Here is a 113,727-nt window from a genome sequence, read left to right as displayed (position 1 = left end):
CGACGAGCCGCTCCGCGACGCCGATGTGGCTGAGATCATCTACGCGCCGAACGACATCGGTCAGCCGGAGTTGGTCTTCATTGACTTGACGGCGGGCGGGCAGACCCGCCGGTACTATCGCTTCACGGCGCCGGACGACGGCAGCTCCGATTTCTATGACGAGACCGGCCAGTCCATCACCAAATTCCTGTTACGCAAGCCGGTCGTGAGCGGGCGCCTCGGCGACGGCTTTGGCTGGCGGATTCATCCGATCCTCGGCGACCGCCGCTTCCATGAGGGCGTCGATTATGCGGCGCCCTATGGATCGCCCATCGCGGCCGCGGGCGCTGGCGTCGTCGAGACCGAAGGGTATGAACGCGGGTACGGGAAATATATCCGCGTGCGGCACGACCGCGGCTACGAGACGACCTACGCCCACGTCGCGAGCTTCCCGTCCGGGCTGAAGATCGGCGACCGCGTTCGTCAGGGCGAGACGATCGCCTATGTCGGATCGACCGGGCTCTCGACCGGACCGCATCTCTATTACGAGGTGCGGATCAACGGTCGCAACGTCGATCCGCTTCGGATGAAACTCTCAGGCGGCCGGCTGCTGCAAGGCGACCTGCTTGGAGCCTTCGATCGCCAGCGTGACAGCATCAACCAGCTCGCTGCGGTCTCCGCGCTTCCACAGCAGCGTTTCGGCTCCGAACATCGGCCGCCGACATAGCGAGCGGAGATCGCATCACGCCATGCCGCCGCGGCGGGCCTTGCCGGGGTCAGGAGCCCGGAGAGCTCGAAGGCACGGGCGCCGCAACGTCGGTGGTCGCCATCGTGCTCTCGCGATCGGCGGCGGTCTCGCCGGCGGCATCGAGCACGGGATAGGCGACCGAGCAGATGTGCGAATGGATGCGGCGAAGGTCGCGCAGCACGTCGAGATGCAGCGAGGTGGTCTCGATGGTTTCGGGCCGACCTTCGCGCAGGCGCTCCAGATGACGCTCGACGGCGGCCAGTTCGGCCGCGCGCAGCGCCGCCTTCTCGGAGAGCAGCTTGCGCGCCTCGTTGGCATCGCCCGACATGAACACGCCGAATGCGATCCGCAGCGAGTCGATCGTGCGCTTGTGGAACGCCGACAGTTCCTCGGCGCCTTCGGCGGAGAACTGCAGGCGATGCTTGATCTTCTTGGTCGCGAGCTCGCTCAGGTTTTTGTCGACGATGTCGCCGATATGTTCGAGATTGATCGCGAACGCGACGATCTCCATCGCGCGCTGGCCCTCGCGCTCGTCCAGGCTGCCGCGGGTGAGTTTCGTGACGTAAAGCTTGATCGCCTCGTTCAGCCGGTCGACGGTGTTGTCCATCTTCGACACCTGGTCGACCAGGGCGCGATCGTTGGTCAGCATCGCCGCCATCACCTTGCGCAGCATGGCCTCGGTGTGATCGCCCATATGCAGCACCTCGCGCGCCGCATCGGCCAGCGCCAGTGAAGGCGTCTCCAGCGCGCTCTCGTCGAGATAGCGCGGCCGCGATGGATCGGTCTGCTGCGCTCGCTTCGGCAAAAGACGCTCGAGCAGCCGCGCCATGTGGTCGAGCACGCCGATGAACAGCAGCGCGGTTGCAACGTTGAAGGCAATGTGGAACAGCGCCGTCGCCTTGGCGAGATCGGGTTGCCAGGCGTAGATGATCTCGGTGATCGGGCGCAGGAACGGCGCCACCAGCAGGATGCCGACGACGCGGTTGACGAGGTTGCCGACCGGCAGGCGGTAGCTCGCCGGATTGTCGCGCCGCGCGCCCTCCAGCAACGGATTGATGGCGCTTCCGAGGTTGGCGCCGAGCACCAGCGCGAATGCGGCATAGGGCGAGATGAACTGGGAAAAGGCCAGCGACATCACCAGCAGCACGCTGGCGACACTGGAATGGACCAGCCAGGTGACGACGGCGCCGATCAGGATGCAGAGCACTGGATCGCCGGTGATCGCGCCCAGGAACACGCGCACGCCCGGGGCATTCTCGGCGGGCGCCATCGTATCGAGCAGGATGTGCAGGGCCAGCAGCATCAGGCCGAGGCCGATCGAGACACGGCCGAGATCCTTGATCCGGGAGCGCGGTCCGCTGCGGAACGCGACGAGGCCGACAATGAACAGAACCGGCGCGATGGCGGTGACGTTGAACGACAGCACCTGCACGATCAGGGTAGTGCCGATATTGGCGCCGAGCATGATCGCGAGCGCCGGCACCAGGCTGACGATCTCTTCGGCGGCGAAGGAACTGGTGATCAGCGCTGTCGCGGTCGAGCTCTGGAGCAGGGCGGTCAGGCCGAGACCGGCGCCAAGGGCGGTAAAGCGATTGCGCAGCGCCCGGGCGAGCAGCAACCGCAAATCCGGCCCGAAGGCGCGCAGAATCCCGCTATGGACCATGTGCAGGCCCCACAGCAGCAGCGCCACGCCCCCCATCAGATCGAGCAGAACAATGCTTCCCATGCTTCCTGGCATCCCGGCGAATTCGAGTCGAAACGATATAGGTATCGTCTATCGACTGGCGATCAACCCCTTTTTGTTCTCATGCGAACCAGGGCGGGAGCGACGGACGCTGCTGAATGGATCCGCCCATCGGGAGGAGCGTCCGACCTGCAGCGTTACTCCTCAACTATTCAATCTTTGATTGATGGAGCCCGGCGAGGGCGCCTCCGGGTAAACGAATCTCGAACGCGACCGCTCAATTGCTAGGAGTTCCGCTAGGCAGTTTCCAATCTTTCCCGGGTATGACGATAGGCCAGGAAGTTGCCCAGAAAGGCTTGGGGATCAGAATGTTTATGAATCGCCGCAAGAGCGAACGCCGCCCGTGCCGGAGCGTCGCCAAAATTCAGCTGGGCACAGGGTCGCTGCCACGCGACTGCATGATCACCGATATTTCGGCCGGCGGCGTCAAGGTGATCGCCGAATATCTGGAGATCCCGCCGGAATTCACCATCATCCTGTCGACCGGCAGTCCGCGTCAGTGCCGGCTGGCTTGGCAGATCGGGCACGAGTTCGGCGCCCAGTTTGTCGACTAAATCTACCATTTGGCTGCTTTCTCGCCAAGCGTCCGGCACCGCATGGGCCGGATGACGGCGACATGATGGCGTCCTTAACCGGACCTTAGGGTTAAGCTGTGAGCATCCCGGAACCTTCGCCGTTCCGAGTCTCATTTATGTTTGAGAAATTACCCCGACCTTCAGGCCGCGCGCGCCGTCTCGCGGGCACGGTATCTGCCGCGATCCTGCTGATCGGGTTGTCCGCCTGTCAAACCTCCGGCCCGTCTGACATCACGGGCTCATTGGGCGAGACGGCGGAGGCCACGCCGGCCCCGGCCGATCCGCGGCGCGACATCGCGACCTACCACGAGCGCGTTCGCGCCAACCCGAAAGACACCGACGCCGCGCTGAAATACGCCCGGGCGCTGCGCGCCACCGGCCAGCGGGCCCAGGCGGTCGCCGTCATGGAGCAGGCGGTGCTGGCGCAGCCCAGCAACAAGGCGCTGCTCGCAGGTTACGGCCGGGCGCTCGCCGACAACGGCAATTTCCAGCAGGCATTCGACGTCCTCGGGCGCGCGCATACCCCGGAAGATCCGGACTGGCGCATCCTGTCGGCGCAGGGCGCCGTGCTCGACCAGCTCGATCGCCACGACGAGGCGCGGCAGTATTATGCAAGTGCGCTGAAGATCGTGCCTGACGATCCGTCAGTGCTCTCCAATATCGGGCTGTCCTACCTGCTGTCGAAGGACCTGCCGAAGGCCGAGGAGACGCTGCGCCGTGCCCGGGAGCGCGCCCCCGGCGACATGCGGGTGCGAACCAATCTCGCCGTCGTGGTTGGCTTGCAGGGCCGCCAGTCCGAGGCGGAAACCATCATGAAAGCCGATTTGCCGCCGGACCAGGGCTCAGCCAATGTCGCCGCGCTGAAGCGGCTGTTGGCGCGCAGGGATGCGAGCCGCACCGACGCCGAGAAAATTCCGGTCGCAGCCAGTCACCGCGACTAGAGCTTTCGAACGGGACGCTAGCCGGCGGCCCGGCGCCCGTCGTTTCGGCGCGACTGCAGCTTCTTGAGGATCGGTGACAGGAACGACTCGCGGGCTTCGGCGAGATCGGGGCGGCCGGTGAGGCGCTGCGCGATCTGCAGGAAAGTCCTTGTGGTGCGGTGACGCGCGGAGACCTCCGCGATCATCTGGCCGTTGTTGGCCGCTTCACCGAACAGCCTGCAGTCGAACGGGATGGTCGCGATCGGCTGGCTCTCGATCGTCTTGGCGAAATCCTTGACCTCGATCTCGGGGCGCTTCGACATGCCGACCTGGTTCAGGCAGTAGAGCGGCGGGCGGTCGTTCGGACGCGCGGTCCTCAACAGGTTCATCATGTTCTTGGTGTTGCGCATGTTGGCGAGGTCGGGCTCGGCCACGATCAGGATATCGTCGGCACCGACCAGCACGCGTTTGGTCCAGGCGGTCCATTGATGCGGCACGTCGAGCACGATGCAGGACGTCGTCATGCGCATCGTATCGAAGATGGCATCGAACGCTTCGGCGCCGAAATCGTAGACCTGGTCGAGGGTGGCCGGCGCCGCCAGCAGGCTGAGATGATCGCCGCACTTTGCGAGCAGGCGCTCCATGAAGGCAGAGTCAGGACGTTCGGGCGAGAACACGGCGTTGGCGATGCCCTGCACTGGGTCCTGATTGTAGTCCAGGCCGGCGGTACCGAAGGCGAGGTCGAGATCGACGACGACCGAGTCCAGCCCGAGGTCGCGCGCGATGGTCCAGGCGACATTGTGGGCAATGGTCGAGGCGCCGACGCCGCCCTTGGCGCCCGCGACCGCGATCAGGCGGCCGACCGAGACCGCTTCGGAGGCCGAGAACAGGCTGCAGATCGAGCGCACGATGTCGAGCACCTTGACCGGCCCGATGACGTAGTCGTTGACGCCGCGTCGGACCAGTTCGCGATACGGCGCAGTCTCGCCGGGCGTGCCGAGCACCACGACGCGGGTGCCGGGATCGCAGACCGTGGCGAGCTCGTCGAGACCGGCGAGGAAATCATGATCCGGTTCGGTCTCGAGCATGATGACGTTGGGCGTCGGTGCCTTGTGGTAGGCGTCGATCGCCGCGGCGATGCCGCCCATATGGACGGAGAGATGAGCCTTGGCGAGCCGGCGGTCGTCGGCAGCCGCGCGTGCGTTGGCGGCGGTCGCGACGCTGGCGCAGAACGCCTGCACGGAAATCCGCGGCGCCGGTGCGATGTAATCGTTGGCGTGCTGCGGCTCGTCCTGTTGTTCGGTCATTTCGCGGCGTCGCTCAGCTTGGCTTTCTCGGCTTCGGGGTAGGCGGTCGCGGTCGACTCACCCTTGCGGTATTTGTCGAACGCGATCGAACGGCGCGGCGTATAGGCTGCGGTCTCGGTTCGCGGCTGTTCGAGGTCGGACGGATTGGCGACCATCGCGGCAAGGTTACGCTGCGTGGCGCAGCCGAAATTGTCGTGCTGCTTGTTCTGGTTGTAGCTCGGATTGTAGATCGAGGGACCGAGGTCGCTCGGCCACACTCCGCAGGGACCGGCGACGGCGGCCATCTTCGGATAGCTGAGGCGAATGGTCGGAAGCGCGCGCGGATCGTCCAGATGATAGGCGCGCTTGGTGATGGCATGGGCGGGCACGCCCATCGACGCCAGCACGCCGCGGATCTCCTGATACACGGCCTGTGCCGAGCGCGCGTTCGAGCTGTCGGCCGGCACGTCGATCGCAATCGCGCCGGTGCCTTCGCGGCGCCAGGTCCGCGCCAGCCCCATGACGTCGTCGCGCTGCGTTTCGGTGAGGTTGCCGCGGGCGCGGCCGATGAAGACGACGATCGATTGTTCGCCTTCGGTGACCGCGATCGGATGCCGCTGCCGGTAGTCGTCGCCCACCGTGCCGGTGGCAATATTATCGCCCGTCAGATTGCAGCCGCCGAGCGCGATCGCGCTGACGACGAGGGCGCCGAACAGCGACAGCGTCCTGGCACGACCGGCTTGTGTGTTGCGTGTCATCATAGGATCCCCCCAACCCCTTCAGGTCCGCGCCTCAGTCGATGATGAAGCCGAAATTGACCGGCGTTGCGCCGATCGGCTCGCTGCGGGCGGCAACGCCGTAGATGCGATTGACGCGCGCCAGCAGCGCCGACTGCGCGTCGGATGCCGGGGCAAATCCGTCGTCGGGACGGGACAGCTCCTTCTGCGCAACGGCGCGCACGACGTAGGGCGTCACGATGACCATGAGCTCGGTCTCGTTGTTGACGAAGTCCTGGCTCCTGAAGAGCTGGCCGAGGATCGGGATCTGATCGACGCCGGGCATGCCGTTGATGGCCTGCTTGGTCTGCTCCTGGATCAAACCGGCCATCGCGATCGAGCCACCGGAGGGTACTTCCAGCGTGGTGTCGGCGCGGCGGGTCTTGATCGAGGGAATGGTCGTGCCGTTCTGGCCGCCGGTCAGGGCGTTGTCCATCGAGACTTCGGAGACCTCGGTCATCACCTTCAGGCTGATCCGTCCCTCGGTTAGAACCACCGGAGTGAAGTTGAGCGAGATGCCGAACTTCTTGAAGCTGACGGTCTGGACACAATTGCCGATCGTGCCCGACGTCGTCGTCTGGCAGGTGACGCCGGTTGGAATCGGAAACTCGCCGCCCGAAATGAAGGTCGCCGACTCGCCGGAGATCGCGGTGAGGTTGGGTTCGGCCAGCGTCTTCACCACGCCCGCGCTCTCCATCGCGCGCAGCGTCGCGGTGACGGTCGGCACGCCGAGCTTGTTCAGGGCTGCGCCCGTCAGCCCGTTGGTGGGGGCGAGCGCACCGTTGTTGGCGGTGAAGGCGTTGGCGTTGTTGAAGACCACCGCGGCGGTGCCGTAGTTCATGTTGGCGCTGAGGTCGACGCCGAGCTGCTTGACGACGTCCCGGCGGACTTCGGCGACGGTGACTTTCAGCATCACCTGGTCGCGGCCGCGGACCACGATGGAATTGACGACCTTGTCGGCGCTGCCGACCAGTTTGGCGGCGATGTCGCCGGCCTGCTGGGCCTCGACCGGGCTTGCGACCGTGCCGGTCAGGACGACGCTATCGCCGACGCCCTCGATCTGGACGCCGGGCAGCATCTGCTTCAGCGCGGCGCGCATGCCGTTGAGGTCGCGCTTGATGGCGATGTCGTAGGAGGCGACCTGGTTGCCGTCGGCGTCGAAGAACACCACGTTGGTCTGGCCGACCGCCGCGCCGATGATATAGGCGCGCTGCGCCGAGCGGATCACGGCGTTGGCGATCTTGGGATCGGCGACCAGAACGTCCTTGGCCTCGCGCGGCAGGTCGACCACGACCGACTTGCCAACGCCGAGTGAGACGGAGCGCGTCTTGGCGGCGATGCTGCTCGTCACCGCGACGTCCGCGTTCTTGTCGGGATCGGCCGCGCTGGCGAGCGGAGGGATCAGCATCAGCGCAGTGATCGCCGAGAATGACAGCGCGCGGACCAGCGTGGTCGACGTCGCCATTTGTTTCGCACCCGTCGTCATATCGAAGCCCCCATCACTTCTGTGTCGTCAGAGAGCTCGGGATGCCGAAGCGCACCACCTTGATGCTCTCGCCCCGCTTCGGGGCATGGTCTCTGGTCTCGTCGGTCTGCTCGTTGACGTCGGCGATGCTGCGCAGCGCCAGCGCCAGCGTGCCGCTCTGCCGGGCGCGCGCCAGCGTCTCGGCCTGTTCAGGCTTGAGCTCGAGGGTCACGGTCTTGCCGACGAGGGAGTTGTTGCCGTCCTTCTCCTTCGGCGCCTGGTCGATCGCCAGCACGCGGACATTGGACAGCAGGATTTCAGTGGTGACGATATCGCGGCCGCCTTGCTGGTCGGGATTCTTGTCGCGTCGCGACAGGATCACATCGACGCGGTCGTTCGGCAGAATGAAGCCGCCGGCGCCGGTCTCCGGCGAGATTTCGGTGGAGATCGCGCGCATTCCGGAGGGCAGGATCGCGGCCATGAAGCCGCTTCCATTGGCCTTGACCAGCTTCTGCTCGCGGATCGGTTCGCCGACGATGAAGGGCGCGCGTGCGATCGAACCGATGACGTCGTTCATGGCATTGGCGTTAGCGTCGTGGCGGATGAACGCGCTGCTGGCAGTTTCGGCCGGCCAACGCTGCCACTGGATGTCTTCGGCCTTGACCGATTGACCGAGCCCGATGTCGGACTTTGCGACCAGCACTTCGACGGTCGGCAGTTGCGCGACGGGCGGCGCAACCGGCGCCGGTTTGCGATCGCCAACGCTCGCGAGATACATGGCCGCGAGGCCTGCGACGCCGGCGATGCCGAGGACCACGATGCGTGCCGTCTTCATGCGATTGTCTGAATGCCCTTCACACAGGGCAATCGCGTCCTTGCGGCACTGACAGCCCTTCCCGAGGCATCACTACGGCCGCAAAAGTATAAGGGAACTTGATGGAAGGTCCGGACAATTAAGGGATTGGTGGGGATGGTGAACGGCGAGTTATCGGCGCCGTCGCATCTCCGCAGAATCCCGGAGATCGCGCATACTCAAGGCATACGACGTTGGTCGCAAACGCGGCGTCATCGCCGGTCGGGCCTGGTTAATGTCGTCTAACGTGCGCGCAGCGCGGGAGGATCAGAGCGCGGCCTTCAGCGCCGCAAATCCACGATCGAGGTCGGCCTTGAGGTCGTCGAGATTCTCGAGCCCGATATGCAGCCGCAGCGTCGGCCCGCCCGGCGACCATTTGGTCGCTGTGCGATAGTCGCTGCAGTCGAACGGGATGGCGAGGCTTTCGAAGCCGCCCCAGGAAAAGCCCATGCCGAACAGGGTGAGCGCGTTCAGCATTGCATCGACCGCGGTCTGCGGCACCGGCTTCAGCACGATGCTGAACAGCCCGGAGGCGCCGGTGAAGTCGCGTTTCCAGATCGCATGCCCGGGATCGGTGTCGAGGGCAGGGTGCAGCACGCGATCGACCTCGGTCCGCGCGCTGAGCCAGCGCGCGATCTCGAGCCCGGAGTGGTGGTGCTGCGCAAGCCGCACCGATAGCGTGCGAACCCCGCGCAGCGCGAGATAGACGTCGTCGGGGCCGGCGCAGACGCCGAGCAGGCGGATCGCCTCCTGGATCAGCGGCCAGGTCTTCGCATTGGCTGCGATGGTGCCGAACATGATGTCGGAGTGGCCGCCGATATATTTGGTGCCGGCCTGCATGCTGATGTCGACGCCCTGTTCGAGCGAGCGGTGATAGAGCGGCGTCGCCCAGGTATTGTCGTCGATCATGAGCGCGCCGCGGGCGTGCGCCACGGCCGATATCGCCCGCACGTCCGGCATCTCGAACGTCTGCGAGCCGGGCGCTTCGATCAGCACCGCGCGGGTATTCGGCTTGAACAGCGTCTCGATGCCGGCGCCGACCAGCGGATCGAAATAGCCGGTCTCGATGCCGTAGCGCTTGAGCATGTTGTCGCAGAAATTGCGGGTCGGCCGATAGGCATTGTCGCACACCAGGAGGTGATCGCCGGCCTTCAGCACGGCAAGCAGCGTGGTGCTGATCGCCGCCAGTCCTGACGGGGCAAGGCCGACGCCGGCGCATTGCGGGCCTTCCAGCGCCATCAGCACGTCCTGCAGTGCCCGCGTGGTCGGGCTGCCATGGCGCCCATAGGTAAATTCGGCGCGATGGGCATGGAGGTCCTCCGCGGTCGGATAGAGCACGGTCGAGCCGTGAAACACCGGCGGATTGACAAAGCCCTTCTGGGCCTTGGTGTCGCGGCCAGCCGTGACCAGACGGGTCGCGGCCTGTTGCGGGTGGGAGGGTGTGGAGCCGTCGGAGGAGGTCATGGAGCGCTGCCGTTAGACTTTAGACTTGTTGCCGCAGCCGTGCCGCGTCGGGAAGACAGGGCCGGGCCGGGAGGTGTTACTAACAAGAGGCAGAAGACATGCGTCAACCCCTTGACCCGGCTCGTCAGTCGCTATGTGATGCGGCGCAACTACCAGTCGCCGCACGTTGAGGGGCCTGCCGCGACCTACGATCCGTTGCCCGACCGGTTTGCAGGTCAAACTGCCGGTCAAAGCGGCATTTTTGCTGCAAGGGATCATTGGGATGGCCCGTGAACGCGAGGCGATCACAAAGCAAACGTCCACCGGACGACCCTGAAAGGCCCCGCCCATGAAACGCGTATCCCTGGCTGTCACCCTTGCCGCTGCCGCCGCCCTGTCGGTCCAGGCCGCCTCGGCGCAAACCCTCAAGACGGTCAAGGACCGAGGCCAGCTGTCCTGCGGCGTCAGCGGCGGCCTGCCGGGCTTCTCGTCGCCGGACGACAAGGGGAACTGGACCGGCATCGACGTCGACATCTGCCGTGGCATCGCCGCGGCGATCTTCGACGATCCGTCCAAGGTCAAGTTCGTGCCGCTGTCGGCCAAGGACCGCTTCACCGCGCTGCAGTCGGGCGAGATCGACGTGCTGTCGCGCAACACCACCTGGACGCTGTCGCGCGATACGTCGCTCGGCGCCAACTTCACCGGCGTGACCTATTATGACGGGCAGGGCTTTCTGGTGAAGAAGTCGCTGAAGGTGAACTCGGCGCTGGAGCTGAACAGCGCGTCGGTCTGCGTGCAGACCGGCACCACGACCGAGCAGAACCTCGCCGACTACTTCAAGGGCAACAACATGAAGTACGAGGTGATCGCGTTCGCCGGCGCCGACGAGACCGTGAAGGCCTACGAGACCGGCCGCTGCGACGTGTTCACCTCCGACGTGTCCCAGCTCTATGCGCAGCGGCTGAAACTCGCCAACCCGGCCGACCACGTCGTGCTGCCCGAGATCATCTCCAAGGAGCCGCTCGGCCCGATGGTTCGCCATGGCGACGACCAGTGGTTCGACATCGTGAAGTGGGCGCTGTTCGCCCAGATCAATGCCGAGGAGCTCGGCGTCACCCAGAAGAACGTCGACGAGATGGCCAAGTCGGACAAGCCCGACCTCAAGCGCGCCTTCGGCACCGACGGCAATCTCGGTGAGCAGCTCGGCCTGACCAAGGACTGGTTCTCCCGCATCATCAAGGCCGTCGGCAATTACGGCGAGATGTACGATCGCAACGTCGGCGCCGGGTCGAAGCTGCAGATTGCACGCGGGCTCAACAATCTCTGGAACAAGGGCGGCATCCAGTACGCGCCTCCGATCCGCTGATCGGCGACGAGGCGGCTGCGGCGATGACGACCGAGCCCCGAAAGCCACCGCCGCAGTTCATCTTCCGCCTGAAGCGCGCGCTCGGCGGTCAGTCCGGCTGGACTGGCCTTGCCGTGCAGATCGTGTTCGCGGCGGTGTTGGCCTGGGTCGCCTATGAGATCGTGGCCAATGCCCGCGCCAACCTGGAGACGCAGCGCATTGCCTCCGGGTTCGGCTTTCTCAAAAACAATGCGGGCTTCGACGTCAGCCTGAATCTGATCCCGTATTCGGGATCGGACACCTATACGCGGGTGTTCTTTGTCGGCCTGTTCAACACGCTGCTGGTTGCGGGCATTGGCATCGTCGTCGCCACCATCATCGGCTTCATCGTGGCGCTGTGCCGGCTGTCGCCGAACTGGCTGCTGGCGCGGCTCGGCGAGATCTATGTCGAGATCGTCCGCAATCTGCCGCTGCTGTTCCAGCTGTTGTTCTGGTACCTTGCGGTGCTGGCGGCGCTGCCGGGGCCGCGCCAGAGCATCTCGCTGTTCAACGCCTTCTTCCTCTCCAATCGCGGGCTGGTGATCCCGCGGCCGATCGGCGAGGCCGGGCTTGATCCGTTTCTGATCGCGCTCGCGATCGCCATCGCGGGCGCGCTGGCGCTGCGCGGCTACGCAAGGCGGGCGCTGTTTCAACGCGGGCAGGCGATCCGGATCTGGCCCTATGTGCTCGGCCTGCTGGTCGGATTGCCGTTGGTGACGACGCTGGTGTTCGGCTTGCCGGTGACCTTCGAGCTGCCGCAACTCAAGGGCTTCAACTTCGCCGGCGGCGCACGCGTCATTCCGGAGCTGGTTGCGCTGGTGGTCGCGCTGTCGACCTATACGGCGGCCTTCATCGCCGAGATCGTCCGCGCCGGTATTCTGTCGGTCCATAAGGGACAGATGGAAGCCGGCTCGTCGCTCGGCCTGTCGCGCGGCACCACCTTGCGGCTGATCGTCGTGCCCCAGGCGATGCGCGTCATCGTTCCGCCACTGACCAACCAGTATCTCAACCTGACCAAGAATTCGTCGCTGGCGGTCGCGATCGGCTATCCCGACCTGGTCTCGGTATTTGCCGGAACGACGCTGAGCCAGACCGGCCAGGCGATCGAGATCATCGCCATCACCATGGGCGTGTACCTGCTGATTTCGCTGGTCACCAGCGCGATCATGAGCGTCTATGGCTGGCGCATCAACCGGAGCCTTGGGGCATGACCGACGCCACCGCGTCATCCTTTGTTAGGCAGGACCTGGTGCCAGAACGCCGGGCGCCGGTGAAGACCACCGGCCTCGTCGGTTTCATCCGCACGCGGCTCTTGAATTCGCCGACCAACATCCTGCTGACGATCCTGGCGCTGGGGCTGCTCTGGTACACGATCGTTCCCGCGTTCAGGTTCCTGCTGGTCGATGCGGTCTGGAGCGGCAAGGACCGCAATGCATGCCTCGCCGAGACCGCCGGCCGCCAGGTCGGCGCCTGCTGGCCCTACATCCAGGCCAAGCTCACCCAGCTGATCTATGGCTTCTACCCCGAAGCCGAACGCTGGCGCGTCAACCTGACCTTCGTCCTCGCGGCCGTCCTGTTGCTGCCACTCCTTATTCCGCGCCTGCCAGCGAAGGGCCTGAATGCGGGCCTGTTCTTCTTCGCGTTTCCGGCGGTCGCCTTCTTCCTGCTGCGCGGCGGTGGACTAGCCGGTTTCGGCGTCAGCTGGGTCGCGAGCCTGTTGCAGCTGTTCGACGACAGCATCGTCAATGCGGGGCAGGTGCTGGTCAATCTCAGCCGTAATTCGGCGATCGGGCCGCTGCTGTGGGCCGTCGGCAAGATCATCGTGCTCGTCGGCAGCCTGATCGGCTGGCTGATCTTTCCGCTGACCTCGCTGCGCGAGCAGCTCCAGATGTCGAGCCAGCCGTTGTGGTTCGACTTCCTGCTCACCACGGCGATCGTCTCGCTGATCCTGTTTTTCCTCGGCGGCGGCATGCGAACCGGACAACGTGCGCTGCTCGGGAGCCTCGCGAGCTTTGCCGGCATCGCGATCGTGATCAAGCTGATGGGGCTCGACCGCGGCGGACTGCCCATCGTCGACACCAGGCTGTGGGGCGGCCTCCTGGTGACGCTGGTGGTGTCGGTCACCGGCATCGTCACCTCGATGCCGATCGGGATCGCGCTGGCGCTGGGCCGCCGCTCGACCATTCCGCTGATCCGGATCTTCTCGATCGCCTTCATCGAGTTCTGGCGCGGCGTGCCGCTGATCACGGTGCTGTTCTTCGCGACCTACATGCTGCCGCTGTTCCTGCCGGGCAATTTCAACGTCGACGGGCTGGTCCGCGCGCTGATCGGCATCGCGCTGTTTGCCGGCGCCTATCAGGCCGAGGTGGTGCGCGGCGGCCTTGCCGCGATCCCGCGCGGGCAGGGCGAGGCGGCGAGCGCGCTCGGTCTGTCCTGGTGGAAGACCACGTCGTTGATCGTGATGCCGCAGGCGCTGCGCCACGTCATTCCGGGTCTCGTCAACAGCTTCATCGCGCTGTTCAAGGACACCTCGCTGGTTTCGATCGTCGCGCTGTTCGACCTCTTGGGGTCGTTGCATGCGACGTTCTCCGATCCGACCTGGTCGACGCCGACCACGGCCTTTACCGGCTTCGCCTTCGCTGGAATGATCTACTTCGTGTTCTGCTTTGGAATGTCGCGCTACTCGCTGTTCGTCGAAAACCGGCTCAACGCCCACCGCCGCCACTGAACAAGGTCACCATGTCCACAACCCCGATCGTCAACATTTCCGCCCTCAACAAATGGTACGGCGACTTCCACGTGCTGCGTGACATCAACCTGGAGGTCGGCAGGGGCGAGCGCATCGTGATCTGCGGCCCCTCCGGTTCGGGCAAGTCGACCCTGATCCGCTGCATCAACGCGCTGGAGGAATTCCAGGAGGGCGAGATCGTGGTCGACGGCATCGACCTCGGCCCGAACCTGCGCCGTGTCGACGAGGTCCGCCGCGAGGTCGGCATGGTGTTCCAGAGCTTCAACCTGTTCCCGCATCTCACCGTGCTCGACAATTGCACGCTGGCGCCTATCTGGGTGCGCAACATCCCGAAGAAGGATGCCGAGGCCACCGCGATGAAGTTCCTCGAGCGGGTCAAGATCCCGCATCAGGCCAACAAGTTTCCCGGCCAGATGTCGGGCGGTCAGCAGCAGCGCGTTGCGATCGCCCGCGCGCTGACCATGAACCCGAAGGTGATGCTGTTCGACGAGCCGACCTCGGCGCTCGACCCGGAGATGGTGAAGGAAGTGCTCGACACCATGGTCGATCTTGCCAAGGAGGGCATGACCATGCTGGTCGTCACCCATGAAATGGGCTTTGCCCGCGAGGTCGCCAACCGCGTCGTCTTCATGGACGCGGGCCAGATCATCGAATCGAACACGCCGCAGGAATTCTTCGCCAACCCGCAACACGCGCGGTCGAAGCTGTTCCTAAGTCAAATCTTGCGGTGACGTTTGACGTCATTCCGGGGCGATACGTAAGCATCGAACCCGGAATCTCGAGATTCCCCGATGCGCAATTGCGCATCTGAGGTCTGGTGCTGACGCAGCATCCCGGAATGACGTGCCTCATTCACACCTCAGACCAGCGGCAGCTCGATCTTGCTGCGCTTTTCCAGCCATTCCGGGACCGGCAGGTTCTTCGAGCGCATGAAGGCCGGGTTGAACAGCTTGGACTGATAGCGGTTGCCGGAATCGCAGAGAATGGTGACGATGGTCTTGCCGGGGCCGAGCTGCTTGGCGAGCTGGATCGCGCCGGCGATGTTGACGCCGGTCGAGCCGCCGAGGCACAGGCCTTCGTGCTCCAGAAGGTCATAGATGATGGTCACGGCTTCCTCGTCGGAGATCAGGAACGCGGTGTCGACCTTCGCTGTCTCGACCACGGGCGTGACGCGTCCGAGCCCGATGCCTTCCGTGATCGAGTCGCCCGGCGTCGATTTGACCTGTCCATTCTTGAACAGTTCGTACATCCCGAAGCCGTGCGGATCGGCGCAGGCGGTGACGATGGCCGGGTTCTTTTCCTTCAGGTAGCGGCTGACGCCGGCAAGCGTGCCGCCGGTGCCGACCGAGCAGATGAAGCCGTCGACCTTGCCGTCGGTCTGCTGCCAGATTTCCGGTCCGGTCGAGTCGTAGTGCGCCTTGGGATTGTCGAGGTTGTTCCACTGATCGGCGAACAGCACGCCGTTCGGTTCGGTCTTGCGTAGCTGCTCGGCGAGACGCTTGCCGAGATGCTGATAGTTATTCGGATTGGCGAAGGGCAGCGCCGGCGCCTCGACGAGTTCGGCGCCGCACAGCCGCAGCATGTCCTTCTTTTCCTGGCTCTGCGTCTCCGGAATGACGATCAGGGTACGATAGCCGCGCGCACTCGCCACGACCGCAAGCCCGATCCCGGTATTGCCCGCGGTCGATTCGACCACGAGGCCGCCGGGCTTCAGCGCGCCGCGCCTCTCGGCCTCCAGGATCATCCATTTGCCGGCGCGATCCTTCACCGACTGGCCCGGGTTCATGAATTCGGCCTTGCCGAGAATGGTGCAGCCGGTCAGTTCGGACGCGCGTTTCAGCTTGATGAGCGGGGTGTTGCCGATCGCTTCGATGACGTCTTTGTTGAATATCATGTCGGGGAATTTCTTTGCCGGTCTGTGTCTTGCTTGGCGAACCTAGTGTGCTGATCGAAAAAGGGAAGGGCTTTTGCACTGCGACAAGAGACCGGTTCAACACGCTTGACCTCGCAGGCGCGGATGTCACGGGCTTGGCGAGAACGCCGTTTTGCGGCGGTCGGGTCGGCCAGCAGAATCATCCTGTGGTCCGCGGTTTTTGCGTGAGTTACGCGCCCCAGGCCGATCAAGACCTGGCGGCGCGCTGCGCGGTGGCGCGAGTTTGGCGCGGCGCCAGCACATCTTGCGGATTCAATGCAACAGGAGCCGAGAAATCCCCATGAAATCTCTGTAAGAATCGTGACTTCCGGCACGGGTCCGAAATACGCGGAAATGCCGTAAAAAATAGGGAAAAGTCGGCATTCAAGGTAGCCACGAATCGCTTGCGATGCGACGCCACGCAATCGTGACGGGGCTGTCCGCCCCATTGTCCCAAGGGTAGGATGGGACAGGCAGGTTCCATTGGAAGCATTACCCCCGTGAACGTCATCCAGACCATCGCTGAACGCGTCATTCGCGCGCCACGGGCGAAGTCTGGCTTCGGCGGAGAACGGGTGTGACCCAGCCCGTGTCCGTGATGGTGCCTGGAGGCCGGTTCGGCCTCGCCGTCCGCGCGCGCCGGCTCGCGGGGCGCTCGCTTGTTGCACTCGGCCTGGTCGCTGGCTCTGCCGGCTGCATTCTGACCCAGGACATCCCTGATCCGGCGCTCGACGTGCCCCAGGGCTACAAGGCCGCGCGTCTCGGCCGGCCGGGCGACGCGCTTCCGACGCTCGACTGGTGGCGCGGCTTCCGCTCCAGGGAGCTGACCCAGCTGATGGAGGAGGCGCAGACCGTCAACCTCGACATTGCCGCTGCGGTTGCGCGCTTCCGCCAGGCCGATGCGCTGGCGCGGCAGGCCGGCGCGGCGCTGCTGCCGACCCTCAATCTCAACGGATCGGAAACCTACTCGCGCACCTCCGGCTCCAGCGCCAGCGGCCTCACCAATGGCGGGCGCGAGGTGGTGAACTACAACGCCTCGCTGAGCGCCAGCTATCAGCTCGACTTCTGGGGCCAGAACCGCGACGCCGCACAGGCGGCGGAGGAGACCGCCGTTGCCAACCGGTTCGACCGCGAGGTGGTGGCGCTGACCACGCTGGCGAGCGTCGCCAATGCTTATTTCACGGTGCTCGCGACGCAGGACCGGCTGCGCACCGCGCAGCGCAACATCGCCAGCGCCGAGCGCATCCTCAATGCGATCAAGGAGCGCTTCAAGGCCGGCACCGGCTCCGATCTCGACGTCGCGCAGCAGGAGAGCGTGCTCGCCAACCAGCGCGCGCTGGTGCCGCCGCTGCGGCAGACGCTCGACCAGAATATCAACGCACTCGCGGTGCTGGTGTCGCGGCCGCCGGAAAGCGTGCGCGTCTCCGGCGGCTCGCTCAACGCCGTTGCGATCCCTCGCGTCACGCCGGGCCTGCCGTCTGAATTGCTGACCCAGCGTCCCGATATCCGCCGGCAGGAAGCGCAGCTCGCATCCGCCACCGCCAATGTCGGCAGCGCGCGGGCACAGTTCTTCCCGAGCATCCAGCTGACCGGAACGGGCGGCTACCAGAGCCAGGCGCTGGTCTCGCTGTTCCAGCCGCATGCCGCCTTCTTCAACCTGGTCGGCAGCATGACCCAGCCGATTTTCGACGGCGGCCGGATCCTCGGCAATTTCGAATACACCAAGGCCAAGCAGGACGAGTTGCTGCAGACCTACCGCAAGACGGTGGTGCAGTCGTTCACCGACGTCGACAATGCGCTGGTTGCGATCCGCGAGACCACGCGGCGGCTGCAGCTGCAGCGCGACGTGCTGTCGTCGTCGCGGCGGGCCTTCGACCTCGCCGAGCAGCAGCTCAAGGCCGGCACCGCCGATATCGTAACTGTGCTAAACACGCAGCTGACCCTGTTCCAGGCGGAAGATGCCTATTCGCAGGCCCAACTGGCCCGGCTATTGGCGATCGTGAGCCTGTATCAGGCCTTGGGGGGCGGCTGGGAACCGAAGATGGAAAGACCGGTCGATGCTCTTTAAGCCCGACTCGACGGACGACGAGAAACGCACGGCGCCGCGCAAGCGGAGCCTTCTCGCGCGCCTGCTCGGGCGCATGGTGTCCTTGCTGATCACGCTCGTGATTCTGGGCGGGCTCGGCTATCTCGGCTGGCTTGCCTTCCAGCCCAAGCAAAATGGAGGCGGCGGGCGCGTCGGAGGCGGGCGGCCCGACCTGCCGGTGCCGGTGCTTGCGGCCACGCCGCATGTGCAGGACGTGCCGGTCTATCTCGACGGCGTCGGCTCGGTGAAGGCGCTCAACACGGTCACCGTGCGCTCGCAGGTCGACGGCAAGCTGCTCAAGGTGAATTTCGTCGAAGGCCAGGACGTCAAGAAGGACGACGTGCTGGGGGAGATCGATCCTGCGATCTATCAGGCGCAGTACGATCAGGCCGTCGCCAAGAAGGCGCAGGACGTGGCGCTGCTTGCCAACCAGAAGCTTGATCTCGCCCGCTATGAGCAGCTTGCCGCCAGCAACGCGGGCTCGAAGCAGCAGGCCGACACGCAGCGTGCGCTGGTTGCGCAGCAGGAGGCGCTGATCAAGGCCGACCAGGCCGCGATCGACAATGCGGCGGCGACGCTGAGCTACACCAAGATTATCGCGCCGATCTCCGGTCGCGCCGGCCTGCGCCAGGTCGACCAGGGCAACATCATCCACGCCGCCGATACCACCGGGCTCGTGATCCTGACCCTGTTGCGGCCGATCGCGGTGTGGTTCAGCTTGCCGCAACAGCAGATCATGCGCGTCAACGCCGCGGCGGCGAAGGGCCAGCTTGCGGTCGATGTGTTCGGCAATGACGGCGTCACCGTGATCGATACCGGCAAGCTGACCGGCATCGACAACCAGGTCGATCCGACCACCGGCACGCTGAAGCTGAAGGCCGAATTCCCCAACGCCAGCTACCAGCTCTGGCCCGGCCAGTTCGTCAATGTGCGGCTCAAGGTCGAGACCCTGCCGCAGGCGATCGTGGTGCCGACCTCGGCGGTGCAGCGCGGTCCGGCCGGCACCTTCAGCTACGTGATCGGCGAGGGCGACATCGTCACAGCCAAGCCGGTCACGGTCACCCAGCAGAACGAGCATGAGGCCGTCATCGCCAGCGGTCTGACCACGTCGGACCGCGTCGTGACGACCGGCTTTGCCAATCTCGCGGATGGCGCGAAGGTCGTGGTCGGCAAGGACGACAGGCCGCCGGCCGCCGATCTCGCGCCGCGCAAGCGCAGCCGCAACCCTGACGGCAAGCGCGGGGCGCAAGGCGCTGGTCAAGGCGAAGGGCAGGGCAAGGACGGTAAGAAAGACTGGCAGGGCAAGGACGGCGAGCATCGCGGCCGGCACGAGCATAGCGAAGGCGATCAGAAGGGGCAGACCGGACCGGCGCCCGCGCCGGCAGCAGGGGGCGAACAGTCGGGCGGCGCGCCGAAGGCGCAGCCATGACCGGCATCCTGACTTCGTAATGTCCGATCTTACAGCGAGCACGCAGCCATGAGCGTCTCCGAACCGTTCATCCGCCGGCCGATCGCCACCTCGCTGCTCGGCATCGCCCTGATGATCGGCGGCGCGCTCGGCTATTGGGCGCTGCCGGTCTCGGCGCTGCCGCAGGTCGACTTCCCGACTGTGCAGGTGACGACGCAACTGCCCGGCGCGAGCCCCGACGTGGTGGCCTCGCTGATCACGGCGCCCTTGGAGCGGCAGCTCGGGCAGATCCCGTCGCTGTCGTCGATGAACTCGACGAGTTCGTTCGGCGTCAGCCAGATATCGCTGCAGTTCGACCTCAACCGCGACATCGACGGTGCTACACAGGATGTGCAGGCCGCGATCAATGCCGCCGCCGGCATTTTGCCGAAGACGCTGCCGTATCCGCCTGTCTACGCCAAGGTGAACCCGGCGGACGCGCCGGTCATGACGCTGGCGCTGACCTCGGAGACGATCTCGCTGCGGGCGATGAGCGATCTCGCCGACACCATCCTCGGCCAACGGCTGAGCCAGATTTCCGGCGTCGGCCGGGTCTCGATCCTCGGCGGCCTGAAGCCGGCGGTGCGCGTGCAGGCCGATCTGGCCCGGCTTGCGGCCTATGGCATCGCGATGGAGGATCTGCGCAACGCGATCGCTGGCGCCAACGTGTCGGGGCCGAAGGGTTCGCTCGACGGTGCCCAGCAATCCTACACCATCGCCGCCAACGACCAGATCGCCGCCGCCGACGCCTACCGGCCGATCATCATCGCCTATCGCAACGGCTCGCCGGTCACGATCGGCGACGTTGCCCAGATCGTCGATGGGCTGGAGAACGACCGCACCGGCGGCTGGTACCAGGGCACACCGGCCGTCATCATCGACATCCAGCGCCAGCCGGGCGCCAATGTCATCGACGTCGTCAAGCAGATCCGCGGCGAAATCCCGCGGCTCCAGCGGGCGGTCCCGGCCGGCGTCAAGCTGACCATCGTCTCCGACCGTACCGTGACGATCCGCGCCTCGGTGCGCGACGTGCAGTTCACGCTGATCCTGAGCGTCGTGCTGGTGACACTGGTGGTGCTCTTGTTCCTGCGGTCGCTGCGCGCGACTCTGATCGCCGGCGTCGCGCTGCCGCTGTCGCTGGTCACGAGCTTCGGCATCATGTATTTCGCCGGCTTCAGCCTCGACAACCTGTCGCTGATGGCGCTGACCATCGGAACCGGGTTTGTGGTCGACGACGCCATCGTCATGATCGAGAACATCGTCCGCCACATGGAAGGCGGCGAGACGGTGATGGAGGCCTCGCTGAAGGGGGCCAGCGAGATCGGCTTCACCGTGATCTCGCTGACGGTGTCGCTGATCGCGGTGTTCATCCCGCTGCTGTTCATGTCCGGCCTGGTTGGCCGCATGTTCCGCGAATTCGCGCTCACCTTGACGATCGCGGTGGTGACCTCGGCGATCGTCTCGCTGACGCTGACGCCGATGATGTGTTCGCGGCTGCTCAAGAACATCCATGAGGAGATGGCGGTCCCGGGCCTGGCCGCGGTCAGCCGCTTTATCGACCGCATGGTGGAGTTCTACCATCGGACGCTGCTCTGGGTGCTGCGGCGCCAGCGCGCGACGCTGCTGGTGACGTTCGCGACCATCGCGTTGACGCTGATCATGTATGTGTTGGCGCCGAAGGGTTTTCTGCCGCTGCAGGACACCTCGTCGATCACGGCGGTGACCGAGGCCGGGCCCGACGTTTCGTTCGCCGAGATGCAGCGGCGTCAGAGCGCGGTCTCAAACATCATCAAGGCCGATCCTGATGTGGTTGGCGTGGTCTCGGTGATCGGCTCGGGCTCGGTCAATCCGACCACCAATGTCGGCCGTCTGGTGATGACGTTGAAGCCGCTCGATGAGCGGCGCGAGGGCGTCGTCAAGGTGATCGAGCGCCTCAAGCAGAAGGTCGCGGCGGTGCCCGGCATGACTGTCTACTTCCAGCCGGTGCAGGACGTGCAGATCTCGACCCAGTCGAGCCGCTCGCAATACCAGTACACGCTGACCGCAACCGACGCCGCCGAGGTCTCGCAATGGGCACAAAAGCTCGTCGCCGAGATGCGGCGTGACCCGATCTTCCGCGATGTCTCGTCGGAGGCGCAGGAGGGCGGCCTGCGCGCGGCGCTCGACGTCAACCGCCAGCGTGCCGGCCAGCTCGGCGTCAATCTGCAGGGCGTCACCGACACGCTGAACGATGCCTTCGCGCAGCGGCAGATCTCGACGATCTACGGCCAGGCCAACCAGTACCGCGTGGTGCTCGAAGCGCTGCCGATGTATCAGCGCGACCCGTCGATCCTCGACAAGCTCTATCTGCCCGGCGCCAACGGCGCGCAGGTGCCGCTGTCGGCGGTGGCGACGCTGGTCCGGACCACGGCGCCGCTCGCGATCTCGCACCAGGCGCAATTCCCGTCGGTCTCGCTCAGCTTCAACCTGGCGCCGGGCGAGGCGCTCGGCGACGCGGTCGCGGCGGTGAAGGCGATCGAGAGCAGGATCGGGATGCCCGGCAGCATCGTCGGGATTTATTCCGGCGACGCCGCCGAATTCGCGCGCTCGCTCGCCGGGCAGCCCTGGCTGATCCTGGCGGCGATCATCACGATCTACATCGTGCTCGGCGTGCTCTACGAGAGCTACATCCACCCGATCACCATCCTGTCGACGCTGCCGTCGGCCGGCGTCGGCGCCATCCTCGCCTTGATGCTGTGCGGGCAGGACCTCTCGGTGATCGGCCTGATCGGCATCATCCTGTTGATGGGCATCGTCAAGAAGAACGCGATCATGATGATCGACTTCGCGCTGGAGGCCGAGCGTCACCAGGGCATGTCGTCGTATGACGCCATCGTGCAGGCCTGCCTGCTGCGCTTCCGCCCGATCATGATGACGACGCTGGCGGCGCTGTTCGGCGCGCTGCCGCTCGCGATCGAAAGCGGCACCGGCGCCGAACTCCGTTTCCCGCTCGGTATCTCGATCATTGGCGGCCTGCTGCTGAGCCAGCTGCTGACGCTCTACACCACGCCGGTGATCTATCTGGCGCTCGACCGCCTCAACCGCAGGATCGAGCGGGCCGTGCCTGAGCCAGGTCCCAGCGGCCCGCCGATCGCGGGCGCCACCGAGGGCATGCAGTGATCTCGATCTCGGAGCCCTTCATCCGCAGGCCGGTGGGCACGACACTGCTTGCGATCGGGCTGTTCCTGGTCGGGATCGTCGCCTACCAGTTCCTGCCGGTGTCGTCGGTCCCGAATGTCGATTTCCCGACCATCCGGGTATCGGCGTCCAGGCCGGGGGCCGATCCCTCGGTGATGGCCGCGACCGTCGCCGCACCGCTCGAGCGCAAGCTCGGCACCATTTCCGGTGTCGACCAGATCACCTCGACGAGCTCGCTCGGCACCACCAGCATCCAGGTGCAGTTCTCGATCGGCCGCAATATCGACCGCGCCGCGCGCGACGTGCAGGCCGCGATCAACGCCTCGCTCGCCGATTTGCCGAGCGACCTGCCGTCGCTGCCCAAGTTCCGGAAGGCCAACCCGGCCGCGTCGCCGGTATTCGTGCTGGCGCTGACCTCGAAGACGATCTCCACCAGCGCGATGTACGACGTCGCCGACACGGTGCTGGCGCAGCGCATCTCGCAGGTGCCGGGAGTGGGCGAGGTGACCGTCAGCGGCGCCGACCAGCCGGCGGTGCGCATCGCGCTCAACCCGGTGTCGCTGGCGAACGCCGGAATCGCGACCGACGACGTCCGGCTCGCGATCATCAATGCCAACCCGCTGGGGCCGGTCGGCATCTTCAATGGCGGCCGGCTGAGCGAGACGCTCTCGATCAACAAGCAGATGCGCACCGCGGCCGAGTTCCGCGACATCGTCATCAAGAGCTCGAACGGCAATTTCGTCCGCCTCGCCGACGTCGCCGAGGTCGAGGATTCCGTCCGCAATTCGCGCTCGATCGCCTGGTTCAACAAGCAACCGGCGGTGCTGATCCAGATCACCAAGCAGGGCGACGCCAATGTCATCGACACCGTCGACAACGTTCGCAGGTTGCTGCCGGAGCTGAGGAAATGGATTCCGGCGGGCGTCGAGATCTCGACCCTGGTCGATCGCACCGGAACGATCCGCGCCAGCGTCGAGGACATGCAGTTCACGCTGCTGGCGACCGCGGTGCTTGTGATGATTGTGGTGTTCGTGTTCCTGCGCCGCGTTGTGCCGACGATCGCCGCTGGCGTCTCGGTGCCGTTGGCGCTGGCCGGCACCTGCGCCGGAATGTGGCTTGCCGGGTTCTCGATTGACAATCTGTCGCTGATGGCCCTGGCGATCTCGGTCGGCTTCGTGGTCGACGACGCCATCGTGATGATCGAGAACATGTACCGCAATCTCGAGCAGGGCATGGCGCCGTATCCGGCCGCGGTCGAAGGCGCCAAGCAGATCGGCTTCACGGTGCTGTCGATCTCGCTGTCGCTGATCGCGGCCTTCACGCCGCTGATCTTCATGGATGGCATCGTCGGGCGGCTGCTGCGCGAATTCTCGCTGACGCTGGTGTTTGCGATCGTGGTCTCGACCGTGGTGTCGCTGACCATCACGCCGATGATCTGCGCGCATTACATCAGGGAGGCGACCTCGGATCATGCCACCTGGTACGATCGCGTCATCGAGGGCACGCTGTCCCGGGTCGTGGCCTTCTACGCATCGACGCTGCGGATCGTGCTCGGCTATCCCTTCCTGACCCTGGTGGTCTTCTTCGCCACCGTCGCGCTGACGGTGACGCTCTACATCAAGACGCCTAAGGGCTATTTTCCGACCGACGACAGCGGCTTCGTGATCGGCTCGACGCGGGCCTCGGCGGATATCTCGTTCCAGGCGATGCTTCAGCTGCAGCAGCGGCTCGCCGACATCGTGATGGCGGACCCCGCGGTCGCCGGCATCGGCTCATCGGTCGGCTCCGGCGGCGGCCCGGGCGGCGCCACCTCCAACCGCGGTATCATGTACATCAGCCTGAAGCCGCCGGAGGAACGGGGAGGCATGTCGACCGCGCAGGTGATCGACCGGCTGCGCCGCAACCTGTTCATGGTGCCGGGCATCCGCCTGTTCATGTTCGCCGCCCAGGACATCCGCACCGGCGGCCGGCAGAGCGATTCCGACTACCAGTACACGCTCGCCTCGACCGACCTCGAGCTGTTGCAGAAATGGGCGCCGATCGTGGCCAAGCGCATGGAGACGGTGGAGGGCATCACGGACGTCTCCTCCGACCGCGATCCCGGCGGCCTGCAGCTCAACCTCGTGATCGACCGCAAGACCGCGTCCAGCCTCGGCGTCCGCGTGCAGGACATCGACAACGCGCTCAACAACGCCTTCTCGCAACGGCAGATCTCGTACATCTACACCCAGCGCAACCAGTACGTGGTGGTGCTCGAGATCGATCCGAAATTCCAGAGCGACCCGTCGAACCTCGAGCGCATCTACGTCGCCGGCGCCAACGACGTGCAGGTGCCGCTGTCGGCGCTGGTGCACTACCAGCGCGGCCTGTCGGCGCTCGCGGTCTATCACTCCGGCGGCTTCCCCTCGACCACGGTGTCGTTCAACCTGCTGCCGGACGTGCCGCTGGAGGTCGCGACGACGAACATCCAGCAGGCGGTCGACGGGCTGCACATGCCCGAGGGCATTCGCGGCAGCTTCGACGGCAATGCCGGCGATTTCAACAAGACCAGCGGGCGGCAGCCGCTGCTGATCCTCGGTGCGCTGGTCGCGATGTATATCGTGCTCGGCGTGCTCTATGAGAGCCTGGCGCATCCAATCACGATCATCTCGACGCTGCCGTCGGCCGGCCTCGGCGCCTTGCTTGCCTTGCAGGTGACCAACACGCCGCTGACGGTGATCGCCTTCGTCGGCATCATCCTCTTGATCGGCATCGTCAAGAAGAACGGCATCATGATGGTCGACTTCGCGCTCGAGGCCGAGCGGCATCAGGGCCTGTCGTCGCGGGACGCGATCTTCGAGGCCTGCCGCGCGCGCTTCCGTCCCATCCTGATGACGACGATGGCCGCGCTGTTCTCCGGCATTCCGCTGGTCATTGCGACCGGCCCGGGCACCGAGCTGCGCCGGCCGCTCGGCATCACCATCATCGGCGGCTTGTTCGTGTCGCAGATCCTGACGCTCTACACTACCCCGGTGATCTATCTGCTGATCGACCGGCTGCGCCAGCGCCGCGAGCCGTCAGGCGTGCACGCACCCGCTGAATAGTTTGAATTGCGCGGTTGCAAGCGTATAGCGGAGCGATGTCCGAACCGACCGAAGCAAAAACCGATATTGTCGCCGAGATCGAGGAATGCGCGCATTGCGGCAAGCCGCTGCCGCTGTGCATCTGCGACAGCGTCACGCCGATCGAGAGCCGCATCCAGCTCCTGATCCTGATCCATCCGCAGGAGCAGGACAGGGCGCTCGGCACCGCGCGACTGTTGGCGCGGCATTTCGAGAACGCCGTGGTCCGGATCGGGTTGTCCTGGCCGAGCCTTGCCAAGGCGCTCGGCCGGCCGGTGCCCGATCCGTCGCGCTGGGCGGTGCTCTATCTCGGCTCGGCCAAGGTCGAGGATCTCTATACCGATGCCGAGATCGTCGCGATCAACCGCAAGGGCGAACTTGAGCCCCATCAGCGCGCGATTCTCTCCGATATCGAGGGCATCGTGCTGCTCGACGGCACCTGGAGCCAGGCCAAGGCGCTGTGGTGGCGCAATGCCTGGATGCTGAAGTGCCAGCGGGTGATTCTCGGGCCGAAACGGCCCTCGCTTTACGGCCAGCTGCGGCGGGAACCGCGGCGCGACGGTTTGTCCACCATCGAGGCGGCCGCGATCCTGCTGGCGGGGCTGGAGAAGCGGCCGGACATTGCCGCAACGTTAACCGGTAGTTTCGAGCGCATGCTGGCCAGGTTCCGGGAAGTGCAGGCCAAATTGCCGGAATTGGCGCCAAAGCCGAAGAAGCGGGATTTCCGGAGGCGGCGGCGTTAGAGCCTGATCCGGAAAAGCGCGAAGCGGTTTTCCCTCGCGACAAACGCAGGGTGTTTGCGCGGAGATCATGCTCAAACAAGGGGTACCTTGCCTTCCGGCTCGGTTGCCTATCCGAGAGAGGCCGTATATGAAGTCCGCCGCAAGGGGCCACGTGGCGGAGTGGTTACGCAACGGTCTGCAAAACCGTGTACACCAGTTCAATTCTGGTCGTGGCCTCCACTCATCTCATCAATGGCTTGCAGCCAGTCAATGAGAAGCCGCATTAGCTCGCGGCGTACCAACCTTCAGGAAATGGAATCAGCGGCCACGGCGCCAAGTTGTCATTGGCCGCGCGCGGTGGCGGCTGAATGCGGGGCGAGGGCTGAGCCACAAGATCCTCCTGAGCAATGGGCGCGATCGCCGTTCGCACGGCGTCCAGCAGCAGATCAAATTCGACTTCGCTCATCGCGCTCTCCGAGGTTCGAGAGCGCCATGGTCGCAAAACAGTCTTCGGTCCGGATTGAGCGATTCGTTCGAATTTTATGAAAAGAACGATGGCGCCCGTGTTGGTTAATAAATCGTTGGTGACCCCTTCGGGAACCTAGGTCGGCGCGGGCGCACCTCATGTGAGACAGATCACATCTTGCGAAAAACTCTGCCCGGAATTCCGGGCACTACTCATAGCCGTCAAATATCGCAGGAATTTTAGGGAGCCGTGACAATGAGGGCGCGCATTGCGGGATACTCGTTGATCGCAAGCCACCTCGATCCTCGGCTCTTGCTGACATGGTTTCACCAGTGGGCAGCGTTGGGCGCTGCGGGCAGCGCAAATCGTCTACACCCGCTGTCTATCGCCTCGGGCCGGAGAATATTCCCGACGTCTGCGCGCAGTCATGTCAGCCCGGCGAGGTCGTGCGGCAGCATGGACTTGAATTGCGTCAGCGCCTGCCGCGCCTTCCTCGGTGGCAGCGTGATCGCGTGACGCACGGCGGCTGCGATCAGCGTCATGGTCAGTGCTGAAAAGATGGCGAGGGCGGCAGTCGGCATGTCGGGGGCAATCCGCCTGACCGCGTCGGACAACAGACCGGAGAGCGCGGCCATGTCGTCGGCATCGAGCTTCTGCAGGGCGCGGTCGGCCTGCGTCGCCTGCCAGATGTCGCGCATGACAGGCTCGCGCATGAACATCTCGTAGTAGCTGTCGACGATCCGGCACAGCGCCGGGTGCAGGTCGCGCGCGGTCGCCACCGCGGCCAGATCCCGCCTGACGCATTCGCGTCCGACTGCGTTATGGCGTTCGGCCAGGGTGCCGATGATCGCGGCCTTGTCCGGGAAATATTGATAGAGCGAGCCGAAAGCGACGCCGCTGCGCGCGACGATGTCGCTCATACGGAAAGCCTCGCTGCCCTTTTCCGCCATGATCTCGGTCGCGCAGGCGAGGATGCGCTCGAAGCGCTCGCGGCTGCGCTGCTGGGTCGGGGCAAGCCGCGCCAGCCCGGGCAGGGGGACTTCCGCGGCCGCGGCCTTTCGTCTCGACATCTCTCTCTTCCCTGCATCGGGGTTGACGGCTCTAATACGAGAGTTTATCGCATTTCACAAATACGAGTATATCTCGCATTTGGAGGCGGACAATGCGCCAGATCCTGACCTCGGGCTTGCTGTGGTTTTCCGCGCTCGGCTGCGGCCTGCTCGCGGGGCTCTATTTCGCGTTCTCGGCATTCGTCATGACGGCACTCGGCCGGATCGATCAGGCCGCCGGCATCTCGGCGATGAACGCGATCAATGTCGATATCGTCCGCTCGCCGTTCATGCCGGTGTTCCTCGGCACCACGCTGTCCTGCGCCGTGCTGGTCGTGCTCGGTGGGCTCAGATGGCAGGAGCCGGGCGCGATTGCGATGATTTGCGGCGGCGGCCTCTACGTGGTCGGCATGTTCGTCGTCACGGTCGTCTTCAACGTTCCTCTGAACGATCAGCTTGCGGCTACCGACCCCGTGGGCACGTCGGCGACATCGGTCTGGGCGCGCTATCTCACCGACTGGACCTTCTGGAACCATGTGCGGACCATCGCCTCGCTGGCCGCGACCGCGCTGTTCATCGTTGCCATTGCCGGGCGATAGCCAGCCCCGTTTGCGCGACGAACTGGGCCGTGGCGCCCCTGACAGAATCACGGGCGCGGCGCGACCGCCGCGCTGGCGATGTTTCCAGGCGCACGCAGGAGCAGCGGCCGGGCCGGCAGGCTGGGCATGTACCACGCCGGGCGTTGGGGAAGTCCTTGTGTCGCAGAGGCTTACCGTGCGTGCTAAAGTTTCGCCGGAGGGGCCATTTGGTTCTTTGCAAGGCCGAAAGGCTTTGTTATACGCTGCCCGCTCGCGAACAGATGTTCGCCTATTCCTCGGTAGCTCAGCGGTAGAGCATTCGACTGTTAATCGAATGGTCGCTGGTTCGAATCCAGCCCGGGGAGCCAGTTCGGTCTGGCCCTGTCACACTCATCAACAATCACAAGCCCGTGGTCCGCAGCGGACAGGCCGAAAACGTCGTCAAATCGACTCAATAGCCGTCGACACTTGCTCTCGCCGGGTCCTGAGAGGTGATTTCGATGGCTATTAACCTGATCGACCTGTCGATGCCGCAGCCGACGCTGGTTCCGAACGATGCCCCCGACATCAGTGACGATGAGTGCGTCCGCCGGCTCGCGAGGGCCGTCGAGGAGCATGATTCCGAGCATCTCGATGAAGTGGCCCGCCTGATCGGCCGACTCGCCGTCACGATCGAATAGACCGCGCCGTGGAGCGCGTTTTGGACGCGCGTTTTTGCGCGCCAGCGGCGTGTTGCGTTTTGGCGGAGCTTGTTCCAAAAGATGGCCCTGTTCTAGCTTCTCCAGCGGCAATGCCGCGACTTGCAGGGTCTCCGCCAATGACCGGTTTTTCGACCGCGCGCCAGTATATGGTCGATGGTCAGGTGCGTCCGAGCGACGTGACCGATGATCGTATCCTCGATGCCATGCTGACCGTGCCGCGCGAGGTCTTCGTGCCGGCCGACAAGCAGGCGCTGGCCTATCTCGACCTCGACCTCGATGTCGCCGAGGGCGGTGCTACGCGGCGCTGCCTGATCACGCCGGCGCTGCTCGCCAGGATGCTCCAGGCCGCCGAGATCAAGGCCACCGACCGCGTCCTGGTGGTCGGCTGCGCGACCGGCTACGCCGCCGCCGTCGTGGCGCGCTTTGCCGCAGACGTCAGCGCGACCGAAAGCGATCCGGCGCTTGCCGAAAAGGCGACCACAGCCTTCGCCCAGCTCGGGATCCAGAATATCACCGTTAAAACGGCTGCGGCCACCGACGGCGATGCCGCGGGCGCCCCGTTTGACGTCATTATCCTCAATGGTGCGACGGAAATCGTCCCGACCGGGCTGTTCGGCCAGCTCAAGGAGGGGGGCCGGCTGGTCGGAGTGTTCGGCCTGTTGCCGCCGCCGCGCGCCACCCTGGTGACGCACTCCCATGGGGATTTCGGCCATCGCGAGCTGTTCGACGCCTCGGCCCCCGTTTTGCCGGGATTCGAGCGGGTTCCCGCCTTCGTGTTCTGACGCTATCGCGGCGCACCGGCTGATAAAATCCCGTTCCGAATCAGAAGTGTGGCCCGTTTGCCCCATGTGAAGAGTTTCGACCGTGTTCCGTTGCGGGGTAGTTCCGTTGGCCCTAGCTGCGGACTAAGGTGAGGCGGGACTCACTTCGACTGAAGCGACCGCCGGACTGATTTGCGTGTGGAGACGGCGACTACAATGATTGGATTTCCGGGGATGCGTGGGGTGAAGGTTGTCACCGCGGCTGCGACTGCCGTCCTTCTGTTGGCGGAGATGGGACCTGTGCCCGCACTCGCCGATACAATCGAGGCCGCTTTGGTGCGGTCCTACCAGAACAATCCCCAGCTGAACGCGCAACGCGCGCAGGTGCGGTCAACCGACGAGAACGTTCCGCAGGCACTGTCGGGCTACCGCCCGAAAGTCGCGCTGACGGCAAGCGCGGGATACCAATACACCGATACGCTGACGACACAGGGGGGCGACTCGAACAATCTTGTTCGCACCCAAATCCATGGCGCCAACGCGCCGCGCAGCGCAGGCCTCACAGTCAACCAGTCGCTGTTCAACGCGCAGACCGCGCCCAGGGTGCGCGCGGCGGAAAGCCAGGTCTCGGCGGCCCGCGAAGGCCTGCGCGTGCTCGAGCAAACCGTGATGCTGAGCGCGGCGACGATCTACATGGATTATCTCCGCGACTCCGCCATCGTCGAAGTTCAACGCAGCAACACGCGCGTGCTGGAACAGACCCTGAAGCAGACCCAGGACCGCTTCAATGTCGGCGAAGTGACGCGAACCGACGTCGCGCAATCCGAAGCGCAGCTCGCGGCTGGCAAAACCCAGCAGCTCACCGCCGAATCGAACCTGACGACGACGCGATCGAATTTCCGCCGCATCATCGGCAACGAGCCGCAGAATCTCGCGCCGGGCTCGCCGGTCGACCGCTTCCTGCCAACGACGCTTGCGGCCGCCGTCGAACTCAGCCTGACCCAGAATCCGAACGTCACCTCGGCGATGTACGGCGTCGACGTCAACTTCCTGCAGGTCAAGGTCAGCGAAGGTGCGCTGTTCCCGTCGGTCAACCTGCAAACGTCCGTGCAGCAGCAGTACGAGCAGACCTTGATCAGCCAGCGCGCATTCAGCGCGGGAACAGCGGTCCAGCTGTCGGTGCCGATCTACCAGGGCGGTGCGGAATACGCGCTGATCCGCCAGTCCAAGGAATCGCTGGCGCAGCAGCGCCTTGTGCTCGAACAGACCCGCGATCAGGCGCGCGCCAACGTCGTCACCGCATGGGGCCAGCTGGTCGCCGGCAAGTCGCAGGTGGCGTCGGCACAGGCGCAGGTGACCGCGTCGGAGATCGCCCTGAACGGCGTGCGCGAAGAGGCCAAGGCCGGCCAGCGCACCACGCTCGACGTGCTCAACGCGCAGCAGGCGCTCGTCAACGCGCGCAACGCGCTGGTCACCGCGCAGCACGACCGTGTCGTCGCGTCCTATAACGTGCTGAGCGCAGTTGGCCGCTTGTCGCCGCAGGTGCTCGGACTTTCGACCAACGTCTACGATCCGAGCGTGCATTACCAGCAGGTTCGTGACAACTGGGCCGGCGTCCGCACGCCCGACGGCCGCTAAACACCTTCGCATCATCGTCGCTTGTCGCGTCATGTTTGTGGTTCTGAGTTAATCAGGACCACAGACGGGCGCGTTTGCTTGCATTCGATAATTGGCCTGACATACCGTTTTGTCGGGCAGCAAGGCGATTCGCGGCGCGCCGGCGTAGCGTGATGACAGGTGCGACGCCACCTGTGATCACGCTGCATTGGGCGACACGAAGCTTGCACAAAGCCTCGGGCGGGCTTGATCTGGGGACAAGTCGGGCAGGGAGCAATGAAAATCTCCGCCCGCATCATCGGAACCGGCGAATCCTCTCGGGCTTGATGTAAAATCGTTTCGATGTGGAGTCGGAGATGACGCAACCTGCGAAGGTCCAAGAGCCCTCGATGGAGGAGATCCTGGCGTCGATCCGTCGCATCATTGCCGACGACGAGGCAAAGCCGGCCGCGGCCGAGAAGGCGGCGGCTGCCGTTGCGCCGCCACCGCCGAAGGTCGAGCCACCAGCAGCAGCCAAGCCCGCGATGAAGAGCCCGCCGCCCGCAGCGCCTCCGGCCGCGAAGGCCGCCGCGCCCGCGCCGAAATCACCGCCGCCTGCCGCTGCACAGGCGGCCAGCAACAGTCAGGACGACATCGACTCGTTGCTCGCCAGCCTCGATGAGGCGACGCCCGCAGCCGAGATCAGGCCGTCGCCGCAGCCCGCAGCCCAGCCCGAAGCCGACGTGTTCGAACTCACCGACGAGATGGCGCTGCCGGACCAGGCGGCCGCGCCGTCGTTCCGCAAGGTCGATCCGCAGGACGACGTCGAGTTCACGGAAGCGCGGAGCCGGGCGCCGGAACCGGCCCGGGAGCCGCCGGCGATCGAGACCGCGCCCATGCAGCAGATCATCTCGGGAACCACGATGCGGGCCGTCGAGTCGGCCTTCAACTCGCTGGCCAACACCGTGCTGAGCAACAATGCGCGGACGCTTGAGGATCTGGTCAAGGAGATGCTGCGGCCGATGCTGAAGTCCTGGCTGGACGACAATCTGCCCGGGCTGGTCGAGCGGATCGTCAAGGCCGAAATCGAGCGAGTATCCCGCGGGCGCTAGCTCCGCGCGGGCGCCAGCTCCGCCGCGGGCGCGAGGCTGGCTCCCGCCGTTGGGCTTGGCAGCCCTCATTGAGCTCCCCAAATGCCCCGCAGTTTCGGTTCGATAAGATCAGAACCGAAACCCCAGCTCCTGTTTTGACGCGTTTTCTTCTCGCGAACCGGTGTCGACTTCGCTCGAAAACGCCCTAAACGCCGTTTTGACGTGCCGGTCCGGTTGACTTGGTGCGCTCCGGCGGCTTTCTAGCCCTTTCCATGGTCCACAGCGCATTGTCATGATCGAGAAAAACTACCAGCCCGCCGATATCGAACACCGCATGGCCCGGATCTGGGAGGAGAGCGGTGCGTTCAAGGCCGGCCGGCCTGAACGCAAGGACGCCGCGCCTTTCACCATCGTGATCCCGCCGCCGAACGTGACCGGCTCGCTGCATATGGGCCACGCGCTTAACAACACGCTGCAGGATATCCTGTGCCGTTTCGAGCGGATGCGCGGCCGCGACGTGCTGTGGCAGCCCGGCACCGATCATGCCGGCATCGCCACCCAGATGGTGGTCGAGCGTCAGTTGATGGAACGGCAGGAGCCGGGCCGGCGCGACATGGGCCGTGCCAAATTCCTCGAGCGGGTCTGGCAGTGGAAGGCCGAGAGCGGCGGCACCATCGTCAACCAGCTCAAGCGTCTCGGCGCCTCCTGCGACTGGTCGCGCGAGCGCTTCACCATGGACGAAGGCCTGTCGCGCGCCGTCGTCAAGGTGTTTGTCGAGCTGCATCGCGATGGCCTGATCTACAAGGACAAGCGTCTGGTCAATTGGGACCCGAAGCTGCTCACCGCGATCTCCGATCTCGAAGTGCAGCAGGTCGAGGTCAAAGGCCATCTCTGGTACCTGCGCTACCCGATCGAGGGCCGCAGCTTCAGCCCCGACGATCCGAAGTCGTTCATCGTGGTCGCGACCACACGTCCCGAGACCATGCTCGGCGACACCGGAGTCGCGGTGCATCCGGATGACGAGCGCTACACCGATCTGGTCGGCCGGCACGCCATCCTGCCGCTGGTCGGCCGCAAAATTCCGATCGTCGGCGACGACGTTGCCGATCCGGAGAAGGGCTCGGGCGCCGTCAAGGTGACGCCGGCGCATGACTTCACCGACTTCGAGATCGGCAAGCGCCACGGCCTGCCGCAGATCAGCGTGCTCGACCAGGAAGGCAGCCTCAGCCTTTCCGGCAACGAGGACTATCTGCGCGGCCTGCCGATGGGAGCCGACGAATTCGCCGCGGAGTTTCACGGCATCGAGCGCTTCGCCGCGCGCAAGAAGATCGTCGCAAGGCTGGAGGAGTTCGGCTTCCTCGAGCGGATCGAGCCCAACACCCACATGGTGCCGCATGGCGATCGCTCCGGCGTCGTGATCGAGCCTTATCTGACCGACCAGTGGTATGTCGACGCCAAGACGCTGGCGCAGCCGGCGATCGCGGCGGTGCGCTCGGGCGAAACCACGTTCGTGCCGAAGAACTGGGAAAAGACCTATTTCGAGTGGATGGAGAACATCCAGCCCTGGTGCATCTCGCGCCAGCTCTGGTGGGGCCATCAGATCCCGGCGTGGTACGGACCCGACGGCAAGGTGTTCGTCGCCGAGACCGAGGAAGAGGCGGTCGGCCACGCGCTCGGCTACTACGTCGAGCAGGAAGTCATCACGCCGGAGCAGGGCCACGACATGGCGGTCGACCCCGCCAAGCGCGAGGGCTTCATCACGCGTGACGAGGACGTGCTCGACACCTGGTTCTCGTCGGCACTGTGGCCGTTCTCGACGCTGGGCTGGCCGGACGACACCCCGGAGGTCGCGCGCTACTACCCGACCAACACGCTGGTGACCGGGTTCGACATCATCTTCTTCTGGGTCGCCCGCATGATGATGATGGGCCTCCACTTCATGAAGGAGGCGCCGTTCTCGACCGTCTACATCCACCGCCTCGTCCGCGACGAGAAGGGCGCCAAGATGTCGAAGTCGAAGGGCAACGTCATCGACCCGCTCGGCGTGATCGACGAATACGGCGCCGACGCGCTGCGCTTCGCGCTGACCCGCGAGGCGGCGCAAGGCCATGACATCCGCCTGTCGCCGCATCTGGTCGAGACCAACCGCAATTTCGCGACCAAGTTCTGGAACGCCTGCCGCTTCGCCGAGATGAACGACTGCGTCAAGCCGGATGGTTTCGATCCGAAGGGCGCAAAGGAGACGTTGAACCGCTGGATCGCGCACGAAACCTCGCGCGTCACCCGCGAGGTCACCGAGACGATCGAGGATCATCGCTTCAACGATGCCGCGGGCGCGATCTACCGTTTCGTCTGGAACGTGTTCTGCGACTGGTATCTTGAGCTCGCGAAACCCGTGCTGATGGGTGAAGAGGGCGCCGCCAAGGCCGAGACCCGTGCCATGATCGCCTGGACCCGCGACGAGATCCTCAAGCTGCTGCATCCGTTCATGCCCTTCATCACGGAGGAGTTGTGGGCGGTGACCGCAAAGCGTGACGGCCTGTTGGTGCTGGCGTCCTGGCCGCGCAAGCCGGGCGTGACCGGCGAGCAGCTGGCCGCGATCGCGACCGCCGGTCCGGTGGTCGATCCGATCATTCCGCCGGTCATTGCCGCGCTCGACGCGGACGAGTTCAGCGATCCTGCGGCCGAGGCCGAGATCGGCTGGGTGGTCGATCTCGTCACCGCGATGCGGTCGGTGAAAGCGGAGATGAACATCCCGCCGTCGACACTGACGCCGCTGGTGATCGCGGGCGCCTCTGACGAGACGCGGGACCGCGCGCAGCGCTGGAACGACACCATCAAGCGGCTCGCGCGATTGTCGGAAATCTCGTTCGCCGATCGCCCGCCGGAAGGCGCGGTGCAGCTCCTCGTCCGCGGCGAGGCGGTGGCGCTGCCGCTGAAGGGCGTGATCGATCTCGCGGCTGAACGCACGCGGTTGGAGAAGGAGCTCGGCAAGGCCGACGCCGACATCAAGCGGGTCGATGCCAAGCTCGCCAACGAGAAGTTCGTCGCTAACGCGCCGGAAGAGCTCGTCGAGGAAGAGAAGGAAAAGCGCGTGGCAGCAACGGAGCGCCGCGCCAAGATCCTCGAGGCGATCGAGCGGTTGAAGAAGGCGTCATAGCTGATAACGCCGCGGCGCTCAAAACCGCTTGCTGAGGAATTTCGATCCCTTCAGCCCGTAGCGCCAGGGCAGGTCGACGGCCTTGGTGATGCCGATCCGCACGCCGGTGATGATTTCGGGTGCCTCGGTCCGCGCATGGAGCGCGATCGGGGCGCGGTCGAGCGGCAATTCACTGTGCGCGATGGTGATGCCGAGCGCCTCGCAGAGCTTGCCGGGCCCCGAGCACAGCGCGCGCTCGTCCTCCAGCCCGCGCCGCCGGCGCATCGCCGCGAGCCCATGGGTCGGCTCGAGCGCGCGGATCAGCACGGCGCTGGCCGAGCCCGCTTCCTCGCAGACGAAATTGACGCACCAATGGATGCCATAGGAGCGGTAGACGTAGGAGAAGCCCGGCGGGCCGAACATCACCTGGTTGCGCGGGGTCGGCCCGCGGTAGGAATGCGCTGCCGGATCGGTGTGATGATAGGCCTCGACCTCGGTGATGATGCCGCCGGCGCCGCCGACTAGAAAGGTGGCGCCGATCAGGTCGGGGGCGACCTCGTGGACGCTGCGATCGAAGAAGGAGCGTTTCAGCGGCTTGCCGAGGCGCGGCGCGGTCGCGCGGAGAGATCGGGGTTTTTGAGCCATTTGAGGTGGGAATCGGCATGGAACGGACCGCAAGACTGCCAATATCTGGGCTGATCTGCTAGGGTCGCAGAGCGGGTTGCGAGCCGCATCAACACCGATTAGCTAAGGTCTCTCGCGACTTGCAGGCACCTATGGTCACCATCGTCGACACCATCTCCACCACTCAGCTCCGCCCGCGTCACCCCGAAAAGGTGAACCGGCCGGATGCCGTGTCGCCGCCGAAGCCGGACTGGATCCGCGTCCGCGCGCCGAACACGCGCGGCTATGCGGATACGCGCCGGATCGTGAAGGAGAACGGCCTCGTCACGGTGTGCGAGGAGGCGGGCTGCCCCAATATCGGTGAGTGCTGGGACAAGAAGCACGCCACCTTCATGATCATGGGCGACACCTGCACGCGCGCCTGCGCGTTCTGCAACGTCAAGACCGGCATGCCCGGCGCGCTCGAGGCGAGCGAGCCGGAATACGTTGCGGAGGCGACCGCCAAGCTCGGGCTCAGTCATGTCGTGGTCACCTCGGTCGACCGCGACGATCTTGCCGACGGCGGCGCCGAGCATTTTGCAGAGACGATCCGCGCCATCCGCGCGCGCTGCCCGACCACCACGATCGAGATCCTGACTCCGGACTTCCTGCGCAAGGACGGCGCGCTGGAGCGCGTGGTCGCGGCCAAGCCCGACGTCTTCAACCACAATCTGGAAACCGTGCCGTCGCGCTATCTGACGGTCCGTCCCGGCGCCCGCTATTTCCATTCGATCCGGCTGCTGCAGCGGGTCAAGGAAATGGACCCGACCATCTTCACCAAGTCGGGCATCATGGTCGGCCTTGGCGAGGAACGGCACGAGGTGCTGCAGGTGATGGATGATCTGCGCTCGGCCGAAGTCGATTTCCTGACCATCGGCCAGTATTTGCAGCCGACCCGCAAGCATCACGCCGTGATGCGCTACGTGACGCCGGACGAGTTCGCAGGCTACGAACGGGTCGCCTATACCAAGGGCTTTTTGATGGTGTCGGCGAGCCCGCTGACGCGCTCGTCGCATCACGCCGGTGAGGATTTCGCCAAACTGCAGGCGGCGCGCACGGCCCGCGGCCGCTAGATTTTTGTAAACGGCGGTAAGCCGGCGCCGTCACGCGCCGTTGCTTGATCGGGCCTTGACCGAACCTTGGACTGGACCAATGCAGCGCGTTCTGGTGATGGGATCGTCGGGATCCGGCAAGTCGACCTTTGCGCGGCGGCTGTCCGCGATGACGGGGATTCCGACCGTGTCGATCGATGCGCTGTTCTGGAAAGCGGGCTGGGTCGAGTCGGGCAGGGACGAATTCGAGCGCCGCATGAGCGAAGCAGCCCGGGAGCCGCGCTGGATCATGGATGGCAACTACATGAGGCACGGTGCGGGGGAATTGCGCCGGGAACTCTCCGATACGATCATCTGGTTCGACCTGCCACGGTCGACCTGCATGCTCGGTATCTTCAGGCGGATTGCCGCCAGCTATGGCCAGGTCCGCCCGGAGATGGCGGACGGCTGCCCCGAGAAGATCGATCTCGAATTCTTCCGCTACGTCTGGACCTATCGCCAGCAGCAGCGGCCGAAGCTGATCGAGTATCTTGCCGGCTTGCGGCCTGATCAATCGCTGGTGTGCTTCACCGATCGGGCGCAGGAGGACGATTATCTGACGCGCCTCGCACTCGGGCAAAACCGTGCGAGTATCCACTGATGCCACGATTCTCAAGCAAGCGGCGGGTCCGTCACACCGCACCTCAAATGTTCGATCTGGTCGCGGACGTCGAGCGCTATCCCGAATTCGTGCCGCTATGCCAGTCGCTCAAGATCCGCCAGCGCACGCCCAAGGACGACGGCACCGAGGTCGTGGTGGCGGACATGACGGTGTCCTTCAAGCTGGTGCGGGAAACCTTCACCAGCAAGGTGACGCTCGACCGCCCCAATCTGAAGATCCTGGTCGAATATCTGCGCGGCCCGTTCAGCAATCTGGAGAATCGCTGGAGTTTTGAGCCGAAGTCGGAAGCCGAATGCGATGTCGGCTTCTTCCTGAACTACGAATTCAAGAGCCGGATGCTGGCGATGCTGATGGGCTCGATGTTCGATGCCGCTTTCGGGCGATTTGCTCACGCGTTCGAGAAGCGCGCGGATCAGGTGTACGGCAAGCCGCAGCTGTCGACGTAGCGAAGCCGTCTCGTTTGCCTCCCTGGAACGCAAATGCCCGGCACGAGGCCGGGCACGACGGATGATGCGGGAGACCGTTTGCCGATTTACGGGCAGGAGCGACGCACGCCGCCGGATGCGATGTAGGTGCCCGATGCCGGGTCGTAGGTGCGGAAACGCTGGGAGCAATAGGCGTCGTTATTGGCCTTGGCCTGGCTCGCCGCGATGGCACCGCCGATGATCGCGCCGGCCGCAAGCCCGCCGATGATCGCAGCGCCGTTTCCACGGTCGCGATAGTAACCGCCGCGGTAGCCGTATCCGCCGCGATAACCGTAATGCGGACCACCGTGCCAGTGACGATACTGCACATGCTCGACGGAGACAGGCTGGTCCTGCAATCGGGCGGGAGCGAGTGGTGCGGCGGACGAAGGCGCAACAGTCGACAGCGTCATGGCGCCAGCGCTGATGGCGGCCACGACCAAAGTTCCCAACTTCATCATTTTCTCCTTGTTGTGGGATTTTGCTGTTGGACGAACAATCGAAACAGCAGAGTTGGAACAACATAAAGCGGCGAACCGCGTCAAAGTTCCATTCTAGGTAGGTGTCACTGGGCCGCAGTTGACACAAGCCGGAGTCAGGCGGCCGTGGCGCGACGCGACTTTGGGTCGGTCTATCCGCGCGGCGTCCGGCGGCGTTTCGCAGCGTGGCTCCGCGGCGAGCGGGCCACCCTTGGCCGCAACCGGCTGGCGGCCTCGCGGCGGGGCTTGCTGGCTTGCGGCGGGCGCGCGAGTTCCATCAGCATGCGCAATGCTTCGACCACGGAGCGCTGCCGCACCGTGCTGCGGCCGATTGCGCCGAAGCGCTGCTCGCGATGCAGGATACGGCCATCGCGCGCGGCGACCGCGAAATGCACCAGACCGACCGGCTTGCCCGGCGTCGCGCCGCCAGGGCCCGCGATGCCGGTGATCGAGACCGCAAGGTCGACGCCCGCCTTTTCCAGCGCCCCGATCGCCATCGCCGTCGCGGTTTCCTTGCTCACGGCGCCGAACGTTTCCAGCGTCGCCGCCTTGACGCCGAGCATGACCCGCTTGGCCTCGTTCGAGTAGGTCACGAAGCCGCGATCGATCACGTCGGAAGAGCCGGGGATGTCGGTGAGCGCTCCCGCGACCAGGCCGCCTGTGCAGGATTCGGCGGTCGCGATGGTCAGCTTGCGCATCCGGCACAGGTCGAGCAGCGAGCGGGAGAGGGCACGAGCGTCGCTGCCGCCCATGTCAGGCACTCCAGCCTTTATCGTCCCAGCCATTATCGTCCCACGGGAGACGGATCGTGGCGCTCGCGGTCGCTGCGATGCCTTCCTCGCGGCCGGTGAAGCCGAGCCGCTCGCTGGTGGTGGCCTTGACCGCCACGCGCGAGATGTGGACGCCGGAGATCTCCGCGATCTTCGCCCGCATGGTGTCGCGCAACGGCCCGATCTTCGGCCGCTCGCAGATCAGCGTCACTTCGAGATTGGCGATCCGTCCGCCACGCGCGGTGACGCGCTCGACCGCGTATTTCAGGAACTGGTCGGAGGAGGCGCCCTTCCACTTGGCGTCGCTCGGCGGGAAATGCGAGCCGATATCGCCGTCGGCCAGCGCGCCGAGGATCGCGTCGACCAGCGCATGCAGCCCGACATCGCCGTCGGAATGAGCCAGGAATCCCTTCGTGTGCGGCACGCGCACGCCGCAGATCATCACATGGTCACCGTCGCCAAAGGCGTGCACGTCGTAGCCGGTGCCGGTTCTGATGTCGCCGAGCTGGCTTGCGAGCCGCGCTTCCTCGCGCACGAAGTCCTCGGGTGTGGTGAGTTTCATGTTGGCAGCATCACCTTCAAACGTCGCAACCGTCAATCCCGCCCACTCGGCAAGCGCCGCATCGTCGGTGAAATCGGAGCGGCCCTCGCGCGCTGCGCGACGATGCGCCTCCAATATTACGTCGAAACGAAAAGCCTGTGGTGTCTGCGCGATCCGCAGGCGCGCGCGCTCCGGCGTCGCCTCGACGTCGCCGCCATCGCCGGTGAGCTTGATCGTGTCGGTGACGGGAATCACGGGGATCGCAGCTCCGGTCCGGCCGGCCGCGGCGATCGCGCGCGAGATCACCGCTGCGGTGACGAAGGGGCGCGCGGCGTCATGGATCAAAACGATCTCGGGCTTCTCGCTTGCGAGCGCCTCGAGCCCGGCATGGACCGATGCCTGCCGGGTCGCACCGCCCGGCGTCGGCGGCCGATGGCGGAGGCCTGCGACCGCTTCATCGAAAAGCGCGGTATCGTCAGGATTGACCACAGGCTGCACTGCAAACACGTCCGGGTGGCCGGAGAACGCCTCCATGGCGCGGTAGATCACCGTCTGTCCGCCGATCGTCCGGTATTGTTTCGGCCCGCCTGCGCCGGCGCGCAGTCCACGGCCGGCTGCGACAAGGATGGCTGCGGTACGCTCAGGCTTCGGCATTTTGAACCAGTGACAGGCGAATCGGGGATGAGGGGGACGGCGAGGATCGCCGCGCACAGCCCTTAGCATGACCGCTGCGCAAAAACAGAGCGTTTGCCGATGACTGTGGGAAAAGCAGATCTTGTTGCAGTGCACTTGCACTGATGATAGGAATGTCTAAACCGTAGGCATGAGCCTTGACTGCACAAGAATTGTGCGCAGAATAGACGCCGTCAGCTGCAATGGCGTGGCTGACAGAACGACGAGACGGCTGTGACCGGCGTGCAAAGTACTCCTCGTAACCCATTGAAGATCGGCGATATTGCTGTCGCCAACCGGGTTCTCCTCGCGCCCATGTCCGGCATTACCGATGCGCCCTTCCGGCGACTCGCTGCCACTTTGGGCGCCGGCCTGGTGGTCTCCGAGATGACCGCCAGCAACGATCTGGTGAACGGCAAGCCGATGTCGAAGCTGCGTTGCGAGGCAGCCGGGGTCGGGCCGCATGTGGTCCAGCTGGCGGGCTGCGAGACCCACTGGATGGCGGAGGGCGCACGGATCGCCGAAGGCGCCGGCGCCGACGTCATCGATATCAACATGGGCTGTCCGGCCCGCCACGTGACCGGGGGCCAGTCCGGCTCGGCCCTGATGCGCGACCTCGACCATGCGGTGACCTTGATCGAGGCGACGCTGTCGGCGGTCAAGGTGCCGGTCACGCTGAAGATGCGGCTCGGTTGGGATGACCACTCGCTCAATGCGCCGGAACTGGCGCGCCGCGCCGAGGCCGCCGGCGTGCAGATGATCACCGTGCATGGCCGGACCCGCTGCCAGTTCTACAAGGGCGAGGCGAACTGGAACGCCGTGCGCGCCGTCAAGGACGCCGTCACCGTCCCGGTCGTGGTCAATGGCGACATCACCTCGTTCGACAAGGCTGTCAGCGCGCTCGAGATGTCGGGTGCCGACGCCGTCATGATCGGCCGCGGCGCGCAGGGGCAGCCCTGGCTGCCGGGACAGATCGGCCGCCGCCTGGATACCGGGATCGCCGAGGCCGCCCCGTCGCTCGCCGAGCAGCTCAAGCACATTCGCGCGCTCTATGACGAGGTTTGCAGCCACTATGGCCTGCGCGTCGGGCTCAAGCATGCACGCAAGCATCTCGGCTGGGCGCTGGAGGCTGCTGCGGCCTATAGCTGCGCGCCGGCCGCGACATTGAAGACCTGGCGGCAGGCGATCCTGACCGCGGAAGAGCCGTCCAGCGTGCACCGCTCGCTCGCCGACGCCTACGACGATTTTGCCTGGAGTGCTGCCGCATGACGTCAGCCATGGAATTCCGCCGGCCGGTGCCGACTGACGGGGAGGCCATCCTCAATGCGCTGCCCAATCCGGTGCTGCTGGTCGCACCCGACGGGCGGATCGTCGACGCCAATATCGCGGCCGAATCCTTCTTCGAGATCTCGACCCAGTTCCTGCGCCGGCAGTCGCTGAAGGAGCTGGTGCCGTTCGGCAGCCCGCTGCTGGCGCTGATCGAGCAGGTGCGGACGAGCGGCTCGCCGGTCAACGAATACAAGGTCGATCTCGGCACGCCGCGGATCGGCGGTGATCGCCAGGTCGATCTACACGTCGCGCCGCTGACCGAGCGGCCCGGGCATATCGTGGTGATGCTGCAGGAGCGCACCATCGCCGACAAGATGGATCGGCAGCTCACCCATCGCAGCGCGGCGCGCTCGGTGATCGCGCTGGCGGCGATGCTCGCCCACGAAATCAAGAACCCGCTGTCGGGCATCCGCGGAGCAGCGCAGCTTTTGGAGCAGCAGGCCTCCTCCGAGGACCGGCTCTTGACGCGGTTGATCTGCGACGAGGCGGACCGCATCGTGACGCTGGTCGACCGCATGGAAGTGTTCGGCGACGACCGCCCGGTGACGCGCGGCCCGGTCAACATCCATTCCGTGCTCGATCATGTGAAGCGCCTGGCGCAGTCCGGGTTTGCCCGCAACGTCCGCTTCATCGAGGACTACGATCCGTCGCTGCCGCCGGTGCTGGCCAACCAGGACCAGCTGATCCAGGTGTTCCTCAACCTCGTGAAGAACGCGGCCGAAGCGGTCGCCGATCTCGGCACCGATGCCGAGATCCAGCTCACCACGGCGTTCCGGCCGGGGGTGCGGCTGTCGGTGCCCGGCAAGAAATCGCGGGTCTCGCTGCCGCTGGAATTCTGCGTCAAGGACAACGGCTCCGGCGTGCCGGAAGACCTGCTGCCGAACCTGTTCGATCCCTTCGTCACCACCAAGCAGACCGGCAGCGGGCTCGGCCTCGCGCTGGTCGCCAAGATCATCGGCGATCACGGCGGCATCATCGAATGCGAGTCGCAGCCGCGTAAAACCACTTTCCGCGTGCTGATGCCGATGTACAGCGCCGCCAAGCAACTCGACCAAAGCAACCGCGATGACGTTCCGGGTACGTCCTCGCCTGCCTCTCAGGATGCACGATGAGGAACACCAATGCCTGCAGGTAGCATACTTGTCGCTGACGACGACACCGCCATCCGGACCGTCCTGAACCAGGCGCTTTCGCGCGCCGGCTATGAGGTGCGCCTGACCGGCAACGCCGCAACGCTGTGGCGCTGGGTCAGCCAGGGCGAGGGCGATCTCGTCATCACCGACGTGGTGATGCCGGATGAGAACGCGTTCGATCTCTTGCCGCGGATCAAGAAGATGCGGCCGAATTTGCCGGTCATCGTGATGAGCGCGCAGAACACCTTCATGACCGCGATCCGCGCCTCCGAGCGCGGCGCCTACGAATACCTGCCGAAGCCGTTCGACCTGAAGGAGCTGATCACCATCGTCGGCCGCGCGCTGGCCGAGCCGAAGGAGCGGGTTTCCAGTCCCGCCGACGACGGCGAGTTCGATTCGATCCCGCTGGTCGGCCGCTCGCCGGCGATGCAGGAAATCTACCGCGTGCTGGCGCGGCTGATGCAGACCGATCTCACCGTGATGATCTCGGGCGAGTCAGGCACCGGCAAGGAGCTGGTCGCGCGTGCGCTGCACGACTATGGGCGGCGCCGCAACGGCCCGTTCGTCGCGGTCAACATGGCGGCGATCCCGCGCGACCTGATCGAATCGGAGCTGTTCGGCCATGAGCGCGGCGCATTCACCGGCGCCAACACCCGCGCCTCCGGCCGCTTCGAGCAGGCCGAGGGCGGCACGCTGTTCCTCGACGAGATCGGCGACATGCCGATGGAGGCGCAGACCCGTCTGCTCCGCGTGCTGCAGCAGGGCGAATACACCACGGTCGGCGGCCGCACCCCGATCAAGACCGACGTGCGCATCGTCGCCGCCTCCAACAAGGACCTGCGCATCCTGATCCAGCAGGGCCTGTTCCGCGAAGACCTGTTCTTCCGCCTCAACGTGGTGCCGCTGCGGCTGCCGCCGCTGCGCGAGCGCATCGAGGATCTGCCCGACCTGATCAGGCACTTCTTCTCGCTCGCCGAGAAGGACGGCCTGCCGCCGAAGAAGCTCGATGCCCAGGCGCTGGAGCGGCTCAAGCAGCACCGTTGGCCGGGCAACGTCCGCGAGCTGGAAAACCTCGCCCGGCGGCTCGCCGCGCTCTATCCGCAGGACGTCATCACCGCTTCCGTCATCGACGGCGAGCTGGCGCCGCCGGCGGTCACCTCGGGCAGCACGGCGACCGTCGGCGTCGACAATCTCGGCGGCGCGGTCGAGGCCTATCTGTCCTCGCACTTCTCCGGCTTCCCGAACGGCGTGCCACCGCCGGGCCTCTACCACCGCATCCTCAAGGAGATCGAGATCCCGCTTCTGACCGCCGCGCTGGCGGCGACCCGCGGCAACCAGATCCGGGCCGCCGACCTGCTCGGATTGAACCGCAATACGCTGCGCAAGAAGATCCGCGACCTCGACATTCAGGTCTACCGGAGCGGCGGGTAGAGGTTGGCGGGGCCGGCGCGGGCCTCGCCAACGTTATTGAGTAGTCACAAATGGTTTTGAGGACACGGCGCCGCACCAGGGTTTGCGCCGCGGAAATGTCGCAATTCGGCAACATTGTGATATGATTGCATCAGTTCGCAATTCCCGCGGGCGATCGCTCTCAGCTCAATTGCCGGTATGACCAGCGCAGAGACCACCGCTTCAAACTTACACGCGTCATCGGCCGAGCCCAATGCAGAGGCGCGGGGCTTCCCGCTGCGGCGCTGGCTGGCGCCGTTCGCCGTCGCCATCGCGCTGCTGTCCGCCTTCCTGACCTTTGTGGTGCTGACCGGGCTGACCCCGATCGAGCCCACGTCCGAGGTGGTCCGCTCCTTCCTGATGATCAACGCCGGCACCATCCTGCTGCTGGTCGGCATCATCGTCCGGGAAGTCTGGCAGATGGTGCAGGCGAGGCGGCGCGGCCGGGCCGCGGCACGGCTGCACGTCCAGATCGTCGGCCTGTTCTCGGTGATCGCGGTGCTGCCCGCCGTGCTGGTGTCGATCGTTGCCAACGTCACCATCGAGCGCGGCCTCGACCGGCTGTTCTCGGGCCCCACCAAGCAGGTGATCCAGAACTCGCTGACGATTGCCAGCGCCTACATGCAGGAGCACGCCCAGCTCATCAACGGCGACACGCTGGCGATGGCCAACGATCTTGCCCATGCCCGCCCGCTCTACGATCAGGATCGCATGACGTTCATGCAGCTGATGACGGCCGGCGCCGAGGCGCGCAATTTGCCGGTCGCGGTCCTGATGGACAAGGACGGCAAGATCGTCGCCAGTGCGGATACCGGCATCCGCCTGAACTATGAATCGCCGCCGCCCGACATCCTCAAGGACGTCAACGAAACCGAGCCGAAGATCTCGGTCTTTCCGGAAAACTACGTCGCCTCCGTGGTCCGCCTGCGGGCCTATGACGACATGTTCCTGTATGTGGCGCGGCTGCTCGATCCGGCGGTGGTTGCCCAGCTCAAGCAGACCCAGACCAGCGCGGCCGAATATGCCCAGCTCGAGACCCGCAGGCTCGGCATCCAGGTCGCGTTCGCGCTGATGTTCGCGGTGATCGCGCTGACCATCCTGATGGCCTCGGTGCTGATCGGGCTGAACTTCGCCAACGGGCTGGTGTCGCCGATCCGCCAGCTGATGGGCGCGGCGAGCGAGGTCTCGACCGGCAATCTCAATGTCCAGGTACCCGTCAACAAGTCGGAAAGCGACCTCGCGCTGCTCGGTGAAATCTTCAACAAGATGACGCAGGAGCTGCGCACCCAGCGCAACGAGCTGGTCGATGCCAGCGAAACCATCGACAGCCGCCGCCGTTTCATCGAGGCGGTGCTGTCGTCGGCCTCGGCCGGCATCATCGGGGTCGACGCGTCAGGCACCATCGGCGTCCTCAACCGCTCGGCGGAAAAGCTGATCGGCCACGCCGAGTCGGAGACGCTCGGCCACCCGCTCTCGGACGTGCTGCCCGAGCTCGACGAGATGATGAAGACCGCGCGCGAGGGAACCCAGCGCCTGGTGCAGGGGCAGGTCACGATCCTGCGCGACGGCCATGAGCGCAATCTGTCGGTCCGCGTCTCGGCCGAGCAGACCAGCCAGTCGCGCGACAGCTACATCATCACGCTCGACGACATCACCGAGCTGGTGTCGGCGCAGCGCACCTCCGCCTGGGGTGACGTCGCCCGCCGCATCGCCCACGAGATCAAGAATCCGCTGACCCCGATCCAGCTCTCCGCCGAGCGCATCCGCCGCAAGTTCGGCAAGACCATCACCGAGGAGAAGGACAAGTCGATCTTCGAGCAGTGCACCGATACCATCGTGCGTCAGGTCGACGACATCAGGCGGATGGTCGACGAGTTCTCGCGCTTCGCGCGGATGCCGAAGCCGGTGATGGAAGGCGAGGATGTCGCCGACGTGGTGCGCCAGGCGGTGTTCCTGATGAAGGTCGCCCATCCCGATCTCGACATCGAGGCGGACATCAAGCAGTCGCCGCTGCCGGCGCAGTTCGACCGCCGGCTGATCTCGCAGGCGCTGACCAACATCATCAAGAACGCCACCGAGGCGATCGAGCAGGTGCCGCGCGAGGAACTCGGCAAGGGCCGCATCGACGTCGTAGCGCAGCGCGAGAACGACGACATCCTGATCGACGTCATCGACAACGGCATCGGCCTGCCCAAGGTGGCCCGTGCGCGCCTGCTCGAGCCTTATGTCACGACGCGGGCGAAGGGCACCGGCCTCGGCCTGGCGATCGTCGGCCGCGTTCTGGAGGACCATGGCGGCCGCATCGAGCTCAAGGATGCCTCCGATTTCCGCGACGGCCAGCGCGGCGCCTGGATGCGGCTGCGCTTTGCCGTCACGGGCCAGGCGGCCAAGCCGGAGAACAAGCCCGCAAGCAAGGACCAAAAACCGGACGTCAAACCGGACAAGACCGAACCGGACAGTGAAAAAAATCCGCCGGAAGAGCCGACCAACGGCCCGGCACAGGCGACCAACAATGAACCAAAAATCCAAGAACCGACCCAAGAACCTATCCAAGAACCCGCTGATCAAGGGCCAAATAATCAAGAGCCAAATGCGCAACTGCCAAAATTCAAAGCCGCGACGAGCGACTGACAAGACAGGTGTAACCCATGGCAAGTGACATTCTGATTGTCGACGACGAAGCTGACATTCGCGACCTCGTTGCGGGTATTCTGGACGATGAGGGCTTTTCCACGCGCACCGCGCGCGACAGCGATTCGGCGCTCGCCGAGATCGCCAACCGCCGGCCGAACCTGGTCTTTCTCGACATCTGGCTGCAGGGCTCCAAGCTCGATGGCCTGCAGCTGCTCGAGCAGATCAAGAAGGACAATGCCGATCTGCCCGTCGTGATGATCTCGGGCCACGGCAACATCGAGACCGCGGTCGCCGCGATCAAGCGCGGCGCCTATGACTTCATCGAGAAGCCGTTCAAGTCGGACCGGCTGATCCTGGTCGCGACCCGGGCGCTGGAAACCTCGCGGCTCCGCCGTGAGGTGAAGGAGCTCAAGCAACTGGCTCCGGCGGCGAGCGTGCTGACCGGCCGCTCGGCCTGCATGAACCAGCTGCGCCAGACCATCGACCGCGCCGCCAAGGCCAACAGCCGCATCCTGATCGTCGGTCCCTCCGGCTCCGGCAAGGAGCTCGCCGCGCGCACGCTGCACAACGCCTCCGGCCGGGCCGAGGGACCGTTCGTGGTGATCAATGCGGCGGCGATCACGCCGGAACGCATGGAGGTCGAGCTGTTCGGCATCGAGGGGGCGAACGGCGAGCAGCAGCGCAAGGCCGGCGCGCTCGAGGAGGCGCACGGCGGCACGCTGTTCATCGACGAGATCTCGGACATGCCGCGCGAGACCCAGAACAAGATCCTGCGCGTGCTGGTCGATCAGACCTTCCAGCGCCAGGGCGGCACCAGCAAGGTCCATGTCGACGTCCGCATCATCTCCTCGACCGCGCGCAATCTCGAGGAGGAGATCGCAGCGGGCCGCTTCCGCGAGGATCTCTATCATCGCCTCTCGGTGGTGCCGATCCGGGTGCCGCCGCTGTCGGAGCGGCGCGAGGACATCCCCGAGCTGATCGACTATTTCATGGACCAGATCTCGGCCGCCACCGGCCTGCCGAAGCGACAGATCGGGCAGGACGCGATGGCGGTGCTGCAGTCGCATGTCTGGCCGGGCAACGTCCGCCAGCTCCGCAACAACGTCGAGCGCGTGATGATCCTGGCCGGCGGCGGCCCGGAGGCGATTATCACCGCCGACATGCTGCCGCAGGACGTCGGCTCGATGGTGCCGGCGATGCCGACCTCCAATAATGGCGAGCACATCATGGGCCTGCCGTTGCGCGAGGCGCGCGAGGTGTTCGAGCGTGACTATCTGATCGCCCAGATCAGCCGCTTCTCCGGCAATATCTCGCGCACCGCGGAGTTCGTCGGCATGGAGCGCTCGGCGCTGCATCGCAAGCTGAAGGCGCTCGGGGTCGGCTGACCCCGGCGCGGCAGGCCGGCAGTCCGTCGGCGGCTCGGAGCGAAGCCCGGGCGGTCACCCGCCGGGGAGCCGACAGCCGGCTCTCGGGGGCGGTTGGGATCGATCGGCGGGGCGAGGGTGGGGCCGGTACAACCGGGGATTTATCCACTCTCTACGAGAATATTCGTCTCTTTCCCCGCACTTTCTTAGAATTGCCACCGTGTTCCTACCGACTGCACCGCGAACTGGCTTGCCTAAAAACCGCGCGTAGCCTCTAATCCTACCGCTATGCCTGCCGGAGGGGGATCTCGTGGCAGGTGGGCAGCCGGAGGAGGCTCCGTCAGAGAGCAACAACCGGTTCAATAAAAAAGAAGCACAAGCTTGCGGGACAAAAACAATGGCGGCAGACCGCGCACAAAATCTACAAGACACCTTCCTTAATCACGTTCGTAAAACCAAGACGCCACTGACGATATTTCTGGTCAACGGAGTAAAGCTGCAGGGCATTGTCACATGGTTCGACAATTTCTGCTTGCTATTGCGGCGCGACGGCCACTCGCAGCTTGTCTACAAGCATGCGATCTCGACCATCATGCCCGGAGCTCCGATTCAGCTGTTCGAAGGTGGTGAGGACGCACCGGCTTGAGAGTGAACTGATTGGAACCCTTCAATCGTGAAGGGGGCGCCGACCGGACCAAGTCTAGGGCCGGGTCGGCGGGGAGCGGCAGCACCGGGCGGGTGATCGTCATCGGCCCGTACCTGCGCACGCGCCGTGGCGACGGCGATGCGCAATCGGATTCCTCTGTCCGCGACTATGAAGCGCGGATCGAGGAAGCCGCCGGCCTCGCCGGTGCGATCGACCTCACCGTGGTGGACTCCGTCATCGCGCCGATCAGCCAGATCCGGCCCGCCACCTATCTCGGCAAGGGCAAGGTCGAGGAGATCAACGGGCTCGTCGCCAGCAACGAGGTCGAGCTCGTGGTGATGGATTGCGCGCTGTCGCCGATCCAGCAGCGCAATCTCGAAAAGGCCTGGAGCACCAAGGTGCTCGACCGTACCGGCCTGATCCTGGAAATCTTCGGCCGCCGCGCCAAGACCAAGGAAGGCGCGCTACAGGTCGAGCTCGCCCATCTCAACTACCAGCGCAGCCGCCTGGTGCGGTCCTGGACCCATCTCGAGCGCCAGCGCGGCGGCTTCGGCTTCATGGGCGGCCCCGGCGAAACCCAGATCGAGGCCGACCGCCGCCTGATCAGCGAGCGCATCACCAAGCTCGAGGGCGAGTTGAAGAAGGTGCAGGCGACGCGGCGGCTGCATCGCGCCGGCCGCCAGCGCGTGCCGTATCGCGTGGTGGCGCTGGTCGGCTATACCAATGCCGGCAAATCGACGCTGTTCAACCGCCTGACCCGCGCCGACGTACAGGCCGCGGACATGCTGTTTGCGACGCTCGACCCGACCCTGCGCGCACTCAACCTGCCGCATGGCGGCAAGGCGATGCTGTCGGATACGGTCGGCTTCATCTCCAACCTGCCGACCCAGCTCGTGGCCGCGTTCCGCGCCACGCTGGAAGAGGTGCTGGAAGCCGACATCATCCTGCATGTCCGCGACATCTCCCATGAGGATGCCGAGGCGCAGGAGCGTGACGTCGAGGCGGTGTTGCGTCAGCTCGGCATCGACCCCGACGCCGATGGCGGCCAGCGCATCATCGAAATCTGGAACAAGATCGACCGCTTCGATCCCGAGGAACGGGACAATTTGCGCAATATCGCCGCGCGCCGTCCGCCGGAGCGGCCATGCTTCCTGGTTTCGGCCGCAACGGGCGAGGGGATCGATGCGCTGCTCGCCGCGATCGAGGATCGCCTCGCGGCCAGGCGCTCGACGCTCAATCTCTCGATCGACGCCTCCGATGGCGCCGGCATCAGCTGGCTGCACCGCAATGCCGAGGTCCTGAACAAGGAGCTGCATGGCGAGCGCTTCGACATGACGGTGCGCGTCGACGAGACCAAGCGCGACATCGTGATGAGCCGGTTCGCAGCCGTTCCCCACGAGGCGTAAGCCCTCGAATACGCCCCCTTGCAATCTTCCGAAATATGACGATGCCGTGACGTTGCGGGGCGCCGATGCGCCTGCGACGCGGCGTCGCACTTTCTGTTTGAAATCCGCGCCGCCTTGGTTCATTGCGCTGCAGAACGCAAAGCCGAGGCGGATCGATGCAGGACACCAGCGAAACCATCACGAAAGAGACGCTCGCCGGCCAGAGCGGTGATCTTGCCCAGGAGCGGGCGCCCGAAATCGTCGAGGCGCTCAACGCCCGGGAGCCCGCGGATGCCGCCGAGCTGCTGCGCTCGCTACCGGCCGAGAAGGCGATCGAGGTGCTCGACTTGCCTGGGCTCGACAACACCTGCGAGATCCTCGCCGAGCTGCCGAAAGATACCGCAGTCTCGCTGCTGTCGGGCGTCTCCGACGACCGTGCCGCCGATATCTTCAAGGAGCTGGTCGAGCCGCTGCGCACCACGCTGTTGAACGGGCTCAATCCGGAGACCCGCAACGTCATCTCCGGGCTGTTGGCCTATCCCGAGCGCAGCGCCGGCAGCATCATGACGACCGAGTTCGTCAGCGTGCCTTCGAGCTGGACCATCGCCGAGGTCCTGCATCACATCCGGATGGTCGAGCGCACCCGCGAGACCGTCTACTCGATCTTCGTGATCGACCCGGTCAAGAAGACCCTGATCCAGGCCGTGCCGCTGCGCCGCCTGATCTCGGGCGATCCGCACGCCAATGTGCTGACCGCGGCACCCGCGCGGAAGCCGCTGATGATCTCGCCGGAGGCCGACCGCATGGAGGCCGCGCGGCTGATCTCGCGCTACGACCTGCTCGCCGTCGCGGTCGTCGACGGCCCCGGCCATATCCTCGGCATCGTCACCGTCGACGACGTCATCGACGCGATCGTCGAGGAATCGACCGAAGACGCCCAGAAGTTCGGCGGCATGGAAGCGATCGACGAGCCGTATTTGCGGATCGGTTTCGGCGAGATGATCAAGAAGCGCGCCGGCTGGCTGTGCGCGCTGTTCCTGTCGGAAATGCTGACCGCGACCGCGATGCAGTCGTACCAGAGCGAGCTCGAGAAGGCGATCGTCCTGACGCTGTTCATCCCGTTGATCATGAGCTCGGGCGGCAATTCCGGCTCGCAGGCAACCTCGCTGTTGATCCGCTCGCTGGCGCTGCACGAGGTGCGGCTGCGCGACTGGTGGCGTGTCGCCGTGCGCGAATTGCCGACCGGCATCGTGCTCGGCACCATTCTCGGCCTGATCGGCATCATCAGAATCACGCTCTGGCAGACGCTCGGCCTGTTCGATTACGGCCCGCATTGGGTGCTGGTCGCCGCGACCGTCGGTGCCGCACTGATCGGCATCGTCACGTTCGGATCGCTGTGCGGCTCGATGCTGCCCTTCATCCTCAAGCGCATCGGCTTCGACCCGGCCAGCGCGTCCGCGCCGTTCGTCGCGACGCTGGTCGACGTCACCGGCCTCGTAATCTATTTCGGCGTTGCCGCGGTGATCCTGCGCGGGACGTTGTTGTAGCCGATTGCGTCGGCAGGATCGCAGTTCCGCGTTCGCATGGGATTGGCGGTCTCGATGAACCGTTAGATCACGCGGTATGGGTCCCTGCTTTCGCAGGGACGACGGCGGCGTTTGCGGTCTTTGCTTCGTTCCACAACGCATCCATCTCCTCCAGCGACGCGCCATCGAGCGATCGTCCCTTCGCCGCCAGCGCCTTCTCAATATAGGCAAAGCGCCGCTCGAACTTGGCGTTGGTCGCACGCAGCGCGGTTTCCGGATCGGCGTCGACGTGGCGGGCGAGGTTGACCAGCGCGAACATCAGGTCGCCGGTTTCCTCGGCGATCTCCGCCTTGTCGTTGCGGTCGAGCGCGGCCTCGATCTCGTCGGCCTCCTCGCGGATCTTGGCGAGCACCGCGCGCGGGTCGTTCCAGTCGAAGCCGACGGTGGACGCCTTGCGCTGCAACTCCATTGCGCGCGTCAGGGCAGGCAGGCCCGTCTTCACGCTGGCGAGCAAGGATTTGTGCGCGGTCTCTTCGGGAGGGCGCCGCGCGGCGCGCTCGGCCTTCTCCTCGGCCTTGATCCGTTCCCAGGCGCTCTTGACGCCGGCCGGCTGGATATTGCCGTCCTTGTCGGCGAAGACGTGCGGGTGACGGCGGATCATCTTCCTGGTGATCGCCTCGACCACATCGCCGAACGCGAACGCGTTCTGCTCCTCGGCCATCCTGGCGTGATAGACCACCTGCAACAGCAGGTCGCCGAGCTCCTCGCGCAAATCGTCGAGATCGCCGCGCGTGATCGCATCCGCAACCTCATAGGCCTCCTCGATCGTGTAGGGCGCGATGGTCTCGAAATTCTGCACGAGGTCCCAGGGGCAGCCGGTCACCGGCGTGCGCAGCGCAGCCATGATCTCGATCAGGCGGGAAATGTCGCGGGAAGGGGTCATGGAGCACCGCTGTATGAGAGGTATAGCCGTTATGCCAAATCGGCCCCGTCGATCCCAGCAAAACACGCCGGAAACACGGCACTGTCCACGGATTGGCCACGGCGCCGTCAGGTGCTAAATCGCGTTCCATGACCGATCAGAGCGCTTCCGACACCGCGCTGGTGCTGTTTTCCGGCGGCCAGGATTCCACCACGTGCCTTGCCTGGGCCTTGTCGCGCTTTGCCCGCGTCGAGATGCTCGGCTTCACCTACGGCCAGCGCCACGCGATCGAGCTCGATTGCCGGGACCAGCTGCTGGCCGGGATCAAGCGGGTCCGGCCGGAATGGTCTGCGAAACTCGGCGACAGCCACACGCTGGCGATCCCGACGCTGTCGGAGATTTCCGACACAGCGCTGACCCGCGACGTCGCGATCGAAATGGGCGCGGACGGCTTGCCGAACACCTTCGTGCCCGGCCGCAACCTCGTGTTCCTCACCTTCGCCGGGGCGCTGGCCTACCGGCGCGGCATCCGCCACATCATCGGCGGCATGTGCGAGACCGACTATTCCGGCTACCCGGATTGCCGCGACGAGACCATCAAGGCATTGCAGTCCGCGCTCAATCTCGGCATGGCCAGGGATTTCGAGCTGCACACGCCGCTGATGTGGCTGGACAAGGCCGCGACCTGGCGGCTCGCGCACGAGCTCGGCGGAGCAGGGCTGGTCGACCTGATCCGCGAGCACTCGCACACCTGCTATCTCGGCGAACGCGGCGCGCAGCACGATTGGGGCTATGGCTGCGGCGAATGCCCGGCCTGCAGCCTGCGGGCCAAGGGCTGGCGGGAGTACGTTGCGCAGGGCGGTGGCGCCAGTCACTGATTTACCCGACGGGCAGGTCCCAGCAGCGATCGCAGGGGCGCTCTGCAAAAATATCGAAAACAACCCCATGCAAAGGAGCGGCCGACGTTCGACGCCGCCCCCTTGACTCGTCGGGCAAATCAGCCGTATTTTTCCATTATTCCGAAATCGCGCAACTGACCATGCCACCCTGCATAGCCAAGCTGCGGGACGTGGCCGATAACCATATGCTTTCGCAGGGACGACAGCTGTAAAATGCGGCGCCCTGCAATCCGCGACGGAAGGGGCCGCTACTCGAAATCCGCCGCCGTCAGCTCGATCGGCTTGCCGTGCGGGGTGCGGTCGGCTGCGCGGTCCCAGGCGTCGCGATAGCGGTGCAGCGTCTCATGCGTCGTGACGCCCTTGGCGGCCACGAGGTGTTCGAGGGTTGCCAGCCAATGCCGGTAATAGGTCTCGCCGGTGTCGGGATCGCCCGCCGCCTGCGCGCGCTTGATCTGGTCGGCGAGCGCGGCCGCCCATTCGGTCCAAGTGAAGACGCCACGGTCATGTAGGCTCAATGCCATGGCGAACGCCTGCGCTTCCCAGGGGGCGCGGAACACCGGGCCGTCCTGATCGCGAGGAATGCTGGAGACGGCGCTGGTGGCGCGCGCGGCGGCACCGGCATCCATCACACGGCCTCCAGATACGGCTCGAAGGCATCGATCGAGACCTTGATGGTCGGATCGGAGTCCGGTCCCCACAGCTCGCGTCCGTCGAACACGACGGTGTACAGCCATTGCGGATGCTCGCCGGCGTCGTTGGCCACCGTATCGGGAAATACGTGACAGCCATGATCGCGCTCGACCACCCCGACGTGACCGCGCACGTAGCGCGGCAGCCGCGTGTGCGTGGCGGGATGCATGTTCTTCGCCCGCACCCGATCGCCGGCCTTGAATTTCGCAGGTCCTGGTGCCGCGCGGCCGAACTTGCCGCGCACCATGATGCGCTCGATGTCGGCCACCGTGAACTTGCCGTGCTTGAGCGCTTTCGCCGGCGCGACGGAATGCCCAGCGGCGACGTCGTCGTTCGAGATGAAGCCCTTGTCGAGCAGCAGGGCTTCCAGCCCGAGCAGCCATTTCCTGTAGTAGGAGCTCGACAGATAGACCTGCGGGGGCAGGGTCTCGCGATAGAAGCGCGAGGCATCGATGTTGAAGGCGCCCGCCGCGCCCATCGCGCGGACCATGGCGAGCACCCGGGATTCCCACTCCTCATGGAACATCGGCTCGTTCGGCTCGGGCTCGACCTTGCCGAACCCGTCCATGCCGCCCATGTCGTGGACGCCGTTCATGACGGCGCTCCGGGCTTCTTGGGAAAGCCGGTGCCGATCATGGAATCGCGCGTCACCAGCTCGGCGAGTTGGTCTTCGCTCCAGCCCTCGGTGCCTTCGGGCCGCATCGGCAGCACCAGAAAACGCGTCTCCGCGGTCGAATCCCAGACCCGAATTTCCGTCTCCTTCGGCAGGCTGACGCCGAAATCGGCGAGCACGCCGCGCGGATCCTTAACGGCGCGCGAGCGATAGGGCGAGGCCTTGTACCAGACCGGCGGCAGCCCCAGCATTTCCCAGGGATAACAGGAGCACAATGTGCAGACGACCATGTTGTGACGGCCAGGCGTGTTCTCGATCGCGACCAGATGGTCGCCGACCCGGCTGACATGGCCGAGGGTGCCGACCGCCTTGCTGGCGTCCTCGAGCAGCGCCTTCTTGAAGGCGGGATCGGTCCAGGCCTTGGCGACGACCCGGGCGCCGTTATGCGGGCCGATCTTGGTCTCGTAGGCCTGCACGATGGCGTCGAGCGCGGCAGCCTCGACATAGCCTTTCTCGGTCAGGATCGATTCCAGCGCGCGGACGCGCAGTTCGGTCTCAGACAGTTCGGAATGATCGTGATCGGGGTGGTGATGATCATGTTCGCTCATGCCCGCAGAATAGGCGAAAGCGTCGTGCTATGTCGAGGCAGGCAGTACACAAGAATGCGAGCGGGGAGGTATGCGTGGTTGATGATGTGACGATCGAGAAGGGCCTCGGGCCGGAAGGTCGCATCGCGGTGGTGCGGTTCGACCGCGGCGACGGTATCAACGCGCTGTCGCCGGAGGCGCTGCGGCAGCTGACCGACGCGGCGCGCAGTTTCGAGGACGATGGCGATACCTCGGTGGTGGTGCTGACCGGCGGCGCCAAATCGTTCAGCGCCGGCTTCGACCTCAAGGACGCCGAAGGGCGTTTGCGCCAGACCATGGACATGGGCGCGCTGCGCCGGCACCTGAAGCTCGGACCGCGGCTGACGCGCGCCTGGCAGGACATGGAGCAGGTCACGATGGGCGCGATCGAGGGGTTTTGCGTCGGCGGCGGCGTGGCACTCGCCGTCGCGCTGGATTTCCGCGTCATGGCGCGCGACGCGCACATGCGGGTGCCGGAAATCGCGCTCGGCATGAACATGAGCTGGCAGAGCGTACCGCGCATGCTGCATCTGATGGGACCGGCGCGCACCAAGCAGGCGGTGATCCTGGCTGACGACCGGATCTCGGCCGAGGAGGCCTACGAATGGGGCCTGGTGGAGCAGGTGACCGATCCTGGTAGGTCATCTGAAGCCGCGATGGCGCTCGCGGCCAAGATCGCCGCCCAGCCGCCGATCTCGGTCGCGATGACCAAGCTGACGGTCAATCGGCTGGCACATGCACTCGACGATCTCGCCAGCCACATGGACCTCGACCAGTTCGCCTTGGCCAGCCTGACCGAGGATCACAAGGAAGGCGTCGCGGCCTTCCTCGGACGGCGGAAGCCACGCTTCAAGGGGCGCTGATACGTGTCGCTCGGGAGTCTTCCAGGCCTCGGAATGACGAAGGCCCTGACGCGGGGCTGATGCGTCAGGGCCTTGGCGGCGCGGAGACGACCCCAGCACCTTTCAGGGCCTGGGAGCCGACGTTGGGGTCATCCGCCTGCACCGTTGTCGAGACCGAGCAGGTAGTAAGTACATGCGCCCACCACCGGCGTCCGCATTTGCCTATGTGAATCGCGCCTCCCGTCGATCCTCGGCTCTCGAAATCAGGCTGCGCAGTGGCTCGCTGCAGCCTAGCGGTGACGGCGATCCACATCGGCAAACGAGGCATCTCTGAGTGGGACCACCGATCTCTCATATGTAAATGCCGGAACCATGCAGAGAGATGACAAGCGGCAGCGACTGATGTTTCGACCGCGATTCGATATCCGCCATAGTCAGCCGAAGGTGCAGTTGATGAATCTCATCGACCGCTACTTTTTCGCCGCAACGATTACAGTGACAATCGTACTCTGGCTGTACCTCGGGTTGCTGGTGGCCGGTAGCTGACGGCGCGTGCCTGGAAAACAGGACCAAGCCGCCTTGGCGTCGAAATTGCCCGCTCGCCGAAATAGGCCATGGCCGCTGTCCTGAAGGTGCGCGGCACGACGCGCCCCGGAAACCCGACCGGCAGCAGAACGTTATCCCTTCGATCATCCGCGAAGATCAACTGGCAGAGGTGCTGCTATGCGTACGATCTTGATCGTGGAAGACGAGTATTTCATTGCCGATGACTGTGCCACGCTGGCACGGCAGGCCGGCTATCACGTCGCCGGTCCGTTCGCTTCGATCGACGAAGCACGCCCGCATGCGTCCGGCGCCAGTGGCGCGCTGATCGACGTCAATGTCAATGGAACCGCGTCCTACAAGTTGATCGATACCCTGCTGGCGATGGGGACGCCGGTCACCCTGTACACTGGCTACGACGCCAGCACGCTGCCCCAGAAGTATGCGCATCTCCCCGTGGTGACGAAGCCGCGCGGGTGTGCGGAAGCTCTCGGAATGCTGTGCAAGCAGATGAGCTTCGCCGGCTAGCTGGCGAGCGCGCCAGATCCGGGCTCCAGCGGAGGCGGCAAGCTGGGCGATAATTACCACCGCACTTGATGATGAACGGGATCGTGGCCCCAGCATCGCGCAACAACTCTGGGGCAATGGGTCCGGCTTTCGCCGGGACGACACCAAATGTGTTGCACTGGCAACGAGTCACATATTTCGCATTCTCGCGACATGAATTGTCCGAGCTTTGCTGTTCGTTCCGCCTTCTCTTGAACAGAGGGCGCAGGGAAAGCCGGGTGCCGATCGCACCCATCGTCTGGTCAAACGCCGAGCGGAATAGTTTCTTATCCTGATTGGCAGGTTTTGTTGAGTTGTTTGCCGGGCGCCTGTCGTTTGGCCGAATGGTCGTCTCTGGCGCCTCAGGTTCCCTGCACCAGCACTTTTGCTGGCAACTTTCCTCGCCGAGGTTCATTGTCTACTCATCACCGGCCAAGGCTCTCCAAGGCTCTGCCCGTAGGCGTCGGTGGCTGAGAGACCGACAGTGCTCCCGCCTGCAAAACCAGGGAGCGCGCCATGCCCAATGAGCGGCGCATCTATCGCCTTACTCGTTCCCACGATCTCGACGAGGCCGAGCGGACGATCAGGGTCGTCGGCAACGCGCGCAAACTCCTCGCCGAAAACCCCGCCAGCACGTTTCTGGGCCGCAAAACGCAGGAACCCTTCCCGCAGGGGGAGAGCCAGTACGGAACCGGAAGTCCTGACTTGCGTTAGGCTTTCGCTCCTTGCGGAGGCGGCGCCATGCGGGATGGTGACTACGGGTACCGGCTCGCCAACTATCAGGCCATGAAGCGGCGCATCGATGCGGGCTGCGAACGCGCGCTCGAGCAACTTTCGAAGTCTCATGAACTGATACGTTTGTCGCACCGCCTGCTGGGCAAACCTGCCCCCGACTTATCCCATGACAGGGCGGACGCAGCGATCGAGTGACATGTTTCGCCGATGATCGATCCCCTGTTCGCCCGTGCTCAGCTTGCCATCGAAGAAAGCCACGCTTTGCGCGCACAAAAGAAATCGCTCGCCGATCAGCGGGACGATCAGCTCGCCGAGCTGCGGCAATCGGTGCGTAGCTCCGCGAGCGCGCGCATGGAGATCAAAGCCCACCGCGACAACAGCAAGTAGGCTTTTGCTGGCGGGGCGGGCACGTGCAATATCCCGATCGGTCGGCATGCCGACTAGCGGGCTTTGATGAAGCGCGCGAGATGCGCGGAGAATTCATAGCTCAGCGCCAGTCGTCGCCAGGATCGCGCCAGCAACTCGTAATCCTTGCGCGTCGTTTCGACGCTGGATGTCGAGGCCCGACGGTCGGCTTCGTCGGCAAGTTGCCGACATTCCTCGATCCGATCCGTTGAATCGTGCAGCATCGCTGTCCTTCCTGAGGACGATGCGGGAGGCGGGGGTATGCGTCGTGCGCGGGTTCGCCGGAGATCGCGGGTCGAGACGATCAGACAATGTGAACGTCACCCGACCTCAAGGTCCTGAGTTGCGCGACGACGAGGCGCAATTCGTCCGCCAACTGGGCGTTACGGATGCGGGTTTCCGTGACGGTTGAGAGGTCGGCGATCAGCGCGCGTTCTGCGGCCGTCTGCTCAAGTTGCTCGATACGTCTTTCGATGTCGGTCATTACGCACCCCCGTCCCGAGATCGTAACCGGAGCATCGTGGGACTCTCTGCGAACCTCCGCACTAACATTTGCAAATGCTCGGGCCGATAATTCGTGTCCGGCAGGTCATAGAGCCAGGCTGTCAGGCCCGCGGATCAATCTGCTTCGCGGGATCGCCGCGCAGAATCATGTCGGCGAGCCCGTGCGCCATGGCGCGATGGTCGAACGGCTTCTCCCACAACGGAACGTCCGCGAATTCGGTGCCGAGCACGATCTTGTCGTATCCCGAGGTGAACACGATCGGCACGCCGCGCGCTTGCAGCTCGCGCGCGACCGGATAGATCATCTGCTTGCGGATGTTCACATCGAGCACCGCACCATCGATCACGCCGCCGTCGCGCAGGATGCGAAGCGCATCGTCGATTTCTCCGGCCGGCCCGGCGATATCGGCACCGAGCGCGCGCAGCGCGTCGCGCATGTCGTCGGCAAGGAAATACTCGTCCTCGACGATCAGGACGCGCCGTCCGGTCAAGAGTGGGTCTTCGCGCAAATGTACAAATTCGGACATGTCGATTCCGGCCGTACCCGGCAAATGTCGTCGCAAAGTTGGAACATAGGACGAATGCTCGCCTTGTTGCAAACAATGGTGGAAAAGGCAGGTTCCATGTCCAACCGGGACATCATCGTCATCGGCGGTTCGGCTGGGGCGACTGCACCGCTCAAGGAGATTCTGGGCCGGCTGCCGGTGGATCTGCCGGCCGCGGTCTTCATCGTGTTGCACATACCGTCTCACGGCATCGGCATTCTCTCCACCGTCGCGAGCGCGGCCGGCAAGCTGCCGGTCCGGCAGGCGGAAAGCGGCATGGTCATCGAAAACGGTCACGTCTATCTGGCGGCACCGGACCGCCATCTCCTGATCGAGCACGGCCACCTGATGCTCGGCCGCGGGCCACGCGAAAATCTGGTGCGGCCGGCGATCGACGCGCTGTTTCGCTCGGCCGCATTGCACTATGGACCGCGGGTGATCGGCGTCGTGCTCAGCGGCCTGCTGTCCGACGGCGCGGCAGGCCTGAACGCGATCAAGCGCTGCGGTGGGGTTGCGCTGGTCCAGGACCCGCAGGATGCGATGTCCGACGAAATGCCGCTCCGGGCATTGGAAGCGACCACGGTCGATCTCTGTATCTCGGGCGCACAGCTTGGCGATGTGCTGTCCGATCTAGCCCGGCAAGGGGCCGGCGCGGTGCTGCCGATCCCGCCTGAGATCGTGCTGGAGGTGAAGATCGCGGCAGGCGAGCGCGTCGGCAGCGATACGCTGGTCGATATTGCCGATCCCGCGCCGCTGACCTGTCCGGGGTGCGGCGGCGTGCTTTCCGAGCTCAAGGTCGGGCGTCCGCTGCGATTTCGCTGTCAGGTCGGCCATGCCTATACCGCCGATGCCCTCGCCAAGGAGCAGGAAGGCCGGGTCGACGAGGCGCTTCGGGTCGCGCTGCGCATCATCGAGGAGCGCGCCGAACTGGTGCATCGGATGGCCGAGGACGGCCGCCAGAGCGGGCGGCCGGCGATCGCACAAATGTATGACGCGCGCGCCGCTGAATACCGCGAATATGCCGATATGATCCGGCGTGCCGTGCTACAATCGCTCGATCCGAAGCGACCGGCGCGGAAGGAACCGTGATGGCCAGCGCTGAGCATGCGAACTGGGCCGAACAGTTGCGGTCCGAGCGCGCGCTGCTGGTCAAGGCCGACCTCGACATCGAGGAGGGCTGGCGGCGTGTCCGCGACCAGCAGGATTTGCTGGATTGGCTCCAGCGGGCCGGTCACGATACCGAGCAGGCCGAACGTCTCGTCAGTCTGCTCAAGCGGACCTTGATCGAGTGGGAACGACACCGGACCCTGATTGTGCAGCGGGTTGCATACCTGGAGGAGCAGGCCGCATCCCATTAGCGCTAAAGGAAAGCACGGCCTCGCGTTCGAGCATGTGGCTGCCCGCCGCGGAAGCCGCTGACGCCGGAGGTCATTTTCACCGAGCCGTCGGCGGCCACTGCGAGCGTTCCCGCCGCAGAGGCCAACGGTGCCGCATCGAGGTTCCCAGGACGGTGGAGATTTCCTACTTATCCCATTGGGATAGGATTAAACTCTGCTATCAGCAGGTGCAGGCGAGGCGCCCGCAGGAAAGTGAGAGCCGCTGCAATCATGGATGACGTTGGCCAACCCCAGAGCGGAGACGGAGAGCGCCAGTCCAAGGCGCCGTTGATCATCGGTGTTGGCGCGTCCGCCGGAGCCCTCGATAGCATCGAGCGGTTTTTCTCGAAACTGAGGCTCAATCCGGACCAGGCCGTCGTGCTCGTGTTGCAGTACCGGGATGCCATCGAGGACACCCGGTTGCACCAAGCGTTGCAGCGATCGGAAGGCGTCCGCCTGTCCGAGATCAGCGACGGACAGCGCGTCGAGGGCGGCGTGATCCATCTGTGTCCGTCCGATATGATCACTACCATTCATGGCGACCATTTCGCCGTCCGGCGCGCCGAGCAGGCGCGCGCCGAGCGGGCCACCATCGACAGCTTCCTGGTGTCGCTGGCGGAGGAGCGCGCCGAGGAATCGATCGGCGTGGTGCTGGCCGGCACTGGTGGCGACGGCACGCTCGGGGTCGGGACCTTGAAGGATCATGGCGGCCTGGCGATCGCCGAACGCATTGGCGACGGCCAGTCCAACCCCCACGACGAAGGCAGTTCGGCCGCGGCGATCGCCGATTTTGTGCTGCCGCCGGAGGACCTTCCGGAGCATATCGACGTCTATTCCCGCCATTTGCGCCGGCTCGAGGAGAAGCAGGGCTTCGACGAAGTGCTGGCGGCGGCGGCGAGCTCGCTCGCGCGCATCGCGGATATTCTTCGCAACAAGACCGGCAACGACTTCCACGGCTACAAGCAGAACACCTTCCTGCGCCGCGTCCATCGCCGCATGCAGGTGGTGCAGATCGACGATATCACCGCCTATGTCGATTTCCTGAGAAACGACAAGGACGAGGCGCAGCATCTGTTCAACGACCTCCTGATCGGCGTCACGGAATTCTTCCGCGACAAGAAGGAGTTCGAAGTCCTGGACACCCAGATCATCCCGAAGATATTCGAAGGGAAGGGCGCCGGCCAGCAGGTGCGTGTCTGGGTGCTCGGTTGCGCCACTGGAGAGGAGGCCTATTCGATCGGCATCCTGCTGCGGGAGTACATGTCCGGACTGGACTCGGTGCCCCAGGTGCAGATCTTCGCGACCGACATCGACGGCCGCGCGCTCGCTGCCGCGCGCGTCGGGCGCTATCGGACCAGCATCGAGAACGATATGACGCCGGAGCGGCTGGCGCGCTGGTTCGTCCGCGAAGGCGACACCTATTGCGTGGTCAAGGAATTGCGCGAGATGTGCATCTTCTCGCAGCACAATGTCATCAAGGACGCACCGTTCTCCAAGCTCGATCTGGTCTCGTGCCGCAACCTGCTGATCTACCTCAACGGCGAGCTGCAGAACCGCGTCATCCCGCTATTCCACTTTGCGCTGCTGCCCGATCGCTTCCTGTTTCTCGGCAATTCAGAGAACGTCACCCGGCATCCCAAGCTGTTTGCACCGGTCGACCGCCGCGCGCGCATCTTCAGGAAGCTCGAGACCGGAACGCGGCTGCCGCCGGAATTCCCGATCTCGACGGCCCCGGGGCGGGCCTCCGTCGACATCCCGCCGGTGCGCTCCGTCGGCCACGATGTCGGCCTCGAGCGCCGCGCCCAGCGCATCGCCGAGCGCTATGCGCCGGCCTATGTCATCACCGACGACCACTTCCACATCCTGCATTTCTCCGGTCGCACCGGCCGCTATATCGAGCCGACCGCGGGCACGGCGACGCTCGATCTGCTGCAGCTCGTGCATCGCGATCTCAGGCTGGAATTGCGCACTGCGCTCAGCCGTGCCGCGGAAATCAACGAGGCCGCCCATGCCGAGCAGGTGCAACTCGGCGTCAATGGGCATCGCGTGCTGGTCGACATCACTGTCGAGCCGATCCAGGACGGCCCTGCCGGCCATCGCAACTTCGTCGTCCTGTTCAAGGATGGCCCGATCCGGCAGGCGGAGCACGCCGAGACCAATCCCAACATTCTGGTCAGGACCGAGCATGTCGAGCGGCTGGAAAGCGAGCTGCGCGCCACCCGCGAGCGGCTGCAAGCCACGATCGAGGAGCTCGAAAGCACCAATGAGGAATTGAAATCCTCCAACGAGGAATATCAATCGCTCAATGAGGAACTGCAATCCGCCAACGAGGAACTGGAGACGTCGCGGGAGGAATTGCAGTCGGTCAATGAGGAGCTGACCACCGTCAATGGCGAGCTGGCGCACCGCGTACAGGAATTGACCCGCGCCACCAGCGACCTGAAGAATTTCCTCGAGAGCACCCAGATCGCAACGGTGTTCCTGGACAACGATCTGAAGGTGATGAACTTCACGCCGGCGATCACGCATTTGCTGCATCTGGTCGAGACCGATGTCGGCCGCCCGATCGCGCATATCAAGGCGCGGATTCCGATCGAGGAGCTCTACGATGATGTGCGGCGCGTGCTGCGGACGCTGGCCAGCGCCGAGCGCGAGCTGACCGCGCCCGACAGCGGCACGCGCTATATCGTGCGCATCCTGCCGTACCGCAGCATCGACAATTTCATCGCCGGCGTCGTGATCACCTTCATCGACGTCACCGCGATCACGCGGGCCGAGGAGCGGCAGCGGCTGCTGCTCGCCGAACTGCAGCATCGCGTCCGCAACACGCTCGGCGTGGTCCGCTCGATCGCGCGCCGCTCGGCCGAGACCAGCGCGAACGTCGAGGACTACGCATCGCATCTCGATGGGCGGCTCAACGCCTTCGCGCGGACCCAGTCGCTGGTGACCCGCGATCCGGAGGGCGGCGTCGATCTCGAATACCTCGTGGTCGAGGAATTGCTGGCCTACAACGCGCGCGAGGGCGAGCAACTGAGAGTGTCCGGCCCCGGGATTCGCCTGCAACCCAAGGCCGCGGAGACATTCGCGCTGGCGATCCACGAGCTCGCAACCAACGCCTTGAAATACGGCGCGCTGAGCCAACGCGCCGGGCGCATCGACGTCTCATGGCGGGTCGATGATGCGGCCGAGCCACGCCAACTGGTGTTCGACTGGCGCGAGCGCAACGGGCCCAAGGTGACGCCGCCGCGCCGCAGGGGATTCGGATCCGATCTCCTGGAGCGGACGCTGGCGTTCGAGTTCAAGGGCAAGAGCACGCTTGAGTTCAATTCGTCGGGACTACACTGCACGATCGCCATACCGATGAACCCGCAAGCGATCCATACGCCGAGCATGGGGAGCTAGATGCATCCCCCGATGCCGGAGGGGAATCTGACGCTGCCGGTGATCCGGCGGCTCAATGCCATGCGGCCGTTGTCCGAACGGGGAATCGCGTTGCTGCAACAGGCGATCCAGGACGGGCTGCACCGCGCCCGCCCGGGCGAAGACCTCGCCACCGAGGGCGATCCGGTCGACAGCGTCAGGATCATCCTGTCGGGCTGGCTCTGCCGCTACAAGACGCTGGCCGACGGTCGTCGCCAGATCGTCAATTTTGTCCTGCCGGGCGACAGCTGCGACGCCTGCGTTTATCTGCTTTCGGTGATGGATCATTCGATCGGCGCTCTGACTCCGGTCACCTACGCCGACATCAAGCGTCCGGCATTCGAGCAGCTGCTGACGAGCGACCGTTCGCTGGAGGAAGCGCTGTGGTGCGAAACCATGGTGAACAGCGCGATCCAGCGGGAATGGACGGTCAATATCGGGCGGCGCGTGGCGCTGGAGCGGGTCGCGCATCTGTTGTGCGAACTCTATGAGCGCCTGCTGCCGGTCGGAATGATCGACGGCGATTCCTGCCTGTTTCCGATCACGCAGATGGATCTCGCCGATGCCACCGGGTTGTCCGTCGTCCATGTCAACAGGACGCTGCAGGAGCTGCGCGGCGCCGGCCTGATCGTGCTGCGCGACCGCATATTGACGATCAACGACCTGAAACTGCTCAAGGACACGGCGCTGTTTTCGGCCGACTATCTGCGCACCAAGCGGCGCGGCTGAGACGCGGTAAGGTTCCGACGTCGGGCTGAAGCGGGCGTTGGGTTTGCTGCGATTGTGCGTCGCACATTTGCAGACGTTAGTGCCGGAACTGACCGCGACGCGCATGTTCTCGCGAGCTGACGCGCCGACCGGCCGTCAGCGCAACCAGGAGAACCCCGCTAACCCCAGCTCTCCACCCCTGAGCTGGGGTCACTTTTGTCGAACAGCAGGTGGAGAGCCACAGCAGTTGAGCAGACCGCGCCGCGGACTCCTCGATCTCGCCCGCCGGTCACGTGCAGCCGCCATGATGGTGAAGGAACGTTCAGGAAAGTTCCGATCCTGTTCCTGCAACATGCGCGGATGCCGGTCGTTGTCACGACGTACTGGAAAGGAGGATGCCATGACGAAGCTTACTTATGCTCTTGCCGCAGTTGCGGCACTCTCGATAGCGGCACCGACCGTTGCGAGCGCGCAGGGTGTGGGCATCTATGTCGGCCGCGACAACGGCTACTACGGCGATCGATATTATGGTGGTCCGCGCGTCGACGTCTACCGGCATGACCGGGGCTGGCACCACGGCTGGTACAACCATCATCGCGACTACTACCGCGACCGCGGCTTCGTGATCCGTGGTCATGACTGGGACGACGACTAACGGTGCTGGTCGCAGGTCGCGATAACGAGCTCGCGACAACCAAAGAGGGCCCCGCTTCGGCGGGGCCCTTTTCATTGGCCGCATCGCGCCGGCTCATATGCGCAGGAACCTTGGCTGCTCCACCAGATTGTCAGAACGAGGCGGGACGGAGGAGGCTTGCATGAACCAGTTGATTTATCTGGTCGGACTGATCGTGGTCATTTTGGCGATATTGTCGTTCTTCGGGCTGCGGTAGGCACGTCATGGATAACGAGCGAGGGGTTGCCGTGTCCGCCGCCAACAGGACCGGGCTTCGGCTGCAATGGAGCCCGGTCATCGCCGGCGCGCTCGCTGCCGCGGCACTGTCGGTGATTTTGATCGGCTTCGGCGCGGCGGTCGGATTGGGCGTGAGTTCAAGCTCGCCGTCATGGCGCGACGCATCGGCCGCGCTCGCGTTGCTGTCGGGGCTGTATTTGATCCTGCAGGCGCTGGTGAGCTTCGGCGTCGGCGGCTACATCGCCGGCCGGGCGCAGCGCGTGATTGGCGTGACGCCGTCCGACGAGATCGACAGCCGCGACGGGCTTCACGGGCTGACCGCCTGGGCGCTTGCCGTCATCCTCGGTGCGACAATCGTCGCGCTGGTTGGGCTGTCGACCGCGCGCCCGGTGGTCCAGAACCGGCCATCTGCGACGGCCGCGGAGCCGTTGCTGAGCGCCGAGCTCGATCGCCTGTACCGGTCGCTGCGGCGTCCGGCCAATATCGATATCGGCTATGAGCGGGCGGAGGCGGGCCGTATCCTGCTGACGAGCTCCGGCCGCAGCGGCGTCAGCGCCGACGATCGCAGCTATCTGATCCAGCAGGTCGCGGCCGCGACCGGTCTGGCCGCGGCGGAGGCGGAGAAGCGCGTCGACAGCGTGCTCGGCGATGCCAGGACCGCTATCCAGCGATCGCGGCGCAGCGCGGTGATTCTGGCGTTCTCGGTTGCGGCGGCGCTGCTGTTCGGTGCGGTCGCCGCGTGGGCCGCGGCCGGCGCGGGCGGCCGTCATCGCGACGGTGCCGCGCTGCCGGAGTGGATGGGCGGCAGGCCGACGACGGCCGTGCCGATTGTCTGATGCAGTTGTGAATGTCCTTCAAAGGAGACGATGATGGCAACGATCTTGGTGATGGATCACTCCGGCGACACGAGGCAGCAATTCGATCCCGACAACAGCGAGCAGCTGGCCTGGGCAAATGCCCGCTTCGCCCAGCTCACATCGGACGGCTACACCGCCGCAATTCGGCAGGCGACCGGAGAGGCGAGGTTGGTCCGCGCGCTTGATCCGACCGCCGAGGAAACCCTGTTCTATCCGAGGCTGGTCGGCGGCTGACGCCATGCTCGCCCGTCTGCGCGAGATGCCCCTGCGCTCCGCGCTCCGGCGCGCCGCCAGCACGCTGCGTGCGACGCTGGCCGCGATCTGGGATCGCTGGAAGGCGTATGAGCGAATTGAGGCGCGCGGACTTGCGCTGCTGTCCGCGTGGCTTTCACCCGAGCAGCGGGCGCAATTCGAAAAGTATAATCGCTTCGACGTCATCGGCTCGGAGTCCGGCAAGCGATACCGGATTTGCTACGGCACCTCGACCAACGTCTACGAGATGGACGGCGGCGATCGCATTGTGCTGGGCTGGTGCTTCCGGCCCGTCGGCTCGCTGGTGGCGGGCGACGTCATGCTTGCCCAGAAAATTGCGCTCGAAACCGACGAACGCGGGGCGCTCATGGTCGCCAAGCCATTCCCGAGCTCCATGCCACCCCGCGCAAATCTCCCTCCGGTCAGTTAGCGTTGGGTCCGCGCTGCCCCGCGAGGCGCAAGCTGTCTCGCGTTGCCGGGGAGGAACGTCGATCTTCCTGCCGGGTTGTCGGGTGCCAACTTGCTACGGACCTCGACATGCGCGTCAACACCCGGCCGTCGTCGCTGAGCCTGATCTTCCGCTCCTACGTTGCGGACTTGCGGCAATGGCTGGGGCGCCTCGTGACCGGCTACGCGCTGGCATGCACCTTCATGCTGGTCGGCGCGGTCTCGCTGCTGGTTGCGATCGGGATCGGGGTCGCCGCGGCTTTCCACGCCATTGAAGTGCACTACGGCATCTGGATCGCATATGCCGCGATCGGGGGCGTCTTTCTCCTCCTCGGGATCCTGGGGTTGGTCGCGGGCCGCGTCCTGCTCGCGCGTCCTGCGCCGGCGGTGCCGCGCCCGGGCCGACAGGCCGACATGCTCAAGCGCGCGATCGCAGTGCCCGTCGCGGCGCGGCTGATCGCCACCACCCGGACGGGAGCAGGGGGGAGCGTCGATCCCACCACCCGGGCACTGGCCGCCGGGGCTGCAATCATGCTTGTCGGCTGGTTTGCCGCATCGCGCACCGCGCGTCAGCGCGACGCGATCCAGGACTAGCAATGGCGCCGCGCAATTGGACGAACGACCTGATGCTCGCCGGTGCAGCGGCTCTGGCGACCTTGGCGATCTCTCGCCAGCTGTCCCGATCGGAGCGGTCGTCCGATCGGGAGCAGGGCGTCGAACCCGCGCTGGCGGAAACCCAGGATCGTGGAAGGCTTGCCGACACGCCGCTTGAGATTCCGGCTGCCGGCTGGAAGGACATTCTACTGCGCACCTATCAGCAGATCGACGAGGACCGTCTGCTGGCCACCGCGGCCGGCGTCGTGTTCTACGGCTTGCTGGCGATCTTCCCGGCGATCACCGCGCTGGTCTCGAGCTACGGCCTGTTCGCCGATCCGTCCACGATCTCATCGAACCTGCAGAGCCTCGCGCTGATGCTGCCGGAAGGCTCGTTTGCCATCGTCCAGGACCAGATCGCCCGCGTGCTCGCGAAGGGGACCTCGACGCTCGGCCTGACCTTTGCCGCCGGCCTGCTGATCGCGATCTGGAGCGCCAATGCCGGCATGAAGGCGATCTTCGATGCGCTCAACGTTGTCTATGACGAGAAGGAAAAGCGCGGCTTCGTCAAACTCAATCTGATGTCTCTCTCGTTCACGATCGCCGGGCTGATTTCCATCATGCTGATGGTCGGAGCGGTGGTCGTCGTCCCGCTTCTGCTGCAGCAGGTTGGACTGGGCACGACGGCCGAGCTCGTGATCCGGTTCGGACGGTGGCCGATCCTGGTGCTCCTGCTCCTCACCGCGCTTGCGGTGCTTTACCGCTATGGCCCGAGCCGAACCAGGCCGCGCTGGCAGTGGCTCAGCGTCGGCGCCGTTGCGGCAGCCGTGCTGTGGCTGGCCGGTTCGGTGCTGCTCTCCTGGTATCTGGCGAACGTCGGCGATTACAACGCGACCTACGGCTCGCTGGGGGCGGCCATTGGCCTGATGACGTGGATGTGGATGTCGGCCATCATCGTGCTGTGCGGGGCAGAGCTGAATTCGGAGATCGAGCATCAGACGATGCTCGATTCGACCGAGGGCCGCGGCAAGCCGCTCGGCGCGCGTGGCGCAACCATGGCCGACACGGTGGGCAAGGCGTCGTAGCCGCAGCAGACCCCGCATCCAGCAACGAGCATAGGAACCAATGGCATGACCCGGGCTTATGCCAAAATGGTTCAGATCGACGTGCTGGAAAAACCGATCGAGCGGATCAAGGAGACCTGCGAGCTGATGGGCATCGCGGACAGGTTCGACCGCGCGCTTCCCGAGCTCGAGACCTTCCTCGAAGCCGAGATCGCACAGGGCGAGGTCCGCGAGTCGAAGCTGACCTTTGACGGGCTCTGCTACCTGCGCCAACTGCTGGCGCAGGCGTGAGGAATCGACATGGCATTCTCGGAGGAAATGAACCGATGCATTGAGACCTGTCTGTCCTGCTACAAGACGTGTCTCGCCGCGGCCATGAACCATTGTCTCGTCACCGGCGGCAAGCATGTCGAGCCGGCGCATTTCCGATTGATGATGGCCTGTGCGGAGATGTGCCGGACGGCGGCCCATTTCATGCTGATCAACACTCCGCATCACAAGCAGACCTGCCGGGAATGCGCCGAGATCTGCGGTGAATGCGCCGAGGATTGCGAGCGCATCGGCGGCATGGACGAATGCGTGGCGATGTGCCGTGCGTGCGCGGAATCCTGCCGCAAGATGGCGGCCTGACGGCGCGGGCTCTCGGTCAATCGGAGCTGACGTAGTGGGCACGCCAGAGCAGCGCCGTGACGATCAGGGCGATGATCCCGGCGGCAATCACGATCCAGGCTACGTAGTCGGCCATTGGCGCACCTGACGCTCCGCTTCACGAGCGAGGCCTTTGCGAGCCAGAGCCGCGAAGCGGAGCCGTGTAAGTCTAGAGTTGCGCGTGCTGGGTTGTCGGGCGCGAGATCCGGCTGAGCGCCATGCCGGTGCCATCGCTGGCCTGGATCAGGGCGATATCCCCTAGCGCGATGATTCCGACCAGGCGCTTGTCCCGGCTCAGCACGGGCAGGCGCCGAACCTGGATGGCGCCCATGTTCTGCGCGATGTCCTCGAGCTCCTGATCCTCGAAACAATACTTCACCTCGGCCGTCATGACGTCGCCGACCCGCGAGCCGGGGCCGCGACCCATTCCGATGCCGCGAAGCGCGATGTCGCGGTCCGTGATCATACCGACGAGGCGCTCGCCATCGGCAACCGGCAGCAGGCCGACACCGAGCGCGGCCATCGCTTCTGCGGCATCGCGGAGCGTATCGTCGGGGGTACACAGTTGGACGTCAGGTGTCATCGCGTCGCAAACCTTCATGCTAGCCTCTCCATGTGGCTGGTTGCGTCAACGGCCTAACGATGCGGCCCGGAACGGCGTTCCTAACTTTGTCGCCGCGGCCAGCACGAGGCGACCAACGGGAACGAAGCGCCGGCGCTGGCCGGGGTGCTACTTGCCGCTCTCGGTGGTCAGCTCGAAGGATCTGACGACGAGATCGGCTTGGATCATCGAGAGCGAGGCGGCGAGGCCAACCAGGATCGTCGTCCGCAACCCGGCGGCATGGCCGCGAGCACCGCGGTCAAAGCCGATGATGGCACCGGCGAGAATGGTCAAGGCGAGGCGGATGGCGATGTCGGTCCAGGTCGGATGAAGGATAGGTCGCCGACCTCAGCAGGCAAGGTATACCGCGTTGACCGCAAGCATGGTGGCTTTCAGCGTATCGGACGGCATCGCATCGGCTCCTTTCTTCGGGGGCCAATGCAGGCTGGAACTATTCGTTCCTATGGCGGAGGCTGCCGCGGAACAGCGGAGCCAAGCAGCGCGCAAAGCCGTTTGGCATCCGCCGGCGCTGCGCTCTTCTGGTCGTTGTCGAAATAGACATAGATGTCGCATCCCTGCCGCTTCCAGCTCCGGATGCGTTTCGCCCAATCGGAAAGCTCGCCCGCCTTGTAGTGCCCGCGATATCGGCCACCCGGGCCGTGGCCGCGGACGTAGACGAAATCCGCGGTCCGCTTCCACGGCGCCGGCGCGTCGTGGTGATCGGAAATGCAGAGTGCGATATTGCGAGCCGCCAGCAATTTCAGGATCTGCGGCGCGTACCAGCTCGGGTGGCGGAATTCGAAGGCATAGCGCCGTCGCCGTTTCAACAGCTTGAGGAACGAGCTGAGCCGATCGGCATCGATCGTGAAGTTCGGCGGCAGCTGAAACAGGATCGGGCCGGCCTTGTTGCGCAGCAACGACAGACGCTCTTCCAGCAATTGGAGGCTGTTGACCGAGTTCGCGGAGAGGCGCTTCCAGTGCGTGATGAATTTCGACGCCTTCCAGGCGAAGACGAAATCCGAATCGGTCGCATCGCGCCAACCTGTGACAGCCTGTTCGGTCGGTGTGCGGTAGAAGACGCCGTTCAGCTCAGTGGTCGGAAACTGCGTCGCGTAGTAATCGAGTTGCCGCTTGAGCGGCAATCCTCTGGGAAAGAACGGACCGCGCCAGGACTGATAGTGCCAGCCGGAGGTGCCTATCAATACGCGCGCCATGCGATGGTCCAAACGTTGGCTCAAGCGTTGGGGAAAGTCCTCGCCCTAAGGCTTGGTGGTCCCGTTGCGCTGGGCAAGGTCGGCTTCCCAACCGAACACCGAGCGGCCGTCGAGCGCAGGAGAACGGGCCCGCTCGTTCGCGACAAACGCCTCGAAGGAGGGGCCGGTGGCGGTTCGTTCCAGCCTGCGGGCCTGATCGTCGAGCCGCTTCAAGGCCTGCATCTCCTCGTCGCGGCCGAGCTTTGCCTGCTGCACGGCCGACTTCAGCACGCGGATGGTTTCGTCATAGACCTTGATCGGCACCGGGAAGGGATGACGGTCCTTGCCGCCATGGGCGAGCGAGAAGCGCGCCGGGTCGCGAAAGCGGTAGGGCGCTCCATGAACGACCTCGGCGACCATCGCGAGCGATTGCACCGTGCGGGCGCCGACGCCGGGCGTCAGCAGCAGTCCGGGAAAATCCAGCGGCCCGCGATCGGCAGCCGCGGCCAAGGTGCCATGCAGGCGGCGCACGAACACGTCACTCGAGCGCACATCGTGATGCGCGGGCATGATCAGGTGCAGGAGATCCGGCTGCGCGGTCGCACTCTGCGTCAGCTCGGCATATTCGCGCGTGATGCCGTCCGGCCCCAGCGCAGCGAGCAGATCAAGCTGCGCCTGGCGTGAGCTTTCGGCGCGGTGATTCGTGAGATTGACGATCTCGCCCTGCGTCGGTCCGTCGATCGCGCTGTGTGGCTCGTCGACGAAGCTGCGCAGGCCCTCGGAATGCCAGTGATAGCGGCGGGCCTGCCGCTTGTCGCCGTTCATGCCTTGCTGGACGACGGTCCATTTGCCGTCGTCGGTGACGAAGAAGCCATGCAGGTAAAGTTCGAATCCGTCCTGCACCGCGGCGCTATCGACCTTGGCCACCAGCCGGCTCGCGCGGGTCAGGGCGGCACCGTCGAATCCGACGCGATCGCCGAGGGCCGACAATTCATCGGGCGTGCGGCGCGAATGCTTGCCGCGGCCGCCGCAGACGTGGATTCCGAGCTCACCTTGCAGCGGCGCCAGACCTCGTTTCAGCGCGCCGATGACGCTGGTGGTGATGCCGGACGAGTGCCAGTCCATGCCCATCACGGCGCCGAACGACTGGAACCAGAATGGATGCGAAAGTCGCTGCAAAAAGGCATCGCGGCCGTAATGATGGACGATGGCCTGGGTGATGATGCCGCCCAGCGTCGCCATGCGCGTCGCCAGCCATGGCGGCACGCGGCCGCCATGGAGCGGAAGATCGGCACTGCCGGTGCGTCGGGCCATCGGGCTCCCAGATGCTGAATCGGCGTCCAATCTACCAGCAAAGGCGAGGGTGTGTACAAAGCGGGCATTTCAGGTCGCCGGCGGCGGGAAGGCTAGGCAGCTTCGGCGTTGATGCCGCTGACGGCGAGCTTGGTGAGCGCTTCATCCGTCTTCTTTTCCTCGGCCAGGGTCTGGTCGATGAGCTTGACGGCATCCTTCATGCTGAGCCGGTTGGCCCAAGCCTTCAAGGTGCCGTAGCGGGCGATCTCGTAATGTTCGACCGCCTGGGCCGCCGAGAGTAGGCCCGCGTCGAGTGCCGGCGTGTCGGCATACTCCTCCATGATCTCCTTGCCCTCGTCGATGATCCCCTCGATGGCGTCGCACTTCTTGCCGCGCGCCGGCTTGCCCATCAGCTCGAAGATCTGCTCGAGCCGCTCGATCTGCCCCTCGGTCTCATCATGATGCTTCTCGAAGGCCGCGCGCAGGTCCTCGGACTCGGCGGCCTTCGCCATCCGCGGCAACGCCTTCAGGATCTGCTTTTCCGCGTAGTAAATGTCCTTGAGGGTATCGAGGAAGAGGGCGCTGAGATCCTTGTCCGGCATTGGTCGCTCCGTGTCTTGGGGTGAATAGTCCGGAGTGCCAACACGAGCGCGAAAAGTAAGTTCCTATCCTTGATCGATGCGCGGCAAAGCGCCTCTTCGGCTGTCGCGCATTCAAGCGCGCTACGATGCACGTTGGTCGGATTGCGAAGTCCTTATTGCGAAGTCTTGCCGCAACGCGGCTACGGAACGAAGCCTCGGCCGGCCCGTTGGTCGGTCTCATCGTCCAAGGGAGAAACGCAATGGATTGGAATCGTGTCGAAGGCAACTGGAAGCAGGTCAAGGGTAAGGTCAAGGAGCAGTGGGGCAAGCTCACCGATGACGATCTCGATGTGATCGACGGCAAGCAGGACCAGCTCGAGGGCCGTCTGCAGCAGCGCTACGGCTATGCCAAGGATCAAGCCGCCAAGGAAGTGAACGACTGGTACGGCCGCCAGAAATGGTGAACCGGGCCACGTCAGGGGCCCCGCTTCGGCGGGGCCTTTCGGCGCGCGCAGGAGTGAGCGATGGGACAGCTTCTCAGCCCGCCGGGTTCGCGTGCGGTGCACCTTTGCATCGACATGCAGCGACTGTTCGAGCCGGGGGCACCCTGGGCGACGCCCTGGATGGACCGCGTGCTGCCATGCATCGTCGAGCTGGCGCAGCATGCGCCTGAACGTACCGTGTTCACCCGCTTTATTCCGCCGCGCTCGAAGCACGACGCGCGAGGGATTTGGCGGGCTTATTACGAGAAATGGGAATGCGTGACCCGTGAGCGGCTCGATCCGGAGTTGGTCGAGCTCGTGCCGGCGCTCGCCGCCTGTGTGCCGCCGGCCGCCATCGTCGACCGGCCGATCTACAACGCGTTCGGCAATGGGCGGCTGCAATCTCATCTGGACGCGCATGGGATCGACACGGTCATCGTGTCGGGCGGCGAGACCGACGTCTGCGTGCTCGCCACTGTGCTGGCCGCGATCGATATCGGCTATCGGGTGATCGTGGCCGAGGATGCGCTGTGCAGTTCATCCGATCAAAGCCATGATGCGCTGCTGCGGCTATATGCCGAACGCTTCAGCATCCAGATCGAGGTGGCATCCACGGCCGATATCCTCCGGGTGTGGGCTCTCGACGACTGAAGCGATAACGCGCCGATGCGGCTGCATGCCAGTCCCACGCCATGCAGGACATCGTGATCTGATCGGGCACCATCCCAGACGAGGCGTCCTGGTATCAGGGCGGTCGGAGCAGGGGTGGCAATGCATCGCCAGCGTCGGACCGTCGGGACCCGCCGAGGCAGGTCTTCGCCGAGGCAGGTCTTCAATGGCGGTCTCGTCGCGGTCTCCGTCAGGGGCACCGCGGTCGGCATTTGAGCCTGGACGCGACATGATGGCGGCTTGGTCCGGCTGATGCCGCGGTGGGCGGCCGACGCAATCCTGATGACGCCGAGCAGGCCAAGTGCGCGAGCCAATCTTGCGAGCCCGGAGCGTGCCTGGCTGATACGGCTCATTGCTCGACCGCTGGAAGGTCGGACTCGGCCGTCAATGTGCGAGACGGTGCCAAGGTTGAGTCTCGGCCTTGCGGCGAAGGTGAGCGGAGCCATGGGATAGCTGCCAGCGACCGTGGCCACGCCCATATCCGTAATTCGCATAAGGTATATTATGGAATATTTATATCTACAATTAGATCAGATATTTAGTGGGAAATCTTCGCGCCGGTCCGCAAGTTGGCGTGTGTGCTGATGTGCCCAAGCCGGTCATCCAGCCGGTGCCGATGCCGCAGCGATCCACGCGCGCGCATCTCGTCTGAAAGCCGATATTGCCGCCGCGTACGGACGCTGCAATAAGCCCCAGCTGTGCAGAGATCGCTGGTGACCCCGCGGCATCAGGTCCGTATAGGATGGCATCTCAGAACAACAACAAGCCTCTCGAGGGAGCAACACCAATGAGCTTTTCACGACGCACGCTGCTGAAGGTCTCCGCCGCTTCCGCCGTCCTGGGCGGAATTGGCGCGCCGTACGTCGCGCGCGCCCAGTCGGCCGAATTCTCCTACAAGTTCGCCAACAACCTGCCGGAGTCGCATCCATTGGTGGCGCGCGCCCGGGAGATGTCCGCGGCGATCAGGACCGAGACCAACGGCCGGTTCGACCTGCAGGTGTTCCCGAACAACCAGCTTGGTTCCGATACCGACGTGCTGAGCCAGGTGCGCTCCGGCGGCGTCGAGTTCTTCACGCTGTCCGGCCTGATCCTGGCGACCCTGGTGCCGGCGGCCTCGATCAACGGCATCGGCTTCGCATTCCCGGACTATCCCACGGTCTGGAAGGCCATGGACGGCGAGCTCGGCGGCTATGTCCGCGGCGAGATCAAGAAGGCCGGTCTCGAGGTGATGGACAACATCTGGGACAACGGGTTCCGCCAGACCACATCGTCGACCAAGCCGATCACAGGTCCGGACGATCTCAAGGGCTTCAAGATCCGCGTGCCGGTGTCGCCGCTGTGGACCTCAATGTTCAAGGCGTTCGACGCCTCGCCCGCCTCGATCAATTTCAGCGAGGTCTATTCTGCGCTGCAGACCAAGATCGTCGAAGGCCAGGAGAACCCGCTGGCGCTGATCTCGACCGCGAAGCTCTACGAGGTGCAGAAGTACTGCTCGCTGACCAACCACATGTGGGACGGCTTCTGGTTCCTGATGAACCGCAGAGCCTGGGCGGCGCTGCCGGATGATATCAAGACCATCGTCGCCAAGAACGTCAACGCGGCGGCGGTCAAGGAGCGCGAGGACACCGAGAAGCTGAATGCCACCGTGAAGCAGGAGCTCACGGGCAAGGGCCTCGTGTTCAACCAGCCCGAGGTCGGGCCGTTCCGCGACAAGCTGCGCGCTGCCGGCTTCTACGCCGAGTGGAAGGGCAAATACGGCGACAAGGCCTGGGAGCTGCTCGAGAAGTCCGTCGGCAAACTGTCCTGATCGATCAAGCGGGAGGCTCGCCATGGCTCATGTCGAGATGACGCCGGCCGTGGCCGGCGAGGCGGCGTCGCAGCCCCCTCGCCGCCGCTCCGTTCTCGGTCCCGTCGAGGCGGCGCTCGGGATGCTGGTGGAAATCCCGGCGGCGATCCTTGTCGTCGCCGAGGTCGTGATCCTGTTCGCCGGCGTGGTGTCGCGCTACGTGCTCCACGCGCCGCTGATCTGGTCCGACGAACTGGCGTCGATCCTGTTCCTCTGGCTCGCGATGCTGGGCTCGGCGGTTGCATTCCGCCGCGGCGAGCACATGCGGATGACGGCGCTGGTCGCAAGCGCCGGACCGCGGCTCTGGGCCTATCTCGACGTCGTCGCGACCTGTGCCGCGCTGGCGTTCCTGATCCTGATCCTGCACCCGGCCTATGAATACGCCTATGAGGAAAGCTTCATCACGACGCCGGCGCTGCAGATCTCCAACACCTGGCGTGCGGCGGCGCTGCCGGTCGGCGCCTGCCTGATGGCGCTGTTCGCACTGCTGCGGCTGGCTCGCGTCGGCGATTTCAAGACCTTCCTGCTGGCCGCGCTCACCGTGGCCGCCTTGATCGGGCTGTTCTGGCTGGCGCAGCCGATGCTGCGGCCGCTCGGCAACCTCAACCTGATCATCTTCTTCGTCGGCGTGGTCGGCTTCTGCGTGTTCGCCGGCGTGCCGATCGGCTTTGCCTTCGGCATGGCGATCTTCGGCTACCTGGCGCTGACGACCCGAACTCCGCTGATGGTGCTGGTCGGCCGGATGGACGAGGGCATGAGCCATCTGATCCTGCTGTCGGTGCCGCTGTTCGTCTTCCTCGGCCTCCTGATCGAGATGACCGGCATGGCGCGGGCCATGGTCGCGTTCCTGGCGAGCCTGCTCGGCCATGTCCGCGGCGGCCTGCATTACGTGCTGGTCGGCGCCATGTATCTGGTTTCCGGCATCTCCGGATCGAAGGCCGCAGACATGGCCGCGGTCGCGCCCGTGCTGTTCCCGGAAATGAAGCAGCGCGGCGCCAAGCCGGGCGATCTGGTTGCCCTGCTCGCCGCCACCGGCGCGCAGACCGAGACCATTCCGCCGAGCCTCGTGCTGATCACGATCGGCTCGGTGACCGGCGTCTCGATCTCGGCGCTGTTCACCGGCGGCCTGCTGCCGGGCGTGGTGCTGGCGATCACGCTGTCGGGGTTGGTGTGGTGGCGCTACCGCGGCGAAGACCGCAGCCACGTCCAGCGCGCCACCGGCAGCGAGATCGGCAAGGCGTTCGTTTTCGCCCTGCCCGCATTGGCCCTGCCCTTCGTGATCCGCTACGCCGTGGTCGAAGGTATCGCCACCGCAACCGAAGTCTCGACCATCGGCATCGTCTACGCCTTCGTCATCGGCCTGTTGATCTACCGCAAGTTCAACTGGCGGCGGCTGTTGCCGATGCTGATCGATACGGCGTGCCTGTCGGGGGCGATCCTGTTCATCATCGGCACCGCGACCGGCATGGCCTGGGGTCTGACCCAGTCCGGCTTCTCGCGGGCGCTGGCGGCGGCGATGACCGGGCTGCCCGGCGGGTCGGCGACCTTCATCGCGGTCTCGATCCTGGCCTTCGTGATCCTCGGCAGCGTGCTCGAGGGCATCCCGGCGATCGTGCTGTTCGGGCCGCTGCTGTTTCCGATCGCGCACCAGGTCGGCGTCCACGAGGTGCACTACGCCATGATTATCATCCTGGCGATGGGCATCGGGCTGTTCGCGCCGCCGTTCGGGGTCGGCTATTATGCCGCCTGCGCCATCGGGCGCGTCGATCCGGCCGAGGGTATCCGGCCGATCTGGGGGTACATGCTGGCGCTGTTGATCGGCCTGATCATCGTCGCCATCTTCCCCTGGATATCGATCGGTTTCCTGTAAAGCACCTTGCGGATGGGATAGAGCCATGAGTGCAGCTCAAAACCAGTACTCGATCGGGTTGGACAAGACGCCGGCCAACTACGTGCCGCTCTCGCCGCTGAGCTTCCTGGCGCGCTCGGCCGCCGTCTATCCGGACCATATCAGCGCGGTCTATGAGGGCCGCAGCTTCACCTGGAAAGAGACCTACGAACGCTGCAGGCGCTTTGCGTCCTATCTCGCGGGCCATGGCATCGGCCATGGCGACACAGTCGCGGCGATGCTGCCGAACATCCCGGCGATGAACGAATTGCACTTCGCGGTGCCGATGACCGGCGCGGTGCTCAACGCGCTCAACATCCGCCTCGACGCGGCGTCGATCGCGTTCCAGCTCGAGCATGGCGGCGCCAGGATCATTCTGGTCGATCCCGAATTCTCCGGCGTGATCGCGGAAGCCTTGACCCTGATGAAAGGCGCAAAGCCGTTCGTGATCGACGTCGATGACGACGCCTTCGGCGGCGGCAAGCGGATCGGCGAGATCGAGTATGAGGCGGCGGTCGCGGCCGGCGATCCCGGCTTTGTGGAGCGGCCGCCGGCCGACGAATGGGATGCGATCGCGCTGAGCTACACGTCGGGCACGACGGGCAATCCCAAGGGCGTCGTGACCCATCACCGCGGCGCCTATCTCAACGCGGTCAGCAACATCCTCGCCGGCAATCTCGGCCAGCATCCGGTCTATCTCTGGACGCTGCCGATGTTTCATTGCAACGGCTGGTGCTTCCCCTGGACCATCGCGGCGACCGCCGGCGTCAATGTCTGCCTGCGCAAGGTCGACCCGGCCAAGATCTTCGAACTGATCCCCCGGCACGGCGTCACTCACATGTGCGGTGCGCCGATCGTCTACAACACGCTGATCAACGCGCCCGATGCGCCAAAGGGCGGCCAGGCAAAGCCCGTCGTCGGCCTGATCGCGGGCGCGGCGCCGCCGGTTGCGGTGCTCGAGGGTGGCGAGCGCATCGGCATCAAGCTGACCCATGTCTATGGGCTGACCGAGGTCTACGGTCCCGCCTCGGTCTGCGCCGAGCAGCCGGGCTGGGACGAACTGTCGGCCGATGCGCGCGCGCAGCTGAAGCGGCGTCAGGGCGTCTCCTATCCGCTGCAGGAAGGCGTCACGGTGCTCGATCCCGAGACCATGCGCGAGGTGCCGCGCGACGGCGAGACCATCGGCGAGGTCATGTTCCGCGGCAACATCGTGATGAAGGGCTATCTGAAGAACGAGAAGGCGACGCAGGAAGCCTTCGCCGGCGGCTGGTTTCACACCGGCGATCTCGGCGTGCTCGACGAGCACGGTTACGTCATCATCAAGGACCGCTCCAAGGACATCATCATCTCCGGCGGCGAGAACGTCTCCTCCGTCGAGGTCGAGGACATCCTCTACAAGCACCCGGCGGTGCTGTTCGCGGCCGTCGTGGCAAAGCCCGACCCGAAATGGGGCGAAGTGCCCTGCGCCTTCATCGAGCTGAAGGACGGCGCCAAGGCGACCGAGGCCGAGATCATCGCCTATTGCCGCGAGCACATGTCGGGGTTCAAGACGCCGAAATCCGTGGTGTTCGGGGTGATCCCGAAGACCTCGACCGGCAAGATCCAGAAATTCCTGCTGCGTAACGAGGTCGGATCGGCCAAGGCGATCTCGGCCTGAGTGGTCAGCCTGCCCGGTCGAGCGTCAGCCGCATGCCGTCATGGGCCGGGATGACGCCGGCCGGCAGGCTCTGCCGCAGCACCTCGTAGTCGAGGTCGGAATGCATGTTGGTGATGACCGCGCGCTTCGGCTTGAAGCGCTCGATCCATGACAGCGCGTCCGCAACGCTGAAATGGCTGGGATGCTGCGCGTAGCGCAAGCCGTCGACGATCCAGAGATCGAGACCTTCGAGCGCCGGCCAGCTCTCCTGGGGGATGTCGTGCAGATCGGGCGTGTAGGCGGCGCCGCCAATGCGGTAGCCGAGCGCCGGGATTTTGCCATGCTGCACCAGGAAGGCCTCGAGCTTCAGTGGGCCGCCCTTCCCCTGGACCGTATGGCTCTCGCCGGCCTCGATCGAATGCCGGGTCAGGATCGGCGGATAGTCGCTGCCTTCCGGCGCGATGAAGCAATAGGAGAACCGCGCCATCATGTCCTTGGCGGTCGACTGGTTGAAGTAGACCGGGATGCGGCGGCGCTGATGGAGCACGACCGAGCGCAAATCGTCGATGCCGTGGGTCTGGTCGGCATGCTCATGCGTCAGGAATACCGCGTCGATGTGCTCGACATTGCTGTCGATCAGCTGCTCACGCAGATCGGGCGAGGTGTCGATCACGACCCGCGTGGTGCCGTGCTCCATGGTGCGCTCGGCCATGATCGAGCAGCGGCGGCGGCGGTTCTTGGGATTGCCGGGATCGCAGGCGCCCCAGCCGAGTGCCGGGCGCGGCACGCCGGCGGACGAGCCGCAGCCCAGAATGGTCAGTGTCAGCGTCATGCAGCAACCTTCGGCGCCGGCACCTTGGAGAACAGCCGGAAGAAGTTTTCGGTGGTCTGCCGCGAGATCTCCTCCAGGGAGACGCCGCGGGTTTCCGCGAGCACTTTGGCGACCTCGACGACATAGGACGGCTCGTTGCGCTTGCCGCGGAATTTGCCGGGCGCAAGATACGGCGCGTCGGTCTCGACCATGATGCGGTCGGCCGGCAGCTCGGCTGCCAGCGCACGCAGCGCGTCCGACTTCTTGAAGGTCAGAATGCCCGTGAACGAGATCGACAGCCCAAGCGCGATCGCCTGCATCGCGAGCTCGCGGCCGCCGGTGTAGCAGTGCAGGACGGCCTTGAACGAGCCCTTCGCGACCTCGTCCTCCAGGATGCGACCGCAATCCTCGTCGGCCTCCCTGGTATGGATGACGAGCGGCAGGCCGGTTTCGCGGGCCGCCGCGATGTGCGCGCGAAAGCCGCGCTCCTGCGCCTCGCGCGACCCATGCTCGTAGAAATAGTCGAGCCCCGCCTCGCCGAGCGCCACGACCTTCGGATGCCTGGTCAGCTCGATCAGTTCGCTGGCCGGGATGCCATCCTCTTCATCGGCATGATGCGGATGGGTGCCGACCGAGCAGTAGACGTCGGGGAAGCGCTCGGTGATCGCAAGCAGCCCGCCGAGCCGCCTCACCCGGGTCGAGATCGTGACCATGCGGCCGATGCCGGCCGCTTCGGCGCGGCCGACGATCCCGTCGAGATCGTCGGCAAAGTCGGGAAAATCCAGATGGCAGTGACTGTCGACCAGCATGAATTTCGAACCACTCACTCGGTCTTCGGTTCCACATAGCGCGGGAAGACGCCGACAGGCGCCGGCAAAACCGTACCCGGTTTGATCCGTTCGGCGACCGTCGCGAAGCTGCGCGCATCCGCGGGGATGCCGAGGCTATCGAGCATCTTGCCACAGGACTCCGGCATCACGGCCTGCGCCATGATCGCGATCTGGCGCACGACCTCGGCGGTGACATACAGCACCGTCTTCTGGCGCGCGGGATCAGTCTTCGCCAGCGCCCACGGCGCCTCGCCGGCAAAATAACGGTTGGCCTCGGCGACCACGGCCCAGACCGTGTTGAGCCATTGATGGATCTGCTGCGTCGCCATCGCGGTGCGCGACGTCTCCAGCATGGCGTCGGCCTGCGCCAGGATCGCCTTGTCGTTGTCACTGAATTCGCCGGGCTCCGGCAGCACGCCGCCGAGCTGCTTGGCGATCATCGACAGCGAGCGCTGCGCCAGATTGCCGAAATCATTGGCGAGGTCGGCATTGATGCGCGCGACGATGGCCTCGTGGTTGTAGTTGCCGTCCTGGCCGAACGGCACCTCGCGCAGGAAGAAATAGCGCATCTGGTCGACGCCGTACTGCTCGGCGAGATTGAAGGGGTCGACCACGTTGCCGACCGACTTCGACATCTTCTCGCCCCTGTTGAACAGGAAGCCGTGCGCATAGACCCTCTTCTGCACGGGAATGCCCGCCGACATCAGGAAGGCCGGCCAGTACACGGCGTGGAAGCGGATGATGTCCTTGCCGATGATGTGGACGTCGGCGGGCCAGTAGCGCCAATGCTTGTCGTTCTCATCGGGATAGCCGACGCCAGTGATGTAGTTGGTCAGCGCGTCGACCCAGACATACATCACGTGCTCGGGATCCTCCGGGACCTTGACGCCCCAGTCGAACGTCGTGCGCGAGATCGAGAGGTCCTTGAGCCCGCCGCGCACGAAGCTCATCACCTCGTTGCGGCGCGAGTCCGGGCCGATGAAATCGGGCTGACTCTCGTAGAGGTGCAACAGCTTGTCCTGGTAGGCCGACAGCTTGAAGAAATAGCTCTTCTCCTCGACCCACTCGACCGGCGTGCCCTGTGGACCGCGGCGGACATTGTCCTCGCCGACGACGGTCTCCTCCTCGGCGTAATAGGCCTCGTCGCGCACCGAATACCAGCCGGCATAGGTGTCGATATAGATGTCGCCATTGTCCTGCATACGGCGCCAGATCGCCTGCACCGACTCGTGATGCGCAGACTCGGAGGTGCGGATGAAGCGGTCGAACGAGACGTTGAGGCGCTCGTCCATCTCCTTGAAGCGCGCCGCGTTGCGGGTCGCGAGATCGAACGGCGTCATGCCCTCGTTCTGCGCGGTCTGGATCATCTTCAGGCCGTGCTCGTCGGTGCCGGTCAGGAAGAACACATCCTTGCCGTCGAGCCGCTGGAAGCGCGCCAGCGCATCGGTGGCGATCGCCTCATAGGCGTGGCCGATATGCGGCTGACCGTTCGGATAAGCGATCGCGGTCGTGATGTAGAACATGTTGCCGCGATCCGCGGCGGGCACCGCGACGGACGCGGCCGCAGGAGCCGTCGCTGCGGGTTTGGGCTGCTTCGGCGCGCGAGCCTTTGCCGGTGTCGGCGCCTTCTTGGCAATGGAAGCCGTCGGCAGAGCGGGCTTCTTTGCCGCCGGTGCGACGGCTGCTGCGGCTGCTTTCTTCGGCGGCGCCTTGGTGGCCTTCGCTGCGGCCTTCCTGGCCGTCTTCTTCGCAGCCTTCTTGACGGCCTTTTTCACGACCTTCTTCGCCGCCGATTTGCTGGCGCCCTTGGCTCCCGTTTTGGCCTTGGCGGACTTCTTCGCTTTCTTGGTGACGCGCCCAGCCCTCTTGGCCGCGCGCGATTTCGCCGTGGCTTTGCCGGTCGCGCGAGCGGGCGATGCCTTCTTCGTCTTCTTGGCTTTTTTCGACGATTTCTTCTTAGCGGTCGCCACCACGAAATCCTTTGCAGATCGAAACGAGATTGTCGGGAGTTTAGTCAGACAGATTTGTTTTCAGGCAGATGCGATTTCAGCCAGATTGTTTGCAGACTCGGCATCTATCGGGTCGCGTCCGCGAGCATCGAAAACACCGAGAAAACCAGCGGCTTGCGCTCCAGATTGTAGGCTTCGGTATCGCGCGCGGCGCGAACGATCTTTTCCCATACCTCCGCCAGCCGTGCAAGGCGCGGCAGATTGGCATTGACATCGCCCGTGCGCATGCGCTCGCTCATCCAGCGATCGACGCCGTCGATGAAGGCGGCGAGCGCGACACGGTCGCTGGTGCCGAGCGCTTCGCCCAGCGCATGCAGTTCGCGCGGATCGACGCTCGGAAGCGTCGCGAGCAGCGCGGCCGTGCGTTGCTGCAGTTTGAGCGCATCGCCGCCGAGCAGCGACAGCGCCCGCCCGACGCTGCCTTCGGATGCTGCGGCGGCCTCCAGTAGCGCCGGATCGTCGGCGTCGATATCGGTTGCGGCCGCGGCCGCGCGCACCACATCGTCCGTCTCCAGCGGCCGCAGCAGCAATTTGCGACAGCGTGACAGAATGGTCGGCAGCACCCGCGACGGTGCGTGGCTGACCAGAAGGAACAGCGATTGCTGCGGCGGCTCCTCGAGGATTTTCAGCAGCGCGTTCGCGGCGTTCGGATTGAGTTCGTCGACGGTATCGACGATGCAGACGCGCCAGCCGTCGACCGCAGCGGTTGAGCCGAAGAACGAGATGGTCTCGCGCGTCTCGTCGACCGTGATGACGGTCCGCATCACGCCGCGATCGTTGAGGCCGCGCTCGAGCACCAGCAGCCCGCCATGGGCGCCCGCCGTGATCTGGCGTGCCACGGGATCGGATGGGTCGACCCGCAGTGTCGGTGCGGCCTGAACCTGAGACGATTTCGGATTGCGGAACGCCAGCACGAACCGCGCCATGCGGTAGGCCAGCGTCGCCTTGCCGATGCCCTGCGAGCCGCCGATCAGCCAGGCGTGCGGAATTCGCCCGCTGCGATAGGCATCGAGCAAGGCGGTCTCCGCCTCGCGATGCCCGAACAAATCCGGCGTCTCGCGCGGATGGCGAGCGGGGCTCTCCTGTTCGACCTTGCGCGCGCTCATGCGGGATTGTCCGCCGTGAGCGTTGCGCGCAGATGTTCGCGCAGCGCGGCCCATATCCTGGCCGTGACCGTATCCGGATCGGCCGTGGCGTCGATCAGGACGCAGCGCTCCGGATCTTCGGCCGCGATCCGGCGGTACGCATCACGCAAATCCTGATGGAACTTGATGCCTTCGGCTTCGAAGCGATCGGCGGTGGCATTGCCGCGTCGCGCAGCGGCGCGTTGCAGTCCGACCTCGACCGGCACATCGAGGATGAAGGTCAGATCGGGCTTGAGATCGCCGATGGTCACGCGCTGCAAGGCATTGACGAGTTCGGGCGACACCTGCCCGAGCTGGCCCTGATAGGCCCGCGTGGAATCGAAGAAGCGGTCGCACAGCACCCAGATGCCCTGATTGAGCGCCGGCAGGATCACGGTGCGGACATGGTCGTCGCGGGCGGCGGCAAACAGCAGCGTCTCGGCCTCCGGCCCGAGCAGCTTGCCCATCCCCGACAGCACGACGTGACGGATGATCTCCGCCCCTGGCGAGCCGCCGGGCTCGCGGGTTACGATCGCACGCAGCTTGGCGGTATCGAGCCGTTCGGCAAGCTTGCGGATCTGGGTCGATTTTCCCGACCCCTCGCCGCCCTCAAAGGTGATGAAGCGACCGCGCAAGCTCGGCCGTTGGACTGCTGCTTCCGCCATGTCAGAGCTTCTCGACCCCTGCGCGGAACATGCCGATGACCAGCTCCTGGGCGCCGTCGAGCGCGCGACGCATCGTCGATCCGGTGCCGACGGCGTCCGCTGCGAAGACCGGAGCCTCCATCGCGACATTGGCGCCGCGCCACACCCGCACCACCCCGATCTTCTGGCCGGCGGTGATCGGCGCCTTGACCGGGCCGCTATAGATGACGCGCGCCAGCAGCTTGTCATTGCCGTTCTTCGACACCATCACCTTGATCGGATCAGGGCTGACGAGCTTGACCGAGCGGCTCTCGCCGCCGAACACCCGCGCATAGCCGACCGGCTGGTTGGCCGCGATCAGGGTCTTGGTCTCGAAGCTGCGGAACCCCCATTCCAGCATCTTCTTGGCTTCGGTCGCGCGGTCTTCGGAATCCTCGAGGCCATTGACCACGACGATCAGCCGCGTGTCGTTCTGCACGGCCGAGCCGACCATGCCGTAGCCGCCTTCCTTGGTGTAGCCGGTCTTCAGGCCGTCGGCACCGGGCAAGGCGTTCAGCAGCGGATTGCGGTTCTGCTGGCGGATCTTGTTCCAGGTGAATTCCTTCTCGCCGAACAGCTTGTACCTGTCCGGGTAGGTCAGGATGATGTGGCGCGCCAGCGTTGCGAGTTCGCGCACCGTCATCTTGTTGGCCGGGTCGGGCAGCCCGTTGGAATTGCCGAAGGTCGACTTGGTCATGCCGAGTTCGCGGGCGCGCTTGGTCATGAAGTCGGTCGCGAAGGTATGCTCATTGCCGGCAATGCCTTCGGCGAGCGCAATGCAGGCGTCGTTGCCGCTCGGGATGATCGCGCCATGCAGGAGATCGTCGACCGAGACCTTGCTGTTGATCGCCGCGAACATCGTCGAGGTGCCGGACGGCGCCCCGCCCCGCCGCCAGGCGTTCTCGCTGATCCGGTACTCGTCCGTGAGCTTGATGTCGCCCTTCTTGATGGCGTCGAACACCACCTCGGCGGTCATCAGCTTCATCATGCTGGAGGGTGCGCGCAACTCGTCGGCGTTCTTCTCGAACAGCACGCTGCCGCTGCTGGCCTCGATCAGGATCGCGGTCGGCGCATCGCCGTCGAACCCGCCCTCTTCCTTCTTGGCGCCCTGGACACTGTTGTTGGCGGCATAGACCATTCCGCCGCAACCGATCGCCAGCGCGACCGCGGCCGCGGCCAAGCCGCGCCAGCAGCGCCCGGCGCGAGCTGACAACGTGCGGGGAACTGCGGTTGGGGCTGCCATCGGCGATGTCCTGAAAGACTGCGTTCTAACAGCTGGAAGTATCGCAAACAACTGAGGTTTTTGCGCTTGTGCACGGCAAGCTGGATTGCCGCCTGCGTTGAACGTCCGTATCCTTGGAACCAGCTAACGTCAGCAGAACCGGCAAACAAGGCGGAAACGCGAATGTCATCCTCCCGCACCATTTCCGCCAACGGCATCGACATGTTCGTGCGCGAGGCCGGGCAAGGCCCGCTGGTCGTGCTCTGTCATGGCTGGCCGGAACTGTCCTATTCATGGCGGCACCAGATCGCGGCGCTGGCCGCGGCGGGCTTTCGGGTCGTCGCGCCCGACATGCGCGGGTTCGGCCGCACCGGCGCGCCGGCCGAGGTCGGCGCCTATACGATCTTCGATACGGTCGGAGACATGGTGGCGCTGGTCGCCGCGCTCGGCGAGACACGCGCGATGATCGTCGGCCATGACTGGGGCGCGCCGGTGGCCTGGCACGCGGCCCTGTTCCGTCCCGACATCTTCACGAAAGTCGCCGGCCTCAGCGTGCCGCCGCCGTTCCGCGGCCGTGGTCGCCCGCTCGAGACCCTGCGCGACAGCGGCATCACCAATTTCTATTGGCAGTACTTCCAGCCATCAGGCGTGGCCGAGGCCGAGTTCGAGCGCGACATCGCTCACACCATGCGGCTGGTACTCGGGCGCGGCGTCTCCGATCCAAGCTCGATGTTCGTCGACGAGGGCAAGGGCTTCCTCGGCAAGCTGCCGGCCGGAATGCCGTTGCCGGCCTGGCTGACCGAGGCCGACATTGCCGAGTTCGCCGAAGGCTATCGGCACTCCGGCTTCCGCGGCGGCCTCAACTGGTACCGCAATCTCGACCGCAATTGGGAGCTGACCGCGCCCTGGCAGGACGCGCAGATCCATCAGCCGTCGCTGTTCATCGCCGGCTCGAATGATTCGGTGATCACCGGGCTGATTGGCGCCAAGCGGGTCGCGGACATGGAGCGCGTGCTGCCGGACCTCAGGCAGAAGCTGATCATCGACGGGGCCGGCCACTGGATCCAGCAGGAGTGCCCCGACGAGGTCAACAAGGCGCTGATCGCGTTTCTGAAGTGATCAGGCCAACAGCCTGATCTGTAAGCAGACGGCTCAGTAAAGCCCGCGCCCGCTCAGGACTTCGGCCGGTCCCCGCGCGTCGATCGGGACATAGGCGGCCGCCGGGCTCGGGCTCGCGGCATAGCGCGCGTCACCCTCATAGGAGACTTCGCGCGGGTTGTTCGTGGCGCGGCGGTGCGAGCGGCTCGAGGCCGACATTTCGGAAGTGGCACTCACCGAGGCGTAATCGGCCTGGGTGTTGCCGAGGCTGTAGGGCCGTCCCTCCGGCAACGGAACGTCGCCACGGATCCGGCCCGAGGAGGACGACATCTCAGGCACGAACGGCCGTGCGGAGGCGACGCGGACCATCGACGGGGACGGCGCTGGAGTACCGGTGCGCAAGGTCGCCATCAGCTGGCGGTCGTCGGACCCTTCGAGCGGCGCCCGGCCGACATATTCGACGCGGACGCGGGCCACGCCATTGCCTTTGAATTCAAGTAGTTCTGCGGCTTTGTTAGAGACGTCTATGAGCCGGTTGCCGTGGTACGGGCCGCGGTCATTGACCCGGACGACGAGCGATCTGCCATTACTCAGATTGGTGACGCGGGCGTAGCTTGGCATCGGCAAGGTCGGATGGGCGGCCGTGAGCGAGCCCATGTCGAACACTTCGCCATTGGCGGTCAGGCGGCCATGGAAATCGTCGCCGTACCAGGACGCCATGCCTTCGGCGCGGTAGTTCTCGTTCTCCTCCGGCACATAGGTGCGGCCGGCGACAACATAAGGCTTGCCGATGCGATAGGTACCGCCGCCTTTCGGCACGGGATCACCCAGCGCCACCACGCGCGGGCTCGACGACACCCCGTATTTGGGGTCGACCCGGCTGGCGAACTTGTTCGAGGAGGCACAATTGGCGAGGACGAGGCACGTCGCCACCGCAACGGCGCCGCGCGCCGTCCGGATCATCGAATCTGGCCGTCTAGTCCCCATCTGCCCCAAGTACCATTCTGCCGGACCTGCGCCTACTCCGAGGCGTCGAAGTCCTTTCGGTCGCTGTGCGGCCCACCTCCGCACCAGAGCGTGACGATATCGCAACCGGAACACGGCGAAAATGGGGAGAGCCGGCGGGCGGTGGCGTCTTGGTGAATGGTCTGTTGCGCCTCCTCCGTCGTTCTACTGACCTTCGCCCCCGCCAAACGCCCTCGCCTGTCCCGCTATCAGACACACTGTTGCAGCAAATCATCAGTCGCGGGGCATCTTGGATTCCAACAATTGAATCTTTTTGACTGTGCAAGGCTGCAATCGTTTTCTCGTCCGCGTGGGGCGCAAAGGAAGTTTGCGATGATCGAGACGGTTACAGCGGTGATGGGCTTGGTGAGTGCGGCGATCTTCTTGGCGCACGCCGTGGAAGGCTATCGGTACCGGGCCTGACAGTCCGCTGGAGACGGAAAGACGCGTCACCTCTTTCCAAGAGTGAATGTTCGGAAAGCTTTAATCAATTCGGATGAGCATCGATTGAAGGCAGGTGTATCATGCGTAATCACGATTTGGTCTCCGACGGGTTTCTGACCCTGACCGCGGCAAGCCTTGTGCTGCTGTGCTCGAGCCTGCTGGCGTTCGCTTTCGGCTGAACGCTTTTGAGGCACGCGCAGGGTCGCCCCCTTGATGCGGCCCATCAACTCTCAAGTGAAGAAGTGGCCGGCCGTACCTGCGGCATGAACAAGTGAAAGGCCGACTGCATCCAATGGATGGGTACCTGTGATGTGGCTGCCGTCGAATACCAGTTCGGTCGTTGCTCCCGATCCGCTCTCAGTCAGAAAAACCGCTGAGCCATTCTTCATATCGGCAATATCGAGAACGGGGTCGTAGTTGCCCGGTAGCAAGTTACTTGAAACAAACTTGAAGTTGTCGAAGTAGAGCAGGTCGATCTCGCCCGACGAAGACTGCGTCACGATGTCGGCATGCCCGTCTCCATTGACATCCGCAACCCCGACGACATTCCAGAACGCCAGGCTCGTTAGCGCACTCGTGATGAGCTTGCCCGCACCACTGAAACCCAGGAAATCAATCTGTCCGCTCGACGACTGAGTGACGAATTCGGCGTTCGCGGCTCCACTGAACTGACCGGCGCCTTTGACGTCCCAATAGCTCCCCGTCATCAGCAGAGAGCTCGATAGTTGACCTGCACTGAAGTTAAGCAAGTCAATTTGGCCATTGGACTGGGTAATGACGGCAGGATTTCCATTCGACGCAAAATCTACGTTGCCGACGACCTTCCAGAATGCTTGCTGCGTCAGGGATGAACCCGCGAGATGGCCGGACGAGTTGTATTGCAGAAAATCCAGACGTCCATCGGCGAGCTGTGCGGCAGTCGAAACGGCGATGCCGGGAAGCACGCCGTAAAGGGCTCGCACGCCGTCGATGTCCGATTGAGTGAGATCTGCGACTGCGGGATTGATGACCGCATTCATGACCGCCGGACTGATATTGTAGTGGCCTAGTCCGAGGCTATGTCCGATCTCGTGCAGCGCCACGACGTAGAAAGACACTCCGCCGTTGCTGACAAGCTCACCATTGGCGAGATGCCAGCCCTCATCCATGTCGAACGCGATATCAGCTGCAATCTCCGAACCGCCCGCATAGGAACTCTGTTCCTCGCCGACGGTGTTGTTCGGGCCGTCGATGTGGCTCAGGCCAAGGCGTATTTGATTCCCGGCGGCGTCGGAGACTTCATGAAAGTCGATATTGGCCGCGGATTCCCACCGGTCGAATGCCTCCCTGATCTCGGTCTGGAACATCCCGGTGAGGAAGCTGTCGAACTGAATGAATTGGCCAGTGAAGTTAGCCGCGGCGAAGCTCCAATCAATCTCGCCGGAAGCGGTTCCAAGTGCGCTGGGGCCCCACTTGAAGCCCTCGAGGACGTAGTCAGCCATCAAACAATGCCCTTGGCTCGATGATGCCCTGTGGCCGGACAGGAACTCCCAGTCGTTGCGAGACGTTCCAAGTTCCAATCTGCACAATCTATAATTTTACCAGCGATTGTCGATTCTGGCCACGTTGCCCTTGGTTTTCTTGACAGCATGACCCGGACTTTCCAGTCTGAGCCGGCGACCGATGGCGGCAGGGAATCTGGGCCAACCGCGAGATGATCTGAATCGAGGCAGCGAGGAAGAGGCAGCACGGATGACCGGCAGCGTCAGGGAGGGAACGTCCGCCCTTCTCGTCAGCACAGATGGCCGGCTGCTGATGCAACTGCGCGACGACCTCCCACAAGTTAGCGATCGCGGAAAGCTCAGCCTGTTTGGCGGACGGCGGGAAGGCGCCGAGACCTTCCTCGAATGCGTGGTGCGCGAGATCCACGAGGAGATTGGCTACTACTTGCCGCCCGAGCGTTTCGAGTTGATCGGCCGCTATTCCGGTCCCGATCATGCAACGCCAAACGGCACGCTTCGTGGCGAGGTGTTCCTCGCGCGCGATGTGCCCATCGACCAATTGACGGTGACCGAAGGCCGCCTCGAGATCGTCGCCATCGACGACCTCGAACGCATCAGCGGCATGCTCGCGCGCCCGGCTACGTTTGCGCTGGAGATATTCCTGAAGCGCGAACCGATGACCTGAGCGCTGAAACCAGCGCGCGGATGTGATCGTCGATCATGGCCAACGCGACTGACGGATGAGCATAGTCAATATCGTGCACATGCCAGTAAGTCACCCTGCCGGCGACCTCGGGGAAGCGGCGCTCGATCAGCGGACGGTGCTCGGTCTCCTTGAGCGCGATCACGAGGTCGGCGTCGTCGAAGTCGGCCAATGAACAGGGCTGCGGAAAGCGCGCTGCGCCTTCCGGCACGATGCCGCTGGCGCGAAGACGATCATCGGCGAAGACGGACATTGGCCCGACATTGTCGGGCGATCCCCGCTCGGCCGCGCCTCTGGAGGACGCGCGCCACGCCAGTTGTTCGGCTCTTGCAAGATGATTGAACAGTTCCTCTGCGTAGCGACTGCGATAATAGTTGCCGGTGCAGAGAAAGAGGACACGCTTCATGGGCGTCATGATGGCCAAGATGGGCCCTCGCGGTCAACGGCGTTGCGAGCATGAGCCCCTTCCGCTCACGGACCGGGCGAATGACGGGCCGGCCCCGGGTTTCTTGAAACGACGGAACCGACCAGTCCTCAATCATCCCTGCCCGTCCCGTTGAGTTGGGCGCCAATTGCGGCGCCAATTTTGAGCAGCGGGCCGCAACCGAAAACGGCCCCAGCGTGGGTTGCTGAGGCCGTCATTCCGTCTGCTGGGGGCGCGGGCGCCAGTGAACAGGCCGCCTCGGTTCAGCAGAGCGCCGGTACATCCGCGGCTGTCTGAATTGTACTCGATGTCGCAGTGTGCCTGGCGAGGTCTCAGGGGGTACCCCACAGGGCGCATCCGGAAATGGGATCCGTTAGCAAATCAGCAACGTGATCGGCGCAGGCTTCTCTGAGGGACGGGACCGTTGGGGACGCAGCACGGTCACGTTTCGAAGGAGCTGGCGCGCCGGCCCTGAGCGTCGGCTCCTCTTTTGGACCTTGTGTGAGTTAGGCAACAGCTGTCACTCCAGGTACCTGCTAAGCAAGTGACGTTGGGAATTTCAGGGCCCTAGCGCTGGGAATGACAGGGCGCCGCCGGGACAAACCATTTCGGGCCCGGCGGCGTAGTTTTTGAGATTTGCCGCGCTGACGCATGAGAGGCGTCTCGATATGTCTGGCGACAAGATTGCTACAAAGACCGTGCTGTTAGCGCTGGCCATCGGCATTGCGGTATGGGCAACTATCGGGGCGCCCGAGCCAGGCACAAATTCGCCGATGCACGTCGCCAGCAGGCGATGAGGCCCTGCCGGCATGACCTATGCAGTTAAATTAACGCTGGGGATTTCAGTGTCCCAGTTCAGGAAGGAAACGCCGCCGGGCGTGTATTTTTGAGACCGGCGGCGTCTTTTCCTGGGACAGTGCCACCCTCGATCAGGCCGGCGTCACAGCGTCGATACCGAGCGATTCGGCACCGCGCGAACTCGGCCGGGGCTCAGAGCTGAGACTGAAGCGGCTGCGCGACAGCCGACCACCAGATGGCCGCAACGATGGTAACGGGTTGCGCGCCGCCGTATCCAGTAACCTCCCGCAGGACGTGATCTGCATAAAGTGATCGCTCCGGCGTTGTGCGGTTGTTTCTGAAGATTGCTCGGGCTGGAGCCGCGATGGTAGCTCTGACGAGCAATGCGTCGCGCACTACCTTGGGTTTTGGCCGTTACTTTTCTGATTGGTTTTGTCGCTTCCTTTGCGGAGCTGCAGAGGATGCGCAACCGCTTCGGTGAAGTGTCTCAGCACGCCTTTCACGATCATGCCGCGGTGCGCGAATTCATGATACGCGCTGCGCTCGCCGACGCGCCGGCTCCGATCGTCGTGCTTGGCGATAGCATCACCGAAATGGCTCCGCTGCCCCGGCTGCTCTGCGGACGTCCGGTCATCAATGCCGGCGTTGGCGGCCAGACCATCCCGGAGGCAAAGCAGCTCGCCGGGCGCGTGCTGCAGGACCAGAGCGCATTCCTGCTCGTGCTCGCGGTGGGCGCGAACGACGCCGGATCGCCAACGGCGCAACGCGACTTCGCCGACCTCATCGAGGCCGTCAAGCCGCTGTCGACGCGGCCATTGGTGGTCATTGCCGTCGCAGCTGACGAACGGACCAACCGCGCGATCGAAGCCGCCGCAGTTGCGCGTGGTGTTCGGTTCATCGACCCGCATCTGCCGCCCGGCGCGAAGATGGCCGACGGCATTCACTTCACCGCGGCCGCCTACAAGGCCTGGGTGCCGGCACTTGAGGCGGCGATCTCGGCGGAATGCACGATGTGACGTGCAGTCACGTCTGCCGGATGAACTCCGTAATCAGGCCGGCGATTTCCTCAGGCGCATCCTCGAAACAGTAATGCCCGACACCGGCAAGGCGCCTGACCGGTGCCGTCGGGAAGATTGCGGAGAACAGCGGCAGGAAATGCTCTGCGCGCAGCGTGCGGTCCGCTTCGCCCCAGATCGCGAGCGCAGGCTTGCTGCGAATCAAACGGTCGGCGGCGGGATCGGGCGTCTGGAATTGATGCGCGCCGGTCGCAAAGCCCTTGGCCCAACCGATCGCGCCGAGGCAGTCCGCCGGACGGGCGAAGTGCGCGCCGTAGGCGGCGAGCCAGGCGTCCGTGATGACGGCGTTGTTCTCGAATCCGTTCAGCTTCAGCGTGCTCAGGATGTTGAAGCCGAGCTGTCCGAGAACCGGCTCGAGGTCGCCGCTCGCCTCGGCCTTTGCGATCCATTGAAACCACGGCGAGACCTGCGCGTTGGCGGCGACGCGATCGAACAGATCGCTCTGCCCGAACGGCGTTGGCCCATTGGCGGAGACGATGCGGCGGATCCGGTCCGGATGCCGGGCCGCTAACCCCATGCCGACCGGGCCGCCGAAATCATGCATGACCACCGTGATGTCGGTGAGATCGAGCGCGCGGGCCAGCGCTTCGAGATTGTCGACATGGTCTTGCAGCCAATAGCTGCGATGCGCCGGCGTCGCGCTCTTGCCAAAACCCATGTGATCCGGAACAACCACCCGGTGCGTCGCACTGAGGTCCGGCACCAGGTGGCGGAACAGATAGCCCCAGCTTGGCTCGCCGTGCAGGCAAAGCACCACCTCGCCGTCCCGCGGACCTTCGTCGACATAATGCATCTGAAAGCCCGGCGCCGCGCTGAAATGCGGCGAGAACGGAAAAGTGCCGGCGAACGTGGCATCAGCCTGGATCACGGCTCTGACCTCGCATGGTTTCAATTTGAAACCAACGTATAGCGCTTGAGGTTTTACTTTGCAACCAATATATCGAATGAACGATCCGGGTGGTTTTCCGGCCGCGCCACTGAGCTCCGATCACCCCAGGGAATGTATTGAGGATCACGATGGCCAAGCGAGTGAGCCACAGGGACTCGTTGTGCGGTGTCGCCCGGCCGCTGGATGCGATCGGCGACTGGTGGTCGCTGCTGATTGTCCGCGATGCGTTCGACGGGCTGCGCCGCTTCGGCGAGTTTCAGAAGAGCCTCGGGCTTGCCAAGAACATCCTCTCGGCCCGGCTCCGCAATCTTCTGGCACACGGCATCATGGAGACGGTGCCGGCAAGCGACGGCAGCCCCTACCAGGAATATGTGCTGACCGAAAAGGGACGCGGCCTCTTTCCCCTCCTCGTTGCGCTCCGCCAGTGGGGCGAGGATTTCTTCTTTGAACCCGATGAGGCGCATGTGCTGCTGGTCGACCGCAAGAACGGGCTGCCGGTGCGGCGGCTCGAGCTGCGCGCGCAGGACGGACGCGTCGTTGGTGCGGAAGACACGATGGTGCGGCTGCCGCCGGCTTCACCTGAGTGAAAAGCGCGCGTGTCGCGCGCACCATCAACAGCAACCGGATGTTAACGCTCCGTGCCGCAGCATCCGCGCGTGGAGGTTCGACCAATGCAAACATTCCGGATTTCGCTGAGCGATGGGACGCGGCAATTCCACACGGCGATTCAGGCGCCGGACCCCGCTTCCGCGCGCATCAAGGCCGCCTACTTCTTCGATATCTCGAAGTGGCGGATTCTGAGCGTGTCGCTGAGTGGAGCCAGCGCCGCGGCGGCGTAATCGCTGCGCGCTCTACGCCATCCGATCGAGCTCGGGGCCGCAAGTCGTGCGATGGTAAGGTCGATTTCGGCGAGCGGATCGCCGTCCCCCAGAAACCAGGCTGCCGACAGGCCGGTCCAGGCCACGATCCATGACAGCAGGCGCCGGCGATCCAGCCGCGCGGCTTCCATGACGATGTCGAGCCGCCGCGCAAAGCGTCCGGGTTCGGTCGCGACCGGCCGTGTCGGATCCGCAAGATCCGGATTGGTGAAGATGTTGGCGAAGTCGAAGCCGCGCTCGCCGACGAGGTGCTTCGGATCGATCGCGAGCCATCCGCGCGCGCCGAAGTCGAGCACATTGTCATGGTGCAGGTCGCCATGCAGGACCACGATCTCACGCTGATCGCCCAGCAGAGCTTCGGCAACTTCCGCCGATCGGTTCAGAATGCCGCCATGTGCCCTTGCCGCGGGCCACAACTCACGAAACCAGTGCGTCAGCGGCGTCAGATCCGGCCGCGGCTTTGCTCTGTCGGCGTGAAGCCGATCGGCCGTTGCACAGAGAATCCTGCAGGCCTCGTCGTCCCGGCCGGTTCGCGCCATCTCGCTGAGCGAAGCCGAACCCGTTGCCCTTTCGAGCAGAAGAGCGTCGCCGTCACGGGCAAGAACCCGCGCCGCACCTTCACCGTCCCACCACTCCATCACGACGACACCGAGGCGTTCGTCCGGCTGGTGCGAGAGCTTGAGCATGGCCGGCTCCCCATGCCGGCGCACCGGCAGCAACCGTGCGGCGTGCGTCACGATCGGGTCGGCGTCGGCGACAAGACTCCAGGCCGAGAGATAGGGAGCGAACATTTGGGTGTGGACTGACCGAGGACCAAGAAGCGAGCCTCGTGGTTCTAATCATTGCTTCCGCGCGCCGCCACGCCGGTTCCCTGCGGCGCATCGCGGCAGGGCCACGCGAACCGGTTCCCCGCTGCCCTGCCCATGTTGGCTGATGACAGCCCCCACCCATCTCGCGCTACAATGTCGCAGCCGGTGCTACGGAGGGTGTGGCGATGCCGCGAAAGGGAATTACCGGACACGACGAATGGGTGGTCACGGAGGCCCTGGCCACAGCGCTGGTGGCGCTCGAACAGTTGCCGTCAAAGCATCAACCGCGCGCGCATATGGAGGATGTCCGAAAGATCCTGACCGCCAGATGCGAGGCCGGCGCCGTCACGCTGCATCTTGCGCAGGCCAAGTGCCGGCTGTTTCCCGACACCGATCCCCTGACCATCTACGAGCAATACGGCCTCAAGGACGGGCTCGGCTAGCGCGCGCCGCCTGCAGAGCTAGAGCGTTTTCGAGCGAAGTGGACACCGGTTCGCGTGAAGAAAACGCGTCAAAACAAGAATCTAGAGCTTCGGTTCTGATTCAATCAGAACCGAAAATGCTCTAGTCGCGGCTGACGCGCCAGATCGTGCCGTTGCCGTCTTCGGAGACCAGCAGTGCACCGTCGCGCGCGACCGTCACGCCGACCGGACGGCCCCAAACCTCATTGTCGCCGATGACGAAGCCGGTGACGAAATCCTCGTATTCGCCGGTCGGCACGCCGTCCTTCAGCCTGATGCGGATGACCTTGTAGCCGGTGCGCTTCGACCGATTCCACGAGCCGTGTTCGGCGGCAAAAGCATCGCCGCGATATTCCGGCGGAAAACTGCTGCCGGTGTAGAAGGTCAGGCCAAGCGACGCCGAGTGGGCCTGCAACAGCACGTCGGGGACTGTCACCTTGTCCTTCAGGTCGGGCCGCGCGCCGGCATGCGCGGGGTCTTCGTTGCCGCCGATGTAGTACCAAGGCCAGCCGTAGAACGCGCCTTCGCGGACCCGTGTCACATAGTCGGGCACAAGATTGTCGCCGCGGCCGTCGCGCTCGTTGGTCGAACACCACGGCGTACCGCTTCCGGGCTGGACCGCAAGTCCGACGCAGTTGCGGATCCCCGTGGCAAACAGCTTCTGGTTCTTGCCGTCGGGATCGAAGGCGAGCACGGCGGCGCGGTCGGTCTCGTCGCCCCAGGCCGCGCCGAGTGCTTGGTCTCGGCTCCAGGCCTCGATGCCCTTCGGCGGGCGGCCCAGCCCCTCGCCTGCATTGCCGGCGGAGCCGACCGACACCAGCATCCGCTTGTCGTCCGGCGTGAACACGATATCACGCGTGGAATGGCCGTAGCCGTGCGGCAGCCGGGCGACGATCGTCTCGGGCTTTCCCGACGCCTTGAGATCGCCGTTACGGTAGGCAAAGCGCACGACGCTGTCGGTGTTGGCGACATAGAGCCATTGCGGAGCGTCACCGCTCGGGAAGAATGCGATGCCGAACGGCTGGTTCAATCCGGTTGCGTAGACTTCATTGGTCGCAGGCCTGGCAGCACCATCGGCGCTGCGCAGAATACGAATGCGGCCCGAGCCGGTTTCCACGACGAAGATATCGCCATTGGGCGCGGTCCGGATGATTCGTGGGCCGCTGAGCCCGCTCGCGAACAGTTCGACCTTGAACCCTGCCGGCACCTGCGGCGTGACCGATGCAGGTCTCGGCATGACGCGCGGAAACTTGCTGCTCGACGCCGTTGCCCCGGGCTTGGGTAAGTCCTGCGGTGTGATCAGGCGCACCGTGCCCGGCTTATCGCGTTGCCAATCGCCGAAGGCTTCCGCGCCTTTCAGCACGGGCTCGGCGCCCGACCGCGTGATGCTGACCGCCGCGAGGAAAACGACCGACAAACCCGCACCGGCAAGATTCCTCCTGGGCATATGCTCCTCGCGCGATTTCCCTTCGGTCACGCCCGTCATAGCGCGGTTCGGCCGCTCCCGCGTTCACAATGTCGTCTGCTTTAATGCCCCTTGGGCGGCGCCGTCAGATCGAGCGGTTTGATAATCAGCGCCAGCGGAATCATCACGAGCCCGATGATCGAGAGCATCCAGAACACGTCGATATAGGCGAGCAGGTCCACCTGCCGCTGCAAGGTCTGGCCGACCCAGGCGACCGCCTGGGACGCGGCATCCGATGCATTCGACCCCTGTGCCTGAAAGAAACGCGTCATCGTGTCGATGGTCTGCTGATACCCGATATCCGATGGCGCGGCATGCTCGACCAGTCGGCTCTGGTGGAATTGCTGGCGTTGCGCCAGCGCGGTCTGGGCCAGTGCGACGCCCATCGACCCGCCGATATTGCGCGCGACATTGATCAGGGCCGAGGCCTGGTTGGTCTTGTCCGGCGGCACGCCGTCATATGAGGCCGTCGTGACTGGCAAGAACAGGAACGGAAGCCCGGCGGAGAGGAAGATGCGTGCGAGCGCGGCGTAGCCATAGGTGATGTCGCCGTTCAGTCCCGTCAGATGCCACATCGAGAACGCGACGATGCAGCCGCCGACGGCGATCAGATATTTCGGCTGGACGCGGCTGACGAGGTTGCCGACCACCGGCATCAAGATCAGCGTGACGACGCCGCCGGGCGACAGTGCGAGCCCTGCCAGCAGCGCGGTATAGTTCAGCTCGGTCTGCAACAGCTGCGGCAGGAGCTGCGTCGACGAGATCAGGACCGCGCCGGTGCACAGCATCACCAGGAAACACGATCCGAACTGGCGGCGTCCCAGCAGGCGGAGATCGACGATCGGGTCCTTGCGCGTCAGCTCCCACGGGATCAGCGCGATCAGACAAATCGCCGAGGCCAGCGCGAAACCGACGATCATGTCGGACGCGAACCAGTCCTTGCGCTGGCCTTCGTCGAGCACGAATTCGAGCGAACCGAGCCCGATCGCGACCAGCACGAAGCCGATATAGTCGACGCGCAGGCCGTCCTTGAGCAGGTCCTTGCGCTCCTCCTCGGCGCCGGACGGCTCCTTGACCAGCGTCCCGACCAGGATTAGCGAGAGCAAGCCCATCGGCACGTTGATCAGAAAGATCCAGTGCCAGCTGTAGGTATCGGTGATCCAGCCGCCGAGCGTCGGCCCGACCACGGGAGCAACGACCACTGCGACGCCGTAGATCGCGAACGCCTGGCCACGCTTGGCCGGCGGAAAGGAGTCGGCGAGGATCGCCTGCTCGCTCGTCGCCATCCCGCCGCCGCCGAGGCCCTGGATGATCCGGAACAGAACCAGCGCCTCCAGGCTCCAGGCAAGCCCGCACAGCAGGGACGCGAATGCGAAGGTGCCGACGCAGATCATGTAGAAGCGCTTGCGACCGATCACGGTCGAGAGCCAGCCCGAGATCGACAGCACGATCGCGTTGGCGACCAGATAGCTGGTGATGACATAGGTGCTCTCGTCGATGCCGACCGCCAGGCCGCCAGCGATATGGCGCAAGGCCACATTGGCGATCGTGGTGTCCAGCACCTCCATGAACGTCGCGATCGAGACGACGAAGGCGATCAGATAGGGATTATGTCCGCCGGCAGCCGAACGCTCCGGCGACCAGGCCGCGCCGCCGCCTGCCGCAACGTCGCTCATCGCACCCTGGTCCAGGGCACGACGGACATGCCCGGCCCGATCGGAACGTCATTCGGCCAATTGTCGATCAGGATCTTCACGGGAACGCGCTGCACGACCTTGACGAAATTGCCGGTCGCGTTCTCCGCCGGCAGCAGGCTGAACGCAGTGCCCGAGCCCGGCTGAACCGAAGCCACGCGGCCGGTGAGCTTGCGCCCCGGATACGCATCGATCCTGATCTCGACCGGCTGGCCGGGGCGCATATCCGCCAGCTGCGTTTCCTTGTAGTTGGCGGTGATCCAGACCTCGTCAGGAACGAACATCATGATGCTCTGGGCCGGCGCCACATAGGTGCCGACCGCGCCGCTCAGCTTGACGACGCGTCCGGATTGCGCCGCGACGATGCTTGTATATTGCAGGTTCAATTTGGCCTGATCGAGCTGTGCCTGCGCCTGCTCCAGCGATGCCTTGCTGCTCTTGAGCTGAGCCTCGAGCGTCTTGACGCCGAGCTCGGCCGCAGTCACTGCCGTCCTGGCGCGGCTGGCATTGGCCTGCTGGGCGTCGAGATCCGAGCGGGTCTGCTGCTGCCGCTGCACCGTGCCCGCCCCCTTCTCGACGAGGTTCTGGGCGCGCTCCGCCTCCTCCCGCGCGAACTTCAATTGCGCCTCGGCCTGCTGCTGCTGCGCCTTGGCTTCCTTGATCTGCTCCTGCTGGCTGTCGATCTGGGCATCGACATTGGCGACATTAGCCTCTGCGACCGCGACCTGCGCGCCGGCCTGATCGACGGCGATCTTGTAGTCGCGCTCGTCGATCCTCGCGAGGAGGTCGCCGGCATTGACGTGCTGGTTGTCGGTGACGGGGACCTCGACGACGTAGCCGCCCACCTTTGCCGCCACCGCAAAGCTGCGTGCGGCCACGAACGCGTCGTCGGTCGATTCATAGTGACGCACGTTGAGCCAATAGCTCACACCACCGATGATCGCGAGCAGGAGCAGACAGGCGCCGACTGTGGCGAGCAGCCAGTGCTCGCGCAGCCGGTCGCGCATTGATGGCTTGCGCCCGGTTTCCTGCTGTGGCGAGGATGCGCTGTGGGGTGGCGATCCTTGCTCGGGATTGCGCTTGGGCTGCCGCGGCTTCTCCCCGGACGGCCCGCGCTCTCGGGTTTGGGCATCCACGGCAGCACCTCAAGCCACGAATGGAGCGATCAAGCCCCGTTAACCGCAGCGTCCGGCGCTTGGTTCCTGTCCGGCCCGAGGCGCTACACGGCTCTGGAACTGACCAAGGGCTTACGTTCGGCTGCCGACGGTTCGCGGAACGCCGGCGTCTCCCCGACAATCGGCTTGAGCGGAACCGTGAGCCGGCACACCAGGCCCTCGGCGCGCCAATCGAAGTCGGCGCGCCCGCCGAGCTGGGTTTCGATACTGGCGATCACGCTTCGGGTGCCGAAACCTTTCTGCTTCGGCTTGGTCACGGGAGGTCCGCCGGATTCCACCCAGACCAGGATCAGTGTGTCGTCGTGCAGTTCCCAGGTGATCGCGAGCCGGCCCGCCAGCACCGACAGGCTGCCATATTTGGCGGAGTTGGTGACGAGCTCATGCAGCGCCAGTGCCAGCGTCTGCGCGGTCGCGGGCTGCAACTGCACCTCCGCGCCATCGATCTGGATCTGCCCGGCTTCCGAATACGGCGCGATCTCCTCGGTAACCAGCCGCCGGATTTCAGCGCCCTGCCAGCTCGACAGCGACAGCACGGTGTGAACGCGTGCCAGCGCCGTGATGCGGCCCTCGACCGCCCGCACATAGGCGGTCACGTTCTGCGCGCGCGTCAGCCGTACGATCGATTGCGCCAGCGCGAGCGCGTTCTTGGCGCGATGGTCGACCTCGCGGGTCAACAGGCTCTGCCGCTCCTCGGCCTTCTTGCGGTCGGTGATGTCGACGGTGACGCCGCTCACCCGGACCACCTTGCCGTTGCGATCGCTGGTGGCCGCGGCCGTGCCGACGCACCAGCGCACCTCGCCGTCCGGCCGCATGATGCGGAATTCGGTTTCGTAGGACGTCTGGCCCTTGCCGAAGCCGGTCCAGGCTTGCCGGAGGTGCTCGACATCGTCGGGATGAAACAGCGCCTGTATATTGTCGGAGGTGAGCTTGAAGGACTTCGGGTCAACGCCGAAGATCTTGTATTGCCCCTCGTCCCACATCCAGTCGCCGTTGACCCAATCCCAGTCCCACGAACCCATCTTGCCGGCGGCAATCGCCATGCTGCGGCGCGCCTCGCTCTCGACAAGCCGCGTGGTCGACTGCTCGAGCTCGGCGGTGCGCGCGCGCACGCGGTCCTCGAGCTCCGCGTTGAGGCGTTCGAGCTGCCGTGTCTTGCGGTAGAGCTCGGCGAATACGCGGATCTTTGCCCGCAGCACCTCGGGCACGACAGGCACCGGCACGTAATCGACCGCGCCCATCTCGTAGCCGCGAAGCCGGTCGATATCGCTGACCTGGATTGCCGAGATGAAGATCATCGCGGTCTTCTGGAATCGCGGATGTTCGCGGATCATCGCCGCGAGCTCGAAGCCGTCGAGCTCTGGCATACAGACGTCGACCAGGATGACCGCGACTTCGTTCTTGAGCAGGAACTCCAGCGCCTCGCGGCCCGACGACGCGGCGACGAGCGTCTCGCCGAGCTCCTTCAGGATGACCTCATAGGCCAGCAGCTTCGCCGGCTGGTCATCGACCAGAAGGATGTTTACCTTTTCGTGGTCCATCATGTTCGATCGCCGATCAGCGGTGCAGCCACATGCGGATCGCCAGCAGCAGTTGCTCGGTGTTCACGGGTTTCGCCAGATAGTCGGACGCGCCTGCCTCCAGGCATTTCTCTCGATCGCCTTTCATCGCCTTCGCGGTCAGCGCGATGATCGGCAGCCGCGCGAAGGCGGGGTTTTGCCGGATGGCGCCGATGGTCTGGTAACCGTCCATCTGCGGCATCATGATGTCCATCAGCACGATCGCAATCTTGGGATTGGATTCGACCAGCGAGATGGCCTCGTGACCGGTTGTCGCAGTCAACACCTTCATACCTCGCCGCTCCAACACGCTCGAGAGCGCGAAGATGTTGCGGGCATCGTCGTCGACCAGCAGTGCGGTCTTGCCAATGAGATCTTCGTCGGAACTATTGAGCTTCTCCAGCATCCTCTGTTTTTCGACGGGCAATTCCGTGATCACACGATGCAGGAACAGTGACGTTTCGTCGAGCAGACGCTCCGGCGATTCCACGCCCTTGACGACGATGCTGCGCGCCATCGTGTGCAGTTCCGCGTCTTCTTCCGCTGAAAGTTCCCGGCCCGTAAACACGACAACGGGAATATTGGAGAGCGTCTCGTCCTTGCGGATCTGATCCAGCACTTCGAAACCGCTCATGTCGGGCAGGCGCAGGTCGAGCACGACGCAGTCGCACGGATTTTCGCGCAATGTCGAGAGTGCCCCTGCCCCGGTGCCGGTGGTCACGATCTCGATATCCTCGTGCCCGAGCAGTTCGGTAATACTGAGCTGCTCCGCCGCATTGTCCTCCACAATCAGCAGGCGCTTGCGGCGTGGCCTGGCGTATTCCTTGATCTGCGTCAGCGCCGCGCTGACGCCTTCCGTCGTCGTCGGCTTGTTGACGAAGGAGAAGGCGCCGCGCGCCAGCGCGTGCTGTCGGTCCTCGTCGAGCGTGATGATCTGAACCGGAATGTGACGGGTCAGCGGATTGTGCTTGAGCTGGCTCAGCACCGTCCAGCCCAGCATGTCGGGCAGGAAGACGTCGAGCGACACCGCGCTCGGCTGGAACTGCTTGGCAAGATCCAGCGCTTCGGCGCCGCGGCTTGCGACCAGCACCTTGAAGCCCTTGTCGCGGGCCAGATCGATCAGCACCCGCGCGTAATGCGGATCGTCCTCGACGATCAGCAGGATGGTGTCGCCGGGCTCGAGATCGAGCCGGTCGTCCGGAAGCTGCTCGATCACACGCTCTTGCGCGCCGGACGCCTGCAGCGCCGGTGCCGGCGTGTGCGGCATCGGGAGCGGCTGGGCCTGCTGACGCAGCGCCACCGACGGTCCGGCATATTTCAGCGGCAGATAGAGCGTGAAGGTCGAGCCCTTGCCCGGCGCGCTGCGCAGATGGATCTCGCCGCCGAGCAGGCCCGCGAGCTCACGGCTGATCGCCAGTCCAAGACCAGTGCCGCCATATTTGCGGCTGGTGCCGGCGTCGGCTTGCTGGAACGCCTCGAAGATCAGCTTCTGCTTGTCCTGTGGAATGCCGATGCCGGTATCCGACACCTCGAACGCAACGACCGCGGGCGCCGCATTGAGGATCGGGTGCTCCACACTCCAGCCGCCGAGCGCGGCCGACACGGTCAGGCTGACGCCGCCTTCCGCGGTAAACTTGAACGCATTCGACAGCAGGTTCTTGAGCACCTGCTGCAGTCGCTTGGAGTCGGTAACCATGCTGCGCGCCAGATTGGCGTCGACATCGATGCTGAACGAGAGATGCCGGTTCTCCGCCTCGTGCCGGAACGGCCGTCCGACGGTTTCGAGCAGGCTCGATGTCAGAATTTCCTCGGCCTCGACCGTCACCGTTCCGGACTCGATCTTGGAGAGATCGAGGATGTCGCTGATCAGGTTCAACAGGTCGGTGCCGGCGCCGTGAATGGTGCGGGCAAACTCGACCTGCTTGCCGGTCAGATTGCCGTCGGGATTTTCGGTGAGCTGCTGGCCCAGGATCAGGATCGAGTTCAGCGGCGTCCGCAACTCGTGCGACATGTTGGCGAGGAATTCGGATTTGTACTTCGAAGTCAGCGACAGCTCGGTCGCCTTCTCTTCCAGCGCGCGCCGCGCCTGCTCGATTTCCTGGTTCTTGCGCTCGACGTCGACATTGCGTTCGGCAAGCTGCTGGGCCTTCTGCTCCAGTTGATCGTTGGTCTGCTGCAACTCCTTCTGCTGGGTCTGCAACTCGCCGGCGAGCTGTTGCGACTGCTTGAGCAGCGCCTCGGTCTGCATCGTCGCCTCGATGCTGTTAAGCACGATGCCGATGCTGTCGGTCAACTGCTCGAGGAAGGTGATCTGCGAGGTCGTGAACGAGGAGATCGAGGACAGCTCGATCACTGCCTTGACCTGGTTCTCGAACTGCACCGGAAACACGACGAGGTTCTTCGGCATGATCCGCATCAAGGCCGAATTGATCGGCACCGCATCGCCGGGAATCTCGGAGACGAGGCGCTGGCGCTTGTCGAGCGCGCATTGGCCGATCAGTCCCTCGCCGAACTGGACGATCTGCGGATGCGGATTGCTGCTGTCGCTGGCATAGGCCGACAACAGGCGCAACTGCGCGGTCTCTGGATTGTCGACCTGGTAGATCACGCCCATATGCGCGTTGATCAGCGGCGCAAGCTCGGTCAGCAGCAGCCGGCCGACGGTCGCAAGATCGCGCTGGCCCTGCAGCATGTTGGTGAAGCGCGCCAGATTGGTCTTCAGCCAGTCCTGTTCGGTGTTGCGCTCCGTGGTGAGACGGAGGTTGCCGATCATCGTGTTGATGTTGTCCTTCAGCTCCGCGACTTCGCCGCGGACGTCGACCTGGATCGAGCGCGTCAGGTCGCCCTTGGTCACGGCGGTGGCCACTTCCGCGATCGCGCGCACCTGCGAGGTCAGGTTGGCCGCGAGCAGGTTGACGTTGCCGGTGAGATCCTTCCAGGTGCCGGCCGCGCCAGGCACGTTGGCCTGACCGCCGAGCCGTCCCTCGACGCCGACCTCGCGCGCCACGCTGGTGACCTGTTCGGCGAAGGTCGCGAGCGTCTCGGTCATGTTGTTGATGGTGTCGGCGAGCGCGGCCACCTCGCCCTTCGACTTCACCGTCAGGTTCTGCTTCAGATCGCCATTGGCGACCGCGGTCACCACCTTGACGATGCCGCGCACCTGCTCGGTCAGGTTGACCGCCATGACGTTGACGGTGTCGGTGAGGTCCTTCCAGGTGCCGGCAACGCCGCGCACCTCGGCCTGGCCGCCAAGCTTGCCTTCGGTGCCGACCTCGCGCGCCACGCGCGTCACCTCGCCGGCGAAGGCGTTGAGCTGGTCGACCATGGTGTTGATGGTGTTCTTGAGCTCGAGGATTTCGCCCTTCACGTCGACCGTGATCTTGCGCGAGAGGTCGCCGCGCGCCACCGCGGTGGTGACTTCGGCGATGTTGCGCACCTGGGTGGTCAGGTTCGCGGCCAGCAGGTTGACGTTGTCGGTGAGGTCCTTCCAGGTGCCGCCGACGCCGGGCACCACGGCCTGGCCGCCGAGTCGTCCCTCGGTGCCGACCTCGCGCGCCACGCGCGTCACTTCGGCGGCGAACGAGCGCAGCTGCTCGACCATCGTGTTCAGGGTGTCCTTGAGCAGCAGGATCTCACCGCGCACGTCCACCGTGATCTTCTTCGAGAGGTCGCCGCCGGCGATCGCGCTCGCGACTTCGGCGATGTTGCGGACCTGCGCCGTCAGGTTCGACGCCATGAAGTTGACGTTGTCGGTCAAATCCTTCCAGGTGCCGGCGACGCCGGGCACTTCGGCCTGGCCGCCGAGCTTGCCCTCGGTGCCGACCTCGCGCGCCACGCGCGTCACCTCGCCCGCAAACGCATTGAGCTGGTCCACCATCGTGTTGATGGTGTTCTTGAGCTCGAGGATTTCGCCCTTCACGTCGACGGTGATCTTGCGCGACAGGTCGCCGCGCGCCACGGCAGTGGTCACCTCGGCGATGTTGCGGACCTGCGCGGTCAAGTTGCCGGCCATCGAGTTGACGTTGTCGGTCAAGTCTTTCCAGGTGCCGGCGACGCCGGGCACGTTGGCCTGGCCGCCGAGGCTGCCGTCGGTGCCGACCTCGCGCGCCACGCGCGTCACCTCGCCGGCGAAGCGGTTGAGCTGGTCGACCATCGTATTCAGCGTCTGCTTCAGCTGAAGGATCTCGCCGCGGACGTCGACCGTGATCTTGCGCGACAGGTCGCCGCCGGCGATCGCGGTCGCGACCTCGGCGATGTTACGGACCTGCGCCGTGAGATTGCCGGCCATCGAGTTGACGCTGTCGGTGAGGTCCTTCCAGGTGCCGGCGACGCCGGGCACCTCGGCCTGGCCGCCGAGTTTGCCATCGGTACCGACCTCGCGCGCCACGCGCGTCACCTCACCGGCGAAGGCGTTGAGCTGGTCCACCATCGTATTCAGCGTTTCCTTCAGCTGAAGGATTTCGCCCGACACGTTCACCGTGATCTTCTTCGACAGGTCGCCCTTCGCCACCGCGGTCGCGACCTCGGCGATGTTGCGGACCTGCGCGGTCAGGTTCGAGGCCATCGAGTTGACGCTGTCGGTGAGATCCTTCCAGGTGCCGGCGACGCCGCGCACCTCGGCCTGGCCGCCAAGCTTGCCTTCGGTGCCGACCTCGCGCGCCACGCGCGTCACCTCGCCCGCGAAGGCGTTGAGCTGGTCCACCATCGTGTTGATAGTGTCCTTCAGCTCGAGGATTTCGCCGCGCACGTCCACCGTGATCTTCTTGGAGAGGTCGCCGCCCGCGACCGCCGTCGTCACGGCGGCGATGTTGCGGACCTGCGCAGTCAGGTTCGACGCCATGAAGTTGACGTTGTCGGTCAGATCCTTCCAGGTGCCGGCGACCCCGAGCACGTTGGCCTGGCCGCCGAGCTTGCCTTCGGTGCCGACCTCGCGCGCCACGCGCGTCACTTCCGACGCGAAGGCGTTGAGCTGGTCGACCATGGTGTTGAGCGTTTCCTTCAGCTGAAGGATCTCGCCCGACACGTTGACCGTGATCTTCTTCGAGAGGTCGCCGCCGGCGATCGCGGTCGCGACGTCGGCGATGTTGCGGACCTGCGCGGTCAGGTTCGACGCCATGAAGTTGACGTTGTCGGTCAAGTCCTTCCAGGTGCCGGCAACGCCGGGCACCTGGGCCTGGCCGCCGAGCTTGCCTTCGGTGCCGACCTCGCGCGCCACGCGCGTCACTTCCGACGCGAACGAGTTGAGCTGGTCCACCATCGTGTTGATGGTGTCCTTCAGCTCCAAAATCTCGCCGCTGACGTCGACCGTGATCTTGCGCGACAGGTCGCCGCGCGCCACGGCCGTGGTCACGTTGGCGATGTTGCGCACCTGGGCGGTCAGGTTGCCGCACATCGCGTTTACGGAGTCGGTGAGGTCCTTCCAGGTACCGGCGACGCCGGGCACGATCGCCTGGCCGCCGAGCTTGCCGTCGGTGCCGACCTCGCGCGCCACGCGCGTCACTTCCGATGCGAACGAACGCAGCTGATCGACCATCGTGTTGATGGCTTCCTTCAGCTGCAAGATCTCGCCGCGAACGTCGACCGTGATCTTCTTGGACAGGTCGCCGTTGGCGACCGCGATCGTCACCTCGGCGATGTTGCGGACCTGGCCGGTCAGGTTGTTGGCCATCGAGTTGACGCTCTCGGTCAGGTCCTTCCAGACGCCGGTCACTTCCGGCACCTGGGCCTGGCCGCCGAGCTTGCCCTCGGTGCCGACTTCGCGTGCCACGCGCGTGACCTCCGAGGTGAACACCGAGAGCTGCTTGATCATCGTGTTGACGATGTTCGCCGACTGCAGGAATTCGCCGCGCAGCGGCCGGCCCTCGACGTCGAGCTGCACGGTCTGCAGCAGGTCGCCCTGCGCCACCGCGGCGACAGCGCGGGTGACCTCGCGGGTCGGCCACAGCAGATCGTCGATCAGCGTGTTGACCGAGCTCTCCATATCGGCCCAGGCGCCGCTGGCGAGGCCGAAATTGACGCGCTGGCGGGTCTGCCCCTCGCGGCCGACGACCTGGCCGACGCGCGCCAATTGCTGCGCCATGCGCTCGTTGGCGGCTGCGATTTCGTTGAAGGCGTCCGCGATCTTGCCGTCGATGCCGAGATAGTCGCCACGCATCCGAACCGAGAAGTCGCCGGCACGCATCGCCTGCAGCGACTGCAGCAGGTCGTGCGAGGAATCGAGGCTTCCGTTGGATGATTGGGCGCGGCGTGTATCAGCACGGGGACGAGGCGGCGAACCGAGATCGGTCATGTAATTTCCCCTACGCGCTGGCCGCGAATCCAGAGACTCGGAAAGGCCAGTGCGACCATAAGAATGACTGCCCTTGATCTATTCAAGCGGGAAAACGCCAAAGCCGCAATTTCTGACGCAAACCGAGTACCTTAATCGCGACTGGAACCAAAAGTTCCAACCGCCGGCGGGACTTTTCTGAAGGCCGACCCAGCCGGCCGGATTACCCCGCGATCCTCGTGTCCGCATGGAACATTGGCTTCCCCCGCGCGTTTCGGCGGGGGCAGGATCGGTGATGGTTAAGAAATCAGAACAGCTCGAACGGGGAATCGTTGCGAGTCGGCGCGATTTTCGGCCGCCGGCTGGCGGCGTGGTCGACTACGCCATTTGCATGCTCGCGCCCGATGGTCGGATCATCAACTGGAACAAGGGCGCTGAGCGCATCACCGGCTATCCGGCCAAGGCGATCCTCGGCAAGCACTTCTCGGTCTTCTATTCTGCCGAAGACCGCGCATCCGGCGTTCCGGCGAAATCGCTGCAGATGGCGCGGAAGGAAAAGCACTCAGCGGCCGAAGGCTGGTGTCTCCGCAAGGACGGATCGCAATTCTACGCCACTGTGGTCATCGATCCGATCCATGAGAAGCGCAAGCTCGTCGGCTACGTGATGGTCATCCGCGACATCGCCGAGCAGCATCAGGCGCGCGCGGACCTCGAGGCCAGCGAAAGCCAGTTTCGCCTGCTGGTGAGCAATGTCACCGACTATGCGCTCTACATGCTGACGCCGGCCGGCATCGTCGCCAATTGGAACGCCGGCGGCGAACGCATCAAGGGCTATTCGCCCGACGAGATCATCGGCCAGCACTTCTCGCGGTTCTATACGCCGGCCGACCAGGCCGCCGGCAAGCCGGCCCGCGCGCTCAAGATCGCGCAAGAGACCGGGCATTATGAGGAAGAAGGCTGGCGGGTCCGCAAGGACGGTTCGTTCTTCTGGGCGAGCGTCGTGATCGATCCGATCCGCGACAGCGACGGCAGCCTGGTCGGCTTTGCCAAGATCACACGGGACATTTCCGAGCGGCGCGACGCGCATCAGAAGCTCGAACAGGTGCAGCGTCAGCTTGCGGAATCGCAGAAGATGGACGCGCTGGGTCAGTTGACGGGCGGCGTCGCGCACGACTTCAACAACCTGCTGATGATCATCTCCGGCAATCTGCACCGGATCAAGCGCGAGGTGACGAGCGAACGGGGCAAGCTCGCACTCGGCGCGATCGAAACCGCATCCGAGCGTGCCGCGTCCCTGACCAGGCAGCTCCTCACCTTCGCGCGTCGGCAGAGCGTCAATCCGCAGACCATCAATGTCGCTGACAGGATCGCCGCGGTGCGCGAGGTCCTGACCAGCGCGCTTGGCGGCGCGATCAAGCTGAACATGGAGATCAGAGCGGATCTCTGGCCGATCTTCGTCGATCCGACCGAATTCGAGACCGCGCTGATCAACCTCGTGGTCAATGCGCGGGATGCGATGGCCGGCGGCGGCACGCTGACCATCGCGGCGCGCAATGTCCCGGAAGCCGCCCAGGTGGTCGTCAGCGTTACCGACACCGGCGAAGGCATTCCCGACGATGTCATGAACAGGGTCTTTGATCCCTTCTTCACCACCAAGCCGGTCGGCAAAGGGACCGGCCTTGGGTTGTCCCAGGTTCACGGTTTCGCGCACCAGGCGGATGGCCGGGTCGAGATTACAAGCGCGCTCGGCAAGGGCACGACGGTCAGCATCTATCTGCCGCGGGGGACTGCGGCCGCAAAGCGCACGGCTACGGGGCGCAGCGTGCCCGGCTCGGCCACGATCCTGCTGATCGAGGACAATCCCGCCGTCGCCGACGCGAGCACGGGCCTGCTCGAACAGCTCGGTTACACCGTGCGTTGGGTGTCGAATGCAGAGGCCGCCTTGTCGGAAATCGACGCCAACGGGATCGACGTGGTGTTTAGCGACATCGTCATGCCCGGCAGGATCGACGGACTGAAGCTGGCGCGCGCGATCCGGGACAGAAAGCCCGAACTGCCGATCCTGCTGACGACAGGCTACAGCGAGAGCGCGCGCGACGTGAGGTCCGACTTTCCGGTGCTGCGCAAGCCGTACCACATCCACGACCTCAGCCGCGAACTCGCGAAGTTGACAGGGCATGGGGTCGACAGCGCGACGAGCAGCCAGTCCGCCGACGCTTCGGGCGAGTTCGATGCCATCGCGCGTGACGTTGCGGCCAGACCAAAGGCGAAAGCCCGCTCCTAGTTCAAATGGAAAGGCTAAAGCATGATCCGGAAAAGTGCGAAGCGGTTTTCCCTCGTGACAAACCCGGGACGCGTTTGCGCGGAGATCATGCTCAAACAGGAGCTAAAGCGCGATGATGATTCAACCTGATCTCATCGCGCTTTAGCGTTCCGCCGGCCAGCTTCGCCGCACCAATTGCACCCGCTCGATGCGGCTGCATTGCTCGCAGCGGTACTGAAGAATATCCCTGCCCTCACTGCCCGGATGGCTGCTCTCGAGCCGCATCGTCCTGATGCAGCTGATGCAGGAGATCAGCGTCAGCAGCGGACTGCGATCGTCATTCATCGATGCCCGCGGTGGCGCGGTCGGATCGGCGATCATGGCGCTGGGCGATGCTATCGTGTTGGCTCTCACCACAAGAAAATGCAGATCCTGCGGCTCGGGTTCCAGCCTTGAAACCTGATTTGGGCCTGAGCCGGTGTTCGAGGCTCCCTTCTTTGGTCGAACGGCCCGATCACACCCGCGCGTTGCTGTGACTGGCCCCGGGCTTCTTCGCCTTGTCCACCTTGACCTTCGCACCGGCGCGATCCTCGAAGCTCCGGCTCAGCCGCTCGCGTACCGTGGGGAGACGCTCGCCGCCGCCGGCGGCCTTCCACCGGACGATGAGCTCGGCCACTTCGGCTCGCATCGCCATCAGCCGGTACGACGCTTCACTGCAATCGAGGTCGCGGTTGACCTGATCCCGGATCGACGCCTCGATCAGGGTCATCTCAGCTCGCAACATGCTGATCTTGCGCCGAATTTCATTGATTTTGTTATCCATGATTTACTAGAACAAAAATAGAACATATTGTCAAGTCACGATCCAGCAAACGAGGCAAGCAATGAGCGTGGCAGCGGTAAGATATGGTGGGGTTGCGGAGCGCCTTGGCGGGCTGATGACCCGCGCCCAGGCGCTGCGGTTGAGGAGCCTTGCCGAGGAGGCCTATCAGCCGAACCAGTACGCGCGCGACCTGACGTCCGAGGAAGCCGAACGGCGCATCGATGCGCTGAAGGCGGAGATCGCGCTGGCGGATTCTTTCTGAACCGTCCACGCCAACCAGGCCGGACATCCCCTTAAGGCTTTGATATAGCGGCGCAGCTAGGTCTGTTCCGGTTATTGCTGCGTTGTCCTATTGCTGCTTGGTCCTGGGGGAGCCTGACGTGCTGGAGCTGGAGAAGCGGTCGCCGCTTGCGTTCCCGATTACGCTGAAGGACGGGCGAACGCTCGCGACGGTTGGCGACGCTGCGGACTACCTGTCCGCGCTGAACCTGGATCAGCGTGAGCGCAGCTACTGGAAGACGGCGATCATGATGTTCAACAACGCCATGCGCGAGCCGGGTTATCTGAAGATCGCAACCATGAACCTCCGGTCCGCGCTCGTGTATGACCGCCTGGTCGACGACGTTGGCTCCTGATTGTGGTGCGGCGGCTACAGCCGAATCGACTGATGTTGCGTAAGGCACTGTTCGTTATGGCCGCAAACAAGGTAACGGCGGTACACGCGACGGCCGGGCGCGCAATGCACTTCAGCCGTACTCTCGGGCCGCCTTGGAGGGCCAAGGGAACACCAGGGCGGCCCATTTCTTTTCAAAGCAATTTTGCGCGGACGAACAGCATCCGCAACGCGTTGGTCGCTTGCACCGTCAGCATGGCGTTCCCGGCCGCTC

General features: G+C 64.8%; 103 protein-coding genes, 2 tRNA genes and 1 pseudogene (2 of these 106 running past the window's edge). 63 read left to right on the top strand and 43 right to left on the bottom strand.

The features are described from left to right. A protein-coding gene (locus E2I15_RS07635) for a M23 family metallopeptidase (RefSeq protein ID WP_137481971.1) crosses the window boundary here: on the top strand, positions 1-706 show its 3' end. It extends 1,094 nt beyond the left edge of the window; 706 of the gene's 1,800 nt are visible here — the last part of the coding sequence; its start codon lies beyond the left edge, outside the window; it ends in the stop codon at positions 704-706. A gap of 49 nt (positions 707-755) precedes the next feature. On the opposite strand, the gene E2I15_RS07630 is transcribed toward E2I15_RS07635, so the two are convergent. Next, the gene (locus E2I15_RS07630; RefSeq protein WP_137481969.1) at positions 756-2,453 is read right to left on the bottom strand and encodes a Na/Pi cotransporter family protein; all 1,698 of its coding nucleotides are present in this window, start codon (positions 2,451-2,453) and stop codon (positions 756-758) included. Between the two features lie 326 nt (positions 2,454-2,779). Here E2I15_RS07630 and E2I15_RS07625 point away from each other — a divergent pair, with 326 nt between their 5' ends. Then, positions 2,780-3,025: a PilZ domain-containing protein gene (locus E2I15_RS07625; protein WP_026192789.1), complete on the top strand. Its 246-nt coding sequence runs from the start codon at positions 2,780-2,782 to the stop codon at positions 3,023-3,025. Between the two features lie 137 nt (positions 3,026-3,162). Continuing rightward, positions 3,163-3,987, top strand: a complete 825-nt coding sequence (locus E2I15_RS07620) for a tetratricopeptide repeat protein (RefSeq protein WP_170991687.1) — start codon at positions 3,163-3,165, stop codon at positions 3,985-3,987. A gap of 17 nt (positions 3,988-4,004) precedes the next feature. Here the strand turns inward: E2I15_RS07620 and E2I15_RS07615 are convergent, their stop codons facing one another. From E2I15_RS07615 to metC, 5 genes are all read right to left on the bottom strand, one after another. After that, a complete protein-coding gene (locus E2I15_RS07615; RefSeq protein ID WP_137481967.1) occupies positions 4,005-5,273 on the bottom strand; it encodes a CpaE/TadZ family protein in 1,269 nt (422 codons plus the stop codon). Beyond that, on the bottom strand, positions 5,270-6,010 hold the full coding sequence (locus tag E2I15_RS07610) for a CpaD family pilus assembly protein (protein WP_170991686.1): 741 nt from the start codon (positions 6,008-6,010) through the stop codon (positions 5,270-5,272). The genes E2I15_RS07615 and E2I15_RS07610 overlap by 4 nt, the downstream gene beginning before the upstream one ends. Positions 6,011-6,044: 34 nt before the next feature. Continuing rightward, positions 6,045-7,493 (bottom strand): type II and III secretion system protein family protein, encoded by a 1,449-nt coding sequence (locus tag E2I15_RS07605; protein ID WP_137481963.1) that lies wholly within the window; start codon positions 7,491-7,493, stop codon positions 6,045-6,047. Between the two features lie 34 nt (positions 7,494-7,527). Continuing rightward, entirely contained in the window at positions 7,528-8,328 is an 801-nt protein-coding gene (cpaB, locus tag E2I15_RS07600; protein ID WP_016842117.1) for a Flp pilus assembly protein CpaB, read from the bottom strand. A gap of 285 nt (positions 8,329-8,613) precedes the next feature. Then, on the bottom strand, positions 8,614-9,810 hold the full coding sequence (gene metC / locus E2I15_RS07595; protein WP_137481961.1) for a cystathionine beta-lyase: 1,197 nt from the start codon (positions 9,808-9,810) through the stop codon (positions 8,614-8,616). A 328-nt stretch (positions 9,811-10,138) separates the two neighbouring features. On the opposite strand from metC, the gene E2I15_RS07590 reads away from it, so the two are divergent. From E2I15_RS07590 to E2I15_RS07575, 4 genes are read left to right on the top strand one after another with little or no spacing between them, the layout of a single operon-like run. Continuing rightward, on the top strand, positions 10,139-11,155 hold the full coding sequence (locus E2I15_RS07590) for an amino acid ABC transporter substrate-binding protein (RefSeq protein WP_028331912.1): 1,017 nt from the start codon (positions 10,139-10,141) through the stop codon (positions 11,153-11,155). 23 nt (positions 11,156-11,178) lie between these two features. Continuing rightward, a complete protein-coding gene (locus E2I15_RS07585) occupies positions 11,179-12,384 on the top strand; it encodes an amino acid ABC transporter permease (protein ID WP_137481959.1) in 1,206 nt (401 codons plus the stop codon). After that, on the top strand, positions 12,381-13,901 hold the full coding sequence (locus E2I15_RS07580; RefSeq protein WP_137481957.1) for an amino acid ABC transporter permease: 1,521 nt from the start codon (positions 12,381-12,383) through the stop codon (positions 13,899-13,901). Before E2I15_RS07585 ends, E2I15_RS07580 begins: the two co-directional genes overlap by 4 nt. Positions 13,902-13,912: 11 nt before the next feature. Then, positions 13,913-14,653, top strand: coding sequence for an amino acid ABC transporter ATP-binding protein (locus tag E2I15_RS07575; RefSeq protein WP_137481955.1), 741 nt, complete (start codon positions 13,913-13,915; stop codon positions 14,651-14,653). A 128-nt stretch (positions 14,654-14,781) separates the two neighbouring features. Here E2I15_RS07575 and E2I15_RS07570 read toward each other — a convergent pair whose 3' ends face one another. Beyond that, complete coding sequence (locus E2I15_RS07570; RefSeq protein ID WP_137481953.1) at positions 14,782-15,816, bottom strand: cysteine synthase A; 1,035 nt, start codon at positions 15,814-15,816, stop codon at positions 14,782-14,784. Between the two features lie 616 nt (positions 15,817-16,432). On the opposite strand from E2I15_RS07570, the gene E2I15_RS07565 reads away from it, so the two are divergent. The 6 genes from E2I15_RS07565 to E2I15_RS07540 all read left to right on the top strand — a co-directional run bounded on the left by E2I15_RS07565 (position 16,433) and on the right by E2I15_RS07540 (position 26,607). Next, on the top strand, positions 16,433-17,902 hold the full coding sequence (locus E2I15_RS07565; RefSeq protein ID WP_051447775.1) for an efflux transporter outer membrane subunit: 1,470 nt from the start codon (positions 16,433-16,435) through the stop codon (positions 17,900-17,902). Beyond that, positions 17,892-19,349 carry an efflux RND transporter periplasmic adaptor subunit gene (locus E2I15_RS07560; protein ID WP_137481951.1) on the top strand — a complete coding sequence of 486 codons (1,458 nt, stop codon included), beginning with the start codon at positions 17,892-17,894 and terminating at the stop codon, positions 19,347-19,349. The genes E2I15_RS07565 and E2I15_RS07560 overlap by 11 nt, the downstream gene beginning before the upstream one ends. Positions 19,350-19,397: 48 nt before the next feature. Next, positions 19,398-22,526 carry an efflux RND transporter permease subunit gene (locus tag E2I15_RS07555; protein WP_137481950.1) on the top strand — a complete coding sequence of 1,043 codons (3,129 nt, stop codon included), beginning with the start codon at positions 19,398-19,400 and terminating at the stop codon, positions 22,524-22,526. Next, the gene (locus tag E2I15_RS07550; RefSeq protein WP_137481948.1) at positions 22,523-25,627 is read left to right on the top strand and encodes an efflux RND transporter permease subunit; all 3,105 of its coding nucleotides are present in this window, start codon (positions 22,523-22,525) and stop codon (positions 25,625-25,627) included. Before E2I15_RS07555 ends, E2I15_RS07550 begins: the two co-directional genes overlap by 4 nt. 35 nt (positions 25,628-25,662) lie before the next feature. Beyond that, positions 25,663-26,388 (top strand): tRNA-uridine aminocarboxypropyltransferase, encoded by a 726-nt coding sequence (locus E2I15_RS07545; protein WP_137481946.1) that lies wholly within the window; start codon positions 25,663-25,665, stop codon positions 26,386-26,388. 145 nt (positions 26,389-26,533) lie between these two features. Further along, a tRNA-Cys gene (locus E2I15_RS07540) sits at positions 26,534-26,607 on the top strand. Between the two features lie 43 nt (positions 26,608-26,650). Here E2I15_RS07540 and E2I15_RS07535 read toward each other — a convergent pair. Both E2I15_RS07535 and E2I15_RS07530 read right to left on the bottom strand, forming a co-directional pair. Further along, entirely contained in the window at positions 26,651-26,833 is a 183-nt protein-coding gene (locus tag E2I15_RS07535; RefSeq protein ID WP_137481944.1) for a hypothetical protein, read from the bottom strand. Positions 26,834-27,258: 425 nt separating this feature from the next. Continuing rightward, positions 27,259-27,903, bottom strand: coding sequence for a TetR/AcrR family transcriptional regulator (locus E2I15_RS07530; protein WP_137481942.1), 645 nt, complete (start codon positions 27,901-27,903; stop codon positions 27,259-27,261). A 92-nt stretch (positions 27,904-27,995) separates the two neighbouring features. Here E2I15_RS07530 and E2I15_RS07525 point away from each other — a divergent pair, with 92 nt between their 5' ends. From E2I15_RS07525 to E2I15_RS07495, 7 genes are all read left to right on the top strand, one after another. After that, positions 27,996-28,481 (top strand): anthrone oxygenase family protein, encoded by a 486-nt coding sequence (locus tag E2I15_RS07525; protein WP_016842101.1) that lies wholly within the window; start codon positions 27,996-27,998, stop codon positions 28,479-28,481. Between the two features lie 272 nt (positions 28,482-28,753). Beyond that, positions 28,754-28,828, top strand: a tRNA-Asn gene (locus E2I15_RS07520). Positions 28,829-28,960: 132 nt separating this feature from the next. Further along, complete coding sequence (locus E2I15_RS07515) at positions 28,961-29,140, top strand: hypothetical protein (protein ID WP_016842100.1); 180 nt, start codon at positions 28,961-28,963, stop codon at positions 29,138-29,140. A gap of 137 nt (positions 29,141-29,277) precedes the next feature. Beyond that, a complete protein-coding gene (locus E2I15_RS07510; RefSeq protein ID WP_137481940.1) occupies positions 29,278-29,943 on the top strand; it encodes a protein-L-isoaspartate O-methyltransferase family protein in 666 nt (221 codons plus the stop codon). A gap of 213 nt (positions 29,944-30,156) precedes the next feature. After that, positions 30,157-31,560, top strand: a complete 1,404-nt coding sequence (locus E2I15_RS07505; protein WP_137481938.1) for a TolC family outer membrane protein — start codon at positions 30,157-30,159, stop codon at positions 31,558-31,560. A 335-nt stretch (positions 31,561-31,895) separates the two neighbouring features. Further along, positions 31,896-32,630: a PopZ family protein gene (locus E2I15_RS07500; RefSeq protein WP_137481936.1), complete on the top strand. Its 735-nt coding sequence runs from the start codon at positions 31,896-31,898 to the stop codon at positions 32,628-32,630. Between the two features lie 271 nt (positions 32,631-32,901). Then, the gene (locus E2I15_RS07495; RefSeq protein ID WP_137481934.1) at positions 32,902-35,769 is read left to right on the top strand and encodes a valine--tRNA ligase; all 2,868 of its coding nucleotides are present in this window, start codon (positions 32,902-32,904) and stop codon (positions 35,767-35,769) included. A gap of 18 nt (positions 35,770-35,787) precedes the next feature. On the opposite strand, the gene E2I15_RS07490 is transcribed toward E2I15_RS07495, so the two are convergent. After that, positions 35,788-36,393, bottom strand: a complete 606-nt coding sequence (locus E2I15_RS07490; protein ID WP_137481932.1) for a DNA-3-methyladenine glycosylase — start codon at positions 36,391-36,393, stop codon at positions 35,788-35,790. 131 nt (positions 36,394-36,524) lie between these two features. Here E2I15_RS07490 and lipA point away from each other — a divergent pair, with 131 nt between their 5' ends. The 3 genes from lipA (at position 36,525) to E2I15_RS07475 (ending at position 38,570) form a co-directional block, all read left to right on the top strand. Then, on the top strand, positions 36,525-37,484 hold the full coding sequence (lipA, locus tag E2I15_RS07485; protein WP_038386732.1) for a lipoyl synthase: 960 nt from the start codon (positions 36,525-36,527) through the stop codon (positions 37,482-37,484). A 79-nt stretch (positions 37,485-37,563) separates the two neighbouring features. Continuing rightward, positions 37,564-38,103: a P-loop NTPase family protein gene (locus tag E2I15_RS07480; protein ID WP_137481930.1), complete on the top strand. Its 540-nt coding sequence runs from the start codon at positions 37,564-37,566 to the stop codon at positions 38,101-38,103. Then, positions 38,103-38,570 carry a type II toxin-antitoxin system RatA family toxin gene (locus E2I15_RS07475; protein WP_137481928.1) on the top strand — a complete coding sequence of 156 codons (468 nt, stop codon included), beginning with the start codon at positions 38,103-38,105 and terminating at the stop codon, positions 38,568-38,570. Before E2I15_RS07480 ends, E2I15_RS07475 begins: the two co-directional genes overlap by 1 nt. Before the next feature lie 86 nt (positions 38,571-38,656). Here the strand turns inward: E2I15_RS07475 and E2I15_RS07470 are convergent, their stop codons facing one another. The 3 genes from E2I15_RS07470 to E2I15_RS07460 all read right to left on the bottom strand — a co-directional run bounded on the left by E2I15_RS07470 (position 38,657) and on the right by E2I15_RS07460 (position 41,032). Further along, positions 38,657-39,049, bottom strand: coding sequence for a BA14K family protein (locus E2I15_RS07470; RefSeq protein ID WP_137482074.1), 393 nt, complete (start codon positions 39,047-39,049; stop codon positions 38,657-38,659). A gap of 170 nt (positions 39,050-39,219) precedes the next feature. Beyond that, positions 39,220-39,819, bottom strand: coding sequence for a CinA family protein (locus tag E2I15_RS07465; RefSeq protein WP_137481926.1), 600 nt, complete (start codon positions 39,817-39,819; stop codon positions 39,220-39,222). Between the two features lies 1 nt (position 39,820). Continuing rightward, on the bottom strand, positions 39,821-41,032 hold the full coding sequence (locus tag E2I15_RS07460) for a bifunctional 2-C-methyl-D-erythritol 4-phosphate cytidylyltransferase/2-C-methyl-D-erythritol 2,4-cyclodiphosphate synthase (protein ID WP_137481924.1): 1,212 nt from the start codon (positions 41,030-41,032) through the stop codon (positions 39,821-39,823). A gap of 285 nt (positions 41,033-41,317) precedes the next feature. Between E2I15_RS07460 and dusB the strand changes: the two genes are divergently transcribed. From dusB to mgtE, 8 genes are all read left to right on the top strand, one after another. Next, positions 41,318-42,319: a tRNA dihydrouridine synthase DusB gene (gene dusB / locus E2I15_RS07455; protein WP_137482072.1), complete on the top strand. Its 1,002-nt coding sequence runs from the start codon at positions 41,318-41,320 to the stop codon at positions 42,317-42,319. Next, the gene (locus E2I15_RS07450; protein ID WP_137481922.1) at positions 42,316-43,491 is read left to right on the top strand and encodes a two-component system sensor histidine kinase NtrB; all 1,176 of its coding nucleotides are present in this window, start codon (positions 42,316-42,318) and stop codon (positions 43,489-43,491) included. The genes dusB and E2I15_RS07450 overlap by 4 nt, the downstream gene beginning before the upstream one ends. Before the next feature lie 9 nt (positions 43,492-43,500). Then, complete coding sequence (gene ntrC / locus E2I15_RS07445) at positions 43,501-44,943, top strand: nitrogen regulation protein NR(I) (protein ID WP_021079341.1); 1,443 nt, start codon at positions 43,501-43,503, stop codon at positions 44,941-44,943. 177 nt (positions 44,944-45,120) lie between these two features. After that, the gene (locus tag E2I15_RS07440; protein WP_137481920.1) at positions 45,121-47,592 is read left to right on the top strand and encodes a sensor histidine kinase NtrY-like; all 2,472 of its coding nucleotides are present in this window, start codon (positions 45,121-45,123) and stop codon (positions 47,590-47,592) included. 17 nt (positions 47,593-47,609) lie between these two features. Next, positions 47,610-48,980, top strand: a complete 1,371-nt coding sequence (gene ntrX, locus E2I15_RS07435) for a nitrogen assimilation response regulator NtrX (protein ID WP_137481918.1) — start codon at positions 47,610-47,612, stop codon at positions 48,978-48,980. A 376-nt stretch (positions 48,981-49,356) separates the two neighbouring features. Beyond that, positions 49,357-49,605 (top strand): RNA chaperone Hfq, encoded by a 249-nt coding sequence (hfq, locus tag E2I15_RS07430; RefSeq protein ID WP_006020546.1) that lies wholly within the window; start codon positions 49,357-49,359, stop codon positions 49,603-49,605. 11 nt (positions 49,606-49,616) lie between these two features. After that, positions 49,617-51,011 carry a GTPase HflX gene (hflX, locus tag E2I15_RS07425; RefSeq protein WP_137481916.1) on the top strand — a complete coding sequence of 465 codons (1,395 nt, stop codon included), beginning with the start codon at positions 49,617-49,619 and terminating at the stop codon, positions 51,009-51,011. Positions 51,012-51,166: 155 nt separating this feature from the next. Next, on the top strand, positions 51,167-52,537 hold the full coding sequence (gene mgtE, locus E2I15_RS07420) for a magnesium transporter (protein WP_137481914.1): 1,371 nt from the start codon (positions 51,167-51,169) through the stop codon (positions 52,535-52,537). Between the two features lie 67 nt (positions 52,538-52,604). Here mgtE and mazG read toward each other — a convergent pair whose 3' ends face one another. After that, positions 52,605-53,459: a nucleoside triphosphate pyrophosphohydrolase gene (mazG, locus tag E2I15_RS07415; protein WP_137481912.1), complete on the bottom strand. Its 855-nt coding sequence runs from the start codon at positions 53,457-53,459 to the stop codon at positions 52,605-52,607. A gap of 128 nt (positions 53,460-53,587) precedes the next feature. Here mazG and queC point away from each other — a divergent pair, with 128 nt between their 5' ends. Further along, a complete protein-coding gene (gene queC / locus E2I15_RS07410; RefSeq protein ID WP_137481910.1) occupies positions 53,588-54,316 on the top strand; it encodes a 7-cyano-7-deazaguanine synthase QueC in 729 nt (242 codons plus the stop codon). Positions 54,317-54,585: 269 nt separating this feature from the next. On the opposite strand, the gene E2I15_RS07405 is transcribed toward queC, so the two are convergent. The 3 genes from E2I15_RS07405 to nthA are packed head-to-tail and all read right to left on the bottom strand — an operon-like array spanning position 54,586 to position 56,248. Continuing rightward, a complete protein-coding gene (locus tag E2I15_RS07405) occupies positions 54,586-54,963 on the bottom strand; it encodes a nitrile hydratase accessory protein (protein ID WP_155262255.1) in 378 nt (125 codons plus the stop codon). After that, positions 54,963-55,622 carry a nitrile hydratase subunit beta gene (nthB, locus tag E2I15_RS07400; RefSeq protein ID WP_137481906.1) on the bottom strand — a complete coding sequence of 220 codons (660 nt, stop codon included), beginning with the start codon at positions 55,620-55,622 and terminating at the stop codon, positions 54,963-54,965. Before nthB ends, E2I15_RS07405 begins: the two co-directional genes overlap by 1 nt. Next, on the bottom strand, positions 55,619-56,248 hold the full coding sequence (nthA, locus tag E2I15_RS07395) for a nitrile hydratase subunit alpha (protein WP_137481904.1): 630 nt from the start codon (positions 56,246-56,248) through the stop codon (positions 55,619-55,621). Before nthA ends, nthB begins: the two co-directional genes overlap by 4 nt. A gap of 74 nt (positions 56,249-56,322) precedes the next feature. Between nthA and E2I15_RS07390 the strand changes: the two genes are divergently transcribed. From E2I15_RS07390 to E2I15_RS07370, 5 genes are all read left to right on the top strand, one after another. After that, entirely contained in the window at positions 56,323-57,129 is an 807-nt protein-coding gene (locus E2I15_RS07390; protein WP_137481902.1) for an enoyl-CoA hydratase/isomerase family protein, read from the top strand. A gap of 702 nt (positions 57,130-57,831) precedes the next feature. Then, complete coding sequence (locus E2I15_RS07385) at positions 57,832-58,179, top strand: response regulator (protein WP_137481900.1); 348 nt, start codon at positions 57,832-57,834, stop codon at positions 58,177-58,179. A gap of 534 nt (positions 58,180-58,713) precedes the next feature. Next, on the top strand, positions 58,714-58,911 hold the full coding sequence (locus E2I15_RS07380) for a hypothetical protein (RefSeq protein WP_137481898.1): 198 nt from the start codon (positions 58,714-58,716) through the stop codon (positions 58,909-58,911). 27 nt (positions 58,912-58,938) lie between these two features. Beyond that, on the top strand, positions 58,939-59,127 hold the full coding sequence (locus E2I15_RS07375; RefSeq protein ID WP_137481896.1) for a hypothetical protein: 189 nt from the start codon (positions 58,939-58,941) through the stop codon (positions 59,125-59,127). Positions 59,128-59,139: 12 nt separating this feature from the next. After that, the gene (locus E2I15_RS07370) at positions 59,140-59,319 is read left to right on the top strand and encodes a hypothetical protein (RefSeq protein WP_137481894.1); all 180 of its coding nucleotides are present in this window, start codon (positions 59,140-59,142) and stop codon (positions 59,317-59,319) included. A gap of 53 nt (positions 59,320-59,372) precedes the next feature. Here the strand turns inward: E2I15_RS07370 and E2I15_RS07365 are convergent, their stop codons facing one another. From E2I15_RS07365 to E2I15_RS07355, 3 genes are all read right to left on the bottom strand, one after another. After that, on the bottom strand, positions 59,373-59,561 hold the full coding sequence (locus E2I15_RS07365) for a hypothetical protein (protein WP_137481892.1): 189 nt from the start codon (positions 59,559-59,561) through the stop codon (positions 59,373-59,375). An 80-nt stretch (positions 59,562-59,641) separates the two neighbouring features. Next, on the bottom strand, positions 59,642-59,821 hold the full coding sequence (locus E2I15_RS07360) for a hypothetical protein (RefSeq protein ID WP_246668260.1): 180 nt from the start codon (positions 59,819-59,821) through the stop codon (positions 59,642-59,644). Between the two features lie 121 nt (positions 59,822-59,942). Further along, positions 59,943-60,368: a response regulator gene (locus E2I15_RS07355; protein ID WP_137481890.1), complete on the bottom strand. Its 426-nt coding sequence runs from the start codon at positions 60,366-60,368 to the stop codon at positions 59,943-59,945. Positions 60,369-60,464: 96 nt separating this feature from the next. Here E2I15_RS07355 and E2I15_RS07350 point away from each other — a divergent pair, with 96 nt between their 5' ends. The 12 genes from E2I15_RS07350 (at position 60,465) to E2I15_RS07290 (ending at position 70,644) form a co-directional block, all read left to right on the top strand. Beyond that, positions 60,465-61,475, top strand: a complete 1,011-nt coding sequence (locus E2I15_RS07350; RefSeq protein WP_137481888.1) for a chemotaxis protein CheB — start codon at positions 60,465-60,467, stop codon at positions 61,473-61,475. Next, on the top strand, positions 61,475-61,744 hold the full coding sequence (locus tag E2I15_RS07345; protein WP_137481886.1) for a hypothetical protein: 270 nt from the start codon (positions 61,475-61,477) through the stop codon (positions 61,742-61,744). The genes E2I15_RS07350 and E2I15_RS07345 overlap by 1 nt, the downstream gene beginning before the upstream one ends. Before the next feature lie 249 nt (positions 61,745-61,993). Further along, positions 61,994-65,164, top strand: coding sequence for a CheR family methyltransferase (locus E2I15_RS07340; protein WP_137481884.1), 3,171 nt, complete (start codon positions 61,994-61,996; stop codon positions 65,162-65,164). Then, entirely contained in the window at positions 65,165-65,911 is a 747-nt protein-coding gene (locus E2I15_RS07335) for a Crp/Fnr family transcriptional regulator (protein ID WP_137481882.1), read from the top strand. Positions 65,912-66,290: 379 nt separating this feature from the next. Further along, entirely contained in the window at positions 66,291-66,545 is a 255-nt protein-coding gene (locus E2I15_RS07330; RefSeq protein WP_137481880.1) for a hypothetical protein, read from the top strand. Positions 66,546-66,787: 242 nt separating this feature from the next. Continuing rightward, entirely contained in the window at positions 66,788-67,636 is an 849-nt protein-coding gene (locus E2I15_RS07320) for a hypothetical protein (protein WP_137481878.1), read from the top strand. 33 nt (positions 67,637-67,669) lie between these two features. Continuing rightward, entirely contained in the window at positions 67,670-67,891 is a 222-nt protein-coding gene (locus tag E2I15_RS07315; protein WP_038386759.1) for a hypothetical protein, read from the top strand. Positions 67,892-67,895: 4 nt separating this feature from the next. Beyond that, a complete protein-coding gene (locus E2I15_RS07310; protein WP_246668259.1) occupies positions 67,896-68,339 on the top strand; it encodes a hypothetical protein in 444 nt (147 codons plus the stop codon). A 107-nt stretch (positions 68,340-68,446) separates the two neighbouring features. Next, positions 68,447-68,950, top strand: coding sequence for a hypothetical protein (locus tag E2I15_RS07305; RefSeq protein ID WP_137481876.1), 504 nt, complete (start codon positions 68,447-68,449; stop codon positions 68,948-68,950). A 2-nt stretch (positions 68,951-68,952) separates the two neighbouring features. Continuing rightward, entirely contained in the window at positions 68,953-70,035 is a 1,083-nt protein-coding gene (locus E2I15_RS07300) for a YihY/virulence factor BrkB family protein (protein WP_137481874.1), read from the top strand. A gap of 45 nt (positions 70,036-70,080) precedes the next feature. Beyond that, positions 70,081-70,305: a hypothetical protein gene (locus E2I15_RS07295; RefSeq protein ID WP_137481872.1), complete on the top strand. Its 225-nt coding sequence runs from the start codon at positions 70,081-70,083 to the stop codon at positions 70,303-70,305. A gap of 9 nt (positions 70,306-70,314) precedes the next feature. Next, positions 70,315-70,644 (top strand): four-helix bundle copper-binding protein, encoded by a 330-nt coding sequence (locus E2I15_RS07290; protein WP_137481870.1) that lies wholly within the window; start codon positions 70,315-70,317, stop codon positions 70,642-70,644. A gap of 187 nt (positions 70,645-70,831) precedes the next feature. Here E2I15_RS07290 and E2I15_RS07285 read toward each other — a convergent pair whose 3' ends face one another. The 5 genes from E2I15_RS07285 to E2I15_RS07265 all read right to left on the bottom strand — a co-directional run bounded on the left by E2I15_RS07285 (position 70,832) and on the right by E2I15_RS07265 (position 74,351). Beyond that, the gene (locus tag E2I15_RS07285) at positions 70,832-71,263 is read right to left on the bottom strand and encodes a CBS domain-containing protein (protein WP_137481868.1); all 432 of its coding nucleotides are present in this window, start codon (positions 71,261-71,263) and stop codon (positions 70,832-70,834) included. A gap of 129 nt (positions 71,264-71,392) precedes the next feature. Further along, entirely contained in the window at positions 71,393-71,557 is a 165-nt protein-coding gene (locus E2I15_RS07280; protein WP_155262252.1) for an MgtC/SapB family protein, read from the bottom strand. Between the two features lie 167 nt (positions 71,558-71,724). Next, complete coding sequence (locus E2I15_RS07275) at positions 71,725-72,477, bottom strand: DUF72 domain-containing protein (protein ID WP_137481864.1); 753 nt, start codon at positions 72,475-72,477, stop codon at positions 71,725-71,727. Between the two features lie 45 nt (positions 72,478-72,522). After that, complete coding sequence (locus E2I15_RS07270) at positions 72,523-73,770, bottom strand: DUF763 domain-containing protein (protein WP_137481862.1); 1,248 nt, start codon at positions 73,768-73,770, stop codon at positions 72,523-72,525. Between the two features lie 92 nt (positions 73,771-73,862). Then, a complete protein-coding gene (locus tag E2I15_RS07265; protein ID WP_137481860.1) occupies positions 73,863-74,351 on the bottom strand; it encodes a YciE/YciF ferroxidase family protein in 489 nt (162 codons plus the stop codon). A 239-nt stretch (positions 74,352-74,590) separates the two neighbouring features. Between E2I15_RS07265 and E2I15_RS07260 the strand changes: the two genes are divergently transcribed. The 5 genes from E2I15_RS07260 (at position 74,591) to E2I15_RS07240 (ending at position 80,872) form a co-directional block, all read left to right on the top strand. Then, positions 74,591-74,794 carry a CsbD family protein gene (locus tag E2I15_RS07260; RefSeq protein WP_028331989.1) on the top strand — a complete coding sequence of 68 codons (204 nt, stop codon included), beginning with the start codon at positions 74,591-74,593 and terminating at the stop codon, positions 74,792-74,794. Between the two features lie 60 nt (positions 74,795-74,854). After that, complete coding sequence (locus E2I15_RS07255; RefSeq protein WP_137481858.1) at positions 74,855-75,463, top strand: cysteine hydrolase family protein; 609 nt, start codon at positions 74,855-74,857, stop codon at positions 75,461-75,463. Positions 75,464-76,268: 805 nt separating this feature from the next. After that, on the top strand, positions 76,269-77,288 hold the full coding sequence (locus E2I15_RS07250; RefSeq protein ID WP_137481854.1) for a TRAP transporter substrate-binding protein: 1,020 nt from the start codon (positions 76,269-76,271) through the stop codon (positions 77,286-77,288). A 22-nt stretch (positions 77,289-77,310) separates the two neighbouring features. Further along, complete coding sequence (locus tag E2I15_RS07245; RefSeq protein ID WP_137481852.1) at positions 77,311-79,197, top strand: TRAP transporter large permease; 1,887 nt, start codon at positions 77,311-77,313, stop codon at positions 79,195-79,197. A gap of 25 nt (positions 79,198-79,222) precedes the next feature. Further along, positions 79,223-80,872 (top strand): acyl-CoA synthetase, encoded by a 1,650-nt coding sequence (locus E2I15_RS07240; protein WP_137481850.1) that lies wholly within the window; start codon positions 79,223-79,225, stop codon positions 80,870-80,872. Between the two features lie 4 nt (positions 80,873-80,876). Here E2I15_RS07240 and E2I15_RS07235 read toward each other — a convergent pair whose 3' ends face one another. The 6 genes from E2I15_RS07235 to E2I15_RS07210 all read right to left on the bottom strand — a co-directional run bounded on the left by E2I15_RS07235 (position 80,877) and on the right by E2I15_RS07210 (position 87,551). Continuing rightward, entirely contained in the window at positions 80,877-81,683 is an 807-nt protein-coding gene (locus E2I15_RS07235) for an MBL fold metallo-hydrolase (protein WP_137481848.1), read from the bottom strand. Then, positions 81,680-82,471 (bottom strand): TatD family hydrolase, encoded by a 792-nt coding sequence (locus tag E2I15_RS07230; protein WP_137482069.1) that lies wholly within the window; start codon positions 82,469-82,471, stop codon positions 81,680-81,682. The genes E2I15_RS07235 and E2I15_RS07230 overlap by 4 nt, the downstream gene beginning before the upstream one ends. 14 nt (positions 82,472-82,485) lie before the next feature. Then, the gene (gene metG / locus E2I15_RS07225; RefSeq protein WP_137481846.1) at positions 82,486-84,462 is read right to left on the bottom strand and encodes a methionine--tRNA ligase; all 1,977 of its coding nucleotides are present in this window, start codon (positions 84,460-84,462) and stop codon (positions 82,486-82,488) included. A 104-nt stretch (positions 84,463-84,566) separates the two neighbouring features. Beyond that, positions 84,567-85,607: a DNA polymerase III subunit delta' gene (locus E2I15_RS07220; protein ID WP_137481844.1), complete on the bottom strand. Its 1,041-nt coding sequence runs from the start codon at positions 85,605-85,607 to the stop codon at positions 84,567-84,569. After that, complete coding sequence (gene tmk / locus E2I15_RS07215; protein ID WP_137481842.1) at positions 85,604-86,290, bottom strand: dTMP kinase; 687 nt, start codon at positions 86,288-86,290, stop codon at positions 85,604-85,606. Before tmk ends, E2I15_RS07220 begins: the two co-directional genes overlap by 4 nt. Before the next feature lies 1 nt (position 86,291). Further along, a complete protein-coding gene (locus tag E2I15_RS07210; protein WP_137481840.1) occupies positions 86,292-87,551 on the bottom strand; it encodes a D-alanyl-D-alanine carboxypeptidase family protein in 1,260 nt (419 codons plus the stop codon). A 162-nt stretch (positions 87,552-87,713) separates the two neighbouring features. Here E2I15_RS07210 and E2I15_RS07205 point away from each other — a divergent pair, with 162 nt between their 5' ends. Beyond that, complete coding sequence (locus tag E2I15_RS07205) at positions 87,714-88,649, top strand: alpha/beta fold hydrolase (protein ID WP_137481838.1); 936 nt, start codon at positions 87,714-87,716, stop codon at positions 88,647-88,649. 33 nt (positions 88,650-88,682) lie between these two features. On the opposite strand, the gene E2I15_RS07200 is transcribed toward E2I15_RS07205, so the two are convergent. Continuing rightward, positions 88,683-89,591 carry a septal ring lytic transglycosylase RlpA family protein gene (locus tag E2I15_RS07200; protein WP_246668258.1) on the bottom strand — a complete coding sequence of 303 codons (909 nt, stop codon included), beginning with the start codon at positions 89,589-89,591 and terminating at the stop codon, positions 88,683-88,685. 716 nt (positions 89,592-90,307) lie between these two features. Then, complete coding sequence (locus tag E2I15_RS07195; protein ID WP_137481834.1) at positions 90,308-91,558, bottom strand: matrixin family metalloprotease; 1,251 nt, start codon at positions 91,556-91,558, stop codon at positions 90,308-90,310. 250 nt (positions 91,559-91,808) lie between these two features. Here E2I15_RS07195 and E2I15_RS07190 point away from each other — a divergent pair, with 250 nt between their 5' ends. Beyond that, on the top strand, positions 91,809-92,243 hold the full coding sequence (locus E2I15_RS07190; RefSeq protein ID WP_170991685.1) for an NUDIX domain-containing protein: 435 nt from the start codon (positions 91,809-91,811) through the stop codon (positions 92,241-92,243). Here E2I15_RS07190 and E2I15_RS07185 read toward each other — a convergent pair. Continuing rightward, the gene (locus E2I15_RS07185) at positions 92,197-92,676 is read right to left on the bottom strand and encodes an arsenate-mycothiol transferase ArsC (RefSeq protein ID WP_137482067.1); all 480 of its coding nucleotides are present in this window, start codon (positions 92,674-92,676) and stop codon (positions 92,197-92,199) included. The two genes, E2I15_RS07190 and E2I15_RS07185, sit on opposite strands and share 47 nt — an antisense overlap. Positions 92,677-93,944: 1,268 nt before the next feature. Between E2I15_RS07185 and E2I15_RS07180 the strand changes: the two genes are divergently transcribed. Then, positions 93,945-94,499 (top strand): SGNH/GDSL hydrolase family protein, encoded by a 555-nt coding sequence (locus E2I15_RS07180; RefSeq protein WP_170991634.1) that lies wholly within the window; start codon positions 93,945-93,947, stop codon positions 94,497-94,499. A 7-nt stretch (positions 94,500-94,506) separates the two neighbouring features. Here the strand turns inward: E2I15_RS07180 and E2I15_RS07175 are convergent, their stop codons facing one another. After that, the gene (locus tag E2I15_RS07175) at positions 94,507-95,427 is read right to left on the bottom strand and encodes an alpha/beta fold hydrolase (protein ID WP_137480644.1); all 921 of its coding nucleotides are present in this window, start codon (positions 95,425-95,427) and stop codon (positions 94,507-94,509) included. Between the two features lie 149 nt (positions 95,428-95,576). On the opposite strand from E2I15_RS07175, the gene E2I15_RS07170 reads away from it, so the two are divergent. Further along, positions 95,577-96,035: a winged helix-turn-helix transcriptional regulator gene (locus tag E2I15_RS07170; protein ID WP_137480646.1), complete on the top strand. Its 459-nt coding sequence runs from the start codon at positions 95,577-95,579 to the stop codon at positions 96,033-96,035. Positions 96,036-96,325: 290 nt separating this feature from the next. On the opposite strand, the pseudogene E2I15_RS07165 reads toward E2I15_RS07170, so the two are convergent. After that, a pseudogene (locus E2I15_RS07165) lies at positions 96,326-97,117 on the bottom strand (aminoglycoside phosphotransferase family protein); the annotation flags it as partial. 203 nt (positions 97,118-97,320) lie between these two features. Between E2I15_RS07165 and E2I15_RS07160 the strand changes: the two are divergent. After that, entirely contained in the window at positions 97,321-97,578 is a 258-nt protein-coding gene (locus E2I15_RS07160) for a hypothetical protein (protein ID WP_026192768.1), read from the top strand. Between the two features lie 121 nt (positions 97,579-97,699). Here the strand turns inward: E2I15_RS07160 and E2I15_RS07155 are convergent, their stop codons facing one another. The 5 genes from E2I15_RS07155 to E2I15_RS07135 all read right to left on the bottom strand — a co-directional run bounded on the left by E2I15_RS07155 (position 97,700) and on the right by E2I15_RS07135 (position 109,775). Next, positions 97,700-99,043: a PQQ-dependent sugar dehydrogenase gene (locus tag E2I15_RS07155; RefSeq protein ID WP_137480650.1), complete on the bottom strand. Its 1,344-nt coding sequence runs from the start codon at positions 99,041-99,043 to the stop codon at positions 97,700-97,702. 80 nt (positions 99,044-99,123) lie between these two features. Next, the gene (locus tag E2I15_RS07150) at positions 99,124-100,737 is read right to left on the bottom strand and encodes a DHA2 family efflux MFS transporter permease subunit (protein ID WP_137480652.1); all 1,614 of its coding nucleotides are present in this window, start codon (positions 100,735-100,737) and stop codon (positions 99,124-99,126) included. Beyond that, complete coding sequence (locus E2I15_RS07145; RefSeq protein ID WP_137480654.1) at positions 100,734-101,891, bottom strand: HlyD family secretion protein; 1,158 nt, start codon at positions 101,889-101,891, stop codon at positions 100,734-100,736. Before E2I15_RS07145 ends, E2I15_RS07150 begins: the two co-directional genes overlap by 4 nt. 83 nt (positions 101,892-101,974) lie before the next feature. Beyond that, positions 101,975-103,468 carry a sensor histidine kinase gene (locus E2I15_RS07140; protein ID WP_137480949.1) on the bottom strand — a complete coding sequence of 498 codons (1,494 nt, stop codon included), beginning with the start codon at positions 103,466-103,468 and terminating at the stop codon, positions 101,975-101,977. Between the two features lie 16 nt (positions 103,469-103,484). After that, complete coding sequence (locus tag E2I15_RS07135; protein ID WP_422109862.1) at positions 103,485-109,775, bottom strand: HAMP domain-containing protein; 6,291 nt, start codon at positions 109,773-109,775, stop codon at positions 103,485-103,487. Between the two features lie 274 nt (positions 109,776-110,049). On the opposite strand from E2I15_RS07135, the gene E2I15_RS07130 reads away from it, so the two are divergent. Further along, a complete protein-coding gene (locus E2I15_RS07130) occupies positions 110,050-112,038 on the top strand; it encodes a hybrid sensor histidine kinase/response regulator (protein WP_137480656.1) in 1,989 nt (662 codons plus the stop codon). A gap of 271 nt (positions 112,039-112,309) precedes the next feature. Next, positions 112,310-112,480 (top strand): hypothetical protein, encoded by a 171-nt coding sequence (locus E2I15_RS07125; protein ID WP_155262249.1) that lies wholly within the window; start codon positions 112,310-112,312, stop codon positions 112,478-112,480. Between the two features lie 51 nt (positions 112,481-112,531). On the opposite strand, the gene E2I15_RS07120 is transcribed toward E2I15_RS07125, so the two are convergent. After that, the gene (locus E2I15_RS07120) at positions 112,532-112,840 is read right to left on the bottom strand and encodes a hypothetical protein (RefSeq protein ID WP_137480658.1); all 309 of its coding nucleotides are present in this window, start codon (positions 112,838-112,840) and stop codon (positions 112,532-112,534) included. Between the two features lie 61 nt (positions 112,841-112,901). Between E2I15_RS07120 and E2I15_RS07115 the strand changes: the two genes are divergently transcribed. Together E2I15_RS07115 and E2I15_RS07110 are read left to right on the top strand one after the other, a co-directional pair. Further along, on the top strand, positions 112,902-113,102 hold the full coding sequence (locus E2I15_RS07115; RefSeq protein WP_026192767.1) for a DUF3072 domain-containing protein: 201 nt from the start codon (positions 112,902-112,904) through the stop codon (positions 113,100-113,102). A gap of 118 nt (positions 113,103-113,220) precedes the next feature. After that, entirely contained in the window at positions 113,221-113,475 is a 255-nt protein-coding gene (locus E2I15_RS07110) for a hypothetical protein (RefSeq protein ID WP_137480661.1), read from the top strand. Between the two features lie 172 nt (positions 113,476-113,647). Here E2I15_RS07110 and E2I15_RS07105 read toward each other — a convergent pair whose 3' ends face one another. Next, a protein-coding gene (locus tag E2I15_RS07105) for a hypothetical protein (RefSeq protein WP_018271640.1) crosses the window boundary here: on the bottom strand, positions 113,648-113,727 show its 3' portion. 178 nt of this gene lie beyond the right edge of the window; the window shows 80 of its 258 coding nt (coding positions 179-258); its start codon lies beyond the right edge, outside the window — the gene reads right to left on this strand; it ends in the stop codon at positions 113,648-113,650.

This window comes from Bradyrhizobium sp. BR2003, from assembly GCF_009720285.1.
GTDB classification, from domain to species: Bacteria; Pseudomonadota; Alphaproteobacteria; order Rhizobiales; family Xanthobacteraceae; genus Bradyrhizobium; species Bradyrhizobium elkanii.
The sequence above is the reverse complement of the archived record's forward strand: the minus strand, read 5'-3'. Positions and strand labels throughout refer to the sequence as shown.

Excerpts from the sequence above, each read along its gene's own strand:
- E2I15_RS07630 (WP_137481969.1), bottom strand. The coding sequence starts at position 2,453 with ATGGGAAGCATTGTTCTGCTCGATCTGATGGGGGGCGTGGCGCTGCTG.
- E2I15_RS07625 (WP_026192789.1), top strand. The coding sequence starts at position 2,780 with ATGTTTATGAATCGCCGCAAGAGCGAACGCCGCCCGTGCCGGAGCGTC.
- E2I15_RS07620 (WP_170991687.1), top strand. The coding sequence starts at position 3,163 with ATGTTTGAGAAATTACCCCGACCTTCAGGCCGCGCGCGCCGTCTCGCG.
- E2I15_RS07615 (WP_137481967.1), bottom strand. The coding sequence starts at position 5,273 with ATGACCGAACAACAGGACGAGCCGCAGCACGCCAACGATTACATCGCA.
- E2I15_RS07610 (WP_170991686.1), bottom strand. The coding sequence starts at position 6,010 with ATGACACGCAACACACAAGCCGGTCGTGCCAGGACGCTGTCGCTGTTC.
- E2I15_RS07605 (WP_137481963.1), bottom strand. The coding sequence starts at position 7,493 with ATGGCGACGTCGACCACGCTGGTCCGCGCGCTGTCATTCTCGGCGATC.
- cpaB (WP_016842117.1), bottom strand. The coding sequence starts at position 8,328 with ATGAAGACGGCACGCATCGTGGTCCTCGGCATCGCCGGCGTCGCAGGC.
- metC (WP_137481961.1), bottom strand. The coding sequence starts at position 9,810 with ATGACCTCCTCCGACGGCTCCACACCCTCCCACCCGCAACAGGCCGCG.
- E2I15_RS07590 (WP_028331912.1), top strand. The coding sequence starts at position 10,139 with ATGAAACGCGTATCCCTGGCTGTCACCCTTGCCGCTGCCGCCGCCCTG.
- E2I15_RS07585 (WP_137481959.1), top strand. The coding sequence starts at position 11,179 with ATGACGACCGAGCCCCGAAAGCCACCGCCGCAGTTCATCTTCCGCCTG.
- E2I15_RS07580 (WP_137481957.1), top strand. The coding sequence starts at position 12,381 with ATGACCGACGCCACCGCGTCATCCTTTGTTAGGCAGGACCTGGTGCCA.
- E2I15_RS07575 (WP_137481955.1), top strand. The coding sequence starts at position 13,913 with ATGTCCACAACCCCGATCGTCAACATTTCCGCCCTCAACAAATGGTAC.
- E2I15_RS07570 (WP_137481953.1), bottom strand. The coding sequence starts at position 15,816 with ATGATATTCAACAAAGACGTCATCGAAGCGATCGGCAACACCCCGCTC.
- E2I15_RS07565 (WP_051447775.1), top strand. The coding sequence starts at position 16,433 with ATGGTGCCTGGAGGCCGGTTCGGCCTCGCCGTCCGCGCGCGCCGGCTC.
- E2I15_RS07560 (WP_137481951.1), top strand. The coding sequence starts at position 17,892 with ATGCTCTTTAAGCCCGACTCGACGGACGACGAGAAACGCACGGCGCCG.
- E2I15_RS07555 (WP_137481950.1), top strand. The coding sequence starts at position 19,398 with ATGAGCGTCTCCGAACCGTTCATCCGCCGGCCGATCGCCACCTCGCTG.
- E2I15_RS07545 (WP_137481946.1), top strand. The coding sequence starts at position 25,663 with ATGTCCGAACCGACCGAAGCAAAAACCGATATTGTCGCCGAGATCGAG.
- E2I15_RS07535 (WP_137481944.1), bottom strand. The coding sequence starts at position 26,833 with ATGAGCGAAGTCGAATTTGATCTGCTGCTGGACGCCGTGCGAACGGCG.
- E2I15_RS07530 (WP_137481942.1), bottom strand. The coding sequence starts at position 27,903 with ATGTCGAGACGAAAGGCCGCGGCCGCGGAAGTCCCCCTGCCCGGGCTG.
- E2I15_RS07525 (WP_016842101.1), top strand. The coding sequence starts at position 27,996 with ATGCGCCAGATCCTGACCTCGGGCTTGCTGTGGTTTTCCGCGCTCGGC.
- E2I15_RS07515 (WP_016842100.1), top strand. The coding sequence starts at position 28,961 with ATGGCTATTAACCTGATCGACCTGTCGATGCCGCAGCCGACGCTGGTT.
- E2I15_RS07510 (WP_137481940.1), top strand. The coding sequence starts at position 29,278 with ATGACCGGTTTTTCGACCGCGCGCCAGTATATGGTCGATGGTCAGGTG.
- E2I15_RS07505 (WP_137481938.1), top strand. The coding sequence starts at position 30,157 with ATGCGTGGGGTGAAGGTTGTCACCGCGGCTGCGACTGCCGTCCTTCTG.
- E2I15_RS07500 (WP_137481936.1), top strand. The coding sequence starts at position 31,896 with ATGACGCAACCTGCGAAGGTCCAAGAGCCCTCGATGGAGGAGATCCTG.
- E2I15_RS07495 (WP_137481934.1), top strand. The coding sequence starts at position 32,902 with ATGATCGAGAAAAACTACCAGCCCGCCGATATCGAACACCGCATGGCC.
- E2I15_RS07490 (WP_137481932.1), bottom strand. The coding sequence starts at position 36,393 with ATGGCTCAAAAACCCCGATCTCTCCGCGCGACCGCGCCGCGCCTCGGC.
- lipA (WP_038386732.1), top strand. The coding sequence starts at position 36,525 with ATGGTCACCATCGTCGACACCATCTCCACCACTCAGCTCCGCCCGCGT.
- E2I15_RS07480 (WP_137481930.1), top strand. The coding sequence starts at position 37,564 with ATGCAGCGCGTTCTGGTGATGGGATCGTCGGGATCCGGCAAGTCGACC.
- E2I15_RS07475 (WP_137481928.1), top strand. The coding sequence starts at position 38,103 with ATGCCACGATTCTCAAGCAAGCGGCGGGTCCGTCACACCGCACCTCAA.
- E2I15_RS07470 (WP_137482074.1), bottom strand. The coding sequence starts at position 39,049 with ATGATGAAGTTGGGAACTTTGGTCGTGGCCGCCATCAGCGCTGGCGCC.
- E2I15_RS07465 (WP_137481926.1), bottom strand. The coding sequence starts at position 39,819 with ATGGGCGGCAGCGACGCTCGTGCCCTCTCCCGCTCGCTGCTCGACCTG.
- E2I15_RS07460 (WP_137481924.1), bottom strand. The coding sequence starts at position 41,032 with ATGCCGAAGCCTGAGCGTACCGCAGCCATCCTTGTCGCAGCCGGCCGT.
- E2I15_RS07450 (WP_137481922.1), top strand. The coding sequence starts at position 42,316 with ATGACGTCAGCCATGGAATTCCGCCGGCCGGTGCCGACTGACGGGGAG.
- ntrC (WP_021079341.1), top strand. The coding sequence starts at position 43,501 with ATGCCTGCAGGTAGCATACTTGTCGCTGACGACGACACCGCCATCCGG.
- E2I15_RS07440 (WP_137481920.1), top strand. The coding sequence starts at position 45,121 with ATGACCAGCGCAGAGACCACCGCTTCAAACTTACACGCGTCATCGGCC.
- ntrX (WP_137481918.1), top strand. The coding sequence starts at position 47,610 with ATGGCAAGTGACATTCTGATTGTCGACGACGAAGCTGACATTCGCGAC.
- hfq (WP_006020546.1), top strand. The coding sequence starts at position 49,357 with ATGGCGGCAGACCGCGCACAAAATCTACAAGACACCTTCCTTAATCAC.
- mgtE (WP_137481914.1), top strand. The coding sequence starts at position 51,167 with ATGCAGGACACCAGCGAAACCATCACGAAAGAGACGCTCGCCGGCCAG.
- mazG (WP_137481912.1), bottom strand. The coding sequence starts at position 53,459 with ATGACCCCTTCCCGCGACATTTCCCGCCTGATCGAGATCATGGCTGCG.
- queC (WP_137481910.1), top strand. The coding sequence starts at position 53,588 with ATGACCGATCAGAGCGCTTCCGACACCGCGCTGGTGCTGTTTTCCGGC.
- E2I15_RS07405 (WP_155262255.1), bottom strand. The coding sequence starts at position 54,963 with ATGGATGCCGGTGCCGCCGCGCGCGCCACCAGCGCCGTCTCCAGCATT.
- nthB (WP_137481906.1), bottom strand. The coding sequence starts at position 55,622 with ATGAACGGCGTCCACGACATGGGCGGCATGGACGGGTTCGGCAAGGTC.
- nthA (WP_137481904.1), bottom strand. The coding sequence starts at position 56,248 with ATGAGCGAACATGATCATCACCACCCCGATCACGATCATTCCGAACTG.
- E2I15_RS07385 (WP_137481900.1), top strand. The coding sequence starts at position 57,832 with ATGCGTACGATCTTGATCGTGGAAGACGAGTATTTCATTGCCGATGAC.
- E2I15_RS07380 (WP_137481898.1), top strand. The coding sequence starts at position 58,714 with ATGCCCAATGAGCGGCGCATCTATCGCCTTACTCGTTCCCACGATCTC.
- E2I15_RS07375 (WP_137481896.1), top strand. The coding sequence starts at position 58,939 with ATGCGGGATGGTGACTACGGGTACCGGCTCGCCAACTATCAGGCCATG.
- E2I15_RS07370 (WP_137481894.1), top strand. The coding sequence starts at position 59,140 with ATGATCGATCCCCTGTTCGCCCGTGCTCAGCTTGCCATCGAAGAAAGC.
- E2I15_RS07365 (WP_137481892.1), bottom strand. The coding sequence starts at position 59,561 with ATGCTGCACGATTCAACGGATCGGATCGAGGAATGTCGGCAACTTGCC.
- E2I15_RS07360 (WP_246668260.1), bottom strand. The coding sequence starts at position 59,821 with ATGACCGACATCGAAAGACGTATCGAGCAACTTGAGCAGACGGCCGCA.
- E2I15_RS07355 (WP_137481890.1), bottom strand. The coding sequence starts at position 60,368 with ATGTCCGAATTTGTACATTTGCGCGAAGACCCACTCTTGACCGGACGG.
- E2I15_RS07350 (WP_137481888.1), top strand. The coding sequence starts at position 60,465 with ATGTCCAACCGGGACATCATCGTCATCGGCGGTTCGGCTGGGGCGACT.
- E2I15_RS07345 (WP_137481886.1), top strand. The coding sequence starts at position 61,475 with ATGGCCAGCGCTGAGCATGCGAACTGGGCCGAACAGTTGCGGTCCGAG.
- E2I15_RS07340 (WP_137481884.1), top strand. The coding sequence starts at position 61,994 with ATGGATGACGTTGGCCAACCCCAGAGCGGAGACGGAGAGCGCCAGTCC.
- E2I15_RS07335 (WP_137481882.1), top strand. The coding sequence starts at position 65,165 with ATGCATCCCCCGATGCCGGAGGGGAATCTGACGCTGCCGGTGATCCGG.
- E2I15_RS07330 (WP_137481880.1), top strand. The coding sequence starts at position 66,291 with ATGACGAAGCTTACTTATGCTCTTGCCGCAGTTGCGGCACTCTCGATA.
- E2I15_RS07320 (WP_137481878.1), top strand. The coding sequence starts at position 66,788 with ATGGATAACGAGCGAGGGGTTGCCGTGTCCGCCGCCAACAGGACCGGG.
- E2I15_RS07315 (WP_038386759.1), top strand. The coding sequence starts at position 67,670 with ATGGCAACGATCTTGGTGATGGATCACTCCGGCGACACGAGGCAGCAA.
- E2I15_RS07310 (WP_246668259.1), top strand. The coding sequence starts at position 67,896 with ATGCTCGCCCGTCTGCGCGAGATGCCCCTGCGCTCCGCGCTCCGGCGC.
- E2I15_RS07305 (WP_137481876.1), top strand. The coding sequence starts at position 68,447 with ATGCGCGTCAACACCCGGCCGTCGTCGCTGAGCCTGATCTTCCGCTCC.
- E2I15_RS07300 (WP_137481874.1), top strand. The coding sequence starts at position 68,953 with ATGGCGCCGCGCAATTGGACGAACGACCTGATGCTCGCCGGTGCAGCG.
- E2I15_RS07295 (WP_137481872.1), top strand. The coding sequence starts at position 70,081 with ATGACCCGGGCTTATGCCAAAATGGTTCAGATCGACGTGCTGGAAAAA.
- E2I15_RS07290 (WP_137481870.1), top strand. The coding sequence starts at position 70,315 with ATGGCATTCTCGGAGGAAATGAACCGATGCATTGAGACCTGTCTGTCC.
- E2I15_RS07285 (WP_137481868.1), bottom strand. The coding sequence starts at position 71,263 with ATGAAGGTTTGCGACGCGATGACACCTGACGTCCAACTGTGTACCCCC.
- E2I15_RS07275 (WP_137481864.1), bottom strand. The coding sequence starts at position 72,477 with ATGGCGCGCGTATTGATAGGCACCTCCGGCTGGCACTATCAGTCCTGG.
- E2I15_RS07270 (WP_137481862.1), bottom strand. The coding sequence starts at position 73,770 with ATGGCCCGACGCACCGGCAGTGCCGATCTTCCGCTCCATGGCGGCCGC.
- E2I15_RS07265 (WP_137481860.1), bottom strand. The coding sequence starts at position 74,351 with ATGCCGGACAAGGATCTCAGCGCCCTCTTCCTCGATACCCTCAAGGAC.
- E2I15_RS07260 (WP_028331989.1), top strand. The coding sequence starts at position 74,591 with ATGGATTGGAATCGTGTCGAAGGCAACTGGAAGCAGGTCAAGGGTAAG.
- E2I15_RS07255 (WP_137481858.1), top strand. The coding sequence starts at position 74,855 with ATGGGACAGCTTCTCAGCCCGCCGGGTTCGCGTGCGGTGCACCTTTGC.
- E2I15_RS07250 (WP_137481854.1), top strand. The coding sequence starts at position 76,269 with ATGAGCTTTTCACGACGCACGCTGCTGAAGGTCTCCGCCGCTTCCGCC.
- E2I15_RS07245 (WP_137481852.1), top strand. The coding sequence starts at position 77,311 with ATGGCTCATGTCGAGATGACGCCGGCCGTGGCCGGCGAGGCGGCGTCG.
- E2I15_RS07240 (WP_137481850.1), top strand. The coding sequence starts at position 79,223 with ATGAGTGCAGCTCAAAACCAGTACTCGATCGGGTTGGACAAGACGCCG.
- E2I15_RS07235 (WP_137481848.1), bottom strand. The coding sequence starts at position 81,683 with ATGACGCTGACACTGACCATTCTGGGCTGCGGCTCGTCCGCCGGCGTG.
- E2I15_RS07230 (WP_137482069.1), bottom strand. The coding sequence starts at position 82,471 with ATGCTGGTCGACAGTCACTGCCATCTGGATTTTCCCGACTTTGCCGAC.
- E2I15_RS07220 (WP_137481844.1), bottom strand. The coding sequence starts at position 85,607 with ATGAGCGCGCGCAAGGTCGAACAGGAGAGCCCCGCTCGCCATCCGCGC.
- tmk (WP_137481842.1), bottom strand. The coding sequence starts at position 86,290 with ATGGCGGAAGCAGCAGTCCAACGGCCGAGCTTGCGCGGTCGCTTCATC.
- E2I15_RS07210 (WP_137481840.1), bottom strand. The coding sequence starts at position 87,551 with ATGGCAGCCCCAACCGCAGTTCCCCGCACGTTGTCAGCTCGCGCCGGG.
- E2I15_RS07205 (WP_137481838.1), top strand. The coding sequence starts at position 87,714 with ATGTCATCCTCCCGCACCATTTCCGCCAACGGCATCGACATGTTCGTG.
- E2I15_RS07200 (WP_246668258.1), bottom strand. The coding sequence starts at position 89,591 with ATGATCCGGACGGCGCGCGGCGCCGTTGCGGTGGCGACGTGCCTCGTC.
- E2I15_RS07195 (WP_137481834.1), bottom strand. The coding sequence starts at position 91,558 with ATGGCTGACTACGTCCTCGAGGGCTTCAAGTGGGGCCCCAGCGCACTT.
- E2I15_RS07190 (WP_170991685.1), top strand. The coding sequence starts at position 91,809 with ATGACCGGCAGCGTCAGGGAGGGAACGTCCGCCCTTCTCGTCAGCACA.
- E2I15_RS07185 (WP_137482067.1), bottom strand. The coding sequence starts at position 92,676 with ATGACGCCCATGAAGCGTGTCCTCTTTCTCTGCACCGGCAACTATTAT.
- E2I15_RS07180 (WP_170991634.1), top strand. The coding sequence starts at position 93,945 with ATGCGCAACCGCTTCGGTGAAGTGTCTCAGCACGCCTTTCACGATCAT.
- E2I15_RS07170 (WP_137480646.1), top strand. The coding sequence starts at position 95,577 with ATGGCCAAGCGAGTGAGCCACAGGGACTCGTTGTGCGGTGTCGCCCGG.
- E2I15_RS07160 (WP_026192768.1), top strand. The coding sequence starts at position 97,321 with ATGCCGCGAAAGGGAATTACCGGACACGACGAATGGGTGGTCACGGAG.
- E2I15_RS07155 (WP_137480650.1), bottom strand. The coding sequence starts at position 99,043 with ATGCCCAGGAGGAATCTTGCCGGTGCGGGTTTGTCGGTCGTTTTCCTC.
- E2I15_RS07150 (WP_137480652.1), bottom strand. The coding sequence starts at position 100,737 with ATGAGCGACGTTGCGGCAGGCGGCGGCGCGGCCTGGTCGCCGGAGCGT.
- E2I15_RS07140 (WP_137480949.1), bottom strand. The coding sequence starts at position 103,468 with ATGGACCACGAAAAGGTAAACATCCTTCTGGTCGATGACCAGCCGGCG.
- E2I15_RS07135 (WP_422109862.1), bottom strand. The coding sequence starts at position 109,775 with ATGACCGATCTCGGTTCGCCGCCTCGTCCCCGTGCTGATACACGCCGC.
- E2I15_RS07130 (WP_137480656.1), top strand. The coding sequence starts at position 110,050 with ATGGTTAAGAAATCAGAACAGCTCGAACGGGGAATCGTTGCGAGTCGG.
- E2I15_RS07125 (WP_155262249.1), top strand. The coding sequence starts at position 112,310 with ATGCAGCTGATGCAGGAGATCAGCGTCAGCAGCGGACTGCGATCGTCA.
- E2I15_RS07120 (WP_137480658.1), bottom strand. The coding sequence starts at position 112,840 with ATGGATAACAAAATCAATGAAATTCGGCGCAAGATCAGCATGTTGCGA.
- E2I15_RS07115 (WP_026192767.1), top strand. The coding sequence starts at position 112,902 with ATGAGCGTGGCAGCGGTAAGATATGGTGGGGTTGCGGAGCGCCTTGGC.